The following is a 115,343-nucleotide window of genomic DNA, read 5'->3' on the forward strand; positions in this document are numbered from 1 at the left end:
GGGTCTGCTGCATCTGACCCGACGCTCCGTGGCCAATGCCTTTATGGTAGGCATTTTTTTCGCGTTTATCCCTGTTCCGTTTCAGATGGTACTGGCAGCAGCCGGTGCCATGCTGCTGCACTGTAACCTTCCGATCTCCGTCGGTCTGGTTTGGATAACCAACCCGGTGACCATGCCTGTAATGTTTTACGGAACCTATCTGGTTGGCGCCTGGATTTTAGGTGTGGAAGCGCAGCCTATGCCCGATGAGCTAACCCTTGAATGGCTGGGACAACTTCTCAACGATGCCTGGCTGCCTCTCTATCTGGGCTCTGCTGTTGTCGGTGTGATTATGGCGATACTGAGCAATATCGGTATCCGACTGTTGTGGCGCTGGCATGTGAGCAAAAGCTGGAAAAGCCGAAAAGGTCGCCTGCATATCCTGAGCAAGCCCAAAACCGACACTGACGACAAACACTAAATTATTTTAGCAGCACAGATGGTTCCGGATTCAAATCAAAAAGGCCTGATCAGAATACTCTGATCAGGCCTTTTTTTACGCTATTTATTCACAGCGATTAGCCGCTAAAGGATATCGTTGATGGATATCCCCAACCCTATCCGGTTGGTATAAGTATCATAATCCGCCAACGTATCGCCGTAACCGGTTCGCAGCAACAGATAACCTTTATAGCGCTCTCCCGCTAAGGGAAAACTCCAGCTGAATTGAGTGTTTCCCCGGGAAAAGTCACTTTCGATATGGTTTCGCATCCGAAAGGTCAGCACATGGTCTGACTTGGTATAAGCCATACCCAGCTCCGTCAACCCAACGTAATTTCTAATATCAGGATTGTCATCTTCTGAGGCAGGCTCAGGAATCCGATGCCAGCGCTTAAGAGCAATCCCCCAGTTACCGCTGGCAAAGAACACCTCGGCAAACAGTCGATTCCAGCTGCGGGAAAAATCGCCTCCCTGACCATTGGATTGATGATTAATACCCAGCGTAAAGCCTTCCAGTTTCAGGTCACTCAGCAGTGGCTGATTCAGACTCATGCCGTAGATCAGCTCAGGCTCGTACATGGTTTCCCGAAAGGGAGCCGACTCCTGATAGAGCTGCCAATAAGACTGCTGGGTATAAGCTGCGATCAGAGCGTCATTTTTACTGAAGATACCGGTATCAACAGGAAACTTGAGACTAATCTGAAACTGGGTTTCCACAGGGCCGTACTCCGCATCCCGAAACCGGGCCGACTGGTTATAGCCACTGTAATAACTGACGGGCAGAAAATAGTTGGCTTTATACGGCAAAAATACCAAGGGGTTCTCTGCCAGCTCCATCTCCCGTTCAGCCCGTTTGCGCATAGCGGAAGGAGGATTAAACAGCTCGATGGCTGTGTTCTCCATCTGCTCAGCCATACGCAGGCGCTCCTGCTCTTCGGCTGATAGCACTTCTGCATTTTTCTGATCAGTGGTTTTCTGGTCAGTGCTACTCAGCAAAACATCCTGGCTTTCATCGTCAGCAAGCGCACTTACCGATAAAGAAATGACCAAAGCCCCCAGCAGAGGCTTCAGGTATCTTTTCTCAGCCATATCAGGCACCAGCCATCTCTTTCGGCTGCTCAACTAACTGCCCCTGATCCAGCTTCAGCACACGATCCATACGCTGCGCCAGCGCCATATCATGGGTTACGGTGATAAAGCAGGTCTGATGCTCTTTACCGATCTCCAGCATCAGCTGATTGACTGATTCAGCAGTATTCGGGTCCAGGTTACCGGTAGGTTCATCGAGCAGTACACAAGCTGGCTCTCCGACCAAAGCCCGGGCAATCGCCACACGCTGACGCTCACCACCAGACAACTCCGCAGGTTTGTGATCCACACGGTGCCCCAAACCAACCCGCTCCAAAAGAGCCATTGCACGGGGCATAACCGCTTTACGCTTCTCACCCCGAATCAGCATCGGCATAAGCACATTTTCCAGTGCGGTAAACTCCGGCAGCAGATGATGCAGCTGATAGACAAAACCGAGGCTTCGGTTTCGGAACAAGCCCAATTCAGCGTCTGACAACTTGGCCAGCGCCTTGCCGTCAATGGTCACATCACCGGAAGTCGGTTTATCCAAACCACCCAACAGATGCAGCAGAGTGGTTTTGCCGGAACCGGAACTACCGACAATGGCGATACGCTCTCCGCGATAGGCGCTGAAATTCAGCTGATTCAGTACCTGTACCTTTTCCGGGCCGTTAACGTATTCCATCGACAGATCGGTACACTGCAGCACAGCCTGCCCGTTATCAGCCTGATTCATCGCTTCATTACTCATAACGCAGTGCCTCCGCAGGTTGAATGCGGGACGCACGCCACGCAGGGTATAAAGTCGACAGGAAGCTCATCACAAAAGCAGAACCGGTAATTACCGCTACATCATCCCAACGAAGTTCCGATGGCAGGTAGCTGATAAAGTAAACATTGCTGTCCAGGAACTGGATACCCAGCAGATGCTCAACCCATGCAACAAAATCACTGACGTTCAGGGCGGCCAGCACACCAAGTCCCGTACCGATCAGGGTGCCGGTTAAGCCGATCACAACCCCCTGCACCATAAAGATTCCCATAATGGTGGCAGGTGTTGCTCCAAGAGTTCGCAAAATCGCAATATCGCCTTGCTTATCCGTCACCACCATCACCAGCGTGGAAACAATATTGAACGCCGCCACCGCGATCACAATCATCAGCAGCAGGCCGATCATGCGCTTTTCCATCTGGATCGCCTGAAACAGGTTGCCGTGGGTGCGCGTCCAGTCACTACCACGCATATAGGACGGCAGTTCCTGGAGCTGATTCCAGACCACCTCACGGGCTTTAAACAGATCATCCAGCTGCAAACGCAGACCGTGAATATCTTTATCCAGACGCATCAGAGTCTGCATATCTTCGATATGGGCAACAGCCAGATTGCTGTCCAGCTCCGCACCAACACTAAAAAGTCCCACTACGGTAAAGCGCTTCATACGGGGGAAAACACCGGCTGGCGTAATTGAGGCCTCGGGAATCATCAGGGTGACTTTGTCGCCAACACCGACACCAATAAAGCGCGCCAGCAGATCCCCCATGATGATGCCAAACTCACCGGGCTTCAGATCATCCATCGAGCCTGCCACCATGTGATCCTTCATGATGGACACCTTGCCTTCCAGCTCCGGCATCACACCATTAACCAGCGCACCACGGACATACCCACGATGGGTAAACATGCCTTGCGCTTTGACATAAGGAACAGCAGCCTGAATGTGCTCATTCTGTTCCAGCTTTTCCGCTATCTCCGGCCAGTTCTGAAACCCACTTTGAGAGCTGATGGTCGCATGGGGCACCATACCCAAAATGCGCTGGCGTAGTTCACGGTCAAAGCCGTTCATGACAGACAACACCAGAATCAGCACCGCCACGCCAAGGGTCAAACCCAGCATCGAGGTTAAAGAGATAAAGGAGATAAAGTGGTTGCGCCGTTTGGCGCGGGTGTAGCGTAAACCGATAAAAAAGGGAATCTTGTCTAACATCTTGTCCGACTCGGGCTGCGGCTATCACTCAAAGTTGAGTTCGAGCCTGGCTTCTACTTAGCCAGCATTCATGTATGAGCATCACCACACCAGTGAATCAACTCGCTAACAGTCTGTTTTTCGGGGGCTAATCATACGCTAAATGCCCCATCATCCGCTAATTGTGCCATTTTTTTCGCAGGCTATTGCTGCTGTTTTGTTACCCGTGCCGGTTGCATCACCGGCAGCAACTAACAAACACAGCCACAAGGCATAAATAGCGCTGGACAAAGTGACATTCTCTGCTAAATTCCAGCCCCAAAATGGACCGGAACCTCAAAGATATACATCATGAGCGTCTATGACATAAAGGCTCGGCACAAGTTTCGGATCGCAAAGACAAAATCAGGTAGCCAGCCTCCTGATCTATCCTTAATTTCATCTTTAAACGTGAAGGTATCGCCACTGATGAGCATCGCTTCAGACTCTCAAGCATCAGACTGCACAACAACTTCCGGACGCTATCAGCTGCTGCCGGAATGGGCACCGCAAAGCGGTGTTATGCTGACCTGGCCCCATGCCAACAGCGACTGGGCTCCTTTTCTGACGCAGGTTGAACCGGTGTTTTATCAGATCGCTGAAGCGGTTGCCCGTCGTGAAAAAGTGCTGATCACTGTATCCAGCGAAGCCAAAAAGCAGGAAGTGATGGCGCACTTTGCCAAGCTGAATCTTGAAGCACAGCTCAATGTTTTCGTTCAGGACACCAACGACACCTGGGCACGGGATCATGGTCCGATTACCGTTATCAAAGATGACAAGCCACTACTGCTGGACTTCACCTTTAACGGCTGGGGCGACAAGTTTGATGCTCAGCTGGATACCGAGCTGAATGCCAAGCTGGCAGCAGAAAAAGCCTTTGCCTGTGAACTGGAAACCATCGATCTGGTACTGGAAGGCGGCAGCATCGAAGCTGACGGTTACGGCACTCTGCTGACCACCAGCGAATGCCTGCTGGCTCCAACCCGCAACCCATCTATGGATAAAGCCGCTATCGAAGCCCTGCTGAGCGAGAAATTCGGCCTGAACCGTATTCTGTGGCTGGATCACGGCTATCTGGCCGGTGATGACACCGACAGCCATGTGGATACGCTTGCACGCCTGTGTGATCCTCACACTATCGCTTATGTTCAGTGCGATGATGAAGCCGATGAACACTACGCGGCACTGAAAGCGATGGAAGATCAGCTGAAAAGCTTTACTGACTATCAGGGCAACCCGTACAAACTGGTGCCACTGCCGATGGCCGAGCCTTGTTTCAGTGAAGAGGGTGATCGTCTGCCTTCCACCTATGCAAACTTCCTGATTATTAACGGTGCGGTACTACTGCCGATCTATGGTGATGAAGCACTGGATCAGAAAGCGATCAGCCAGATGCAGATCGCCTTCCCGAACCATGACATTATCGCAATCAACTGCCGCCCGATTGTTGAACAGTATGGCAGCCTGCACTGCCTGACCATGCAACTGCCTGAAGGAGTTCTGGCCTGATGACATCTTCTGCACCAAGCACAAACAGCAAAACCTTGAAGGTCGGTCTGTTACAACAGCACGCCTTTAACGACAAAGAGAAAAGTCTGTCCATCAGCGAGCAGGGTCTGCGTGATCTGGCGGCTCAGGGTTGTGAACTGGCCATGCTGCAGGAGCTGCACGCCACGCAGTATTTCTGTCAGACCGAAGACACCAGCCTGTTTGATCTGGCAGAGCCTTTGGACGGCCCGACCAGTCAGCGCCTGTCTGCACTGGCAAAAGAGCTGAATATGGTGATTGTTGGCTCTATCTTCGAGAAACGCGCACCGGGTCTGTACCACAACACCTCTGTGGTGTTTGAGAAAGACGGCTCTCTGGCGGGTACTTACCGCAAGATGCATATTCCGGATGATCCGGGCTTCTATGAGAAGTTCTACTTCACCCCGGGCGATGCCACCTTTAACGACGGTCGTCCGGGTTTCAGCCCGATTGAAACCAGTGTGGGTAAACTGGGCGTTCTGGTGTGTTGGGATCAGTGGTATCCGGAAGCCGCCCGCCTGATGGCGATGGCCGGTGCCGAGATTCTGCTCTACCCCACCGCCATCGGCTGGGATCCGCGTGATGACGCAGACGAGCAAAATCGCCAGAAAGACGCCTGGACACTGATTCAGCGCGCCCACGCTGTTGCCAACGGCCTGCCGGTAATGGCGGCTAACCGTGTCGGCCATGAAACCGACCCAAGCGGTCAGAGTGATGGTATTCAGTTCTGGGGTGGCAGCTTTATCGCAGGCCCACAAGGTGAACTGCTGCAACACGCCGGTGAAGACGCCTGTGTACTGGTCGCCACCATCGACAAACAGCGCACCGAAGACACCCGCCGCATCTGGCCGTATTTCCGCGACCGCCGGATTGATGCCTACGGGGATCTGACCAAACGGCATCTGACGCCTTAAACCCGACGGTTTAGGCCGCGCCAACAAAACGCCCCTTGGAGTGATCCAAGGGGCGTTTTTAGTTTTAGGCCGATTTGCGGGAGAATCTAACTAACAGCAGAAGCTCTTTCCGCACAAGCCTGTACTCGAAGTTTTCTAGCCTGAATCCGATCACTTGATCCCATCATGGCAGGTAATCTTCTATCAAAATTCACTAGCGCATACTCCCCAAAAACACTTCCTTCCGCAGCTTTCACGAAATCGTAAAGCCGCAGATCATAAGTTGTTCCTGTTGAGTTTAGAGGCTGTCGGAATTTCACATAATAACTAAATTCATAAGCTTGCCTGATCGACCAAAACATATAGCTTCTATTTTTCTCTAGGGAGTATTTAGCTCTGACTTTACTTCGTTCAAACTTAAATGCATGAACAGCTTTTAGCTGATCTGTAATTCCTAATAACCCTTTTAGCTTTATAAGATAATCTGCGTATTCATCATATTTCTTCGTACCAGAATGCATCTCAACATTCCGAAATAATTGACTATAAAATCCCCAATAATCGATAAATGTATTATTGAAGAATTGCGAGTAATCAAAAGCATTCTTGAGATGCTCCGCTTCTAACTTGAGTTCATCAAATGCTGCAATCAATTCATTAATATGAGCTAGCTCCAGCTCCTCATTTCTCTGATCCTCGAGAGTAGAAAGTTGTTTCTTCAAACTAACAAAGGCAACGAAAACACCTATTGGAGTTAAAACCCCACCAAAATAACTACCAAAGTTTGCTAGGGTGGTAACTCCTGAAGATGATTGCATTGCAAAGAGGAAAATGACCAAGAAGAACCCACTTATAGCCAGCAAGCTGCCGACAAAATTGTCTCGCAGGTAGATCATCAAAAAACCGATAAGAGATGCAAATGCAAAAACTGCTGTAAGAAAATTCGCAGATACAGAAGCAGGGAGTATTTCTAGGGTAATAAGAGCTAGAACAGCTCCTCCCCACGCTAAAACGTCATAGCGATTACAAAGCTTTTTTGATGGTTCGGGCATAGTTGTCCTTAACTTTATGTTCTCAACTGTCCGCAGTGGAACAAAATTGACAAAACGTAGCGTCCGTCTAGAATGGCACTCAGTGAACGTGCTTCAGCTCAATGTCTCATAGCTGAAGCGCAACTTTGGAAGGTTGCCGAACTGAGTAGGCCGTTTTCCAGCAAAGTGCGCCCGTGCGGCGCATTTTTTGTTTCTGCCCCTCACGGCAGAGAACGTATCAATGCAATGTCTTAATCTGACTTTCCGGTTGTGATTTTCTTACGCCTTTACGGGCTTTCTTTTCGGCATACATGCGGCGATCCGCCTTATCCAACAGCATTTCAGGGTCGGTGCCATCCAATGGAATCAGGGCGTGGCCGATGCTGGCTTTGAGCCTGAAGCGCTGGGCTTCAAACTCGAAATGAGGCTTGTTGATCTCTTCAATCCGGCGGATCAGGCTGTCGATGCCATTGGGATCATCAAGGGGTGTCAGGATCACCGCGAACTCATCGCCTCCCATGCGGGCGGCAGTATCTGTTTCGCGGGTGACCTCTTTCAGGCGACGGGAAAACTCAACCAATACAGCATCACCGGTTCTGTGACCAAAGTGATCATTCACTTTCTTCAGGTCATCCATATCGATCATCAGAAGCCCTGAGGTGGTTTTGTGGCGCACATCCAGAGAGACGGCGTTACGGAGCCGATCCATAAAGAGCGCCCGATTCGCAAGGCCTGTCATCTCATCATGGGTGGCTTTGATAAAGAGGTCATCGTTGTCGTATTTAACGGAGAAGAACATAGAGGCGGCGACCATCTCGGTCAGCATGCCGAGCAGGGTGATATCCCGGGGAAGAAACTTGGCGGGTTCCGCCGACATCGCCTTGATCACACCGACGCTCTCGCCCCGATGCTTCAGTGGCAAAACGATCATGGAACGAAGTCCCACTTTACGACAGGCATCACGATCAACCCGTTTATCGGTTTCGGAATCCTCACAGCTCTGGGGTTCACCACTTTGGACACACAGACCAGAGAGACTGCTGCCGACCATCAGGCGCAAGCCCAGCTGGCTACGGGCGATACCGGAAGCAGCCCGGTAAACCATCTCACCCTCTTCGGCCAGCTCGATAACCGCACCATCCGCTTCTATCAGATCCAGAGTCTGTTCAACAATAAACTGCATCACGCCACCCAGATCCAAGCCCAGCTTAGCCAGCTCGGTCTGTATCTGAATCACCTGCATTAACTGCTCGCGTGATGGCATGCAATAACCTGTTATCTGATGAGTGAGTGAGTGGGTGTGCTTAACGTGCCAAGCCTGAGCCAATGGCTCAGGCTTGCACTCAGTACAGTATAATTCCAATCCCTGACGACAGATGAAATTCGATCAGATCATCTTGCCGTTGTTAAAGCCAAAATCTGTTTTCTGAATATCAAAGCCCGGTAGATCCGGATTCAGTTCCCAGCTGCCTTCCAGCTGAATATCCGGCAAGCCACCACTTTCCACTATCGACAGCAGAGAACGGCTGGCTTTGTCCCATGAGAAGGTCACCGGAATCTCAACACGGGTTTCACCCTTTCCCGGCAGCTGAGTAATCTTATCGGTGCCGATCTCAAAAGGTTTCAGACCATTGATTACCAGTGCACCATGCAGATGGTTGATATTCACACCAAAAACATTCGGGTTAGTGATAGGCAGTTCAACTTTGATGCGGAAGCCTTTCAGATCGATCTTGTCGAGACGAATACTCGGCATTTTGATCTCCGGCAGCTTAGGCGTCGCCACGGTTTTAGTCATGGTCACCGGCTTCGTCCACTTCATACCCAAGGGGCCATGCAGCGTCAGTTCCGTGCTGAACTTATATTCCAGTTCATCCTTGCTGAACATATCCGGCAGCAGCTTCACCAGATTATCGATACGAACTTTAAAGGGCAGGTGAACCTTTGCATTCCCTTCAGGGGTGATATTGAGGCCATTGTTGTCGCCACGAATCAGCTTCTTACCTTCCACATCAATGGTGTAGTTAAAACCATCAAGTTTAAGATCCACCGGGTTAGGGTTATAAAGCTCAATATCCGCATCAAAATAGATATAGTTAAAGTCCATTTTGCGAACCTTGATCTTCTCTGACACCACCTCCGGTGCTTCAAGAGAGCCGTTCATCAGAGGGCCAACCCAGGAACAACCTACCAGCAGCAGACTGCTGACCAGCATCAGGGTCAAAGACCGAAAATGACGAACAGAACAGCCAGCGAGCAGATGACCGATTTGAGAAAAGGGCTTTGATAGCGGCTTAGCCAACGACATGCAACATCCTCCGTTAATGATCCGACTATGATGCCACAGCCATAAAAAAACGGGCTACTTTCATAGCCCGTTTTAAGGTTTGAGCGTTCTGTCAGGTAGTTGAAACAGATAGAGCCGAGTCAGAAATTACTCACATCCAGCAGTGGCTCTTTCATACCATCGGGGTCATCGATCGCATTCCAGTTCATATTGCCGGTATCCAGCCACGTTTTAACGTCCGCCGGTGTCATCGACGGATAACGGGCTTTCAAGAGCGCCGCTGCTCCTGCCACATGAGGCGATGCCATGGAGGTACCGCTGATAGTATTGGTGGCACCATCATTCCAGGTGGATTCGATACAGACTCCGGGAGCGATAATATCAACATCCGCCCCAAAGTTACTGAAGTTGGCCAGCGTATCATCTTCATCGCTGCGGCAAGTCACGCTACCTAAGCCACCGCCAAGGCCATCAAAGTCAGCCAACGCTGAAACGGTAATCACCTCAGGATAAGCCGCCGGTACATGATTCGCTGCGTTGTCACTTTCATTGCCTGCGGCCACGACCAGGGTGACGCCAGCAGCAACCGTTGCACAAACCGCTTCATGCAGCCCACCATCGCTACAGCCTGTGGCAGATCCACTTCCGCCAAGGCTCATATTCGCAACCTCGATCACGTCAGCATTGGCGGTTACCCAATCCAGCCCACAGATAATACTGCCCCAGCTACCACTACCCGCATTATTGAGTACACGAACGGCCCAAAGACGAGCACCGGGAGCCATTCCCACCACACCACTGGCGTTATCTTTTGCTGCTACCGTCCCCGCTACATGAGTACCGTGACCATTGCCATCATTGTATTTACTGGCAGGCCCTGTGGAGCAGTTAATGCCACCGGCGATCGTCAGATCACTGTGATTGCTGATTCCGGTATCGATAATAGCAACATCCACATCTTCGCTTCCCTGACCATTACCGGCGAGAGCTGAGGAAAGATGAGCACCACTTCGGGTAATGCCCGTCGGAACAATCTGGCTAGAAGGCTCACCGCCCCCACCGCCGCCGTCACCTTTACAGGGTGGCGTTGCACAAGGTTTGTTGATAACAAGACGGGTCAGGGTAACAACCTGATCCTGTACCACAGAGACGACACTGGGGTGCTGTCGAATGCCTTTTAATGCAGCAGTAGGAAGATGCGCCGCAAAGCCGTTAAAGACATGCCGGTAATGATGGTTTACCTGACCGCCATTGGCTTTAGCGGATCTCATAACCGCAGACGCTGTCGCGCTATTGGTATCCGGTTTCAACTTAACGATATAGTGATCTTCCAGCATTGAAGCTCCGGCTGCATTTGCCGCAAGAACAGAGCCGGAATAACCTGAAACGGTTATCGCCATACCGAGCAGAAACAAAAAAAGCAGGCTGCCTGAGCGTCCTGCTTTTCTGAGTAAACTTTGAAGATCGCTTAACACCTGTATAGGGCCTGAAGCGAAAAAAGAGCTGTGGGGTTGCATGACAAATCCTCCGCAGGGAGTACCGCGCCAAAAGCTGCGAACACTCAGAAGGTGTCATTTAAGTTTAGAACAGCCAGAAAACCCACCGGGGCTTTCTGGCTGAGAAGATTTCAAGCAGCAGAACATGAGTCAGCTAAGTGATTCACGCTCTGTCTCCCCCAGGAGCAGACCTTGCCCTCTGATCCCTGCGCTTGGTTATTCGCTGACGCGTTTTTCCAGACGGTTGAGGAATTCCTGCATAATGATCTGATACAGCTCCTGCTTCAGCCAGAGATCTTCCACATCGGAGTCGATACTCGGGTTGTCGTTTACCTCGATCACATAAGCTTTATCGCCGGACTGCTTAAGGTCGATACCGTACAGGCCATCACCGATCAGACGACTGGCTTTGACGGCTGCATCGATCACCGCTTTCGGCGCTTCATAGGTCGGCAGGGTATCAAAACCGCCCGACTCCACTTCCGAACCACCGTGGTTATAGATCTGCCAGTGATCTTTCACCATGTAGTAGCGGCAGGCATAGATCGGCTTGTTATTCAGCACGCCAATACGCCAGTCAAATTCGGTGTACATGAACTCCTGGGCCAACAGCAGAGCTGATTTCTGACTCAGTTCTTTGGCACCAGCGGTCAGCTCATCCCGGTTCGTTACCTTAACGATACCTTTGGAGAAGGCACCATCCGGAATCTTCAGCACCATAGGGAAGCCCATCTCATCCGCCAGCTGATCCAGCGCGGCCTTGCTCTGATCGCTGATAATGCGGGTTTTAGGCGCAGGCACCTTATTCACCGCCAACAGATCCGACAGGAAAACCTTGTTGGTACAACGCAGAATCGACGTTGGGTCATCCATCACCACCAGCCCCTCACTCTCCGCTTTTTTGGCAAAGCGATAGGTGTGGTGGTCGATATTGGTGGTCTCACGGATAAAGAGCGCATCAAACTCCGCCAGACGCATATAGTCTTTCTTGGTGATCAGCTCGGCATCAATACCCAGACTCTCAGCAGCCTTGATAAAGTTCTTCAGAGCGACGGAGTCACTCGGCGGCAATGCCTCATCCGGGTTGTACAGAATCGCCAGATCAAAGCGTGCCCCTTTCTTAGGCTTGGCTTTCCGCCACATCTTACGGCTGAAACGGTCAAAGGCTTCGGCAAACTGCTGCTGATCACTTTCGGTTTTCAGGTCCTTCAGAGACAGAAAACGCAGGCTTTCCAACTGCCAGACTTTACGGCGCTCCAGAGTCAGTTCCAGTGCCGGAGCGGGAAAACGCTCAAACAGGTTCTTCGCCAGCGGCTTCAGCGCCTTGTGTTCGGTCTCACCGAAAAAAATACGCAGGGTCAGGGTATCGCCTTCCAGCAGCTTGCTGTTTTTATCCGCCAGTTCTGACAGACCATCCAGCTGCATCAGGTACAGGGCTTTGCGTCCCAGATCATTGATCGACTGAACCGCAGGCAGCACAGTATGGCCACGGGCTTCCGCCAGTAGAGAGCAGTAATAGCCACGACTAAGGTATTTATAGTTTCGGCACAGATTGATAACCCGGGTACGCTGGCGTTTTTTCACCGGCATTTTCAGGTATTCATCAAAGGTGATGACATCCTGGCTTGGGTAATAAGGTTTCCAGTCGTCTTTATTTTCGACCACAACGCAAAGAACAGACATAGCACCGCTTCCTAAAATAATGGCTATGCATAAGGGCTTTCCGGTTAGCGGAACCGCTGAGAGATACCTGAAAAGACCGCCGCAGAAGTCGCGGATTTTGCGCTGATAGCGTAACCGCTGACAACTCTTTTTTCCGGAACCGATAGAATATTTTTGCTCAGTTTTTATCAATTTCTGATTAAAAAATTCTTAAAGATTCTGAATTTTCCTCTTCGGGAAAGACTAGACCAAAGCCGGGGAAAAACTTACTTATCCCATGCAAATAATGCTTGTCACGGAAAAAAAATCGGGCGTATTATCCACCCGCTGAACCACCAGACTTCAAAGCGCAAAACTCCTTTTTGCCGCCCGGTCATCTCTGGCCAACAGCGCCCCTGCCTGCGATGTGACAATAAAACTCACAGCAGCCCAGGTCACAAGATTACTGTGCCGTTACCCCGCTTTCAGCACTCCGGAATCATCTCCGGCACGGCCAGTTCCTTAAGTTATTTTGTGTGAGGCGTCTAACATGCCCCTGTTAAAAACTCCCCATGTAGCGGAAGACTTTGTGCTGCCTTTTTCTGAGGCTCGTCGTCAGTTTCGTAGTTTGGCCAGTACCGCTCTGGATACTCTGCCAGGTCAACTGCTGCACTTTGCTCATCCGGAAACCGGCCCTCAGGGCGAAGCGCTGAGCAGCGACTGGCTTTGGTTGGGTGAAGACTCGGCGCCGGCGGTTCTGGTGATTATCTCCGGCACCCACGGTATCGAAGGTTATGCAGGTTCTGGTCTGCAGCGTCATCTCTTACCTGATCTGGTGACGGTGCTGCAGCAGAAGGCTGGCTTGGCAGCACTGGTGATTCATACTCTGAACCCTTGGGGCTATGCCTGGCAGCGCCGTGGCGACCATAAAAACATCGATCTGAACCGAAACTTTATCGATTTTGATGCACCACTTCCGGTCAACTCAGGCTTTAACGACCTGCTGCCGGCGCTGGCGATGCCTCAGGAAGAAAGAAGCCTGTTACTGAATCAGTGGCAACGAAGTCTTGGGGCTACCCGATACGAGGAGGCCGTTAGTGGCGGCCAGTATCAGCACAGCAATAGCCTCTTCTATGGTGGCAAAAAGCCTTCATGGAGCCATCAGACGCTCCTGAGCGGACTGAACACCCTGAACCTGAACCGCGCTAAGAAAATTCTGGTGCTGGATCTGCATACCGGTCTTGGTCCTTACGGCTATGGTGAGCTGATCAGCGATCATCTTCCGGGCAGTGCTGGTGATATTAAAGCCGCCCAGTGGTTTGGAGATCAGGTAGCCCGTCCGGCGCTGGGTACTTCCAGTTCGGTTCCCAAAATTGGCCTGATGGACTATTACTTTCATCAGCTGCTGGGGGATCGAGGCTGCTACATGACCTACGAGATGGGTAGCTTTGGCACCGAAGCTCTGTTCGATGTGCTCTGTGAAGAACAGCGTTTCTACAACGCTAACTCAGGTTCCACGACATACCCGATATCGGAAGAGGACAATCCGGCCAGTCTCGCCATGATGCGTCATTTCTGTCCGGACGATCCGCACTGGCAGGCTGCTGTCAGCATGCGTTTCCGTCAGGTTGTGGGTATTGGTATTGATCAGTTGCTTAAAGAGATTCGCAAACAGTGAATCAGGCAATAAGAGAATCAGCTCAATTCGATGATATCGCTAGGCTGAGAAGTGAGGAAACCATGAACAGCAAAGCAAAAGCGGCAACAGCCATGATCAGAAAAGCTCGGACTCAGGATCTGAATGCTTTGCTGGCGCTGGAAAACCTCTGCTTCAGCAGCGACCGCCTGTCCCGCCGAAGCTTTCGGCACTTTCTTAATGCTCAGGGGAATAAAAGCTCACCAAACAAGCTAAGCTCCTCAAACAAACCCGGTATTCAGAACAGCAAGACCGATGAGCTGCCAACGTCCTCCCTCTGGCTGGTGCTTGAAAACGATCAGCCGGATGCTGAGGTAATCGGCTATGGCTTGCTATTGTTTCGCCGGGGTACTCGTCTGGCTCGTCTCTACTCGATCGCCGTCAGCCCTAACCATCAGGGCAAAGGGATCGCAGGCTTGCTGCTGGATACATTAGAGCAGGAAGCCGCTGATCTGAATCTGGTCTTTCTGCGACTTGAAGTACGGCAGGACAATCAGCCTGCTATCGGGCTTTATGAAAAGCGCGGCTATCGTTGGTTCGGCACCATTAAAGACTATTACGAAGATGGCCAGACCGCGCTGCGGATGGAAAAGCGACTGCTGCGTGGCATAGCGGCTACGCCAAAAAATCTGCCCTATTACCGGCAGAATACCGATTTTACCTGCGGGCCTTCGGCACTGCTGATGGCGATGCGTGCTCTGGATAATCAGGTGGAGATGACGCTGGATGAAGAGCTTCAGATCTGGCGGGAAGCGACCACCATCTTTATGCTCTCAGGACACGGTGGCTGCTCACCCCACGGGTTGGCACTGAGCGCCTGGCGTAGGGGTTTTAGTGTCGACCTTTACGTCAATACCGAAGCAACCCCCTTTATTGATTCGGTTCGTGATGAGAGCAAAAAGCAGATTATGACTCAGGTGCACCAGCGTTTTATGAGTGATATCGAGCGCTCGGATATTCGTCTGCACCATGAGGAACTGAGCACCGATAAGCTGCAGCAACATCTGCAGGAAGGCGCCAGTGTTATCAGTCTGATCAGCACCTGGCGCTTTAACCGTAACAAGATCCCGCACTGGGTGACACTGGTCAGAGCAGATGATGCCTATATGTATCTGAGTGACCCTGAACCGGATGATGATCTGATGCATACCGAGACCGATAATATTGCGGTTCCGGTTAGCCTTGAGGACTTCAGCGCCATGAATCGCTATGGTCGTAATAAGCTGCATTGTTCTCTGGTGCTTACGTTATAAAATCGCTGCTGATTGTGTGAAGCGATCGCTCAATTACAAACTGCTCCACCACAAACAGTTCCGTAGCAAACAGGTCCATAACAAACAGCCACATAACAGACAGACATAAAAAAACCCTGAGCGGATAAACCGGTCAGGGTTTTCTTGTTTCCAGATCAGGCAGTCTGGTCTGACTCTGATCAGAACAGTCGGTTCAGACCGTTCAGAGCCGCTACCCGGTAGGCTTCCGCCATGGTTGGGTAGTTGAAGGTGTTGTTGACGAAATACTTGATCGTATTACCTTCACCTTCCTGATTCATGATCGCCTGACCAATGTGCACAATCTCAGATGCCTGGTCACCGAAGCAGTGAATACCCAGCAGCTCCAGCGTCTCGCGGTGGAACAGGATCTTCAGCATACCAGCGGTTTCACCAGTGATCTGTGCACGAGCGGTGTCTTTAAAGAAGGCCTGACCCACTTCGTAAGGGATCTTAGCTTCAGTCAGCTCACGCTCACTCTGGCCCACAGAACTAATCTCTGGAATGGTGTAAATACCGGTCGGAACCTCGTTCACGAAGCGGAATTCATCATCGTCCAGAATGTCTGCTGCTGCAGAACGCCCCTGGTCATAAGCTGCACTTGCCAGACTTGGCCAGCCGATTACATCACCCACCGCATAGATATGTTCTACGCTGGTACGGTAGTGCTGATCCACCTCCAGTTGGCCACGACCATTAGGCTCCAGACCTACCAGTTCCAGACCGATATCTTCAGTGTTACCGGAACGGCCATTACACCAGAGGAAGGCGTCAGCACGAAGCTTCTTACCGGATTTCAGCTCAAGGGTTACCCCCTGTTCATCCGCAGTCACTTTCTCATATTCTTCGTTGTGACGGATCAGAACACCGGTGTTACGCAGGTGGTAACTCAGGGCGTCGGAGATCTCGTCATCCAGGAAAGAAAGCAGACGATCACGGTTATCGATCAGGTCAACTTTTACCCCCAGGCCACTGAAGATAGACGCATATTCGCAACCGATCACACCTGCTCCGTAGATGATCAGACGACGCGGCGTGTGACCCAGAGTCAGAACAGTATCGCTGCAGTAGATACGTGGATGACGGAAGTTGATATCAGCCGGACGGTAAGGACGGGAACCTGTTGCAATAACGATCTTCTGAGCACGCAGCTCTTCAGTACCATTGTGCGGGTCACGCACCATTACGGTGTGGGAATCCAGAAAACGGGCTTTGCCAAAGTAAACGTCGATACGGTTACGGGCATAAAAGTTGGTTCGCAGCTGAACCTGACGCTCGATAACGCGCTGTGAACGCTCTAAAACTTTCGGGAAAGAAAACCAGCGAGGCTCACCAATATCACGGAACATGCGGTTGGTGTTGAACTGGATAATCTGCTTCACTGCGTGACGCAGTGCTTTGGAAGGGATAGTACCTTTGTGAGTGCAATTACCACCTACAGAGCTCTGCATCTCAACAACCGCAACACGTTTACCGTGCTTGGCTGCGTTCATTGCTGCGCCTTCACCTGCAGGGCCTGTACCTATCACTACTACGTCGTAATTATATACCGCCATTGTCGCCGAATAACTCCCTAACCGTCGTGTTAGATCTGACTGTGCCTGAGCCTTCTAATCCTGATCGTTCGTGGACTGAACGTCTCTAATGTGGACTCATTAGTCACTGTCAGCAATTATGCTTTGGCCGCGTATCTACCAAAGCACTCTATTATTATTGATATTTCTTATTAAACTTTTAAATCTTACAGCACATAAAAAAACCAAAAATGCAGCCGAAATAATCCGGCTGCTTATTCTGATCTTATTTGTTCTTTTCTTCATTCTGCATTGCATCATAAGCCAGATCAGTACGGGCTGACGCGTTACCGGCTTTCTTTTCCTGCTCGGTTTCACAGATATCTTTGTTACCACCACAGATATCGCAGTCCGAAATCATGCCGATAGCACTCATACCGCCACAGGAACCCGTGATCGGCTTGCGGCCAAACAATACGCCAACCGCCATACCAGTAATGATCAGTGCAATTACGGCAAAAGCCAGAAGCATAGTAGTCATACGAACTTACCTCAGATTATTCAAAATTCTTCAGCGACGAACCGGGCTATATCGCCCTTTATTACAGATTCGCCAGAGCAGTAAATTGTTCCGTCTGAATAACGTCAAAGCCTTCTCCGTCGGCTTTGACCAACATATAAACAGCCAGTCCCTGCTCACGGGCAAACTCGAGCCCTTTCTCGGGTCCCATCACCATAAGAGCGGTTGCCATCGCATCTGCAGTAGCACAGGAAGGATGCAGCACAGTTACCGAAGCCAGCTTATGGGTAATGGGGCGACCAGTCAGCGGGTTGATGGTATGAGAAAAACGCTGACCATCAGCTTCAAAATAGTTTCGGTAACCACCGGATGTAGCCACAGATACATTGGTTACCGCTAACACTTCCTGAACCACCTGACCGCTCGTGCTTGGCTTCTCAATAGCAATTCGCCAAGTCGAGCCATCCGGTTTATGGCCTTTAAGACGAAGCTCACCACCGACTTCTACCAGATAATTATGGAAGCCCTGACGGTCAAGATAACGGGCAACCTGATCTACGCCATAACCTTTGGCGATGGCAGAAAGGTCCAGATAGATATCTTTATCTTTTTTTAGCGTTGGTGAATCGCTCTCAACACCTCTGACCGCAACTGACTGATAACCAACACGTTCAAAGGCAAGTGCCAGCTCAGCTTCACTCGGCACCTGATCTGGTCTCAGATCCGGGCCAAAGCCCCACAAATTAACCAGAGGGCCTATAGTGGGATCAAATACACCACCACTCAAGACTGCAATCTGCAGCGCTTCTTCAACCACTACAGCAGTGTCCGCAGAAACCGGAAACCACTGGCCAGCACTCATCTGATTAAAACGGGATAACTCAGAGTGCTGCTTGTAGGTCGACATCTTCAGATCAACATCGACCAGAGAATTCTTAATGCCTTCAGCAAGTGCCTGCTGACCGGCTTTATCAAGGCGAATGCCTTCACTTTCGACCACAGAAACGTGGTACTGAGTGCCCATAATAGGGCCGGAAAACTTGATAATGACCGGATCACTATCGCAACCAGCAAGAAGGGCCAGCCCTGTTAAGGCCAGCCCCACTTTGATGGCCTGTCCCAGATGGGACAGGCCGGCAGCGATCAGCATTCCGATCTGTTGCCAGGCAGATCCTAAAAGACCTGTCAGCAACAGCTTGAGATCACTGCGCATTACTTAACCACCGAAGTCGTCAAGCAGGATGTTCTCAGGCTCAACACCCAGATTCAACAGCATCTGGATCACAGCAGAGTTCATCATTGGAGGTCCACACATGTAGTACTCACAATCTTCCGGCGCATCATGATCACGCAGGTAGTTTTCGTACAGTACGTTGTGGATGAAACCGGTCATACCGGTCCAGTTATCCTCCGGCAGCGGATCGGACAGAGCCAGATGCCAGGTGAAGTTCTCGTTTTCTTCTGCCAGCTGGTCAAACTCTTCTACGTAGAAGGCTTCACGTACAGAACGTGCACCGTACCAGAAAGAGATCTTACGCTTGGAGTTCAGACGCTTCAGCTGATCGAAGATATGGGAACGCATAGGCGCCATACCCGCACCACCGCCGATGAAGACCATCTCGTTATCAGTCTCTTTAGCGAAGAACTCACCAAATGGACCGGAAACAGTGATCTTGTCGCCCGGCTTCAGGCTGAATACGTAAGAAGACATCTGACCCGGTGGTACATCATCACGGCCCGGAGGTGGTGAAGCGATACGGATATTGAACTTAACAATACCTTTCTCTTCCGGATAGTTCGCCATGGAGTATGCACGGGTGATGGTTTCATCAACCTTAGATACGTACTTCCAGATGTTAAACTTATCCCAATCCGGGTGATACTCTTCACCGATATCGAAGTCTTTGTAGTGAACTTCGTGCGGAGGAACTTCCAGCTGTACATAACCACCAGCGCGGAAGTCTACGTTTTCACCTTCAGGCAGACGCAGAGTCAGCTCTTTAATGAAGGTTGCTACGTTGTCGTTAGACTCAACCGTACATTCCCACTTCTTAACACCGAAGACATCAGCTTCTACTTCAATTTCCATGTCCTGTTTAACAGGAACTTGGCAAGACAGACGCCAGCCTTCTTTCTTCTCACCCATAGTGAAGTGAGATTCTTCCGTTGGCAGAATAGAACCGCCACCAGCAGAAACGATACATTTACACTGGGCACAAGAGCCGCCGCCACCACATGCAGATGACAGGAAGATACCGTTTGAAGCCAGTGTCTGAAGCAGTTTACCGCCCGCAGGGGTAGTAATTTTCTGCTCGCCATTAATGGTTACAGTGACATCGCCACTGCTAACCAGCTTGTTGCGTGCTGCCAGAATCACCAGTACCAGAGATACTACGATGATCGTGAACATGACCACGCCCAGCACAATAAGTTGTGAATCAACCATGTTCTGAACCTTTTTGTTCTAAGTTTCCGTCAACTGTGTACTTACAGCTGCACGCCCGAGAAGGACATAAAGCCCAGAGACATCAGACCTACAGTCACAAATGTGATACCCAGACCCTGCAGGCCCGCTGGTACATCACTGTACTTCAGTTTTTCACGGATACCCGCCAGCGCAACGATCGCCAGCGCCCAACCGATACCAGCACCGGCACCATATACCACAGACTCACCGAAGTTGTAGTCACGCTCAACCATGAACAGAGACGCACCCAAAATGGCACAGTTCACAGTAATCAGCGGCAGGAATACACCCAGTGCGTTGTACAGTGCAGGTACAAATTTATCGAGGAACATCTCCAGGATCTGAACCATAGCGGCGATTACGCCGATGTAACTCAGATAACCCAGGAAGCTCAGATCCATAGATTCGGCACCTTCCATGCCGGTCCAGGTCAGCGCGCCTTCACGCAGCAGGTTGTTATAGATCAGGTTGTTTACCGGAACGGTAATCACCAGTACTACAACAACGGCAATACCCAGACCCAGAGCTGCTTCGATCTTTTTCGAAACCGCCAGGAAGGTACACATACCCAGGAAGAAAGCCAGAGCCATGTTTTCTACAAACACAGCCTTAACCAGAAGGCTTAAGTAGTATTCAAACATTATACGGCCTCCTTAGCCTGAGTATTTGGAGCGATCTTAAACTCAGCTTCTTCATTCTGAGCAGGCTGCCAGGTACGGATCAGCCAGATAAAGCCAGCAATGATGAAGAACGCAGAAGGTGGCAGCAGCATCATACCGTTAGGCAGATACCAACCACCGTCATTGATTTTTTCCAGGATCTGGATACCGAACAGGCTACCGGAACCAAACAGTTCACGGATGAAACCAACAAACAGCAGAACTACGGTGTAGCCCAGACCGTTACCGATACCGTCGATGAAGCTCATCACAGGACCGTTTTTCATCGCGTAAGCTTCAGCACGACCCATTACGATACAGTTGGTAATAATCAGGCCAACGAATACCGACAGCTGCTTACTGGTTTCGTAAGCGTATGCTTTCAGCATCTGGTCAACAACGATTACCAGAGACGCAATAATGGTCATCTGTACAATAATACGGATGCTGTTTGGGATCTGATTACGGATCATCGAGATAAACATGCTCGAGAAAGCCGTTACCAGAGATACCGCAACACCCATCACGATAGCAACAGACAGACTGCTGGTTACCGCCAGTGCCGAACAAATACCCAGAATCTGCAGAGCAATCGGGTTGTTGGCAAAGATTGGAGAGACAATAACGCTCTTTGGAGTATCAGCCATTTTTATACTCCTTCCTTACGAAGTTTGCTTAGGTAAGGGCCGAAACCCTCTTCGCCAACCCAGTACTGAACCAGATTAGTTACACCACGGCTGGTCAGAGTTGCACCGGACAGGCCGTCAACTTTGTGCTCAGCATTTGGTGTAGAAGCATCAACAGAACCTTTAACCAGTTCGATCGCTGGGTTCATGTTGTCACCTTCAAAGACTTTCTTACCCGGCCACAGAGCTTTCCACTTAGGGTTATCAACTTCACCACCCAGACCCGGAGTTTCCGCGTGCTGGTAGAAGCCAAGACCGATTACAGTGTTAGCATCTGCTTCCAGAGCCAGGAAGCCGTGCAGAGTCGACCACAGACCATAACCACGCACCGGCAGAATGATACGATCCAGCTGACCGTCCTTCTCTACCAGATAAACAGTGGCAAACTGCTCACGACGCTTGATACCAGCAACGTCTTCACTGTTAGACAGTGCTTTCGACATAGAAGGATCTTTAGCCGCTTTCAGCTGATCGTAAGTTTCAGCGTTGAACTCGTCGGTGTACTCACCAGTGTTCAGGTTCACAACACGAGGTGTAATCTGAGCATAAAGTTCGTCAATGGACTTACCTGGTTCCATCAGACCGGCAGCAGCCAGAATGTTGGATTTACGGTCCAGGTCTTTGTTTTCCTGCTGTTGTGCTTTGAACATTACCGCTGCGCCGGAAACAATCACGGAGCAGACGATACACAGCAGTAACGCTACGGTAAGCGTTTTCTTGATGGAATCGTTGCTACTAGACATTGCGCATCATTCTCCGTTTGATATTGGCCTGAACCACAAAGTGGTCGATAAACGGTGCAAACAGGTTCGCAAACAGAATCGCCAGCATAATACCTTCTGGGAATGCTGGGTTGACCACACGGATCATCACTGTCATTGCACCGATCAGAATACCGAACCAGATCTTGCCAGTATTAGTCATAGAGGCAGATACAGGGTCAGTCGCCATGAAGAACATACCAAAGGCCAGACCACCCAGAGTCAGGTGCCAGTACCAAGGCAGCGCGAACATAGGGTTAGTATCAGAACCGATAACGTTCAGCAGAGAACTCAGTGCGAACATACCGATGAACACACCCAGAACGATACGCCAGGAAGCGATCTTGGTTGCCAGAAGAACAGCACCACCGACCATAATCGCCAGCGTCGAGGTTTCACCCATGGAACCCGGCATTACACCCAGGAAGGAATCCCACCAGGTCAGAGTTTCAGTCAGACCGTTCATGCCTTCAGCAGCAGCAACACCCAGTGCAGTTGCACCAGTGTAACCGTCTACTGCAGTCCAAACCGCATCACCGGAGATCTGGGCAGGGTACGCGAAGTACAGGAATGCACGACCTGCCAGAGCTGGGTTAAGGAAGTTCTTACCGGTACCACCGAAGATCTCTTTAGCAACAACCACACCGAAGGTAATACCCAGTGCAACCTGCCACAGAGGAATGGTAGGAGGAAGCGTCAGAGCGAACAGGATAGAAGTTACGAAGAAACCTTCGTTCACTTCGTGGCCGCGCTTCATTGCAAACAGTACTTCCCAGAAGCCACCCACAACGAAGGTAACCGCATAAACAGGCAGGAAGTACATCGCACCGTGGATCATGTTGTCCCACAGGCTTGCAGGGTCATAGCCAGCAAACAGGCTGATCAGCGCACCGCGCCAACCTTCAACAGCAGCGATACCTTCCGCAGCCATCGCCATGTTCGCGTGGTAACCCACGTTCCACATACCGAAGAACATTGCTGGGAAAGTACACATCCAAACAGTAATCATCATACGTTTCAGGTCAACACCATCACGTACGTGAGCTGTGGTTTTAGTAGTAGAACCCGGCGCATAGAAAATGGTATCTACGGCTTCGTAAAGCGCGTACCAGTTTTCATACTTACCACCTTTGTGGAAGTGAGGTTCCATATTATCAAGGATTTTACGCAGACCCATTATGCCCCCTCCTTCTCAATCGTGGTCAGATTGTTGCGCAGGATAGGACCGTATTCGTACTTACCAGGGCACACGTAGGTGCACAGCGCAAGATCTTCTTCGTCCAGTTCCAGACAGCCCAGCTGCATCGCAGACTCGATATCACCAACGATCAGTGCACGCAGCAACTGAGTCGGCAGAATATCCAGAGGCATAACACGCTCGTATGAACCTACTGGAACCATCGCACGCTCACTACCGTTAGTATTGGTAGATGGCGCGTAGTTCTTCAGGCCAAACAGCTTGGAGATATAGATGTTCAGCATAGAGTGCTTGTTCGCACCCGGAGACAGCCAACCCATAAAGTCACGGTTCGTGCCTTCTTTCAGAACGCTAACCTGTGTGTGGTAGCGACCCAGGAAGGAGAAAGGACCTTTAGCAGTAGTACCGCCAAATACTGAACCAGAGATAAGACGTACGGCTTCACGGTCAGCAACTTCGCCACCGCAAACATCTTCCAGAGATGCACCCAGACGGGTTTTAACCAAACGTGGATTCTTAACTTCAGGACCGCCCAGAGCGATAACGCGGGAAATATTCAGTTCACCGGTCAGGAACAGCTGGCCGAAAGCCACTACGTCCTGGTAACCGATAGACCAAACAGTTTTCTCTGAGCTAACAGGATCCAGATGATGGATGTGAGTACCAACCAGACCCGCAGGGTGCGGACCGGCAAACTCTTCAACCACAACCTGACCACCAGCCTGTGCAGGAACAGAAGCGCCTGCTGCCTTACAAACGAAAACTTTTCCGTCTGTCAGACGTGCCAGAACCTCAAGACCCGCCTGAAAATCAGCTTCCTGACCTTTCAGAACTGCTGCAGGATCTGCAGCCAGAGGGCTGGTATCGATCGCCGTTACAAAGATGGAGTTCGGAGTGGATTCCAGAGCCGGAACACGGCTGAACGGACGGGTGCGCAGTGCAGTCCACAGGCCGGATTCAATCAGCTGTTCCTGGACTTTTGCACGCTCCAGAGAAGCCAGATCAGCCTGACCAAACTTGGCAAACTGAACTTTTTCTTCCTGATCCGCAACTTTGATAACCACAGACTGGAGTACACGGCGCTCACCTCGGTTGACGGCAATAACCTCACCGGCAGCAGGAGCAGTGTATTTTACACCTGGGGTCTTTTTATCACTGAAGAGCTCTTGACCTAGCTTAACCTGGTCGCCGACTTTCACTGCCATTGTAGGCTTCATACCCACATAGTCAGTGCCAATCACAGCGACCGTACGCGCCTGAGCAGCATCTTCGATGCTTTGCTTTGGCGCGCCGGCTATAGGCAGATCAAGGCCACGTTTGATTTTTATCATACGTCTCGCCCAATCACTTAGTTATTTTTTAAAGGTAAAGCTTAGATAACCCCATGCAGATTGCTTCGATATGCTTAGAAACAGCCTGCATCAGGTCGATAATTCTTATGTACAGCCTTGCTGTTTTCACGATCGCAGGTCTGCCCACCCGGATCGCTCCCAAAATCGGACACATTATAAAGACCTGCCACCGCCTTTACCACTCGACCTGCGACATTTTGCCACAACATCAGGCCATACTTAGGTACCGTATCCGGAGAATTTCGGGCATTTGGGGGGCAACGTCTGAAAATATCTGCCAATTACCAAATACAACGGGAGAAAAATGTTTAATTTTCTTTTACTTAGGCGCAAAAAAGCCCGCTCAATGAGCGGGCTTTTGCACAATCCCGACAAAAAAGCCGGAAAAGTTAGCGTCAGATATTAACGTGCAGGGAAATGCTGGAAGTGCACGTTAGAGATCTGCTGCAGAATACGTACAACCTGGCAGCTGTAACCGAATTCGTTATCGTACCAAACGTACAGAACAGCCTGCTTACCGTTAACGATAGTAGCTTCACCATCAACGATACCCGCATGGCGGTTACCAACGAAGTCAGAAGAAACAACTTCCGGAGACTGAACAAAGTCGATCTGCTTCTGCAGACCAGAGTGCAGAGAAGCGTCACGCAGGTAGTCGTTAACTTCTTCAACAGTAGTGCCGTTCTTCAGCGTCAGGTTCAGAATCGCCATAGAAACGTTTGGCGTAGGAACACGGATCGCGTTACCAGTCAGCTTACCTTTCAGAGAAGGCAGAGCTTTAGCCGCTGCAGAAGCCGCACCAGTCTCAGTGATAACCATGTTCAGCGGAGCTGCACGGCCACGACGGGATGCTTTGTGGAAGTTATCGATCAGGTTCTGGTCGTTAGTGAACGCGTGAACAGTCTCAACGTGACCGTGCTCGATACCATACTGATCTTCAATCGCCTTCAGTACAGGAACGATAGCGTTAGTAGTACAGGAAGCCGCAGACAGAATCTTGTCGCCTTCTTCGATCACGTTGCTGTTGATACCGTGAACGATGTTTTTGATGTCGCCTTTACCAGGAGCAGTCAGCAGAACGCGGGACGCGCCTTTGCAATCCAGGTGCTGACCCAAGCCTGCTTCATCACGCCACATACCCGTGTTATCAACGATGATAGCGTCATTGATACCGTAAGTGGTGTAGTCAACTTCTGCAGGAGAGTTCGCGTAGATCACCTGAACGTAGTTACCATTGATGATCAGCGCTTTAGCTTCTTCATCAACAGTGATGGTGCCCTGGAAAGAACCGTGAACAGAGTCACGACGCAGCAGGCTAGCACGCTTCTGCAGATCGCCTTCTTTACCGCCACGAACAACGATAGCGCGCAGACGCAGCTTGTTACCGCCACCTGCTTTTTCAACCAGAATACGCGCCAGCAGACGACCGATACGACCGAAACCGTACAGAACAACGTCTTTGTAACCGTCTTCACCGTTTGCTTCGTACTTATCTACAGCAGTGTCCAGTTCTTTACGCAGGAAAGCTTCCAGATCAGAACCGCCTTCGTTTTTGAACTTAACAGCCAGCTTACCGATATCAACGTGAGCAGGGCCCATGTTCATGCCAGCCATAGCTTCCAGGATAGGGTGAGTGTCACGAACAGACAGCTCAGTGCCTTCAACCTGGCGAACGAAACGGTGGTCTTTCAGGATGCGGATAACTGACTGGTTGACCATTGCGCGGCCATACAGTGAAGTCACTACATTGTTTTTACGATACAGCTGACCAATCAGCGGGATCATAGCTTCTGCCAGAGCTTCACGCTCCTGCCAATCCTGGAAACAGTTATCTAACATCTCTTGACTCACGGGCGGCCTCACTTAAATCAAAAAAAATCTCAACCGAAAATGCGGGCGTATTATGAAAGCAGAAGGACCAAAGGGCAAATTTAAACGCCAGTTTTGCGGCCAAAGTCTATTTAACCCCTAAAACTGCCTATTTAGCCCCTCAATTAGCCTATCCAACGCAATTCAGAACACTTATATATGAATAATCATCAACTTGTTTCTTATTATTCCGGCGCATTACTCATATCAGCCGATCAGTTAAATCCCTGCCAGCTACCCTTTACATTCACAGGTACAGCCTTAGACTTAGCTTCTTCTTTCCTATATGACATCTATCGACAGCCACGGAAAAGACACCATGCAACTGCAGTTAAAGTCCCAGATGGTTCCTGTAAAACCCGGTGATACCCGCCACTGGGGCAATCTGCCGGGACACGCCCGCGCACTGGTTATCAGCGAGTTGGCCCGTCAACAGGAACGCCTGCTGTTTGTGGTCACAAAAAGCCAGAGCGATGCGGAACAGTTGGCGGAACTACTGCAGTTCTTTCTGCCGGATGACCTTCCGGTGTTGCGCATGCCGGACTGGGAAACCCTGCCTTACGATGCCTTTTCTCCCCATCAGGACATTATCTCCGAGCGACTTAAGGTGCTGTTCCAGCTGCCGCAGCTGAAAAAAGGTGTACTGGTAGCACCTGCATCAACGCTAATGCAGCGTCTGGCTCCGGAAAGTTACATCAGTGGCTCCACCTTCCTGCTGGAAACCGGCCAGCGTTTTGATGCACAGGCAATGAGCCGCCAGCTGGAACAGGCCGGTTACCACTGTGTGGATAATGTTTACAGCCACGGAGAATACGCGATCCGTGGTGCCCTGATGGACATTTTCCCCATGGGCAGCGATGAGCCAATCCGCATTGATCTGTTTGATGATGAGATCGACACCCTGCGCACCTTCGATCCGGAAACCCAGCGTTCACAGGAAAAAACCGATCAGATCCGTATTCTGCCTGCTCAGGAATATCCTCTCGACAGTAGTGGCAAAACCCAGTTTAAGATCGCCTTTCAGGAAGCCTTTGATATCGACTTCCGCCAGTGCCCCCTATATCAGGATGTCAGCAAAGGCATCCCATCACCGGGGCTTGAGTACTATCTGCCGCTGTTTTTTGAGCAGACTGCTGACCTGTTCAGCTACCTGCCAGACAACACCCTGCTGGTCAGCCACAGCGATACCGAAGAAGCCGCTGAACATTTCTGGGCGGAAGTAGAGCGCCGCTACGAAGATCGTCGTTACGATATTCAGCGCCCGATTCTGCCACCAGCTCAGTTATTCCTGCCGGTTAACCAGCTGTTCAGCCGTCTGAAAAGCTACGCCCGCGTTCAGCTGCACACCGCAGCGGTTGAAGATAAAGCCGGTCGTATTAACCTGCCGTTCTCAGAACCGGCTCAGCTACCGATCGATGCCAAAAGCAACACACCGCTGAAACAGCTGCAGGATCACCTGAAAAGCACCGATAAGCAGGTACTGTTCTGCGCTGAATCCGCCGGTCGCCGGGAAGCCCTGCTGGAACTGCTGGCCCGCATCGAACTGCGCCCGACCGGTTTTGACAGCTGGCAGAGTTTCAGCACAGCACCCAAGGCCGAGAGCAAGCTGGGTATAACCGTTGCGCCGCTGTTAGAAGGGATCACCTGTGAAGCCCCATCTTTTGAACTGATCAGCGAAAGCCAGCTTTTTGGTCAGCGCGTCTTTCAAAGTCGCCGACGTCAGAAAGCCACTGATATCGGTGAGTACACAGTACGCAGCCTGACCGAACTGCAGGAAGGTGCGCCTGTGGTACACATCGATCATGGTGTCGGCCGTTATCTGGGTCTGCAGGTGCTGGAGATCGATCAGCAGAAGGCAGAGTTCCTGACGCTGGAATACGCGGACGGTGCCAAACTCTATGTACCGGTCAGCTCCCTGCATCTGATCTCCCGCTACTCCGGTGCCGGAGATGACCATGCGCCACTGCATAAGCTCGGCACCGAGCAGTGGGAAAAAGCCAAACGCAAAACTGCAGAGAAAATTCGCGATACCGCCGCTGAACTGCTGGATATTTACGCTCGCCGCGCTGCCCGTAAAGGCTTCAGCCATAACAATCCGGATCAGTCTTACGAAGCCTTTGCCGCAGGTTTCCCGTTTGAGGAAACCCCGGATCAGATGATGGCAATCAACGCCGTAATTCAGGATATGATCTCGCCACAACCGATGGACCGCGTGGTCTGCGGTGATGTCGGTTTTGGTAAAACCGAAGTTGCCATGCGCGCCACCTTTATGGCGGTGATGAGCGGCAAACAGGTAGCGATTCTGGTGCCAACCACCCTGCTCGCCCAGCAGCACTTTGAAAACTTCCGTGACCGCTTTGCCGACTGGCCGGTACAGGTTGAAGTTCTGTCACGCTTCAAATCCACCAAAGAGCAGAAAGCCGTGCTGGAAAATATGGGTAACGGTAAAGCCGATATCGTGATCGGGACCCACAAGCTGCTGCAGAAAGACACCAACTTCAACGATTTGGGCCTGCTGATTATCGATGAGGAACACCGCTTTGGTGTCGGTCAGAAAGAGAAGCTGAAATCCCTGCGTTCTGAGATTGATATCCTCACCATGACCGCCACGCCGATTCCGCGTACCCTGAATATGGCGATGTCCGGTATCCGGGATCTGTCGATTATCGCCACACCGCCAGCCAAACGTCTGTCGGTAAAAACCTTTGTCCGCAAATACGACAAACCGACCATTAAAGAAGCGATTTTGCGTGAAATTCTCCGTGGTGGTCAGCTCTACTTCCTGCACAACGACCTGAAAACTATCGAAAATGCCGCCGAGACCATTCGCGAACTGGTGCCGGAAGCCCGCGTTGGTGTGGCCCATGGTCAGATGCCAGAGCGCCAGCTGGAACAGCTGATGTCGGATTTCTACCACAAGCGCTTTAACGTGTTGGTCTGCTCTACCATTATTGAAACCGGTATCGATATCCCAAGTGCCAACACCATTATTATCGAGCGTGCCGATAAGTTCGGCCTGGCTCAGCTGCATCAGCTGCGCGGTCGTGTCGGTCGATCTCACCATCAGGCCTACGCCTACCTTCTGACACCGGAAGGCAAAAAGCTGAGCAAAGATGCCGAGAAACGCCTCGAAGCGATCGCTCAGGCGGAAGATCTGGGCGCAGGCTTTACCCTGGCAACTCACGATATGGAGATTCGGGGTGCCGGTGAACTACTTGGCGAAGGCCAGAGCGGCCAGATGGAACAGGTGGGTTACAGCCTCTATATGGAGATGCTGGATAAAGCCGTTAAAGCGATCAAACAGGGTAAAACACCAGATCTGGACAAACCGTTGAATCAGGGCGCTGAGGTTAACCTGCGTATTCCGGCGCTGATTCCGGATGATTACCTGCCGGATGTGCACAGCCGTCTGGTGATGTACAAACGCATCGCCAATGCCAGAGATAACAACGAGCTGAAAGAGCTGCAGGTGGAGATGATCGACCGCTTTGGTCTGCTGCCGGATCAGGTGAAGAACCTGTTTAATCAGACCCGCCTGAAACTGCGCGCCGAAGCGATCGGCATCAGCCGTATCGACTGCGGTGCGGAAAATGGCAGTCTCGAATTCACGGCAGAGACACAGGTTGAGCCACTTGCCATTGTTAAGATGGTACAATCTGCGCCGAACCGGTATCGTCTCGAAGGCGCGAATAAATTACGCTTTACCGATCTGATGAATCAGCCTGAGCGCCGCTTCTCGGTGATCGAAACCTTGCTGTCCAAACTGTCGCCGGATAAGGCAGCCTGAAACAGATGAGAAATATGAATTTAATGACTCGCAGTCAGAATGCTCACACTAACTTTCTGAAATCTGCCCTGTGCCAGCTTAAGGGTAAAAGCCATAGCCTGATAACAGCCTCACTGCTGCTTATGGCGACAGCTGGCACTCCTTCTTTTGCTGAAGACAATGCGGCTCCTGAAAAAGCCGTGGCTCGTCACTATACCGTTGAGATGATTATCTTCAGCTACGAAGAACAGGATAAAACCCTGTCTGAAAGCTGGCCGGAGAATGTTCAGGTTGAGCTGCCTAACGCCTATCTGAAACTCTATCGCCCTACTGATGTGACTCCGGAGCTTCTGGCAAAAACAGAACAGGAAGTGCAGACCCGCGTTCAGACCAAGGAAAACGGCGAGACAGAACTGATCGAAACTCCGGTGGGCATCGTACCTTTGAGCAATCAGCAACGCGCTGATCTGGCTAATAACCGCCTGCCGGATCTCTTCTATATGCCGGAAGATAAGATGCAGCTGATTCCTCAGCGTAATCGTCTGGAGCGCCGTAAGAACTTCCGCATCATGTTCCACGAAGCCTGGAATATGCCGGTGTACGACCGGGCAAACAGTACGCCCATTCATATTCGTGGTGGCGAACAATACGACAACCTGTTTGAGCTTGAAGGTAGTATCAACCTGTCCGTTGCCCGCTACCTGCACCTGGACACAAACCTCTACCTGAGAGAGTTTGAAGCCAGCCAAAGCAGTGATCAGACCAACGTGCCGGGTTTTAGCGAGCTGTTAAGCAATAAGAACAGCTCAACGGCTATTCTACCGAGCAGCAACCTGACACCAAACCCATCACTGGCATTACTGGGGTTCCGCCAGTATCGGGTCGACACCATTATTCCTATGCAGCAATCCCGCAGAATGCGAAGCGGTGATCTGCACTACATCGACCACCCGCGCTATGGCATCCTGATTCAACTGACGCCATACAACGCTGAAGAAGAGCCCATCGCACTGCGTTAGACCTCTCACTTCTGCACACATCCTCTTTCAGCCCGCACTTACTCCGATAACGCGGGCTGAAAGTTTTTCAATGCCTGATAAAGTTCCTCTCCCTGTGGATCCCTGCGATTAACCCAGACGCCTATGTTGGTGGTAAAAACAGGCTTATCAGTAAACTCCAACTCCAGTCGTTCATCGTTCAAATAATCTGCTATTAAAAAACCGGCTAATTTCTCTGCAAAAACAAAGTCGACGCGCCCTTTTGCCAGCAACTGAAAGCCCTGAGTCAGACTATCAACCTGAACCTGCTCCATATCCGTATGTTTAAGTGCTGACTTTAAGCCTTGAGTGGCCAGATCCGCCTGTCGCCCAACCGCTACTTTACCTGTCATATCATGCAAGCTTGGCCAGATGGTAACCTCGCCTGGGCTTGCCATGGGGACACGCAGACGGAAAAGCCCCATCTCAACGGTTTTATGATCCAGCTTAATCCAGTGGTAATCAGGGTCAGGCTTTAAGGGTGGGTAGAAACTGGCACTCCAACTTCCCTGAGTAACGGTGAAATTGGCTCTGGCTGGCGGAAGAAAATGAGACTGCAGAACAATATTGCTACCGCCATTGGATAGGTCCTCCATCGCCTTGTTCAGTGCTTCAAAAGAGAGGCCTGCTCCGGACAGATGTTCGCTGGTATAGGGAGGGTATTCGATGGCAATCACTTCGACGACGAGTTTTCCGCTCACATCCGCCTTTGCTTTCTCTGCGAACCAAAGCAGACTAAGAAAAAACAGAGGAGCATAAAGACTTAAAAGCGGGTAGCTGAGCTTCAGACGCATAAACCAACCTCAATAGACGCGATCTGCCGTTAATATCAGGCGACCTCCTGCCCCAAAAGACCATTCCGTTTAAAAAACACAAACAAAAAGAGCTTCGCTATCTCAATAGCAAAGCTCTTTGTTAAAGGTAGCGGAATCGATTGCTATGCGACAGAAACAGCACAGCGCTCAATTTCAGGCTAAAAACTATACCCGGAAAGCCGCTACCACCTGTTGCAGCTGGCTGGCTTGCTGAGAGATCTCTTCGCTGGCTTCCGAATTGCGTTTCACCGCTTCAGAAGTGTCTTCAGTAATATCCCGAATCACGACGATGTTCTGCCCCACTTCATTGGCGACGCTACTTTGCTCTTCAATGGCAGCAGCAACCTGAGTTGCCCGATCAGAAATATCCGTCACATCCTGAGTGATGGACATCAGCACCTGCTCAACCTGAGAAGCCTGATCCCGACTCTCTTGTCCCTGATTCCGGCTATCGTGAATCAGCTGAACAATATCTGCAGTTTTAGTTTGCAGCGAGGTAATAATCTCAGCAATCTCCTGTGTCGCATCCTGAGTACGGCCAGCAAGAGCACGAACCTCATCAGCAACCACCGCAAAGCCACGCCCCTGTTCACCGGCACGCGCTGCTTCAATCGCCGCATTCAGCGCCAGCAGATTGGTCTGCTCTGCAATGTCCTGAATCACACCCAATACCTGACCTATGGTTTGGCTCTGTTCTGATAATTCGGTAACGGAACCCACTGAGCCTTCCAGCTGATCGGAAAGGTTACGAATCAGACTGATCGCCTGCTGAACCTGTTTCTGCCCATCCAGTGCATCCTGATGAGTATTACGGGCATTACCAGCCATCAGTTCGGTATTGCGGGCTATCTCTTCTACGGTACTGACCATCTCGGTAATCGCCGTGGCTACAGAGTCAGTTTCAGCACGCTGACGATCAATATCAGAAGCGGTTTGCGCAGAGCTTGAGGACAAAAGATCCGTGGTGTGATTCATAGAACCAACAGCTTCATTCACCTGACAGATCACCTGCTGGAAGCCTTTCAGCATCTGGTTCAGAGAGGTCGCCATCTGAGCTATCTCATCTTTACCGGACTGATCCACCCTGAGGTTCAGATCATGGGTTTCATGGATTTTGTGAATATCCCGTTGAATACGGTTAATCGGCTGGAAGATCGACCGGCCAATCAGGTAGGTAGAAAGTGCAGTGATAACCAGAACCGCAATAAACACAGTAATGGCCAGCACATGGGCATGACTGATACTGGATGCCAGCTGATCGCTCACTTTTCCGATGGTGGACTCAAGCAGAGACTCGGTGCTTTGAATACGCTCACGCATCTGCAGGCGAAGGCCGGAATCACTGTTCAGACCCAGTTCCTGACGACCGGCAACATAAGCAGAGAATTTCGCCTGATAGGTATCGGCATAACCCATCACTTTAGGGTCAACACCCAGCTGTTCCAACTGCTGCTTGAGCGTCTTGATCAGCTTGGCGAACTTTTCCGGATACTTCATCGCCCCACGAAGAATAAAGTCCTTCTCTGCCCGGCGAAGCTGAAGCATGGTCACCATGACAGAGTCCGCAGAAAGGGCTTTCAACTCTGTTTCGATATTGTGCACAGCCTGGCGAAGCTCACCCTGAAGACCTGACTCGTGATCCAGACCGACCTTTTCCGTCGCCTTCACCACGGAGTGGAAGCTCTTCTGGTACTCGGAGAAGGTCACCTTAAGCTGATCCAGCTCAGGCAGATTCAGGTCATGACTTTGCGCAATAGCTTTAAGCTCTTTCAGGACAACATCGGTATGGGCAATGCGCTCATCAAAACGGGGGACATATTTGAGATCACTGCGGGCCATAAAGTCTTTCTCATGACGGCGCATGCTGAGCATATCCGTCTCAAGACTCAGGGCTAGTTCATGACCCCGCCCCAATTTCTCAACAGTGGCCAATGCCCAGGAGAAAAGGCCGAACATCACCAGCATCACCCCGATGACAATAGCGGCATTAATGGAAAGCTTGTGCTTAATCTGCATAGAAGGAACCTTAATCTGTTCAACAAAGCCTGAGGCAGAACATTGGTTTGGCAATAGCTACCTGCCAAGAGATCCCTTCTTATTATCCGGAAGCGCCCTGCTTCCGTTATTTATATTTAATAGTTACATCTTATTACATTAGCAAGAGTTTTTGTCCAGCTCAGAGTATCCGGGCAGATACTACAGAGTAAAAACTCTGTCATAAATCAGTAATAAAGATACTTAGTTACACTTTAAACCGCCCCATATGACCGGATACCGCCTGAACAGATCGTTCAAGCTCATGGCTTGCCCCTCTTGTTTCCTGCGCCAACTCCGACAAGCGGTCCGACTGCTCATTGATATCATGAACCGTATCATTAATATGATTGGCTACAACCGACTGCTCTTCCGTCGCGGTCGCAATCTGGGCCGACATACTGTTGATGGTGTTGATTCCCGCAACGATTCCCGCAAGGGCATCACTGGCAATTCGAGCACTCTCAACCGTAGCCGTTACCTGCTCGCTGGCTCCCTGCATCGCTTTCACCGAACCTGCTACTCCCTGCTGCAGACGCTCAATCATCTCCTGAATATCCTGAGTCGATTGCTGAGTCCGGGAGGCCAGAGTCCGCACTTCATCGGCAACCACCGCAAAACCACGACCTGCCTCACCGGCACGGGCAGCCTCAATAGCAGCATTCAGCGCCAAGAGATTGGTTTGCTCCGCGATACCGCCAATAACATCCAGCACGGAAACGATGTTATTGCTCTCCGTCTCCAACTGAGAGATCAGACTCACGGCCTGCTCAATCTCTTTCGACAGACTATCGACCTGAGAAGATGATTCCCGAATCGCTCGTCCAGAGGTTTGCACATCCTGATTCGCCTGATCTGACTCTGACGACGTGTTCTGAGCATTAGCGGCAATCTCCTGAATCGCCTGCTGCATCTCATGAACAGCAGTCAGTACCTGCTCAACAGAACTGCTCTGCTGGCTCGCACGTTGACCGGTTTGCTCAGCGCTGGTGAGCAGACCTTTTACCCCCTGATCCATCTCCCGGACATGATCCTGAGCCTCTGCAATCATGGTCTGCAGAAACTCCAGTAAGCGATTCACCTGTTTCGCCAATCGTGCCGTCTCATTACTGCCTTCAGCTGGCAGCCGCTGAGTCAGATCACCACCACCATCAGCCAGTGCCGCGACTAACTTTTCCAGATGGGTCAAAGGTCGTGTGATCATGCGGGGAACAAGAACCGTCGCAGCGGAAACAATAACCAGTGTCGCCAGGAGTACCAGCATCGCCTTGTTAAATTCACTGCTGGATACCTGACGGATCTCATCACTTAATGCTGCCGCGGTAGCATCCACCTGCTCACCAAGAGCATCGTATTGATCCCGAAGTTCAGAAAAGGTGGTGCCTTCAATGCCGGACATCAGATCGTAGGCAGCCTGAATATTTCCAGCATCTGCCACCGACATCACTTTTGCTGCTTCCTGTTGCCAGCGCTGCAACGCCCGACGGAAAGCCTCTTCACTTTTCAGTGTAACCCCGGCTTCTCCAGCCAGTGTCCTCGCCTTCATCATACGGTCAATCGCCTGCTGCACATTCTCGTCAAAATCACCTTTAGCAGCATCAATCGACTTGTTCTGGCTTCGCAGGGATACATAATCCCGCATGGCCACTGCCGCCTGATACAGGTCACGATCGGCATTAAGAATCGCACTGGTGGCCGGAGTCAGGCGAGCAGCCATATCTTCTGAACGCTCACTGACCTTTTTCAGGCCGCTCACTCCCATATAACCTTCCAGTAACACCAGAAACAGAAGAACAAGAATCGGCAGAGCAACCTGCCACCTCAGACTTAGCTTGCTATAGGACTGCATCATGGCAGAGCCTCCGGACGGGATATGTAGACTGTGCTGTTCGGCCTGACACAGCCGCCAGCTTTTGTTATATCCAAAGCATAGGAGGAAAATCGGCTGAATAACAAAATCTGTTAACAGGAAGAAGGAAGTTACCGGGACAGAAACGAAAAAACCCTCTTCACAGAAGAGGGTTTTCTTTAAAGCGGGGGAACACTCAGAATCAGTCTACCGTAGCGGCATCTTCTTCAACGTGAATCGCTTCTTCATCCTTAGCAGCGTTCTTAGTGCGGTGCTCGATCAGGAAGTACAGAACCAGACCAACACCCAAGCCCCATGCTGCACCGTGTACAGACAAAACCACACCCATGATACCGGCAACGCCCATAGAGGTAGCACTTTCGATCTGCTCAACCGCTACAGCGATACACAGGTAACCCGTGATGATCAGGGTGATCGACAGTGCAATCGGCAGAACCGGCTTGAACAGAGTGATTAGCGGCAGAACAAACAGAGCGATAAAGCCTACGATCCAGAATACGCCAGCACCGGAATAGATAGTATCCATCGCACTGCGGCCATAACGGTAACGCTCAGCAATCGTTGCCATCGCACCAGTAAACAGAGGACCTGCCAGACCTGGGTAAGGTGCAAAGAAAGAGTGCATCAGGTTACGGATACCGGTCACCAGGTGAACACGGTCAACGTCAACTTCGATCTTCTCATCCGGACGCAGGTGGTCAACACGGCTCAGCAGACTCTGACCCACAATGATGTCACCAAAAGCGATGATGTACGCAATGATCGCAGTTGGGATCGCGGCAATAAACAGATCAATACCCGGCATACCGATGGTGAACGGCAGGTAATCCCAGATCGCAGCAAAGTTAGGCGTAGAGATACCCATCTCAACTTCAGGCAGTTTGTATTCGCCAACGCCCCAACCGATTGCCATCGCAATCAGCATACCCGGAACCATACCGTAACCAGCAATGGTTTTAGCCCAGCGGTGCTTCTCAACCCAACCACGGAAAGACAGAGAGAACAGAACATAAGCGGTGATCAGACCACCAATACCCAGAGAGATAGGCGTATTGTGCAGGCGGCCACCTTCAACAATCTCACCACTGATAGCAGCGATACCCGCACCCAGCAGGATGCCTGCTTTAATGGAATCAGGAATCGAGTTAACCAGCTTAGAACCCAGACGGGTCACACCCATAAAGAGGAATACCGCAGTTACCACTAACTGCAGAGCCACCAGAGCCTTGATCGCGTCAGGGCCCGGTTCAAAACCTCCGATAAACAGAAGCACAACAGGAATGGCTGGCGTAATCCAACCGGGAACGAACGGCACCCCCAAAAGGTTAGGCAGCATAAAGCCGATACCACAGATCACAACATAAGCCAGCGCCACATCGTATGGCAGGCCCAGATACTTCTGTAGCAGAGGAATCATAGCCATGCCCACAACGAACATCACCATGCCCTGAACGGTTTCAGCCAACTCCCAGCGGTAGTGGATAAATGGCAGACGAATTTTGAACGGTCCAGCCGCCCAATACGGATGTTCTTCTCCGTGATTACGTTTTAATAGCACAGTTACACCTGTTAAATTTTCAATTTATTTTTTTGGTTTGCAGCCCCATGCCAACGCTGATTTGTCGTTATGGTTATTCAGAGTCGTCAGGCACGTTGAGTGCTTTTTACTTGCTTTTCGCACCCGCAACATATTAGACCTTGGTCAGAGAAAAATGTGACTTTAAAGTCACATTTCAACAATAGAAATCAATGACTTAAGAGTCACAAACCAACCTACCAACCGGAAGTCCAGAGTGGGCATAGCCCCCAGGTTTTTCAGTCAGTCGTTTGAGCTATCATCAAACAGCACTCATTTAGAAAAGAGGCATACGACTAAAAGATAAGACGATTCTTAAGCGCGCTATGAAGCTGTCCTTTCATTTCACGCCGGTGTTATGCTTGTGTCACAGATTACGATTAACGTCTTATGAAACAGCACGTTAGCGAGTCTGATGCCATAATGAAGTAGACAATGAATTGAAGAGGCCACTATGCAAACCTTTAGCCAGCGTGCAGATCAACTTGCGGAAGTACTGAAACAGATGGAGATGCAGGCTGAAGAATCACAACTGTTTGCACTGGGCTATATCATCCCTCAGCTGACATTAGTGGCTGAATACGTTGAACCTGAGGGAGACTTTGACACCTGCTTTACCCGCTGGCTCCATCAGGTATTTGCCGATGACGGTATGAACAGCGAAGACCAGCAGGAAATTTTGCAGCTCTGGCAACAGGCTCTGAATAACGCCAATCAGCAATAATCCAACGGACTGATACAGAAGAAACCGACATTAAGGCGGTTTACTGACTTCCAGAAAAACCGCCACCGTTGGATCACATAGCTTCAGGGCAGAACAGAGACTGCAGGGACAGGAGATAATGCTATGACGATGAAAACCAACACTCAGGGTATTGATACCCGAATCTCTCCGGAAGGTAGTCTGGAGGTTCTTTCTCAGACCGAAGTTAACCGTCTGAAATGTACCTCAGAGAATGGCCAGTATGATCTGTTGCGTGGTTGCGCTCTAGCAGTACTGAACTGCGGCAGTCATACCGACGACAGCAAAGCGATACTGGAACAGAACAAAGCCTTTGATATTGAAGTGCTGCAACAGGATCGCGGTATTAAAATCCATCTGACTCAAGCTCCCGCATCCGCCTTTGTCGATGGTGAGATGATCCGCGGCATCCGCGAACACCTTTCCTCAGTCCTGCGGGACATTGTTTATGTCAGCAGCGAAGTTCAGCACAATAGCCGCTTTGATCTGAACGATTCAGAAGGCATCACCAATGCCATCTTTCACATTCTGCGTAACGCGGGAACCCTGAAAGCCAATCACAGGCCGGATATGGTGGTTTGCTGGGGCGGTCACTCCATCAGTCGTGAAGAGTACCGCTACACCAAGGATGTGGGCCATGAATTGGGGCTGAGAGGTCTGAATGTCTGTACCGGTTGTGGCCCTGGTGCCATGAAAGGCCCGATGAAAGGTGCCAACCTTGCCCACGCCAAACAGCGTATTCAGGATGGCCGCTATCTGGGTATCTCAGAACCGGGCATTATCGCCGCAGAATCACCCAACCCGATCGTGAACGAATTGGTGATCATGCCGGACATTGAGAAACGTCTGGAGGCCTTCGTTCGTGTGGGCCACGGCATTATTGTTTTCCCGGGCGGTGCCGGTACGGCTGAAGAGATTCTTTATCTGTTAGGGGTTCTGCTGAATCCGCAAAATGATGATATCCCTTTCCCGGTTATCTTCACCGGCCCGGAAAGCAGCCGGGATTACTGGCAGCAGATCAATCAGTTTATTGGCCTGACTCTGGGCTATCAGGCACAGCAACGCTACAAGATCATTATTGATGATCCTGCCCGTGTTGCCCGGGAAATATCACATGGTATTGATGAAGTTGAAAAATCCCGCCGTATCAACAGTGACGCCTTCTACTTTAACTGGCGTCTGAAGATCAGTCCGGAGTTTCAGCAACCCTTTGAACCGACCCATGAAAACATGGCCGCGTTGAATATTCGTCTGGATCAGCCGACTCACCTGTTGGCAGCTAACCTGCGCAGAGCCTTCTCCGGTATCGTAGCCGGCAATGTTAAAGCTCAGGGAATTACCGCCATTGAGCAGTTTGGCCCGTTCCAGATCAATGGAGACGAGGAAATCATGGCTCCCCTTGACGCACTGTTACAATCTTTTGTGCAACAACAACGCATGAAACTGCCGGGAACAGAGTATAATCCTTGCTATGAGATTGCTAAGGACAGCGAATAGCGCGCATGTAGTTTCTGCTTGTTGCGCTAACAGGATGACGGATAAGGAACGAGATACAGCGGTTAACCATTAAACTCCGCTGTATTGATGTCTGAGGTTTTCAATGCAAAACATGAGAAAGCTGAAGGAAGATGCCCTTCGGCGAAAGCACGAGTTCGAAGAAAAACAGCGCAACGACGAACTCCAGAAACAGAGAAAAATGAGCGGTGGTCGTCCTCGCCCCCGCTCGGACAGAGGCCGTGCCGGTGCACAGCAAGCCCGGGGCAAGGGTAGCGCCAGCCAGCGTCGAAACGTACCGGCAGCCCGACCTCAGATGCGGAAAAAAGCCAAGAGAACTCCGGCACGTTGGGTTATAGATACCCTGCTGGTACTCGGCACTCTGATTGCACTGGTTATGATGTTTAATCCCTACTGATTACTCATCCAAAACAGCATGCAGATGAAACCGGAACCCCACTGTGTTCCGGTTTTTTTATATCCCTATTGATTACAATGTTATAAAGCAGAAATAAAACCTCCTGCTATCATTTCTTACAGATACATCTTCGCTTGCTTTCCCCCACCAGTTGGCTAGTATCAAAGAGAACCTTGGATTCCTGCCGATGGAGATATCCTGTTGCTGGCCTACCTGATTCTCGCCACACTCGTGGGTCTGACCGCTGGTGCCTGGATACAGTCTAAGCGCCCCTCGTCTGTTAAGAACTCACCGGACAATGCTTCTGAACCGTCAACTCCACCTGTACTGACGGCTCAGACAGATTTTCACGCCATTATCGATACCACTGTTGATGGCATTATCACCACTGACCACCGGGGAAACATCACCCTCTTTAACCCTGCTGCGGAAAAAATATTCGGCTACAACCAGTCTGAAGTTCTCGGCAAGCCCATCTCAATGCTGATGCCAGAGCCCTATCGCAGCCACCACCAGAACTACATGGATAACTACCTGCAGCGTCAGAAGCAGAATGACAGGCATGTCGGCTCCAAAACCCAGAGCGTAACGGACTCAGGCTCCATGGGAATGGGGCGAGAGCTGGCTGGCCTGCGCAAAAATGGTGAGCAGTTCCCTATTTATCTGGCGGTCAATCAGGTTAAGAACGAACAGGAGATATTCTTCACCGCTATCGCCAGAGATATCACAGTGCAGAAAGAGTCAGAGCAAGCTCTGCAAAAGATGACTGATTACTTTACCGCCGTGCTGCAGAACTCGTCGGAACTGATGGCAATTCTTGATCCGCAGGGGCACATCCTGGTCGCCAACAAAGCTGCGATGGATGTTATTGGCGGTGACAGTGATGCGGTCAAAGGCAAACTCTTCTGGGATACCCCCTGGTGGCATCACGACGAAACCCAACAGAAAATTGTCCGTGAAGCTGTCGAGAAAGGGGCTCAGGGCATTCAGTCCCACTTTGAGGTTATCAACGTCAACCGTGATGACCAGATGGTATGTATCGATTTCACACTAACACCGATCACCAATGATCAGGGTGAAGTGATTCTTCTGCTGCCGGAAGGCGTTGATATCACCCCGATCAAACTGGCAGATCAGAAGCTGGCTGACACCCTGTCTGAACAGCAGGTGATTCTGAACAGTCAGCCCAGTGGCCTGTTAAAACTCAGCGCAGACAACACTCTGGAGTTTGCCAACAACCCCTTCATGGAAGCCTACGACCTGCCTGAATCCCTTTGTGAGCCCGGCACCCCCATGCGGGAGGTTTACACCTATATGGCCGAACGCGGCGATCTGGGTGAAGGCGATAAGCACGAGCTGGTTCAGAATGCACTGGATAACCTGAGAGTGCACAGTTCCGGTAAGTTTCAGCGCTTTCTCGCCTCCGGCAAGGTTATCGATATCTACTGCACAGACACCAGCAATGATGGCCGGATTCTGACGCTGGTCGATATTACCGAGCAAACCGAATCCCAGAACCGTCTGAAGCGCATGATGGAGTTTAGTCCCGTAGGCGCTGCCATTATGAGTTATGATGGCAGTATTATTTACTGCAACGACCCCATGGTGAAGATGCTGCGCATCGATAAAGAACGGTTGCTGCAGATGAAAGCCTACGAGATTTTCCGTGACAAGGAAGATCACCGAAATCTGGTTACCCAGCTAAAAATTGAAGAACGTATTCAGGACTTCGAAGGTCGCCTGATGACAGCTGATGGCGAGATCCGCTGGGGACTGATCTCTGTTTACCGCACACTCTTTGATGGTCAGCCCGCTTACTTCACCTGGTTATACGACATCACCCAGCGAAAAGAAGCAGAACAGGCTCTGAAAGAAGCCAAAGAAGCCGCAGATAATGCCAATCGCATGAAGAGTGATTTTCTGGCCAATATGAGCCACGAGATCCGCACCCCCATGAATGCCATTATCGGCCTTAGCCAGTTAGCAAAAGAGCATGACCCGGAATCTGCTCAGGCGACTTACCTGACCACGATTCACCAGTCTGCGAACAGCTTGCTGGGCATCATCAACGATATTCTGGACTTTTCCAAAATCGAAGCCGGTAAATTCTCCATTGAACAAACCAGCTTTGATCTGGATGAGGTTATCGAGCATCTGGCCCGGATTGTCAGTCTCAAAGCAGAAGAGAAAGGCATCGAGCTTCTGTTCTCTTTCCCAACCAGTATTCCCCGTTTTCTGGTTGGTGACCCCTTAAGGCTGGGGCAGATCCTGATCAATCTATGCAACAACGCCATTAAATTCACCGACTACGGTGAAGTAATGGTCAGTGCCGAAGCTGATTTGCTGAACCACAATAAGGTCGCGCTGAATGTCGAGGTTAGCGATACCGGCATCGGCATGGATAAAGATCAGATTGCAGGGTTGTTCCGTCCCTTTACTCAGGCAGATGCCTCAACAACCCGCCGCTTTGGTGGTACAGGTTTGGGTCTTGCCATCAGTAAACACCTGACAGAAGCCATGGGCGGTCAGATGACGGTAACCAGCGTACCCGGTCAGGGCAGTTGCTTCCGCTTTACTGTGATCTGTGAACTTCAGACCGATACCCAGCAGAAACCTACCCGACTGGAAGAGCTGCCAACTCTCAAAGTGCTGATCGCCGATGACAATCTGCATGCCAGAGAGATTCTGCAAAAGATGATCGAAAGCTTTGGCTATGATGCCGATCTGGTCTGCAATGGTCAGCAGGCTCTGGATCAGCTCACTCGGGCTCTTAGCGATGGCTCGCCGTATGATCTGGCCTGTATCGACTGGCAGATGCCGGAGCTGGACGGCGTAGAAACCCTGGCCAAATACCATGAACTACCGGGAGCAGCTCATACCAAGAGTATTATTATCAGCGCCCACGGTCGTCAATCTTATGGCTGGCTGCAGGAGCAATCCGGTATTGATGAACTCATCACTAAACCGATGAATCCGTCCACCCTGTTGGACACCATCGCTGACCTGTTTGGTTATCAGCCTCCGGGCAAAAAAGAGCATCAGCATCAGGTGGCTGATCTGGAAGTAGAACTGGCTCGTATCTATGGAGCCGAGGTCTTAGTCGCTGAAGATAACCTGATCAACCAGCAGGTCGCCCGTGAATTACTCGAACAACGGGGCATGAAGGTCACGCTGGCGAATAACGGCTGGGAAGCGGTGGAATATCTGAGAAATGCCAGCTTTGATATCCTGCTGTGTGATATCCAGATGCCGGTAATGGATGGTTACGAGGCCACAAGGGTGATTCGTCAGGAGCTTGGTTTAGCTGAACTGCCCATCGTTGCCATGACCGCTAACGCCATGTCCGGCGATAAAGAACTGTGTCAGAAAGCCGGTATGAACGACCACATCAGTAAACCGGTTGATCCCGATATTTTAACGGCAGCTTTGGTACACTGGATTCCGGCAAAAGAGATTATTGAAGAAAACTACGAGATGAGTCAGCCCGCTGTTATCAAACCCGTTCCCGATCCAGTGGAAATCCTGAGCCCTGAACAGCTTTGGCTTCAGGATATTCCCGGCTGCCACCTTGAGCATGCACTGAAAAAAATGGGTGATATGCCGGATCTGATGATAGATCTGTTGAATGACTTTCAAAGAAACTATCAGGATATTCTGCCAACACTGGAATATCTGGTTAGCGATGCTCATAGCCAGAACGGCAGCTTTGATGAAGAGACTCTGAGAACCCTGCATACCCTGAAAGGCCTGATGGGCACCTTCGCTTTTGAGGAGGCTGAAAAAGCCGCAGAGGCTCTGGAAGCATCGGCCAAAGCCGGAGATACAGAACAGGCATTGCACAACCTGATGGAACTGACCCTGCTTCTGGGGCCTATTCAGCAATACCTGAGCGAGCACCTGTCCGAACAGGAAACGGATAGCTAAACCACTGTTCATCTCTGAATCAGTGGCTAATCACATCATCGTGGAGGCAGCAAAGGCTGCTTCCAGTCTTTCAATTTCCCACTCATCTTTTGGCAAACCAAGGCGAATACGTCCGGTATTACTAAAGACACGAATCCAAACCCCTTGTGCCGCCAGTCGCTGCTGTAATTTACGGGCAGCATCTTCGCCACCAGCAAGTACAAGACTGGCAAAGAGAGGTGTATAACAAAGCCTTAGACGTGTGCTGGTGCCTGCATTTGCAGCTCCGAAAAACACATCTTCCAGAAGACTTCTCAATGCAGTGCTTTGTCGGGCCAGCTTCTCCCGCGCCAGTAACTGCCATTCCTTATCCTGTAGCATCTGTTCCGTCAGCCAAGCAGTTACACCGCTAACCGGCCAAGGACCTGTCATTATCTTCAATTGCACAATGGTGCTTTCACCCGCCAGCACAAAACCGCTGCGAATACCGGCCAGCCCAAAGAACTTACCGATGGATCTCAACACAATCAGCGAGTCAGAAGCAGAATCCGCCAGACTTTGTGAGTCCAGTTCATAAGCATCCATAAAGGCTTCATCAAGGATTAAACAACCCGCTTTCTCTGCCAGAACCTGATGGCAGGCCAGAAGCTCCTCCCGAGAAAAAATCTGTCCCGTGGGATTATTCGGGTTGATCACCACCAGAACATCGCAGGCCTCTGCGCAACTTATAAGCTCAGCAGGTGCTTCTGCCCGATAACGGTAGACATCAAAACCCGCCTTCTGCCAACACCAGGCATGCTCCTGATAGCCCTCTTCGGGTACAGCCACTTTTTTACGGCTAGGCTCAAACCCTTGGCCGGTAGCCTCAAACCGGCGGGAAATAAGCTGAGGCAGAAGCTCGATGCCCTGCTGTGAGCCATTGACCGGCCAAAGATGAGAATGACCATAATAATCAGATGCCGCGTCCAGCAGAGACTCATAACCATCAGGCAGCTGGCTAAAGCAAGATTGCGGAATCTCTGGGATCGGCCAGGGATCAGGGTTCAGCCCAGCAGAGAGATCCAACCAATCCTCAACATGGGGATAAGCGGCTTTAGCCCTCTGCAGATCGCCACCATGAACCGGGGTTGTTAACAGAGGCAGCTTGTCAGAGAGAATAGACCTCGTCCCAGTTCTCTCCTCAGACCTCACAGCAGACCTCCATCAGATCCCCATACCACTAGCCATAAAGAACCCAGTGCGACCAGAGAACCAAACAGTAACCAGCTGAACATCACACGATCCACCAGTTTACGCACCGCCTGCAAATCCTGAATCTGAGGGTCATCCCCCTTCCCTAAATCAGGTCGGTCTTTCCACTGTCCATGATAGGTATCACCACCACCCAGCCTGACACCTAAAGCACCGGCACCCGCTGCCATTACAGGCCCCGCATTAGGGCTCTCCCAGCAGCCGCCCTGCTTGCGCCAGCAATAAAGTGCCAACCTAAAACCCTTTAAGCCATGGGGGCTGTTCAGAGCATAGAAGAACGCCGATATTCGTGCAGGTATCAGGTTCAGCAGATCATCAAACCGAGCCGCTGCCCAGCCAAAACTTAACAGACGCTCGGTTTTATAACCCCACATGGCATCCAAAGTGTTTGCCAGCCGATACAGTAAAACACCGGGAGCACCAGCGACTAAGAACCAGAACAGCGGGGCAAAAGCCCCATCACTGCCATTTTCCAGACCGGATTCAATCGCTGCCCGGGTGACCCGCACTTCATCCATATCAGTAGTATCCCGGCTAACAATCCAACCAACATAGAAACGCGCCTGTTCCAGATTGCCTTCCAGCAAGGGCTTTTCGATCTGCTCAAGATGCTGATCGAGACTCTTTGCTCCCAACGCAAAATAGAGCACACCTGCCTGAATCAGTAGATTCAGCACCAGTAAGTAACCACTACCCGCTTCAGGAAATGCAGAATTCAGAACCACAGCAAAAGGGATTACGATCAAACCCAGCGCCATCAAAAGGGCGATCACACCCAGGAAGCGCTTAACCGCAATCGACAGATATTGGGTCGAGCTCTGGCTATCAGCATTAAGGGCTTTTTCCAGCCAGCTGACCAAGCGACCGTAACCCACTAACGGATGCCAGAAAGGCACTTCACCAAAACGCCGGTCCAGCCACCAACCCAGCCAGAGGGCGAAAAAAATAATTTCCGGTGCGTACAGCGCCATGATGACTCCTGAATAAAACCTGCAAGGTGGCACATCTTCTCAACAAAGCTATACAGCCAAGCCTTGGCAGACGATTAAAAATTGCGCCGAGAAAAAATGCGCTATCATAGCGACTTTTTTCACTGTCGTCCTTTTCGTTCCTCTTTCAGGAGTCTGCACGCCATGACCAGCCAATCTGATGCCCAAAAACCAGCCAGCCGCTGCAAAACTCTGATGATTCAGGGCACCACATCAGATGCCGGTAAAAGTGCGTTGGTGACCGGTCTTTGTCGTTTGCTAGCCAGAAAAGGCATCAAAGTCGTGCCCTTTAAACCGCAGAATATGGCGCTGAACAGTGCCGTCACAGTGGATGGTGGTGAGATCGGACGGGCACAGGCGGCTCAGGCTCAGGCTTGTTTTCTCGAACCTCACACCGATATGAATCCGGTACTGCTGAAGCCTAATTCCGATACCGGCGCTCAGGTGATTATTCAGGGTAAAGCGATCACCAATATGGATGCCCGCATCTACCACGACTACAAGCAGGAAGCGATGAAAGCGGTGCTGGACAGCTATCAGCGCCTGCAGCAGCAATACGATGTGATTCTGGTGGAAGGTGCCGGCAGCCCAGCGGAGATCAACCTGCGGGACCGGGATATCGCCAACATGGGTTTTGCAGAAGCAGTGGATTGTCCGGTAGCGATTGTGGCAGATATTGATAAGGGCGGTGTATTTGCCCATCTGGTCGGCACACTGGATCTACTGTCAGAAACGGAACAGCAGCGCACCATCGGCTTTCTGATCAACCGTTTCCGTGGTGATATCGGCCTTTTAAAACCGGGCAACGACTGGCTGGAAGAGCGTACCCAAAAACCAGTACTGGGTGTGATTCCTTACCTGCACGGCTTATGTCTGGAAGCGGAAGACGGTATCAACGGTGCCGCGGATCAGAGTGACCATGAACAGCAGATTAAAGTAGTGGTGCCTGTGCTGCCACGCATCAGCAACCATACCGATTTTGACCCACTGAGAAATCATCCTCAGGTGGATTTCCATTTTGTCGCTCCGGAGGAAACCCCACCGCCAGCAGACCTTGTGATTTTGCCCGGCAGCAAAAGCGTTCAGGCAGATCTGAACTGGCTGAAACAGCAGGGCTGGGAAAGCTATCTGAATAAACACCTGCGCTATGGCGGCAAACTGCTGGGAATCTGCGGTGGCTGGCAGATGCTGGGACAATGGCTGCATGATCCGAAAGGTATTGAAGGAGAAGCAGGCAGTCAGCCGGGACTGGGCTTTCTGGCAACAGAGACCACTCTGGAACCGGAAAAGCAGCTGAAAAATGTTCAGGGTGTTTTAAGCCATGAACTGAACGGCGCGGATAAAGAGGGCAGGACAGAGAACAAAGCTATTGCTGTAACCGGCTACGAGATCCATGCCGGTGTTACCACAGGTAAAGCCCTGAGCCATCCTCTGGTACAGCTTGCTGATGGCACAACTGACGGTGCTCTATCAGAAGATGGCCAGATCGCGGGTAGCTATCTGCACGGCCTGTTTGATGAACCCGCAGCCTGTCAGGCAATTCTGAAATGGGCAGGACTTGCCAAACTGGAACACTTTGATATTCGCGCTCTGCATGAAAAATCGATCGATCGCATTGCCGATGCACTGGAAGCCAGCCTGGAGCTTGACCAGCTGCGCCAGCTGACCGGCATCGATTTCTAAAGCAGGTCAGCCGGAACGGGCAAGAGCAGGATCCAGTGGCAGCTGACTGTAACCAACGACACAGTTCCTGCCATTAGCTTTTGCCCGGTTTAATGCCTGCTCAGCAGCATCCATCATGGTACGGATCTCGGCTTCAGCTATCAGATAAGTACAAACACCAAAGCTCGCCGTGACCTGAAACTCCTGACCATTATCCGCCATCTCATCGACCATAACAGAACGCTGAGAGATACGAAGCCGCAGCCATTCCGCCTCATGCAGGGCTTCCAGCTCTTCCATTCCCGGAATCAAAAGGGCAAACGATTCCCCTTCCAGACGGGCGCTGAGCCCTCCTTCTTCCGACCAGCGGGAAAGTATAGACGCGATCTCCTTCATGCCCTGATCTGCTGCTGCCGGACCGTACTGAGCACCGATCTGCTTGTAACGATCCAGATCCAGAAGAATCAGGCTGACAGATTCCAGAGAAGCCTGAGGTTCTGTCAGACGGCGGCGGCTCTCCGCAAGAAAGCTGCTCTGACGCAACAGGCCGGTCAGGCCATCGTGGCGCTCAAGGTATTTCAGCTCCGAGGTCGCTTCTTCCAGCTGCTCTATCTTCTCTTTAAGCGCTTTGGTTCGAAGATCGACCTCAGCCTTCAACTGGTGCTGATTCGCCGAGATCTCCTGATTGAGGCCATCCAGATAAGCATGCTGTCTCGCCCGTTGCACCGCCAGCAGGAAGATCTGGGCAACAATAAAACAGACAAAGCCCATCGGCAGCCAGTACATACCCATCATCACCTGCTGGTAAATCAGCACGTCGTGAATCGCAGGTAGCAGAACAAACAACAGTGTCACCAGCAGAGCATTCATCTGTTTACCGAGCGCCTGCTGATCCCGATAACCGGAAACCACAGAAACGGAAGTTTCTTCTTTGCAACGCCACTTCAGCCAGCGACGATAGCTGACCATAAAGCCAAATCCCATAATCCCGAGAGCCAGATTGAGCAGCATCTGGGGGGACTCCAGTACAATCAGAACCGGCTCGGGTAACAAAAGCACGACAGGAACAAACAGCAGCAGCTGCAGGCGAATCATGATCAGATACCAGTTGGGAAAAGCGCCCTTATAACTCCCCGCCAACCAGAAAATCAGTCCCGGTAAAAACAGATGCTGGCTGACAATATTCAGGCGTAAAACATCGGACCAGAGAGGCTGATGTACAAACCAGCTGATCACGGTATAACCTTCGGTGATGGTGTAAATCAGAGTGGCAAAACTGAACAGTGCCAGCCCCCAGAGCCCTTTCTCATAACGGCGGCGCGCCTTCTGTTGTAACAACAGCAGCATACAACCGATACCTGCGATGGCAGCACTTAATGCCTGCAAAAGCTCACCCTGGGCAAATCGGGCTTTCATCTCTGACGCTTCGCCTAACAGCAGATGCCGCACGGGCCCTTCCGCACCACTGAGGTTGGAGACCTGCAGAATAAGCACCCCACGCCCCGTATCAGTCTGCAGGTCGGTAATTCTGTGCCCAACATAGGGCTGAAAGGTACGTAACTGATCACTAACCCGGCCACCTGAAACCAGAGAAGTGTTATTCCAGCTCAGATGGAACGCGGTCGACAGTTCGGGAACCATAATCGCCAAGGGCTGGGTCGGTAAACTGCGCAGTTCCAGCACATAAGTGGCTACACATCGGCTTAGTGCCTTTGTTTGTACAGAATCAGATGTATCCGTGAGCGCCTTATCACTACTTGTCTGATCCCTGCCTTCAAACATCCGCTGCTCATAACTGGTGTTAGGATTCAGCTCTGTGACGACACCTTTATGGGAAGAAACTGCACGATCCAAAGTCGAGACCTGACAATCGATAGGCGCCAACGGGAAGGGACGACTGGAAGGAATCGGCTGCAGAGACAAGTCCTCGAGCGTCAGAAGCTGACCGGGATATACCAGCCAGTCACCTTTGAGCTCAATGACAGGATTCAGATCCACCCGCCAATGCTTCAGATCCATTACCCCCTGACGCGCCTGTAGCGATGTTTCAGCTGAGGATTGTACAGAAGCGATGAAGCTGAAAAAGCTCAACACAAAGCACACCAGATAGCGAAGACTCATGATTAAACCTCCCTATCCATAGCTGAAGAAGGATTACGGCTTAAATGACGGTTTCGGTGAACGGCATCTGCTGCCCGTGCCAACAGGGCATGAAGGGCTGGCGGCGTCTCCTCTTTACGGGAAGGAGCGGCGGATGCCACACCTGTTGATACAGTACAACGATAGAAATTCTCGGTCTTAAGCTCAGCTGTCGTTTGCACCTGAGTGTTTTTTTGAGACTGTATTTTTACCGGAAAGCGCATCGCAGTAACTTCTTTACGAATCACTTTGGCCAACTCTTCAGCCTGCTCAACACTGCAACGCCCCAGCCAGATGATAAATTCATCTCCGCCATAACGGGCAGGAATACGGTCAAAATAACTTCCGCACAACTGCCTGAGATAGTCCGCCATCTCCCGCAGCAAGCCTTCAGCGAACTCCCGGCCATGCTGATCGACAATCAGTTTGTATCGGTCAATATCGATAATGATCAGGCTGTAACTCAAACGCGGCATCCGCTCGATACGTCGCTCAATCAGCTCCAGAAAGTGATGCCGGTTTAGTAGCCCTGTCAGTTCATCATGCCGAAGCAGGCTATTGGCCTCTTCACGGCGACGTTCCAGCTCCTCAGCGCGTATCTCAAGCTCCTCGGTACGCCAACGGATACGACCTTCCAGCTCTTCAGTAACCTCATTCAGGTTCTTGTTCAGGTCCAGAATCCGCAGCTGCTCCTGCGTGCGGTAAAACGTCAGAAAACCCAACTGACAGACCAGAAACACCAGTACCCCAAGACCGAGCAGATTTCTGCCATGTACCAGTTCAATAAAGAGCAGAAGATCGTGCAGAATGCCGCAGATCAGGGCCAATGCTCCAACAACCAGAATACGGATGCCAGAACGGTTGCGGATGACCAAACGAACCATCGCCCAGGCCGACACCCCGATGCTGACACACATAAAAATCAGCATGGGGTAAAGCAAACCGGTAAACAGAGAGCTTGGTGTCAGCAGGACAAACGCCGTCATTCCCAGAGATATCCAGGAAAGCCAACGAATCGCCTTACAATGAAGATCCTCCTTGTAGAGCGAAGCCAGCCAGTTGAGAAAGAGCGGGATCGCCGCAGCAAAACCGATATATTCCATGCGCACGGCAATCTGCCAGGGAAAGCCCGGCATCAGGGTCGCAAAACCACCTAAACCGGATGTGCCGATATAACCGGCCAGTACCAGAGAGAACAGAGAAAACCAAAGCAGCTCTCTGTGCTCCGGCACCAGATAAAATTCCAGCAAAATGAGAAAGCCTGCAATCACAGCCAAGCTGATCACCACACACTCCACCAGAATGTTAAAGCGGTAGTAATCGGTCCAGAACTCATCAGTAGCCAGTACCGGATTATCGTGAACACCGCCACGATTATGGCCGAAATTACTGACCTGCAGAGTCAGACGGGCGTTCTCAGGTAAAACACCCAGACGAACAATACGGTCACCGAAATAGGCCTCATGCTGATCAAGATCATCACTGGCGAAACCACCTGAGGCGATCTCCCTGTCATTCAGGAAAAGGCGAAAGCTGTTTTTGATCTCAGGTATTTTCAGGCCTAAGGCCGCCCCCTGAGGAATGCGCTTCAGCATCAGAGTGTAGGTCATGACATGGCGGCGAGGCTTTGGCGGCTGCCAGACATCAGGAAACCGGATCGGTACCGAGCTGGCCAGATTACGCTCCACCTCTTCAGGAGATAACAGCTGATCAGGAAACCCCAACCACTCAGCATCCAGAGACAAAGGGGCACTGGTGTTGGGATACCAGAACGCCAGACGCATCTCGCCATGCTGACCACTGATCTGAAGCTCTTTCTCCGGGAGAAAATCGATACGCAACAGCACAAAGGCCGCTGCCAGAAGCAGAAGAAGAAAAAGAATAAAACTATTTAAGAGGCCGCGATCCATACGAAACTGCTGCATACCTGCTCCTGATATTCCAGGTTCTGAGTTTCTGCCATCTGCATGAACACTAACAGGCACAGAAAGCACCTGCAGGACAGAAAACCGGCGCTAGGATAGCGCTTTTGGCTTGATTTAGTAAGCCTGCATATCTGAAAAAAACTGACGAAAAAGAACTATTTTTCCGAACCTTTCTTTTAGAGCAAAGATACAGAAAGCATACCGGACGTCTCACCACATTCTGATACAATCCAAGACCATTTAACCTGATGACTAACAATTATTAGTTCCATTTTTCGGAAACAGGGAATTATGCAAACACGAACGCTACGCTCCGATTTAATGCTTCTGATCACTGCTGCTATCTGGGGAACCGCCTTTGTTGCCCAGCGAGTCGGTATGGATTATGTCGGCCCTTTTACCTTTACCGCCTCGCGCTTTTTTCTCGGGGCACTGTCACTGCTGCCGCTACTGCTGATTCTGAAACCAGCTCCGGTCAAACCGGTTGAAGGCAAAATCCGACTGAATCTCTGGCAGGGTGGTCTGATTGCCGGTTCCTTCCTGTTCGCCGGAGCAACCCTGCAACAGGTTGGCCTGCAATACACCACCGCTGGTAATGCCGGTTTCATTACCGGCCTTTACATTATTCTGGTGCCGATTATCGCCCTTTTCTGGGGACAGAAAACCGGACGCAACACTTGGATTGGCGGCGTACTGGCTGTGGTTGGTCTCTACCTGTTGAGCATCACCGATGACTTCACCCTTGCTTATGGTGATCTTCTGCAGCTGATTGGCGCTCTGTTCTGGGCAGGTCATGTGCTGGTAATCGGTTGGTTATCACCACAGATGGATGCCCTGCGCCTTTCTATTGTGCAGTTCTTTACCTGTGGTCTGGTAAGCCTTGGCGTGGCGCTCTTTATTGAAGAACCAACCTTCGCCAATATCGGTATGGCCTGGCAGCCAATCGCTTATGCGGGCCTGCTCTCTGTGGGTGTCGCGTACACACTGCAAGTTTTCGCTCAGAAGACGGCTCCCGCGTCACACGCGGCGATTATTCTGAGTCTTGAAGCTGTATTTGCTGTGCTGGGCGGGTACTTCCTGCTGGGAGAACGCCTGGATATGCAGGGTATTATTGGCTGCGGTCTAATGCTGGCAGGTATGCTGATCTCTCAGATCTCAACGGGTAACGATTCTGAGAAAGGCTCAAAGAAAGAGCCTCAGGTTGAGATGCTGCACTAAGCCCTGATACAGAATCTTTGCACCATATAAAACGCCCCTTAGTCTACAAAGACTCAGGGGCAATTTTATTTGATCCGATCGGTGTTTCAGCCGAAGTATTCAGTAACGTCTTTCTTTTAAAACCTGAGGAATCCCTGCAGTAACAAAGATGACCTCATCGGCGATTTCAGCAATTCGCTGATGCAGTCGGCCGGACTCATCTACAAACCGTCGGGCCAGTTTGTTAGTAGGCACAACACCCTGCCCCACTTCATTACTCACCAGAATCAGGTGGCCATCGATCCCCTTATTAAGAAACGCCAGAAACTCCTGCTGTCGTTTTGCCAGAGCTTCTTCATCATCCAGTAATAACAGATTAGTCATCCAGAGAGTCAGACAATCGAGCAATACGCAGCCTTTCCCGTCACAAGCCTGAGACTGAATAACCGGAATAATATCGAGAGGCGCTTCGGTGGTTGGCCATTCAGCGGGGCGACTACTCTGATGGTGCTGTACACGATCCGCCATCTCATCATCCCACACCTGAGCGGTGGCCAGATAATGCACTGGCAAACCGCTATTGGCCGCCATTTTTTCCGCCAAACCACTTTTGCCGGAGCGGGCACCGCCAAGAATAAAACTAATCACATTTGTCTCTCTTATCCGTTTCTTTTACAGACAATAAACATTAACTAATCACAGCTCAGCCTATGATCAGTTATGCTCAAGCCTAAAGCTGAACTTAGTCAGCAACCCTTTGTCCAGAAGGTATCGGCTGTCACCATTTCAACCTGGAATTCGAATACAGCCCTCAGACAACGAAAGGATACACCCGTGAAAAATAAATTGATCGCACTTACTGGTTTTCTGTGGATGACTCTGGCTTTTCAGGCTCATGCTCAGTCACCGGAGCAACCCCATATTATCGTTCAGGCCGAAGGTGTGGAGTACACCCTGCCCAATCAGGTGACTCTGAGTCTGGAACTGGAAAATGTCAGTCCGCACCTGTCCAAAGCACGTGACAATGTTGAACGCCGTAGTGAACAGCTACTGCGCAGCATCCGTAAATTCAATCTGGATGACAAAGACATCGAAGCGGGTCAGATTCGTGTGCAACCTGAGTATCGCTGGGAAAATAACAAGCGTGTTCAGATCGGCACAAAAGTCAGCCGTATGATGCAGTTTAATATTCGTGATCTGAGCATCTATCCGGACGTACTGGATGCGATCTTCTCCGCCAAAGTCGACTCCATGGCACAGGTAGTCTTTTCCCACTCTCAGGCGGACGCTCTTCAGCAGCGTTCATTGGCAAAAGCGGTGCAGAACGCCAAAGCGAAAGCTGATCTTATGGCCAGCCAGCTCGGTCAGAAAATCGGTAAGGCTTATATGATCGAGGAAGTTGGTGCCGGTCGTCCAATGCCGGTGGCCCGCAAAGAAGTTATGATGATGGCGGATGCAGCCCCTCAGCCGCAAGCGGATTACCAGCCCGGTGAAGTCGCATTCCGCAGTCAGGTACGCATCGTTTTCTATCTGCGTTAACGTCAGTCTGCTCCAAAAACTAAATGCTGAAACGAAAAAGGCGCTTCCATCGAAGCGCCTTTTTTAGATCAGCGGTTTCGCTAAAACAGCCTTATCAGATTTTGGCCAGACCTCGGGCCAGATCTGTTTTCAGATCTTCCAGCGTCTCAAGACCTACCGCAATACGCAGCATACCGTCGGTGATACCCGCATCATCACGTTCCTGCTGACTGATACGACCATGAGTGGTTGATGCCGGATGAGTAATGGTGGTTTTCACATCACCCAGGTTAGCGGTGATCGACATCATCTGCGTGTTATCAACAACTGTCCAGGCCCCCTCTTTACCACCACGAACTTCGATGGACAGCACAGCACCAAAAGCGGATTGCTGCTTCTTCGCCAGCTCATGATCCGGGTGAGAAGCCAGACCAGAGTAGTTCACTTTAACCACCTGCGGCTGCTGTTCCAGCCATTCTGCTAGCGCCAGAGCGTTTTCACTATGGGCTTTCATACGCAAGTTCAGGGTTTCCAGGCCTTTCAGGAAAACCCAGGCGTTAAACGGACTTAGACTAGGGCCGCAGGTACGGACAAAACCGACAACCTGTTCCATATCCTGCTCGTTACCGACCACAACACCACCAACACAACGTCCCTGACCATCCAGATATTTGGTCGCCGAGTGAATCACGATATCTGCGCCCAGAGATAGAGGACGTTGCAGTGCAGGAGTACAGAAGCAGTTATCAACAATCAGCTTCGCGCCCTTTTCGTGAGCGATCTCAGCAATTTTAGCGATATCCGCCAGTTCACAGGATGGATTAGACGGCGTTTCCAGGAAGTACAGCTTGGTACGTTCCTGAGCAGCCTCAGCCCAGCCAGTATAATCCTGAAGATCCACGTAGCTGATGCTGACGCCAAACTTCTTCATATACTTTTCGAACAGGTTAATGGTAGAACCAAAAATATTGCGGGAAGCCACAATATGATCGCCCGCTTCCAGCAGCGCCATACAGGTGCTCAGAATAGCCGCCATACCGGATGCGGTACCGACCGCTTTTTCACCACCTTCCAGTGCGGCAATACGCTGTTCAAACATACGCACAGTCGGGTTAGTGAAACGGGAATAAACATTGCCCGGTACTTCACCGGAAAAGCGCGCTGCCGCTTCTGCAGCAGAACCGAAAACAAAGCTGGAAGTCGGATAGATGGCTTCGCTGTGTTCGCCTTCAGCGGAACGGGTCTGGCCGGCACGAACGCCTAATGTTTCCAGTCCCCACTCATGGGCATTGATATCAAAATCGTTCATAGGATGCTCTTTATTAGCTCTGGCGGCCCGACAGATGGTTATGCTGTGTTATGCCTGCGGACAGCGGGTAAAAGGTTCTCTGTAAAAGAGATAAAGCATGAGGAGAGGTAACGGGTAAAACGTAACAGCGGTAACCGATTGCTTTGATGCATCGGTTACCGCCAAAGGCTGACCTTAGTCGCCAGTGCTGTCGTTGTGCATATCGATCACAACGTCAACTTTAGGATTCGCATCCTGTTTAGCATCATCGTTACGCTCTGCGTCGATACGATCCAGATAGGCCTGATCGATATCACCAGTTACGTACTCACCATTAAATACTGAGCAGTCAAAACCTTCGATCTCAGGGTTCCCCTCTTTGCCGCACTCGATCAGATCTTCCAGATCCTGATAGATCAGCCAGTCAGCACCGATCTTCTCAGCCACTTCATCATCGGTACGACCATGGGCGATCAGCTCTTCCGCAGATGGCATATCGATACCATATACGTTCGGGTAGCGAACCGCAGGAGCAGCAGATGCGAAGTAAACATTCTTAGCACCCGCGTCACGAGCCATCTGAATGATCTGCTTACAGGTCGTACCACGCACGATGGAGTCATCCACCAGCAGTACGTTACGGCCTTCAAATTCCAGATCAATCGCGTTCAGTTTCTGACGTACCGACTTCTTACGCTCAGTCTGACCCGGCATGATGAAGGTACGGCCGATATAACGGTTTTTAATAAAGCCTTCGCGGAAGGTCACACCCAGATGGTGCGCCAGTTCCAGCGCTGAAGTACGGCTGGTGTCCGGAATCGGGATAACCACATCGATACCGTGCTCAGGACGCTCACGCTTAATCTTCTCAGCCAGCTTCTGCCCCATACGCATACGGGATTTATGGATGTGGATACCATCCATAATAGAATCAGGACGTGCCAGATAAACGTGTTCAAAGATACAAGGGCGTGGGTTTGGCTTGTCAGCACACTGCTGAGTGAAGATCTGACCCTGCTTGCTGATGTAGATAGCTTCACCCGGAGCGATATCACGTACCAGCTCAAAGCCCAGTACATCCAGCGCCACGCTTTCGGAAGCAACCATGTACTCAGTGCCCTGCTCGGTTTCACGCTTACCAAATACCGCAGGACGAATACCCAGAGGATCACGGAAAGCCACCAGGCCAAGACCGCTGATCATAGCGATAGCTGCATAACCACCACTGCAACGACGATGTACACGACGAACCGCATCAAAAATATCTTCCGGAGTCAGCTGCAGACCCTGCTTGCCCAGCTCGTGAGCAAATACGTTCAGCAGCACTTCAGAATCAGAAGTGGTGTTGATGTGACGCAGGTCGGTGTTGAACAGCTCTTCAGCCAGATCTTTAGAGTTGGTCAGGTTACCGTTGTGAGCCAGTGCGATACCGTAAGGTGAGTTCACATAGAAAGGCTGAGATTCCGCCTCGCTGGAAGAACCAGCTGTCGGATAACGAACATGGCCAATACCGATATTGCCATGCAGACGTTGCATATGACGGGTACGAAATACATCGCGCACCAGGCCATTACTTTTACGCAGAAAAAACCGACCATCCTGGCAAGTCATCATACCGGCAGCGTCCTGTCCACGGTGCTGTAGGACAGTTAGGGCATCATAAATGGCCTGATTTACACTGCTATTGGCAACAATGCCGACGATTCCGCACATCTAGTATCACCTCTTAGGGGGTTAGACTACTTCAAACAAAAAATTAACTGATCTGACTATCAACCAGGCCTGCGGCCTGATCTCTTAAATCTTCTAACATAGGAATAAACTGGGACTGACTCCACCAGCTCTCATCTTTCAGAGAGGTCAGGCTAACGACAGCTGTCAGTACAACCAGAATGGCAACGCCACGTATGCCACCAAATACAAATCCCAGAATCCGATCAAAACCGCCAAGGCCGGTTGCCGTCACCAAAGTTCGGGCAATTTTAGAAACCATAGAACCCAGCATCACAATCACGATAGCCGTAATCGCGAAGCCCAAACCTGTGCGAACCGTTTCACTATCCACATAAGGTACTAAAATTTCACTGACCTGAGGGCCGAACATTCGCGCAATCATAATTGCGGCCACCCAGGTTCCCAGTGCGATCAACTCCCGCACCATGCCGCGCATCAGCCCCAGCACAGCGGAAAGGATCAGAATTGCAATAATAGCCCAATCTACCCAGACCATAACGACTCCTTATCTGTTTTTCGGCAGTTCATTTGCCATTTATTCAGAGTGCCAACAGCCAACGAAATTGACAAAGAAGGTTGGCGGTTGATCAAGATTATCTACTGACGAACATCCGCCATAGGGTCATAACTGACCATCAGAGCTTTAATACCAAAACCACTTTTGAGTTTTGATTTAACCTCATCAGCCTTTTTCGGATCTGCAAAAGGTCCTGCGTAAACAACAAAATAGGGTGCGCGCTCTCGAACATAGGAGCGAATCGATTTGGCACGAATGCGATCACGTAGTTTCATCGCATTGGCTTCATCTTTGAAACTTGCGGCCTGCAGTGTCCAGGTGGCCAGAGTATGTCGCTCAGTAAGACCGGACTGCCACTGTTCACGCTCTGGTGCAGCCTTAACGATAGACGGGCGCTCTTCAGGCACAGGTTCACGAACCTTAATTTCAGGCTTAGGAGGAGGAGCCGGTATTGGCGTGGTGGTTTGCGGCAGCTGCGGGCGCTCACCACCATCCAGCATAATCGGCAGGAAGATGACCGCGAGGGAAAGCAAAATAATGGCACCGATGATCCGGTGTTTTAAGCCATATTTCACAGGTCTGATCCTTTCACACTTAGCTCAGGGCGATCCTGTCCACCTGCTTTCGTTCGGCTTAAACCTGATATCAGCATATCAGGCGCTAAGCCGCTCTTTCTCAGCCAGAACACCGGCTACGGTAAAGAAAGAACCGAAGACAAAGACAAGATCCTGGTCACAGGTTTCCTCTAAAATACCATCAAGGGCGGAGGAAACATTCTCGAAGCTGCGCATGTTATCACATCCCAAAGCGGAGAGGTGCGATTCAATGCGTTTCACATCTGTCGCTCTTGGACCATCCAGTTGGGCCAGATACCAGGCATCAAAATGCGGAGCCATAATGTCCAGTACAGACTCGATATCTTTATCGTCTAGCATACCCAAAAGCGCTACTCGCTTACCTTCAACCTGAGGCAGACGTTTAGCGACATATTCTGCAGCGTGAGGGTTATGAGCGACATCCAGCATAAAACGCCCCAGACGCTGCATACGTCCCGTTAGCTGTGCAGTAGCCAGCCCCTGATAAAGCGCATCACCGGCGATATCCAGTCCAAGATGCTGGATCACCTGAAGAACAGTCGCTGCATTATCAGTTGGCAGATTCACATTCGGTAGCTGCAGATACTGCAGCGTTACCTCGCCTTCAGCATTCAGCTGCTGCCAGTTCCAGCCCTGATCAGCTTCTGACCAGCGATACTGATAACCCAACTGATCGATAGAGCAACAACCCAGCGCTTCTGCTGTTTCCCGAACGGAACTCACAATCTGCTGAGAGCCAATAATCGCAGGCTTACCACTACGGAAAATACCCGCTTTCTCACGTCCGATCTGTTCAATATCCGAACCTAACCAGCTTTCATGGTCCAGCGCGATTGTGGTGACGACTGATACATCCGGATCGATCAGGTTCACCGCATCAAGACGGCCGCCCAAACCCACCTCCAGAATCGCAACATCCGGCTTCTGCTCAGCAAACACAAGAAACGCTGCCAACGTACCGAACTCAAAATAGGTCAGAGAGATATCACCACGGGCCTGCTCGATCTGAGCAAAGGCCTTGCAGATCAGCTCATCAGCAACCGGCTCACCATCAAGGGCGATACGCTCGTTGTAATGCAGAAAATGTGGAGAGGTGTAGCAACCTGTCCTGTAGCCACCAGCACGCAACACACTTTCAAGCAGCGCTACGGTTGAGCCTTTGCCGTTGGTACCGGCAACGGTGACAACTTTACAGGGAAGCGAAGTGATATCGAGTCGCTCAGCGACCTGACGCAGACGGTCAAGGCCAAGATCGATTTCAGTCGGATGCAGAGCTTCAAGATAGCCCAGCCATTCAGAAAGTGAGGCCTTATCAGCAGCAAACCCCTGAGAACCAGGGGTTTGCTTACCGGAGACCGAAGTACCGGATTGGGTGTTCATTGATCAGCGAATGCTCAGTTTGCCGGCATAGCCGTCAGTTTACGCAGAATAGATGACAGACGCTCACGCAGCTCGTGACGGTGGATAATCATATCAACCGTACCGTGATCCAGCAGGAACTCACTGCGCTGGAAGCCTTCCGGCAGTTTCTCACGTACAGTCTGCTCGATAACACGAGGACCCGCGAAACCACACAGAGCAAAAGGCTCAGCAACGTTCAGATCACCCAGCATCGCCAGACTCGCAGAAACACCACCGTAAACAGGATCGGTCAGAACAGAAATATACGGAATACCCGCCTGCTTCAGTTTCTCAAGAGCTGCACTGGTACGGGCCATCTGCATCAGGGAGAACAGTGCTTCCTGCATACGGGCACCGCCACTGGCGGAGAAACAGATGAAAGGAATGCCTTCAGCCAGAGCCAGTTCAGCCGCTTTAACAAAGCGCTGACCAACCACAGAACCCATGGAACCACCCATGAAGTTAAACTCGAAGGAACAGGCAACAACTTCAACACCCTGAACAGTACCGCGCATAACGATCAGCGCATCTTTCTCTTCAGTATCACGCTGAGCGGCCGCCAGACGATCCTTATACTTCTTGGAGTCTTTAAACTTCAGACGATCTACTGGCTCGATCTCAGAGAACAGCTCGGTACGGCCATCTTCATCCAGGAACATACCCAGACGCTTACGGGCAGTAAGACGCATGTGGTGGTCACATTTCGGACACACATTGTGACTTTTCTCCAGCTCCGGGCGGTAGAGAACAGTTTCACACTTAGGGCACTTGCGCCACAGGCCTTCAGGAATATTGTTACGACGGTTACGATCGGAACGAACGATCGAAGGTACAATTTTTTCGAGCCAACTCATAAGTTATTTACTTCTGCTATTCCGTATAACAGCTTGGCCGCCCTCGGGCGACCAGCAGCGAATCTTTTTGTGATAAAGAACGCCCCTGAAAAGGGGCGTTCTCTGAGCGTAGGTGCAATATACCAAAACTACACGGATCACATAAAGTAAAGAAGCGTGTTTTTAGGCATCCATTGCCAAACGCATCTCTTTAATACGCTCCTGAAGTGCCGGTGCAATTTTTTCCGGGGTCTCTGCCAGTTCTGCAATACAGTTCACCAGCACGCTACCCACGATCACACCATCAGCAACCTGACTAACCGCAGCAGCTGACGCACCGTCACGGATACCAAAACCAACCGCCAGAGGCACATCAGTCAGTTCACGCAGATCCGCAAGCTTGCCACCCACTTCTGCAACATCCAGTGTGGCGGAACCGGTCACACCTTTTACTGACACGTAATACAGGTAACCGGAGGCGTGTGCTGCAATTTTAGCGGCACGTTCACGGGTGGTCGTTGGAGCAACCAGGAAGATGGTATCGATACCGGATTCTTTGAATACAGGAACGACTTCTTCCGCTTCTTCCGGGGGCAGATCCACCAGAAGAACACCATCAACACCGGATGCTTTGGCTTTCGCTGCGAAGGTTTCGTAGCCCATGTGCTCGATCGGGTTCAGATAGCCCATCAGTACAACCGGGGTAGTACTGTCTTTTTCGCGGAATGACGCCACGATATCCAGAACACCCTGAACACTGGCACCTGCTGCCAGAGCACGCTCACAGGCTTTCTGAATCACAGGGCCATCAGCCATAGGATCCGAGAACGGCATACCCAGCTCGATCATGTCGGCACCGGCTTCAACCAGTGCATGCATCAGACCTTCCGTGTATTCCGGCTTAGGGTCACCGCCTGTGATGTAAGGAATCAGTGCCTTTTTGCCTTCAGCATTCAGAGCTGCAAATTTTTCTTCTAAACGATTCATCATCAACCTCACACCGTAATTCCATCGATACCCGCAACCGTGTGGATATCTTTATCACCACGGCCGGACAGGTTGATAATAATGTGCTGATCAGGAGACATAGTCTGAGCCAGCTTACGTCCATAGGCCAGGGCGTGGCTGCTCTCCAAAGCAGGCATAATGCCTTCAACACGGGTCAGTTCACGGAAAGCTGCCAGCACTTCGTCATCGTTAGCGGCCACGTAGTTCACACGACCTATATCTTTCAGGTAAGCGTGTTCAGGACCCACACCCGGATAATCCAGACCTGCGGATACGGAGTGAGTCTCGATGATCTGACCATCGTTATCCTGCATCAGGTAGGTACGGTTGCCGTGCAGTACACCCGGCTCACCGGCACACAGTGGAGCTGCGTGACGACCGGTTTCGATACCATCACCACCGGCTTCCACACCATACATAGCAACAGATTCATCCTGCAGGAACGGATAGAAAAGTCCCATTGCATTAGAACCGCCACCTACACAGGCAACCAGAGCATCCGGCAGACGACCATTCTGAGTAAGACTCTGTTCACGGGCTTCACGACCGATTACCGAGTTAAAGTCACGCACCAGCATCGGATACGGGTGAGGACCGGCAACGGTACCAATAATGTAGAAAGTGTTGTCGACGTTAGTTACCCAATCGCGCAGCGCTTCGTTCATCGCATCTTTCAGAGTACGGGAACCTGAAGTAACGGCATGTACTTTGGCACCCAGCAGTTTCATACGGTACACGTTCAGAGACTGACGCTTAACGTCGTCCGCACCCATGAAAATTTCGCACTCAAGGCCAAGACGGGCCGCAACAGTAGCCGTTGCCACACCATGCTGACCGGCACCGGTTTCAGCGATAACACGGGGTTTACCGGTGTATTTCGCCAGCAGCGCCTGACCAATGGTGTTATTAACTTTGTGAGCACCCGTGTGATTCAGATCCTCACGCTTCAGAAAAATCTGCGCACCACCCAGCATCCGTGACCATCGTTCTGCGTGGTAAAGCGGTGAAGGACGACCCACATAATGGGCCAGATCTTTATCAAACTCAGCCTGAAATTCAGGATCTTTTGACAGCTTGTTATAGGTATTTTCCAGTTCTTCTAACGCGTAGCTCAGCGTTTCTGAAACAAAGCGACCGCCATAAGGACCAAAATGGCCTTTAGTATCCGGCAGTTGCAGAAGTTCAGCATAGGTGTTCGCCTTGGTCACGGATTTGCACCTCTAATAAATGCATGGATTTTAGCGGGATCTTTAATCCCTTTCTGGGCTTCAACACCGCCTGACACATCAACCCCATAGGGTTGGAGTTGCTGCACGGCAGAGCTGATGTTTTCCGGAGTTAAGCCTCCGGCAAGAATAATAGGTCGCGGCGAATTTTCAGGGATCAGTTCCCAGTTAAAGGTCTCGCCGGTTCCGCCCGGAACGCCGGGACGATAACTGTCCAGCAGAAGCGCACGAGCATCTTTGAATTCAATTAGTTGCTCTGACAGAGAGTCGGCATCTTTAACACGTAATGCCTTGATCCAGGGACGATTGAAGGAAGCGCAAAGGTCAGCGCTCTCGTCTCCATGGAACTGAATCAGATCACAACCAGTGACCTCTAGGATACGACAAATGTCGTCCTGCGGTTCATTAACAAAAAGTGCAACAGTCGTCACAAAAGGAGGCAGCTGAGCGATGATTTCGCCGGCTTTCTCCGGCGTCACATAGCGCGGGCTTGGTTTATAAAACACAAAGCCTAAGGCATCGGCACCCGCCGCTATCGCTTCCAGTGCATCTTCAATTCGGGTAATTCCACAGATTTTTACGCGGGTTCTCATGACTCAGATATTCTCAGAACCTAACAGGGTTAAAAAGTGCGGGCCCAGCTCCAGTTTCGGCAGGCCGAAGTGCTCCGGATATTGGGCTTCAACAAAATAGAGGCCATAGGGCGGCGCAGTAACACCCGCCTGCGTGCGATCACGCAGCGCCAGCAGATCAGCAATCCACTGAACAGGTTTGTCCCCCGCCCCCACTGGTAGCAGAGCACCAACAATATTGCGAATCATGTGGTGCAGAAATGCGTTTGCCTGAATCTCAAGAATCACCAGGCAGCCCATACGGAATACTTTGGCTTTCTCGATATTACGCCACGGCGTATTCGACTGACAACCAGCAGCTCGGAATGACGAAAAGTCGTTTTCGCCTAAGAGGTGCTGAACCGCCTGATGCATTTTTTCTTCATCGAGTGGGCGATCAAACCAGGTCATCTGATCCGACATCAGAGCCGGGCGCACCCGCTGGTTATAGATCACATAACGATAGCGACGGGAGGTTGCTGAATAGCGGGCATGAAACTCGCCATCCACAGGAATCGCCCAACGCACTGCGATACTGTCCGGCAGATTGGTATTACAACCAAAGGTCCAGGCTTTACTGGAACGCACCGCTGTTGAGTCAAAATGCACAATCTGCGACGAGGCATGCACACCGGTATCGGTGCGACCTGAGCACATCACAGTGATAGGCTCATTGGCAACCTTGCTCAGCGCCTTCTCCAGGGTTTCCTGAACGCTCTTTACACCAGGCTGCTGGGTCTGCCAGCCATGGTAACCGGAGCCGTTATATTCAACACACATGGCGTAGCGGCCAGCACGGCCATTATCATCGGGAATTACAGGAAGCTGGATCATATCGGGTAAAGCGGACTCATTTAGATACAGATAAAAGGATGGCCATTATGCCATCAGATGCGCCTGAGGTTTATCGATTAATCTGCAGGCTAAAAACAGCAACGGGCCTGACCGAAGTCAGACCCGATTTTTTGCTGATCACTAAAACCTAGAGCAAGCTTATTCGCCCTGAAGCTTAGCAATCAAAGCACTGGCTTCTTCTTTCTGATCCGCATTGCCGCGTTTCAGAACATCTTCCAGCGCTTCTATGGCTGAGGAAGTATTCCCCATATCCACGTAGGCTCTCGCCAGATCCAGTTTGATTTCCGGATCTTCATTCTCATCCAGCAGGCCATCGATGTTCAGCTGGTCATCGTCAGAGCTTTCATCAAAAGCGATATCAGACAATTCACCCAGATCCGCCAGATCATCCTCTTCGTCGATGTTCGGAGACAGATCAACAATCTCGTCATCATCACTCAGATCCTGACCTACCAGATCTTCCATGCCGCTCAGCTGCAGAGCATCGCTGTCCTTACTGGCCGACATCGAAAGATCACCCAGATCAGCGATATAGTCCTGTGTATCCGAACGCAGCGCTTCACGGGTATCATCAAAGTCATACTCTGAATCTTCTTCCGCCGCAGAGATCTGAACCAGATCATCAGATTCCAGATCCGCCAGATCTGTCAGCTCAAAGTCTGCAGTATCCAGAGGCTCAGGCTCACCCAAATCCAGAGGATCAAGGTTGATCATAGGCTCGTTATCTTTGATGTCGTCGCTCAGATCCAGATCCGTCAACTCAAAGTCAACGTCATCCAGACTGGAGTCATCTGATGATTCCTCACCAGCGTAGCGGGTGAAGTCACGCTCAAGCGCATCAAGCTCACTGCTCAGATCAAGATCGTACTTACTATCTTCATCTGATGTCTCAGCAGAAGTATTCACTTCACTATCAAGGGCCTGAATATCATCCAGATCGCCAAGATCATCTACAGAAGGTGAAGCCACATAGTTGCTGGCACCGACTTTATTGTAGAGCTCCTGCTGCAAAGCCAGAGCATCACTCAGCGCTTTAGCATCACCGACTTCCTGAAGCTGTCGCAACTCATGATCGAAGGTTGCTTCATCCCCCAGGTCGACCAGCACTTCCATAAACTTCAGGCGAACATCGTTATCTTCCGGATTCTCACCCAGAGTACGCTGAAGAATAGCGGCGGCTTGCTCTGGCTGACCCAGTTCACGATAGGTCTGGGCTTCATCAAGAGCACTGAGATCTCCAGCAACGTCAGATGCACTGTCGCCTGCTTCATCTGAAAGCTCTTCTAAAGAGAGCTCATCATCTAAAGAAAGCTCTGCAGAATCATCTGCAACACTCAGATCTACTTCCGGGCTGAGATCATCAAGATCAAAATCAACACTCAGATCTTCTGCCGACAGATCATCGGAGTCGGAATCATCGAAAACCAACTCATCTGACTCATCAGCCGCCGCTGCCTCAAGCGCTGCAGCCTCATTTGCCAGTTCAGCCAGCAGATCATCATCGCTCAGATCATCTTCTGAGGCGATCAGGGAATCTTCAGTCAGGCCTTCAGTATCATCCAGCAGATCCAGATCACTCAGATCATCACCTTCAAGGTCGATCAGTTCTTCTGAATCATCGTATTCGTCAACCACTGCTTCAGGTTCAGCGATATCCTCGAGTTCCAGGTCACCAAGATCTTCGGCTTCCGCAAGCGTTTCAGCCTGAGGAATCTCAAGTTCATCAGTGTCCAGTTCAATGAGATTATCCTGAGCCGACTCACCGGAATCAGCTTCCTCTGCTGATACGGTGTTTTCTGTCAACTCAGCTTGCGCGAAAGGGACTTGAGAGTCCTCCTCACCGTCAGAACCTTTGTCATCTGAACCATCATCAAGATCGCCCAGATCAAAATCTTCGGAGAAATCCAGATCATCAAGATCAAGCTCGCCATCCAGATCCAGAGCTTCTCCATCACCGGCTGCTGGCTCGTCATCAGCATCCAGATCCCCCAGATCAAAGTCACCCAGATCTTCGATTTCAGCAGAGGAGCTTTCTGCCAGTGCATCAGACTCACCCAGATCATCCAGACTCAGCTCTTCAGCAGCTGGTTCAGCCGGAGTCTCATCAAGGCTCAGATCCATATCCAGGCTTGTGTCATCCAGACCACCACTCAGATCATCATCCAGATCACCACTCAGGTCATCATCCAGAGCCAGATCGTCCGGCAGATCATCGTCAGAGATCGCATCCAGCGCCGCAACGCCAGCTGCACCTGCTACCGCACCGGTCGCCAGATCAGACATACCGGAATCATCTGAACTATTTTTCTTAGCATCTGCATCGCCAGACTTACGGCGACGACGCATCACCATCAACAGAAGTACCAGAGCAAGAACCGCTGCCGCTGCGCCACCAATGATGGTTGCGTTTTTACGCAGACTGTCCACCAGGAAAGAACCCGGATCAAGCTCCTGAGTTTCCTGCTTATCCAGAGAGAAGGACTTTACAGGTTCAGGCTTAGCTTCTTCTTTGACGGCCTCAGAAGCCATCTCCTGCTTTGCCGGCATTTCTGCCTCAGCATTTTGTTTCTCAGCCTCTGCAGCCAAATCAAGGCCGATTGCACCAGCAGTTACCTGACCGGTAGTTGCTGCTGAAGAGGTCGAGGCAACAGGTGGCTGAACCTCCTGATTCATCCCCCCCTCAGAAGCATCAGCGACGGACTTACCCGCCAGCAACTGGTTTTGCTTATCCAGCATCGCTTCCATGGCTGCCAGCTGCTCATCTTTCAGACGAATCAGCTTCTGCAGAGTGTTAACCTGTTTCTGCAGATCATCCAGACGGCTGGAAAGCTCAGCTTTCTCACGGGCCGACTGATCCAGAGTTTCTTTGCTCAGCGCCAGCTCTTCGCTCACATCTGCAGATGCCGCTTCCGGTGCAGCCGTTTCTTCAGCTTCAGCAACAAGCTTCAGCGGTTGACTCTCAACCGGAGCATCTGCCATCACAGGCTCAGCTTTCGGCTCTGCCGGAACGGATTGCGCTTTAAAGGCAACCCAAGCTTTGTTTTGACTGGCAACTTCGCGAATTGCTTCCAGCTCTGAACGGCTAATCATCGCACTGCGATTAGGAATCAGGATGGTGCTACCTGCTTCCATATTGTTGATATTGCCGGTCGGAAAAGCGTCAGGGTTAGCATCCTGAATCGCCAGCATCGCCTGCTTAATCGTGACATTGGTGTCCGGACGGTTTTTACGGGCCAGACTCCACAAGGTATCAGTAGGGCCAACCTTAATGCGGCGCGCACCCTCCTCAACCAGATTACCGGCTGCAGGAGCGGCCAGAGGCTGAGAAGTTTGGCTGGTCTGAGCATACTGTTGCGTCAGAGTATTGTTATAGGTCGGCGGATCCAGCAGGAAGGTATATTCCCGCATCAACTGCCCCTGAGGCCATTCAACCTCAAGCAGGAAATTCAGGAAGGGCTCTTTAACCGGTTGAGCACTTGTCAACTCAATGTAGGGACCATTTTCACCGGGAAGAACGCTGAAGCTCAGGTTCTGCAGGAAAAACTGGCGATCAAGACCGGCTTTGGCAAATGCACGCTCATCCGCAAGTTGTACGCGGATATCTTCTGCATCGACACCTTTAGTCTGTGCCAGTTGAATCGTTGCCTTGAAGGGCTGATTCAGTGATGAAAGTAACTCGGCTTCTCCGAGCCCCAAAGCAAACGCCAGTGGACTGCTTAACATGCCCACCGTCGCAAGAGTACCCGCCAGCTTGCGCACCATATTTCTGATTCCTTAACACTTTGCACTGACCTGAAAGGCAGTACGACAGACTGAGATCGGAAAACCTTAGCCTTAACTGTCCCAGTTGATATTGGATATGTGTAACTTTTATCAATTATTCAACAAATTGTACACATCACCAAAGAACCATTCAGGTTTTTTATTAGTTTAGGTCGTTATTTTTTCTCAGCTTTTTTGAATCGAAACGCTGAAGCAAAACTTAAAAGCAAATAACCTGCTTACAAGCAAAGCAAGAAGCAAGCCAAAGTAAAAACAGATATACGACTAATAATTTAAAGCGATGACACGAATTGTTTATCGGCAAGAGCTCAGTATATCTGAACCTGAAGGGAAGAAATTAAAAATCAGGTGTTAGCGGATCAGACATTAGAAGTAATTAACGCTTAAGGTTCTGGTTATAAACCGTTTTAAGGTAACGGCTTGCCGCAGAAACGGAAGAAGCCTGCCGAGGGCAGGCTTCTTGCCAAAAAAGGATACAGCAGGCCAGACCTGCTTAAACCCTTTAGTCGTTCAGCAGAATCATCAGCATACGACGCAGAGGCTCTGCAGCCCCCCACAGCAGCTGGTCGCCCACGCTGAACGCATTCAGGAACTCATTACCCAGATTCATCTTACGCAGACGACCTACCGGTACACTCAGAGTGCCGGTTACTTTCGCAGGCGTCAGTTCCTGAGCCGTGATATCACGCTCGTTAGGAATCACTTTCACCCAATCGTTAGCTTCAGCGATCATGGACTCGATCTCGTCCATAGGCACATCGCGCTTCAGCTTGATGGTGAATGCCTGGCTGTGGCAACGCATCGCACCGATACGCACACAAGTACCGTCGATCGGAATCGGGCTGTCGCTCAGACCCAGAATCTTGTTGGTTTCCGCAACTGCTTTCCACTCTTCACGGCTCTGGCCGTTATCCAGCTTGGTATCGATCCAAGGGATCAGAGAACCCGCCAGTGGTGCGCCAAAGTTGTCCAGCGGCATCTGCTCGCTACGGATCGTCTCGGCAACTTTACGATCGATATCCAGAATTGCCGCGGAGGACGCAATGTCGTCCGCCACTGAATTGTGGATGATACCCATCTGAGAGATCAGCTCCTTCATGTGACGGGCACCGCCACCGGAAGCCGCCTGGTAAGTCATGGAGGTCATCCACTCTACCAGATCATTTTTGAACAGACCGCCAAGGCCCATCAGCATCAGGGAAACGGTGCAGTTACCGCCAACAAAGGTTTTAACACCCTTGGCCAGACCGTCTTTGATCACATGCATGTTCACCGGATCCAGAACGATGATGGCGTCGTCTTCCATACGCAGGGAAGATGCCGCATCGATCCAGTAGCCATTCCAGCCGCTTTCACGCAGCTTTGGATAAACCGCTTTCGTGTAATCACCACCCTGACAGGTGATGATAATATCCATGGCCTTCAGCTCTTCGATATCGGTAGCGTCTTTCAGAGCAGGCGCTTCTTTACCGAAATTCGGTGCAGCCTGACCCGCCTGAGAGGTTGTGAAGAAAATAGGTTCGATGTGGTTAAAGTCACCTTCATCCTGCATGCGCTGCATCAGCACAGAACCTACCATTCCGCGCCAGCCAACAAGACCTACACGTTTTTGAGCCATATTGTCACCTATTGGTCTATGGAGTATTTCCGACTGCAGCCCGATATGAGGCTGCGTCCGGTTAAGGGATTTAATGCAGTTTTTAGCCGGGGCAAACTTGTGGTTCGCCCCGTGGCAGCCTGCCACTGCCCTGTTTTTTTTACTCTGCAGCTCAGTGCTGCAGCGGGTTATTTCAGAAGAGCTGCGGCCGCTTATTTCAGCAGCGCTGCTACAACCGCTTCACCCATCTCTTCAGTGCTGACCAGAGTGCAGCCTTCAGACATGATATCGCCGGTACGCAGGCCCTGATCCAGAACCGCTTCCACCGCTTTTTCGATACGATCTGCTGCCGCAGTTTCATTCAGCGAGTAACGCAGCATCATGGCAACAGACAGAATGGTTGCCAGCGGGTTCGCTTTACCCTGACCTGCGATATCCGGTGCAGAACCATGGCAAGGCTCGTACATACCTTTACCGTTCTGATCCAGAGACGCAGACGGCAGCATGCCGATAGAACCGGTCAGCATAGCAGCAGCATCAGACAGGATATCGCCGAACATGTTACCGGTTACCATTACATCAAACTGCTTAGGTGCACGAACCAGCTGCATAGCAGCGTTGTCTACCAGCATGTGAGACAGCTCAACATCCGGGTATTCTTTCGCCAGCTCGTCCATCACCTCTTTCCACAGTACCGTTACTTCCAGTACGTTGGACTTGTCGATGGAGCACAGACGCTTACCACGTTTCTGAGCCGCTTCAAAAGCCTGACGGCCGATACGACGGATCTCAGACTCGGAGTAAACGTAGGTGTTGTAACCTTCACGCTCACCGTTTTCCAGCGTACGGATGCCACGTGGCTGACCAAAGTAGATACCGCCGGTCAGTTCGCGCACGATCAGGATATCCAGACCGGAAACCACTTCAGGCTTCAGCGTGGAGGCTTCAGCCAGCTGCGGATAAAGAATCGCAGGACGCAGGTTAGCAAACAGCTCCAGCTGAGAACGAATACCCAGCAGGCCTTTCTCAGGACGCTGCTCCATAGGGTTACCGTCCCACTTAGGACCACCTACCGCACCCAGCAGAATGGCATCTGCAGCGCGTGCTTTAGTCATGGTTTCTTCCGGCAGCGGGTTACCGGTTGCGTCTACCGCAGCACCACCGATCAGAGCGGTATCGATTTCGATATCCAGATTCAGTGCACCCAGCACTTTTACCGCTTCAGTTACGATCTCAGGACCAATACCGTCACCCGGCAATACCAATACATTCTTTGTCATGTTCTTTCTTCCCGAGGCAGGCGGGTAACCTGCCATTTAAATTCAAATAGGGTTTTACTTTCGCGCTTAACACGCTCTGTCAGCACTTAAAATTCTTGCTCTAAGCCGCACTTCTCTTAAAAAAGCGGGCTATCAGCCGCGAAACAGCCAAGGCTGTGCAGCCTGATGCTTGGCTTCAAACGCCTTGATCGCATCAGCTTTTTCCAGCGTCAGGCCGATATCGTCCAGACCGTTGATCAGGCAATGACGACGGAAGTCATCAACATCAAACGCGATGCTGCGGCCACCGGGTGTGCGGATCTCTTTCGCTTCCAGATCAACTGTCAGACGGTAACCTTCTTCACCCGCCACTTCTTTAAACAGACTATCAACGGTGGCTTCATCCAAAACGATCGGCAGAATGCCGTTCTTAAAGCAGTTGTTGTAGAAGATATCAGCAAAGCTTGGCGCGATCACACAGCGGAAACCGTAATCCAGCAACGCCCAAGGGGCGTGCTCACGGGAAGAACCACAACCGAAGTTCTGACGTGCCAGCAGTACAGAAGCACCTTCGTAACGCGGCTGGTTCAGAACAAAGTCCGGGTTCTTCGGACGCTGGCTGCAATCCTGATCCGGCTTGCCTTCATCCAGATAACGCAGCTCATCAAACAGGTTCGGGCCAAAACCAGAACGCTTGATCGACTTCAGAAACTGCTTAGGGATAATCATGTCGGTATCGACATTGGCGCGGTCCATTGGCGCAACCAGGCCATCTAATTGAGTAAACTTTTCCATGGGTGCCTCCGGTAATCAGTTAGCTTGCAGAACGTCACGAACATCAACAAAGTGACCGGCAACAGCTGCAGCAGCTGCCATACCCGGACTCACCAGATGCGTACGGCCACCAAAGCCCTGACGACCTTCAAAGTTACGGTTCGAGGTTGATGCACAGTGTTCACCGGCACCCAGCTTGTCGGCATTCATCGCCAGACACATGGAGCAACCCGGCTCACGCCATTCGAAACCGGCTTCGATAAAGATCTTATCCAGACCTTCTTTTTCCGCCTGCTGTTTCACCAGACCGGAACCCGGTACCACCAAAGCCTGCTTAACGTTCGCCGCTACTTTTTTGCCCTTGGCAATAGCAGCAGCTTCACGCAAGTCTTCAATACGGGAGTTGGTGCAGGAACCAATAAACACACGATCCAGTTTGATATCAGTAATCGCCTGGCCAGCATTCAGCCCCATATATTCTAAGGCACGGGTATAAGCTTTCTGCTGGTTTTCATCGGATTGATCGGCCGGGTTCGGCACAACGGCAGACACAGGAACCACCATCTCAGGCGAGTTACCCCAGGTAACCTGCGGCTCAATATCCGAGGCTTCCAGTTCAACCACAGCGTCAAACTGAGCATCAGCGTCAGAGTGCAGATCGCTCCATGCGGCTACAGCCTGTTCCCACTGAGCTTCCGTCGGTGCAAAAGGACGACCTTTTACGTAGTCGATAGTGGTCTGATCCACAGCCACCAGACCAACGCGGGCACCGGCTTCAATCGCCATGTTACAGATGGTCATACGACCTTCCATAGACAGCTGCTGAATCGCTTCACCACCAAACTCAATTGCGTAACCGGTACCACCTGCAGTGCCGATCTTACCGATCACAGCCAGTACGATATCTTTACCGGTCACACCAGCGGCCAAAGTGCCGTTCACTTTAACCAGCATGTTTTTCATTTTGCGCTGAATCAGACACTGGGTTGCCAGTACGTGTTCAACTTCAGAAGTACCGATACCGTGGGCCAGAGCACCAAAAGCGCCGTGGGTAGCCGTATGTGAGTCACCGCATACCAGCGTCATACCCGGCAGAGTCGCACCCTGCTCAGGGCCAACTACGTGCACAATACCCTGACGGATATCGTTGATTTTGAATTCGGTAATACCGAAGTCATCGCAGTTCTCATCCAGGGTAACAACCTGAATCTTGGAAACCGGATCTTCGATACCGGCATTACCCTCTTTACGCTCTTTCAGCGTGGTCGGTACGTTGTGATCCGGAGTTGCCAGGTTGGCATCCAGACGCCATGGCTTACGGTTAGCCAGACGCAGACCTTCAAACGCCTGTGGTGAAGTTACTTCGTGCAACAGCTGACGGTCGATGTAGATTAATGAAGTACCGTCATCACGCTGTTCAACCAAATGGTTGTCCCACAATTTGTCGTACAGGGTTTTGCCTGCCATCTGCCTAACTCCTCATGCATATATTTTGTTCAGCCCGAGTTTTTAAATCGTTTTAACCGGAAATGCAGTTTTAAAGCGGCAATCCGTTTTCTTCTTTCGGGAGACTGCAGCCAGTTTATAAGCGGCGCAGCGATAACACAAATTCATATTTTTTATCTATTGGATTCCAATTGGTTATACTAAACCCTGCCCCCCGAAAAACAAATACAACCGGAAACACGTTATGGATACCCAATCCCTGTACGCCTTTATTACCGTGGCTGAAACCGGCTCTTTCTCCCGGGCAGCAGAACTGCTGCACCTGACCCAACCCGCTATATCCAAACGCATCGCCAATCTGGAACAACAGCTGGAGTGCAAACTCTTTGACCGCATCGGTCGCCAGACACACCTGACCGAAGCGGGCCAGGCACTGATGCCAAGAGCGCGAAGCGTACTGATTGAACTGGAAGATACCCGCAGGCTGCTGAACAACCTGAACGGTGAGATTTCAGGCTCTCTGGTACTGGCCACCAGTCACCATATCGGGCTGCATCGGCTGCCGCCGGTATTGAAGGCTTTTACCCAACAGCACCCTCAGGTGAAACTGGATATGCGTTTTCTGGATTCGGAGCAGGCCTACGAAGGCATTATGCAGGGTAAGCTGGAGCTGGCGGTGGTGACGCTTTCACCGCAGACCAATTCAAGCCTTAAGGTGGTTCCGGTCTGGACTGATCATCTGAAACTGGTGGTTTCCAAGGATCATCCGCTGAATCAATTCGACAAGGTAAAACTGCAGGATCTGACTCACTTTGATGCGGTACTGCCTGGTTTTCAGACCTTTACCCGGGGCATTGTTGAAACCGCTTTTGCCCGGGAAAACCTGACCTTGAATGTAGCGCTTTCCACCAACTATATGGAAACCCTGAAGATGATGGTCTCTATCGGCCTTGGCTGGAGCCTGCTGCCGGACACCCTGATCGATGACACCATGCAGGTGATCCCGCTACCGGATGTGGATATCACCCGACCATTGGGGTATCTGTACCACAAAGAACGCACCCTCTCGAACGCAGGTCAGAAGATGATTCAGCTACTGGAGCAAAATAAAGATGCGGCATATTCCGACTGATCACGAAAGGAGGAAAAAATGAAAGAGGAAAAACAAAGCACAACACGGCCAAAGGGAGAACCAGCAGCCTGACGGGTCAAAGAGCTGCCAGCTTTGCCTGTCCCTTACCGGCACTTTTAACCTCGTACATGGCCTTATCTGCCAGATTAATCAGCGCCAGTTCATGATCGCCATGATCCGGATATACGGCAGCACCAACACTGGCACCGACAGAGATCTCTACGCCATCAAGCTCCAAAGATTCAGCGACCAGAGCACTCAGCTCTCCGGCGGTCTGCTCCACCATCGACAGATACAGCTCACCGGTCAGCATAACCAGAAACTCATCTCCACCGACACGAGCAACCAAGCCCCGATCAGCAACATAGACCGATAGACGCTCAGCGATAGCTACCAGCAACTGATCACCCACCAGATGGCCATAGGTATCATTCACCGGCTTAAAGCCATCAAGATCGATAAAGAGAACGGCGAGTTTCTGATCATAAGCCTTTGCCTCTGCCAGAGCCTTATGCACCTCGGCAATAAAGTAAGCGCGGTTCGGCAGTTTGGTGAGCGGATCATGCATCGCCTGAAAACGTATCTTTTCCAGCTCCTGCTTCTGCTCAGTGATATCCCCCATCACACAGATATACTGACTGATCTCATCATTGGCATCCCGGATCGCTGAGATATGTGTCCGCTGGACATATAGCTCGCCACTTTTCTTACGGTTCGTGATCTCACCTTCCCACTCACCTTCCGCCATTAGTGCCAGCCACATGCGACGATAAAAACTCTGATCATGATAACCAGAGGACAAAACCGATGCTTTTTGTCCCTGTACCTCGTCAGCGTCAAAGCCGGTTTCTTCGGTAAACGCCGGGTTTACCAACCGGATAATACCGTTGGCATCTGTCACCATCATGGGTTCGCTGGAATAACGGAAGACCGCTTTCGAGATCTGGGCTTCATAGCGCATCTCCTGTTCTGAGGAGATATCCCGGAACATCACCTGAATAGCAGGCTCGCCTTCAAACTGAATCAGAGCACCAGAGACTTCGGCCAGAAAGGTCGAGCCATCATGCCGTTTCAGCGTTTCTTCTACAAAGGGCAAGGTGTTGGCGTGAACCACCTGTTTCATACGATCCGCTACGAGCTCTCTGGAAGCGTCATCAACAAAATCCATGATATCTCGATCCACCAGCAGCGTTGCGGCATCAACGCCCATCAGCCGCTGAGCGGCTTTATTCGCCAGTAAAACACGGCCACGACGATGGATAATGATCGCTTCAGGAGATAACTCAAATAGCGCCCGATAGCGGTTTTCACTCTCGGCAAAACGATCCAGCAAACGATTCGCCAAACGCACCGCTGCAAACCGGCTGTTAAGCAACAGGAATACCACCAGAGCGATCAGTACACTCAGCGCCATGGTAACCAGCAGGGTTTCCCGATCGAAGCGTCGCTGAAGAGCAGCATAAGGACTGCCCTTAGCCGGTGTAATCACAAGATTCAGCTGCTGATCTCCCAACTCCAGTTGCGTCAGCATCTTCAGAGGAGAAATAGCAAGACCGGAGAGATCCTCTCTGGCGGCCCCCGCCTGATAGATAGGGTCATCGCTGTGGCGGGCATCCAGAATTTCCAGATATAAACCACTGCCACTGGCCTTCATCGCCTGATCAACCAGGCGACTGATGGAAAAGCCCAGAGTCGTCCAGCCGATAAAGTCGGCTTTATCCGATACCGGCAGCAGCAGGAGATAGTCCAATGAACGCTTTTCAGTGGGTAACAGGGAGATAGGGCGACTTAATGCCAGTGAGCCGGAAATTCTGGCCTTTTCTGCGGCATTACGTCGAAAGGTTTCAACACCAATATCAAAGCCGCGCACTCTGGCAGAAACCGATTCCGGTGCCAGATAGACCACAACCATGTAATCATTGCGCTTACCTTCGGGAAAGATGCGAAAGTCCGGGAAGGTGAGCCGTTTTTCCTGCAGATAAGCCTGCCGTTCTGCTGAGGACACGCTCTCCGTAAAGGTCAGACCAATAATACCGAAGGCGTGATAATCCAGATCCAGTGAATCAACAAAATGACTCCAACGATCAGGTGTCAGACCATCCTCACCCAGCACAACACCTCGGGCAGAACGCAGTAATAACGGAAAAGGTTTTACCTTTTCCTGAAGCAGATCGGAAAGCTGAAGCGCTGATGACTGAAACAGGTCACTGACTTCATCGTTTTTCCGCTCAGCAACCTGAGCACTGTAGGAAAAACTCAGATAGATCAGCACAAAAAACAGCAACAGAGTGAAAACGATGTTCAACCCTTTTTTTGCGCCGATAATAAACCTGTCTTCCATCAACAGCCTCTAAATTCACATCATCTGAAAAGCGATACAAGATCCAAAAACAACAGGATTATTCGCGTATCTAATATTTATCTTACCACTTTCCGGATAAAAAAAACCCACTGTAAACAGTGGGTTTTGATCAGAGCCTGCTGTCAGCAATATTTAGCTAACGGTCGCTTCCGCCTTAAGAACATCAACGATCTTGGTGGAGGCGTAAGTGCCCGGAGCAGCTTCAATAACTTTCAGCTTACCGGCACCCGGCTCACGGGCATCAACCTGAACTTTAGGATCGGCGTACTTGTTAGATGTCGCCCATTCCTGCCAGTTTGGCCACCAGGAACCCGGATGTTTCTCAGCACCAGCAAACCAGGCATCAGGAGTATCAGCCAGCTTATCGTTGGTCCAGTAACCGTACTTCTCTTTGGTTGGCGGATTCACGATACCCGCGATATGACCGGAACCTGCCAGTACGAACTTAACCGGCCCGGAGTGTACCTGAGCACCTTTATAGGTCGCGGTCCACTTGGCAATATGATCCTGAATGGTGGACACGAAGTACACCGGCGTCTTGATCTTACTCAGATCAATTGGCGTTTCATTCAGAGTAATACCACCCGGCTTGATCAGGTTATTTTCCAGATACATATTGCGCAGGTAGAACTTGTGCATCGCCGCTGGCATATTCGTGCTGTCGGTGTTCCAGTACAGCAGGTCGAATGCCGCCGGACGCTCGCCTTTCAGGTAGTTGTTGATAAAGAAAGACCAGAACAGGTCATTCTCGCGCAACAGGTTAAAGCTGAAAGACATGGCGCGGCCATCAAGGTAACCATCACGATCCAGCTGACGCTCAATACCTGCCAGAGTCGCTTCATTGATGAAAACACCAATTTCACCCGGATCGGTGAAGTCCTGCAGAGTCGCCATATAGGTTGCAGACTTAACACGCTTATCGTTTTTCGCCGCCATATAAGCCAGCGTCGAAGCGGTCAGGGTGCCACCAATACAGTAGGAGATGACGTTAACTTCTTTCTCACCGGTTGCCTGCTCAATAGCATCAATAGCCGCCAGCGGGCCTTCCAGCATGTAATCCTCAAAGCCCTTATCACGCAGTGATGGACCCGGATTCACCCAGGAAACGATAAACACGGTATGTCCCTGATCGACCAGCCACTTCACCATGGAGTTGCTGGAGCGCAGATCAAGAATGTAATACTTGTTGATCCAGGGCGGCACGATCAGCAGAGGCGTCTTAAAGACTTTATCTGTGGTCGGCTTGTACTGAATCAGCTGCATCAGATCATTCTGGAAAACAACACTGCCAGGCGTGCTGGCAACGTTTTCGCCCGGTTTAAAAGCGTTGCGATCTGTCATCGCGACGTTCAGACCATCACGGCTCGCCTTCAGATCCTCAACCAACTGCTCCATACCCTGAATCAGGTTGCGACCTTTGGTTTCAAAGGTGCGACGAATCACTTCCGGGTTCGTTGCCACAAAGTTACTCGGGCTCATCGCATTCACAAACTGACGGGTATGGAAGTCGATGGTCTGGTGAGCATGAGGGCTCAGACCTTCAATATTGTGCACAATATTGAAAATACTGCGGGCAAACAGCAGATAAGACTGTTTAATAAAATCAAACAGGGCGTTCTCTACCCATTCGGTATCGGTAAAACGACGATCATCTTTGGCGGGTTCTACAACCGGCTCAACCGCTTCACCCAGCATCTGACGGGCAGCGTTCTGCCACAACTGAATCTGGCTCTTCCACAGATTCATCTGCTCTTCGTAAATCACCATAGGATTTACGGCCAGCTGCTCTGACATCTTCTGGAAAGATTCTGAAACGTCAAAAAAGATCGATAAAGAGGGATCACTGATTCCCTGACGGGACATCAGCTGTTCAATTAACTTCTGATACTGACTGTTGGCATTGGTAATAAAGTCTGCCAGCTCAGCAGGATCGTAGATGTAATCCGTTGAATCTGTGCTCTGGTCACTCATGAGCATACCTCACTTGGCCTGACAGGCCGGATCATCCCTGGTGTCGTCCGACAAGCATAACAAAGGGGAAAAGAGGGAGAAAAAAGAAGGCCGCAGATGCGGCCCTCTTGATAGGTTCAGCGGATTAAGCTGAAGCCGTGCTGCGGCTCTTAGCTGCTGGCTTTGCTTCAGCAGCAGGAGCAGCGGCGGCAGTAGCAGAAGCGCGGGACTCTTCAACGATCTTCTCGATCTCCTGCTTAAATTCCATGGTCATGTCAGCCATGCTTTTCGCATCTTCCAGAACCTTCTTGCTCAGGGTGCTCATCAGCTCAGCCTGAGAAGCAGTGAAATCACGTACAGACTCAGCGTCTTTGATTTCAGTCGCGTTTTTCAGCTGGTTTACGCCCATTTTGCTGTAAGACTTCAGAGCTTCAATCTGGAAGTCAGTCATTTTTTCCATGTTCTCAACCATCAGCGCGTTCATTTTGCGCATAGGTGCATACATGTTTTTCGTTTGTTCAGCAAAAGCATTCATGATTTTATCTTGCATGGTGTATTCCTTTTTGGATTATCGACTTGATCAATTCTATGGTTTGCCAAGTGTCAATATGATTACATCTAGGAGGCATTCATATTGCACAGCACAAAACGAAAAATTTCGCTGTGCATGGCGTTAATAAACTCAGCGTTTCTCAATCTGCCAGTGCATCCGGCACTATAAAAAGCAGATTTTCTCCCTGTCGCTTCCCTATCTCTATTAGAACATTCCATTTTTACTTTGAAGCGTTTTTTATTTTTGCTGGGTGTAACTGTTGAGCATTTGCATCATCATTTTTTGATATGTCTCAACAGAATCGAATCCCTGGCTGATAAAAGGCTTCATTAAAGCTAAAGGCTCGTAGCCTTCAACGCCTTCCTCCATCTGCTGACGAATCTTCGCCATCAGATCTTCCTGAAATTTTTGCACATCCGGCAGGCCCATCGCCTTACGGAACTCTTCAGGTGTCATATCGACTTCGATGTTCACCTTCATGGCAATCTCCTTTCCCCGAGTAGGGCGTTGTTGAATCTAATGTAACGTGCAGTATCACCATGTTGCAACTGCACAATGAAAGCATTTGCGACTCAAAATGAATTTTTAGTCACAAAAAGTAACAAAATCACGAGAGTGCTGCAGCCCAATAAACACGCTGCCTCCAAAGAGACCAGAGCATTAAAACAGCACCAAAACCTGCTGCAAATCCTGCCAACAGATAACTTCCCTGCGCCCCGACCTCAACCCAGAGCAAACCACTACCCCATGCCCCCAGAGCCCCGCCAATTCCGAAGCCTAGAGAGCTGTAAACAGCCTGTCCCTGAGCGGCTGTTTTGCCGGTGAAAAAACGTTGCACCAAAGCGATCGAAGCCGCATGAAAACTTCCGAAAGACGCTGCGTGTAACAGCTGTGATACCAAAAGTAGCACCAGATGTTCAGCAAAGAAGCCGATCATGCACCAACGGATCGCAGCTAATATCAGGCTGATAACCAAGAGTGTTTGAGCACTGAAACGTCTTAGCAACAGGTGCATTATGGCAAAGAGCACAACTTCAGCCATTACACCTAATGACCATAGCAATCCAATCAGGCTACGGCTATAGCCAATCGCCTCCATATAGATGGAGAAAAAGGTGTAATAGGGACCGTGGGAGATCTGCATCAGAATAACCGTCAGCAGAAAAACCAGAACCGGCGGCTGTCGTAATCGCTGCCAGAATCCCATTTCATCCGATGGGCGCTCACTTTCTCCAGTGGATTCTTTGTCGCTATCGCCCTTTTGACTCCAGAAACGACTAGCGGGTATCCACCAGGAGCTTAGCGCCATCATCACCATGATGAAGAGAATGCTTACCGGCAGCCAGCTAACTTCAACCCAGTCCAGTAACCAACCCAAACCTGCCACGGCGACAATAAAACCCACTGAGCCCCAGAGACGGATCTGACTGTAGCGCTCTTCACGCCCCTTAATCGCCTTCAGAGTAATCACTTCGTATTGCGGTAAGATGGCATTCCAGAAAAAACTGTACAGCACCATGGCGACCGCCATGCTCCAGAAGCCCTGCTGAAGATAAACCGTCAGAAAGCATAACGGCGTGAGTACTGCCCCCAAACGCATCACTGGGATATGGGCGTCCTTACGATCCGCCCAATAACTCCAGAGGTTAGGCGCAATCAGCTTGGTGGCAATAAAGACCGCCATAAGTGCGCCTATCTGCTCGGCATCAAAACCCAGAGATTGCAGATAAAGTCCCCAATAAGGATTCGTCGCACCCAGTACCGCAAAATAGAAAAAGTAGACCGAGGATAACGACCAATAAACCGAACCTGTCATGCCGGACAGGCCTTTGTATTCTTGATATCAAAAACTGTTTTCAACGCTGTTCCTTAAGCTGATTTCAGAATCAAACGCGAGCAAACCGCTCTAAAGAATAATCTGGGGACAATACAAAAATGCCCCGGCTATAAGCCAGGGCATTTTTCGCTGATCTGTTATCAACACGTCATTGAACTAACAGATCGTTTTAGGCCTGAGCCGGTACAACCGGTGTTGGCATCTCAACATCACCGCACTGAGCACGATGACGCAGATAGTGATCCATCAGGGTAATCGCCATCATGGCTTCAGCAATCGGTGTCGCACGGATACCGACACAAGGATCGTGACGCCCTTTGGTAACCACCTCAACCGGCTCACCTTTGATATTGATACTCTTACCCGGCAGATGCAGGCTCGATGTTGGTTTCAGAGCAATATGAGCCACAATATCCTGGCCGGAGGAGATACCACCCAAAATGCCACCGGCATTGTTAGACAGGAAACCTTCCGGTGTAATTTCATCACGGTGCTCTGTGCCTTTCTGAGCTACGGAATCGAAACCAGCACCGATCTCAATACCTTTAACCGCATTGATGCTCATCAGCGCATGCGCCAGCTCTGCATCCAGGCGGTCAAAGATTGGCTCCCCCAGACCCGGTGGCACGTGAGATGCCACAACCGTCACTTTAGCGCCCACGGACTCACCCTCTTTACGCAGGGCATCCATGTAGTTTTCCATCTCAGTGATCTTGTCCGCATCAGGGCAGAAGAAAGGATTTGTATTCACCAGATCCCAATCGACTTTTTCCACTTTGATCGGGCCCAGCTGAGACAGGTAACCACGGATCTCGATACCCAGACGCTCCCTCAGGAACTTCTTAGCGATAGCTCCCGCCGCAACACGCATCGCTGTTTCACGGGCAGAAGAACGACCGCCGCCACGGTAATCACGGAAGCCATACTTCTGGTTGTAAGTGTAATCCGCATGAGCAGGGCGATACTGCTGAGCAATATTGGAATAATCTTTGGAGCGCTGATCCGTGTTTTCGATCATCAGGCCAATAGCAGTACCTGTGGTCTTGCCTTCGAAGACACCAGACAGAATCTTCACCTGATCCGGTTCACGGCGCTGAGTGGTATGACGGGATGTACCCGGCTTGCGGCGATCCAGATCGATCTGCAGATCTTCCTCTGTAATCTCAAGACCCGGAGGGCAACCATCAATAATGGCACCCAAAGCCGGACCATGGCTTTCGCCGAAGGTTGTCAGGATGAACAGTTTTCCAAAGCTATTACCAGACATGAAACTCTCTCTTGCATGGCCCTTGCAGGCATCATTTATTCTTTAAAATTCAGTCCTGAAAATCTCAGGATTACAAAACCCTGTGGCAAGGGTGTCAGCCACAGAGTCCTTAGTATCTCTAAGCGGGAAAAGACGGATCAGGCGAAATGACCAGCAAACTCTTTCAGTTGATCAGCGGTCAGCATAAAGACGCCCTGACCACCCATCTCTAACTCCAGCCAGAGGAAAGGCACTTCCGGGAAGGCATCCTGCAGGGCAAACTCGCTGTTGCCAACTTCGCAGATCAGCACACCGTTATCTGACAGGTAACGCGGCGCATCGCGCAGAATTCGGCGGGTAATATCCAGACCATCAGCACCGGAACCTAAGCCCAAAGCCGGTTCGTGCTGATATTCATCCGCCATGGCGCTCAGGTCTTCATCATCCACATACGGCGGATTGGATACGATCAGATCATAGGAAGCATCTTCCGGCAGATCGTCAAACAGATCAGACTGATAAACCGTAACCTGATCCGCCAAATCGTGACGCTCAACATTACTGCGGGCAACGCATAGCGCCTCTTCAGAGATATCCGCCAGATCCACCCGGGCGTATGGGAAGGCGTAAGCGGTTGCGATACCGATACAGCCACTGCCGGTACACAGATCCAGCACACGGGTCGGCTCTTCGGTCAGCCAGGGCTCAAAGTGGTTCTGAACCAGTTCACCAATCGGAGAACGCGGCACCAGCACACGGTGGTCAACATTGAATGGCAGGCCAGCAAACCAAGCCTCACCTAAAAGGTATGCCAGTGGTACACGATCCAGACAGCGTTTCTCAACATGGCTGAGGATCACAATCGCCTCATCGTGAGTGACGCGGGCATCCAGCATAGCCGGATCAAAATCCCACGGCAGGTGCAAACTGCCAAGCACCAGATGAACGGCTTCATCCCACGCATTGTCCGTGCCGTGGCCGAAATACACTTTGTGATGATTAAACTGAGAAAAGGTCCAGCGGATATAATCTTTGATGGTAAAGAGTTGCTGAGCAACTTCTGTTAGCGCTTTTGTCTGTGGCACGAATTTTCTCCAATCATCAGCCTTAACCACACGTTCTGTTAGCAAGTTTAACCCAGCATCTGGCTGCTATAAACCAAACTCCTCTCTCCCGATACAAAAAGATCGCCTCTTGCCAGAATAAGTCCATCTGGTATCGTTGCCCAACCACGAATACCGGGCAAGACAATGAGTAAAACCTTTCAGCCGAATAACCGTCCCAGTGACGACAGCTCCTTTGATGACGCTTTTGATGACAACCTCGATGAAATGGATCTGTTCCGCTCAGCGATGAGTGGCGTGAAAAAGATCAAAAGCGACAAAGTCATTCTGAAAACGCCAAAGAAAAAAGATATCAACGCCGCCGTTAAACGAGCTGCGGCAACAGCCGCTGAAGACAAGTTTGTGGTGGATAATCTGTCTGAAGGAAATATTCCGGATAAAAAGCCAAGCGATATCCTGAGCTTTAAAGTACCGGATCTGCCACTTCGCACCTTTCAGGAACTGAAAAAAGGTGAAATCAGCTGGCAGGAAGGACTCGACCTGCACGGGCAGGTGGTTGAAGAGGCCCGCGCTGAACTCTACACCTTTATTCAGGATTGTCGCGCCCGACGCTTCCGCAGTGTAATTGTGGTTCACGGTAAATCCTGGACAGAGGGCAGCGGCCGCGCGGAGCTGAAATCCTACGTTAATGTCTGGCTGCGACAGATGCCGGAAGTAATCGCCTTCCATTCCTGCCTGCCTGCTGATGGCGGAACAGGTGCAGTCTATGTTCTGTTGAAGACCAAAGAATGGGGCGCCTGATTAACCAGCCTCTCCATTCTCTGTAGATCAAATAAAAAGGCAGATCCTAAGATCTGCCTTTTGTTTTTAACGCAGTCAATTTTTGCAGCGCCTATGAGAATTACTTCTTAACCACCAGCTCAATCCTACCACCATAAGACACTGAATCTTTGGTCGGAGCCATCGCTCCAAGACCTTTCAGCTCCAGTTTACCTGCGGACAAACCAAACTCCTGAAGTGACCTTTGCAGTTTTGCCGCCGCCTGTTCAGAACGCTGCTGTAAGACTTCATGACTCTGTTTGCCGTAATGGTGCGCCACCAGCCAGAATGTTTTATCACTCTTCTCAAGCTGATCAGCCAGTTGCTGCAACTGTCCGAAAGCGCCCTCTTCAAACTCACCATCAGCAGTAACCGGTAAACGCACCCAACCGGTTTCCAGTAGCTGTTCGAACAGAGATCGCTTAACGCCCTTGGTGGCGACCGGAGCTGCTGTTACCTGATAGTGGGAAACATAAACATAGATACGGCCAGTACCCCGCTCGGTGATATAAACCGAAACATAATCGGTCTGACCATTCAGATCCCGACGACCGGCAATATAGTGTTGCTCACGATCTACCCCATACAGCGTTGAGATCTTAAAGACACTGTTTGCCCAGTCATTACTACTACCACACTCACGGCTACTGCACCGGAACAGTATTTCGCTACCCGGCTGCTGCAACTGCCCCTGATAATGCTCCAGAATCTCATCGGTATCACGGGTTGAACGCACCCGATACAAAGTCTGGCTCAGAGTGCCGGATGGTAAACTCAACCAGCTTTCCGGAAAGGCTTCTCCCCCTTTATTCTGAATTCGCCCGGTGGCAAACAGATGCTGATCCATCTGCTGGCTTTTCTCCGATTCTTTCTCCGCCAGAGGGAAAGATTCCAGAGCACCTGCTGCCATGACCGGCGCTGAAACGATCAGGGTAACGACAGATGCCCAAAGCCAAAGCAGTGGGAGCGGAATTCTTTTCTGTTGAGCCAAGAAAGCTGTTTGATGACGGGGCTGGGATAGCTTCACGATGATCCTCTCTGATATGCAAAAATCCTTGGCGGTCAGATGTTCTTTACCAACACGAAGTAGAGGCAAAACAACTTAAACCGCTTAAAGACTAGACTACAGATTCGGTAAAAAATTCTGACAAGGGATATCTTTATCTGATACCGCTCAAATAAGGGTTCAGATCAGGTCTGCTGCCAAAATGCGATCAGGCTTTCTGCTACAGCTGTTGCTGTATCCGGCTCCAGATGTAGGTGATGATTACCAGGCATGATCACCTGCTCAATATCAGCAACTCGCTCTTTGCGTAGTCGGGTATTCTCTCTGTTGGTCAGAAAACCCTGATCACCGATGATAAGTTGAGCCGGAGCCTTGATCGCTTCACAGAAGCTGTAGATCTGATCTTCCGTCAGGCGAACCGGAGAAGGAATCCGCAAACGGGCATCAGAACGCCAGCGCCAGCCGTCTTCATCCTGACGGGTTCCCCGCTCAGCCAGAGGCAAGGCAGCGTCATAGCTGATTTCGCCGATGCCACGCATACGGGCTTCAGCAGCTTCCTCTACAGAGGCATAACAGGGCGGTGTTTTATAATTCTGCAGCTTGTAGCGGCCTACCGCCTGCGTCAGCTGCTGTGGGGATTCTTCAGCCGGTGTTGATAAAGGACCCAGACCTTCGATCAGAGCAACCCGACCGACCCTATCCGGCATAGCACCAGCCATCAAAGTAGCGACACCAGCGCCCATTGAATGCCCTAGCAGATCAACCTCTTCCCAGCCCTGGGCGTCCATCAGCAACGCCATATCGATCACGTTATCCCAGATATGGTAGTAAGAACCTTTTGGGCGATGGCCCGATAAGCCATGCCCGACAAGGTCAATCGCCCAGATATCCAGATCACAGGCTTCCGCCAATAAAGGCGCGATTCGACTGAAGCTCTGACAGTTGTCCAGCCAGCCATGCATCGCAAGCACAGGCTTATGGTGACCTTTACCCCAGCGCAAACCGGAAAGGGAAACGTATTCAAGATCGATCTGAAAGGGGATAGGTTCCTGCATGGCCAGTGCCTCGGTCCGATGAAGTGAGCAGTTTTGCCGGGGCAGATCCCGGCCGAAGTCTCTGCGCAGGTTATTGATCCTGCATCAGTTTAATCATGGCCTGAATCTCATCGGCTGTCGACTCCGGGTATTCCAGTGGAAACAGGTGGCCACCATCAACAGGCTTCCAGTTAAAACCCGAGCGACGTATTCCCCTAATACCATCTTTAGGAATAACCGAGGCATTTTCACTGGTAAGAACAGAAACCGGCACCTTCATTTTTCGGCCGGAGCCCCATAGGTTATCTGCAATACCGCAGAAAATGTTGTACTCCACCTCTGGCTCAAAACTCAGAACCCGCTGTCCGGATTCCGGACGGGTTCCTGAACTGACGTAATCCGACAAACAGCGCTCATCAAAATTCCGGAACAAGGCACGGGATTGCAGATACTCCGCAACCGCTTCTTCATCAGGCCAGCTCTTTTTGCGGTATCGGCTCTGACGGGCAGGCGTCACCCGATCAATGCGACCGGTTCGTTTGGCAAACTTCAGCAACCAGGGACGAAGACCTGAGATATAAAGCGGCGGGTCAAGCAACACCAGTCCCTTAAAATAAGCCGGAGCCTTCAACGCAGCCCGATACAGAAGTACGCCACCAAGGGAGTGACCTACTCCCCAAACCGGCTCCTCGGCAGCGCTGATCATGGCCAACTGTTCATCAACCAGTGCATCCCAGTTGTCCGATACCGGCCAGCGCGGGTCGTGCCCGATATGAGAAACTCCCTGCACATCAAACTGATCAGCCAGCTGATCAAACAGCACCCGATAGCTCCCCATAGGGAAACCATTGGCGTGAGCGAAATGTAGCATCGACATGGCTATTACCAACTCCAGAGCAAACGTACGTTTGATTTTTATTGTTAGCCACATGATGCACAAGGATAAGTCGATTTTGAACCGCTAAATAATTAATCGACTTGCAGGAAGGCTAGGTGCGCAGTAAAGTCGTGCTCCCCTATTCGCAGAGCCTTTTAAGCACTTTTTTGCCTTTGATTTTGTTTCGACGACTCGTTATCAATTCAAAGAAAAGCTCAGCCTCTAAGAAAAACAGGAGCCCCCATGAGCCTAGATCCGGATAAATCCAAACGCCCCAGCCGTTCTCCTGAAGTGAAAAAAAAGCGTAATCTGAGCTTCTTTATTACCGTACTTGCTGCCGTTGCATTTGCCGCTTGGCAGATCAGTCAGTCAAGCTGATGGATGCCTTTCTAAACTCCCTCAGCGCAACGCTGCAGATCACAGCACCGGTATTTATCATCGTATTTCTGGGCGTGCTGTTTAAGCACTGGCGCTGGCTGGATGATAACTTTGTCAAAATCGCATCGACTCTGGTATTTCGGGTTACTCTGCCAACACTGGTTTTCCTGAATATCAGCAAGACCAACCTGAGAGAAAGCCTCGATCCCGGTGTTCTGCTGTATGCCACAGTGGTGACTCTGATCGGCTTCTTCTTTCTGATCTGGGCTGCACGGGTAATGGTCTCTGTGCCTGCCGATCGGGGTGTTTTTATTCAGGGCAGCTTCCGGGGTAATCAGGGCATTATCGGTATGGCCCTGGTGGCTAACCAGTTTGGTGAAGCAGGCTTGCCTATGGCTTCTCTGCTACTGGGCTGTCTGATCATTATCTATAACATTCTGTCGGTGATCGCCCTCAGTACCTCTCAGCCAGAACGCGCCGGTACCGGCTGGAAACCGGTCTTTATGGATATCGTAAAGAACCCTCTGATCCTGTCGGTTGTACTGGCTTTACCCTTCTCCTATTTCCAGTGGAGCTTACCGCCGCTGCTGCTGAAAACGGGCACTTATTTCTCGGGTATGACCTTGCCTTTGGCTCTGTTGTGTATTGGTGCCTCTCTGAGCCTGAAAGCCTTAAGAGCCTCCTCTCTGGCATCCTGGGGAGCAACGGCTATGAAGCTGGCGATTCTTCCGGTGATTATGACCTGGGGAGCCTGGTATCTGGGCTGGACCGGTCAGACACTGGGGATTCTCTTCCTCTACTTTGCCAGCCCCACCGCTGCCGGAAGCTTTGTTATGGCGAAGGCGATGGGTGCAAATGGTGCGCTGGCTGCCAATATTGTGGCACTGACAACGGTAGGATCGACCCTGACAGTTACCTTAGGGGTTTTCCTGCTGCACTGGCTACAACTGGTTTAGCGATGCCATCTCGCATTGGACATACAAAGAACCGGAAATAAAACGCACCGGAAAAAGTGTTAGAAATAAAAAAGGCGCTGTTGGAAAACCATCAGCGCCTTTTTTTGACTTTCAAAACCGTTTAAACCGGCTCACCCCGAACATGCTCCTGTAGGAAATCACCCAGCTCACGCAAGGCTTCATCCGCCTGAGGCAGATAACGATGCAGTAACTGCCAGACATGGGGCATCTGACTCCACTTACTGATCTTAGCTTCAGAACCCGCCTGCTGCAGACGCTCAGCAAGGCGAACACCATCATCCAGTAAAAGCTCCTGGCGGCTAACCTGCACCAGAGAAGGCGGCAACTCGGAAAGATCACCAAACAGCGGTGAAATACCTGCATCACTCAGAGGGTGACCGCCGGCATAAACATGGGCGAAGCTCTGCATCTGCGCTTTATTCAGAATCAGATCAGTAGCGGTATTGGTATCAAGGCTTGGCGTGGAACAGGTCAGATCCACCCAGGGCGAAAGAAAAACACCTGCGGCGGGCAGTGGCAGGTTAGCTGCTTTGAGACGCTGCATTAGCGCTAAGGCCAGACCTCCGCCAGCGGAGTCTCCGGCAAAGGCGATCTGGGCCGGTGTCACACCGATATCCAGCAACCATTGGTAAGCTGCCTGAGCATCGTTAAGGCCAGCAGGATAAGGCCCTTCCGGTGCAAGGCGATACTCAACAATCAACACCCGGGCATTTGCCCGATGCGCAATCTGAGCCGCTAACTCTCTGTGGGTATCGATAGATCCCAACACATAACCGCCACCATGGAGATAGACCACATAACGGCGCGGCGTATCATGATCCCAGTAAACCAGCTCCGACTTCACGCCATTGGTGTCTTGCTCACTGATAATGAGACCATGAGGGCGACAAGGACGCAGCATGGCAGCTTCCAACTGCTCGCGCATCAGTCGACAATACTGGTTCAACCCCTGACGATGCCAGAAATCAAAACTCTGCCGGAAGGGTTCAAAACTGATCACAGGTCACTCCAGTTCGGCAGCGTGAATCACTGCTTCCAGTTTAGCTAATCCAACCGCCCAGACATCCGCCTCAAGAATGGTAACCGATGCTGTCGCCATGGGATAGAAGCCCACCTCATGACCATCCAGCAACAGACTGATCAGACGGCTGACCAGAGGCTGGTGAGTTACCAGCAGAAGTGTTGACTCACTCTCCTGCTGACCCAGCCAGTCAATTACCTGTAAAGGGTCATCATCCGGTGTAATCAGAGGTAATTCATGGCAGGCTTTCAGGTCAGTATTACGCTGAATTTCAGCACAGGTCTGACGGGCACGGACATAAGGACTGACAAAGGCAGTAGCGCCGTTGAGCTTATCGGCAACCGAACAGGCAACCTTGCGCACATCGGTGACGCCCTGATCGGTCAGGCAACGATCAAAGTCACGGGCAGCGACACCTGCTTCACCATGACGGAATAACACCAATCGCATCAGAATTAATCCTGATCTGGAGACTGGTAAGGGTCTTTATCAGCCGCCTCACCCTCAGGCCAGGCGGTAAAAGGAAAAGGCTTTTCTTCGCGGTTATAGGTCAGGAAGCGATAAACCTGATAGGCATAACGGGATAAAGACGCGCCAGCCTGCTGCAAAAAGAGATTTTTCTCGCCGGTAATCGCTACAAAAATCACCTGAATCAAAATGGACAGTCCCAAAAGGATTTCTGCAATCTGGTAAGCCACAACGAAAAACAGCATGAAAATAATGCGCAACCAAAAGGCTTCTGTAGCAATACCTTGTTTTTTCTCACTCATTGTTTCTATTCCTTCAGGTAATCCCAAACTTTTGATCAGTTTCTTGGCAATACAAACTCAACGTCGGTGCTTTGCTCACCGGTCATTAAACCACGGATCACTTTCTCGACCGGCATCTGATTAAACAGTACTTCATACAAGCCGCAGGCCAGAGGCATATATACCTGCATCTCGACAGCCTTGTTACGTACCAGACGGATGGTATTCACGCCTTCAGCAACCTGCCCGAGTTCAGCAACAGCATCATCAAGACTTTTGCCTTGCCCCAGCGCATATCCCACTCTGAAGTTACGACTAAGCGGTGACATACAGGTGACAATCAGATCACCAACACCGGCAAGACCAAGGAAGGTCATAGGGTTTGCACCCATGCTCACCGCAAAACGGCTCATCTCCGCAAGACTGCGGGTAATCAGCATACTCTTGGTATTCTCGCCAACACCCAAAGCAGAAGCCATACCGGCCGCAATGGCGTAGATATTTTTCAGTGCACCACCAAGCTCGACACCAAACAGATCATTGCTGGCGTAAACGCGGAAATATTCACAGCCAAGAACCTGCTGAATGCTTTCCCGGGTTAGCTGATCTTCACTGGCAACGACGGTTGCAGTCATCTGCTTCTGAGCGATCTCTTTGGCAAGATTCGGCCCGCTGAGAACTCCCACGTGCTGACTTGGTGTGTGGGTTTTAAGAATCTCAGACATCAGCAGGAAACCATCTTCCTGAATACCTTTGGCGGTACTGATCATAATCTGATCAGGGCGCAGCTTGTCAGCAACCTGATCGACTACCGAAGCAAACGCCTTGCTGGGGATAGCAACAAAAATAATATCTGCGCCGGATACCGCCTCAACAACATCAGTTGTCGCCTGAACATTGGCGTTAATCTCATAATCTGGCAGATAGCGGGTATTACGGCGCTTGGTGTTGATATCCTGCGCCAGCGCTTCATCCCGCATCCACTGAGTCACGGGAAACTGGTTATCAGCAGCGATACTGGCAATGGCGGTTCCAAAGCTTCCGCCGCCTAAAACGGTTACGGCCTGTTTGTTTGTCATAAACTCTCTTAATTATTCTTCCACAGGTCTCAGGCTGAAACTGAGTTAAGCGATCATTTTACCGGAGATATTCAGAGGATGTCTGTTCAATTAAGTGACTGTTGACCTGAACCATCTCTTTCAGCTCCCTGACATAAGCCTCTCCCCGCTGTGAATATCGGGTCAGATGTTCTGCCAGATAGACAGCTTGCTCTGCTCCCTCTAACTCAGGCTTAGCCGCACGAGCTTCGCGAAAATCATCATAGGCCCAAAACGAGTTCAGGTTTTTAAGGTAGGCACGAATACTCAGCTGAGGTGATTTAAAGACCGCCACTTCGTGATACTGACCTTTAGGCCGCTGAGAAGGTACCAGACCACAGCCACGACTGAAGCACCATTGACCAAAAAGGTTGTTACCTTCCCGGGCGAATCGTGAACGCCCCCAGGCAGACTCATTCGCCGCCTGAACCAAAACCAGCTCTGCCGGAATCGGGCTGACACGAAGCAGTAATTCATCAATCAAAGTACGGAGTTCAGCAGTATCAGAAAACAGCTTTTCGTTATCTTCATCGGCTAACTTATATTCCTGTAACAAAGTCAGAAGCCGCTGCTTTTGCTCATCTGACAACTGGTTCAGATCAAGGCTCTGCACCCAGGATCGCTGCTGAAGAATAAAACTATTTTCCAGAGCAATCATAGGCTTCAGCAGACCGAAAAAATCCCGCTTTTTCTGTTCAATATCAGGGGTATCGATCAGCTCACTTAAAGCTAAATCCAGAGTTTGAGGCTGAGAGGGATAACCTGTAACAGATGATTTACCCCGACCTTCTGTCGGAATCGCCTCCAATAAAAAAAGTACAGGAAGCGCCAAAACCATCATCAGAGATATACCCAGAAAGGGAAGTAGTTCTTTACGATCAGCAGTAACAGACATAAACAGGAATCCAGAAAATCTAAAAGACAGAATCGACACAACAAAAAATGCACAGCATTTAGCTGTGCATTTTTGCATAAATCTTTATGGAGAGATGGCTAAAATCAGACAACCTGAATGTGCCATGGCTCATAACGCACACCAAACTTATTATCATCAGTGTAGCGCAGAGTCAGAAAGCCCAGATCCTGCAGTTTCTTATAAACATCAGTCTCAGCAAAATCTTCAGTGAAGTTGCGGTAACCAAAGCCCACTTTACCTACATCAAAATCGCCAACAGCATGATAAGAATAGCCAGGAGGCGCCAGAGAGCGGGAGGCTTTCGACATGTTGCCATCTGCCTGAGCCACTTTGGACAGGAAGAGGTACATCTGCTTCACCGTACCACGGATACCTGAGGTCAGGACAATATCGTCACCAACGCCTTTTCTCAGCTTCTCGTAAAATGCCAGAGACTTACCTTTGAACAGGAAGTGACCTGTCTTCGGCACTTTCAACAGCTCTTTTGAAGGGATCCGTTGAGTCAGACCAGACATCACTTTCTCGCCATAGAAACCGTAGGTATGGGCATCGGCAAAGAAGAGTTGTTCAAGATAATCCAGCTCGACCTTGGTAAATTCACCAACCTGAGAGAAGTTACGGCCATACTTGACCATCTGATCAAAACTGATCAGGTTAAAGTTACCGTGACCAACAGTTCGCTGAACCCGGGACATACGTGCCAGAGTCTGTTTAACCAGCTTGAACTCTTCAGGAGAGATAAAGTAATCGTCTTCGAAGACTCCTTCGAAGTAACGAATCTTTTGCATGTACTCTTTGACATGCGGATCAGCTTTGGCAGCCTCAAGATCAGCCTGCAGATCCGCAACTTTGTTTTCCAGCTTACTCGGCGCTGAAACTTCATGGAAGTCAGCGGCAGCGGCATGCTCTTCAACAATATCCGCCAGTTTCTGGGGAACATCCGGCAGTGCAGAAACAGCGTTATCCTCTGCAACAGGCGCTACAGCAGCAAGATCTGATGACCCTTTACTTTGCAACAGCTGACGCATAACGGATCCGCTGCCCAAGGCAACAAAACCGCTGACTGACAATGCTTTTAAAATGCTTCTACGATCCACAACTACCGTCCAGTGTTTGGTCTGCAATCAAGAGCTTAAAGCTTAAACTCTATCTATTTTTCTGACAAGCCAGCCTATCGTACTAAAGCGGCTTTAAATCAGGCAAGTGCAAGATATTAATTACTTGTGACTCAATGTATCGGCACGAGTTCTTACCTCTACAGAATGAATCACTTAGAATATGTTCAGACGAACTAATAACAACGAGACAACCATGCTTACAAAAGGTGTTTTACTGGACGCTGACAGCCTCGGCGAGAACATCCGGTTTGATGGACTGGAAGAGTCCCTCGGGGAACTGACACTTTATGCCAAGACATCACCGAATGAGGTAATTGAGCGTATTCAGGACGCTGAAGTCATTCTGACTAATAAAGTAGTCATCAACGCAGAAGCCATCTCAAAGGCGAAAAAACTGAAACTGATCTGCGTGCTTGCAACAGGCATGAATAATGTCGATCTGAAAGCTGCCGAAAGTGCCGGTATTCCGGTACGTAATGCTGTCGCCTACGGCACCAACAGTGTCGCTCAACACACCCTGATGCTGATGCTGATGCTGGCGACCCGTCAGCCGCTGTATCAGAAAGCTGTCGCAGGCGGTGAATGGAACCAAAGTCCGTTCTTCTGCCTGATGCAGCATCCTGTTTCCGAACTGGCTGGCAAGCATCTTGTCATCGTGGGTTCAGGTGTTCTCGGCAGTAAAGTTGCGCAACTGGCCGAAGCCTTTGACATGAAAGTCAGCTTCAGTGCCCGCCCGGGCAATGAAGCCAATGATCAGAGATTGCCTCTCGATCAGTTACTGCCTCAGGCCGATATTTTATCCCTACATTGTCCGCTGACAGAAGCCACTGAAAACCTGATTAATGAAGCTCGTCTGAACAAGACCAAACCAGAACTTCTGATCGTTAATTGCGCCCGTGGCGGCATTGTGAATGAAGATGCCGTTCTGAGTGCACTTAAAAACAGCCAGATCAGTGGTTATGCCACAGACGTTCTGACTCAGGAGCCTCCGGTTAACGGCAACCCTCTGCTGGATGCGTTGCAGGACAACCTCAACCTGATCGTCACCCCACACAACGCCTGGATTTCGCAAAATGCCAGACAGAACATCGTCGATCAGGCCGCAAAATCCATTCAAACCTTTAGCCAGTGAGTACCCGATTGAACCATGCGTCTCGATAAATTTATTTGCCACCACACCGGAATCTCCCGAGCTGATGCCAAGCGCGTCCTGAAGCAGGAGATGGTCACTGTTGATGAAGCAGTCATTAAAGATCCCGGTTTTAAAGTCACCGACGATATGGATGTGGAGCTGGAAGGCCGACCTCTGGGTGCCGTTAAGCCGCGTTACTTTATGCTTAATAAGGTAGCTAATACTCTGTGTTCGACCATTGATGAAGAATACCCATCGGTGCTCAGCTATATGGATCTTCCGAACACTAAGGGACTGCATATCGCTGGCCGTCTTGATGTGGACACCACAGGTCTGGTTCTCATTACCGATGATGGTCAATGGTCTCATCAGATTACATCACCGAAAAAAGCCTGCATGAAACGCTATCGTGCATGGCTGGCTGAACCTTTAGTGGCTGACGCTGAAAAGCAGTTTGCCGAAGGGGTACAGCTGCACAATGAGCTGGAACTGACCAAACCTGCCATACTGGAACGTATCTCCGATACGGAAGTCCTGCTCAGCATCAGTGAAGGCAAATACCATCAGGTAAAACGTATGTTCGCAGCCATGGACAACAAAGTAATGCAGCTGCATCGTGAACAGATCGGTGAGATTGCCCTGGATCCGGATCTGGAAGAAGGCGAATGGCGGGAGCTTACTGACGCTGAAATCAACAGCGTCTGGCAAAAATAGATAAGTATCGCTTCGTCAAACGATCATAAACAAAGGGCAGAATTTTCTGCCCTTTGTTTTATAATCACAATACCTAAGGCAGTCAGTAAACCTCATGCCCATGGGGGATTATCACATGCTGCCCCTGAGTTTTTGCATCCACCGACTTGAGCGCCTTCAGGCAAAGCGCTGCTCTTTGATAACCCAGATCGATCATCTCTGCCGCACGGTTAAACTCTAAAGTACCGCAAGCGTTTCGCGCGATCTCCACTACCATATCCGGCGGATAAACAGCCAGCTTCTGCCGTGCCAGCGTACTTTGCATCGCATCGAAGGCCTGGTTAGCAATTTCAGATGCAGACCAGTCCCGTTCTTCACGTTCCTGCTCCGGCTTTTGGAAATTCTTAAAGAAACGGGCAATCTTATTCTGCAGGTCCGGATTTTCGTCCTTCTCAACAGATATCCTTTTATGGGGCGTTGAAGACTCTTCCTGAACCCGTGCGCCCAGATTGACCGCAATGGTCAGATCCGTCTTATCGCCAAACGTCGGGGCGATCGGAACCGGATTTAGTACGCCACCATCAATCAGGGTTAAACCATCAATCTGAACCGGAGTGAAGAACATAGGCAAGGAGATAGAAGCGCGAATCGCCTGAAAAAGAGACCCGGAGTTAAGCCAAACCTCTCGCTCGCCACGAATGTCTGTTGCAACAGCAGTGAAACTGACCGGAAGATCCTCGATGGTTTTATCACCAACCAGATCCGTCAGGGTGTTAATAATTTTATCACCCTTGATCAGTCCGCCCCGCCCCCAGGAAATATCCATCAGGGTCACCATATCCGCTTTGGTGATCGCACGAACCCACCTTTCAAACTCCCCCAACTTGCCGGCAGCATAGATACCGCCAACCAGAGCTCCAATGGAGCTTCCGGAAACAGAGGCTATTTCAAAACCATTCTCTTCCAGCCAGCGGATCACACCAATATGAGCCAGACCTTTAGCCCCGCCACTGCCAAGAACCAGTGACACCCGCTTTTTATCCGATCCCATCCTAAATTCATCCTTCTGAAAAAAAATGCTTCAACATACTAAGCGAAATTAACGTGATCACTCTATCCTTTAGTCTGGTTTATGAAAAAATTATTCACCTGACAAATGACATACAATTAAAATTCATTTTTAACGTCGAAGATAAAAAAGGAATCAGGGATGAAACTCATCCGGAAGGGTATCTCGCTCCAGTGGCTTATTGGCGGCGCTATGTTTTCTGCCATGTTACTGCTGAGCGTACTGCTGGTTTTCCAGAACTATCAGAGCAACAAAAATGCACTGCTTATTGCCACAACTGAATCTGCCCGCCAGCTAAGCGACACTCTGAACGAGAAGGCGAAACGTCTGACCGGCCCCGCGCAAAGTGCACTCAAAATTCTCAGTTACGACCCCCTCCTTCAGGCATCCAGCCTCGAACAACGCCAACAAAGGCTCCCGGTTCTTTTTGAAACCTTGCGCTCAAATGATGTACTCAGTGCCATCTACGTCGGCTACACCAATGGTGAATTTTTTCTGCTTCGGGAACTGAGTAACTCAAATCTCCGACTCAGCCTTAATCCGCCAACTGAAAGTCACTATCTGCTGCAAAGTGTGCATTTAACGCCAGCAGGTATGCAGCAAGTCTGGTTCTACTATGACCAGGAACGCAGACTTCTGAAGCAGGAAGTTAAAACCGATACTAAGTTCGACCCAAGAACCCGCCCCTGGTTTAAGCGAGCCTCGGAAAATAAAGAACAGATTCTGACCAACCCTTATCTCTTTTACACCACCCGTGAAATCGGCATTACCCTTGCTCAACAGGGAAGGAACAGCGCCAATATCATAGGAATGGATGCCGCTGTAGATGACCTTGCCGCTCAGATATCAGCGCTTCAGCTGACTAAGGGCAGCCAACTGGCAATTGTTGATGATAAAGATCAGATTTTGGCTCACAGCGACACCGAGAAAATCATTATTCAGGAAGATAAATATTATCGCCTGAATACCCTGCACGAACTGAATAACTCCATCCTTCGACAGATCTCTGACGATCCGAACGCCAACAATCTGCTGAACCGTTTCACTGCCGAAGACGCAAGCTGGTATGGTCTCTCGCTGCCTCTGACTGGCTTAAACGGCCATAACATCCGTATTCTGCTGGCAGTTCCAGCAGATGAGCTTCTGGCCGGTGCTAAAGAAGTAATCCTGACCCAGTCGATGTGGACACTGATCGTCATCCTGCTGGTACTCACCTTAGGGCTTTATAGTGGTTCGCGTATTGGAACAGCCTTCCGACAACTGACCGATCAGGTTCGCGCTTTATCCGGTTTTGACTTCAGCTCAAGGGTACGCATCCGCTCTGACATTCGGGAGGCGAAAGAGCTGAGCCGCGTAGTGAGTAATATGTCCCGTACCATCGGCAGCTTTCAGGCCATAAGCCTCTGCCTCAACCGCGAAAGCGATCTGGAGAAAATGCTGGATGGTGTTTTGGAACACCTGGTCACTGCTGCCGGTATGAACTCAGGTGCTATCTATCTGTATGAGAGTGACAATAGCAACTTTGTGCTCGCCAGCAGAACAGGCAACAAACCAGACAGCACGTCTGATAACACTTCCGACAACAAAGATTACCCTCAACGCCTGACCGAACAGGGTCAGGATGATGGCAGCATCCTGCACCACACTCTGGAGCAACTGGAAGCACCGGAAAAAAGCCTGGTGATCTCCCTGCGTCGTCGGGACGATAGTCTGGAAGGCTTACTGGTAATGCGTTGGGATAAGGTTCCGCGCAACAAAAAAGCCCTGATTCGTTTTGTTTCTGAGCTGGCAGGCTCTGCCGCTGTGGCTATCGAAACCCGCCGACTGATCGACGGCCAGAAAGAACTGATCGATGGCATTCTGCACCTGCTGGCAGATGCTATTGATGCCAAATCCCCTTATACCAGCGGCCACTGTGAGCGTGTACCCCAACTTGCCTTCCAGTTGATTGATACTCTTACCGAACAAAAAGAAGGTGCTTATGCCAACTTCAGGCTGGGCACCCGTGACAAGGAAGCCTTCCGTATCGCCGCATGGTTGCATGACTGTGGCAAGATCCTGAGCCCTGAGCATGTGATCGACAAGGCCACCCGACTGGAGACAATCTTCAACCGTATCCATGAAATTCGCACGCGCTTTGAAGTGCTCTGGCGTGATGCCGAAATCGAGTACTGGCAGAAACGTGCAGCGGGCGAACCGGATGAAGCTTTGAGAAAAGAGCTGGAACAGCGCCAACAGGAATTGCAGGAGCAGTTCCACTTTATTGCGAAAGCCAACGAAGGTGCTGAATCCACACCGCCTGACTCCGTAGCCCGGATTCACCAGATTGGCGATCAGGAGTGGGTGCGTCATTTCGATAACACTCTGGGGCTTTCCCACGAAGAATTGCTACGTCTGAAGCCGGAAAGCCAGCCATCACTACCTGCTACAGAGAAACTGCTAGCCGATAAACCGGAACATATCATTCCCTGGGATGAAGGTCGCCGACCTCCGGTTGAAGCGGATAACCCGGATAACATCTGGGGCTTCGATATGCAGCTGCCGGAGCATTCCTTTAATCAGGGCGAGCGTCATAATCTGACGATTCCGTTTGGCACCCTGACCTCAGAAGAACGCTTTAAAATCAACGAGCATATTGTTCATACCATCATCATGCTGAGCACCCTGCCACTGCCGGATTACCTGAAGCAGGTACCGCATATTGCCGGGAATCACCATGAACGGATTGATGGGCAGGGATACCCCAGAAAGCTCAAAGGTGATGCGATGAACACGCAGGAAAAAGTGATGGCTGTCGCCGACATTTTTGAAGCGCTGACCGCCTCTGACCGCCCCTACAAGAAACCTAAAACAGTAAGTGAATCACTCAATATTATGGTGAAAATGTCCCTGAACGGACATATCGATCCGGTATTGATGACCACGCTTCTTAGAGAGCAAAGTTTCAGCCGATATGCAGAAGGTTTCCTGACAGAAGAGCAGAATGACGCTGTAGACTACGCAGCCTTAATCGATCAGCTCAACGCCCCTCAGCTGGAACCAGCCTGAGTCGAGGATCTTAACTCGCACTTTAGTCAATAGCCTCAGGCTGAAACAGAAGCGTGAATCGGAAATAAAAAAAGCCGCCATCCCAAACGGGTGGCGGCTAGTTGCACAAACAAGGAACCTTCATGAAAAACAGGCTTAGGCAGACCTGTGATCTTGCTTCACTTATTGCAGAAGATTAGAAGGCAGAATCATGAATCAGTTCCCGTCTTTCACCACATCAGAAACTGAAAAATCAATCAAAAGCCTCATTTCTCTTGTTTATAGCAGTATTTTCTTAATTAAAACCGGCAAGATTAGGGATTAATCTTAATCAACTCAACATCAAAAATAAGTACAGAACCCGCCGGAATACGACCGACTGAACGGTTGCCATAAGCCAGCTGACTTGGGATATAGAAACGGGTCTTTTCACCTTCAACCATCAGCTGCACACCTTCGGTCCAGCCAGGAATCACCTGATTCAACCCAAAGTCGATCGGCTGACCACGATCCACAGAGCTATCAAACACAGTGCCATTCAGCAAAGTACCGTGATAGTGCACTTTAACGCGGTCATTGGCTTTTGGGTGAGCCTCACCTGAACCTGCTTCCAGTACCTTGTACTGCAGGCCGGATTTGGTTGTTACGACACCTTCTTCCTGAGCATTGCTGTTCAGAAATGCCTGACCTTCCTGCACATTTTCAGCAACGGTTTTACGGTCATCCGTCAGACGTTTAAAAATAAAGAACGCGACAATCACAATTACCGCAATAATAATTACTCGAGTCACAGAGAGTTTCCTTGCTAGCAGAGTTAGGGTCTAAAAATCCGAAGTTCCAGAGTCAGACAATCGGTTTTCCAGACAACCAAAAGGGTAAGAAATTTGCGCTCATGCTAGAGCAGGCTGATAAAAAAGCAAGTACCGGCGTCCAGAAACAAAGAAACGCTATTAACCAGACTTGCGCCACTCCAACAAACGATTGTTGGCAGGCATGGAGTGATCCTTCTCCAGAACAAAGCCTGCTGACTTCGCCAACTGTTCGATAGCTTCAAAATCCCGGATACCGCTTAAGGGATCACGCTCCCGAAGGAAATGATCAAAAGCCTGATTACTCTCACTGGTATAAGCCCCCCGATAATTAAAAGGGCCGTAGATACAGAGTTTACCGGCCTCAGGCAGCAAAGCCCCCGCGCCTTTAAAGAAGGCCTCAACCATCGCCCAGGACGTAATGTGCAGAGTATTGGCGGTAAAAACAGCATCGGCCTGAACCACCGGCCATTGAGCCTGAGTCACATCAAGCTCAACTGGTTGCAGTAGATTACCCCCGGCGTATTCATTGCACCAAAGCTTTACCCCCGGCAGATAAATAGCCTGATCAGAAGGCTGCCATCGCAGATGAGGCAGATGCTCAGCCATATAAACCGCATGCTGGCCAGTTCCGCTCCCTACCTCCAGAACCTGCGAAACTTCACTAAAAGCATCTTTCAAAACCTCAAGAATCGGCGCTTTGTTGTTTTCACAAGCCTGAGAGAAGGGTTTGGTCATGGGCAATCCTGTACTGATTTAAGAAATGATCGAAAGCGACAATAACTTAGCAACACCGCTTTCCAGAGCTACTTAACTGAGCCACTTAACTTACCTACTGAACTAAACTACTTACCAGAAAAACGCGCCGGACGTTTAGCAATAAAAGCCTGCACACCTTCCTGCCCATCAGCCGTTTTACTTAATGCGGTGATAGTTTGAGCTTCAAGTTCCAGTTGAGTTTCCAGGGTAGCACTTTGAGCGCTATCCACCAGATTCTTCACCTGAGCGTAAGCCTGAGTAGGCCCTGCGGCCAGCATGCCAGCCAGTTCGCGTACCGTATCCTGCAAACGATCCGCAGGCACCACCCGATTAACCAGCCCCCAATCCAGCGCGGTTTCCGCATCGAGAACCCGGTTGGTGATAAAGAACTCTTTTGCCCGACGCGGGCCAATCTGACGGCTCAGGTAATAAGAGGTGCTGCCATCCGGTGAAAAACCGATCTGAGTATAAGCACTGGTAAAACGTGCAGTATCTGCAGCGATCACCAGATCACAACAGGCCATAAGGCCAAGACCAGCACCGGCTGTCATACCATTGATCGCACCGATAACAGGCAATGGCAGACGGGAAAAACGTGAGATAGCACTGTGCAGATAGGTGGTCATATCCATCAGCAGACGATCAACATTCTCAGGGTCGGCAGCAAAAGCCCCCACATCGCCACCCGCTGAGAAGGCTTTATCACCGGTTCCGGTAATGACTACGGCTCTCAGGGATTGATCACAAGCGCACTGATTGGCGACTTCCGATAAGCGCCGCATCACCTCCTCATCCATGGCATTAAAGGCGTGAGGTCGGTTCAGGGTAATCCAGGCAACATTGTCGATACATTCAAACAGTACAGCGCTCATAAAATTCTCCGTTTTGATCTTGTTATTATCTGGCTGGCAGCCAAAAGGGTCTCTGGCTCAGAATGCATGTCTCTGAAAGACGGGGTAAAACAAGTGTTTGATACCCTGAGAATTTCACAGCCCGCTCTGGCTGTCAAAACTGACTTTGCGGTCAAATGGAATGAGTTCAAATCATCAGCGGTATTCGACCAAAATCAGGCACGGGCAGCGCTATTTTTTATTGGCAGTTTTATGGAAGATTTGTATGATCGCGCATCTTCAATTTGTGCGTGTTGACCTGTATGAAACTGATCTCGTTTGATGCTTTGCGTACGTTAAATTTTCCCTCCACGAACTACATAAAGCCCGATGCCTATCTGCAGCATGATGCGGATATCGAAGCTGCTGACTGGCTACTTTTCCCCGAATACTGGCAACTGAATGTGCTGCACTACGCCTATAAAAAGCGCATTTTCCCCTCCCCTGCCAGCTATGCGCTGGGGCACGATAAGGTCGAGATGACCCGGGCTTTTATGGCTGTTGCCCCTCAACATGTGCCTTTCACTCTGATCCACGGTAATTCACCCGAGAAGGCCGATGAGATCTGGCAGAAAATGCCTCTGCCCTTTGTCGCTAAAATCCCGAAAAGCTCCATGGGCGAAGGGGTTTTTCTGATCGAATCTCTGGCGGACTGGCACCAGTACTGCCTGAAAACCGATGTACTTTACGCACAGGAATATCTACCCATTGACCGGGATCTGCGTATTGTCGTGATCGGTGAAAAAGTGGTTGGCGGTTACTGGCGGGTGCAGTCCGATAACGGCTTCCACAACAATATCGCACGGGGCGGAATGCTACTGGAAGGCCCGCTGCCGGAATCCGCAGTTGAGCTGGTTCTGAAGCTGGCTCACAGTCTGGGCATCGATCACGCTGGTTTCGACATTGCAATGATCGACCACTACCCCTTTGTGCTGGAGTTTAACCGTATGTTTGGTACACAGGGCATCAACAAGATTATTGGTGATACCACACCTATGATTCTGGAATACCTTAATGCCGCGATGAAGGATGAAGACCAACCCGAAGATCCGGATGATCCTAATGGCTCAACACCGAAAGGGCGTCGGATTCGAAAACCTGCTATTGCTGCCTGACCTGAGACTTTAAAAGGGTTCTGAAAGCTCACGTAGAAAGTCATCCGACCAAAATACAGAAACGAAAACGCCCGATCAGTATCGGGCGTTTTTAATGGCTTAACCGGATCAGCGGACTCTGATTGAATTCGCTATAAACCGGTAAAACCTGAGATTAAGCGCTTACGTTTTTCGCAGCGATAATCTCTTTCCACTTGGCAGGGCCAGTGTTGTGTACGGATTCACCGTTAGCGTCTACCGCTACGGTTACCGGCATATCTTTCACTTCAAACTCGTAGATCGCTTCCATACCCAGCTCAGGGAAAGCCAGAACTTCAGCGTGAGTGATCGCTTTAGATACCAGGTAAGCAGCACCACCAACAGCCATCAGGTAAACCGCTTTGTTGTCCTTGATCGCGTCGATAGCGATAGGGCCGCGCTCAGACTTACCGATCATGCCCAGAAGGCCTGTGCTCTCGATAACCTGACGGGTGAACTTGTCCATACGGGTCGCGGTAGTCGGACCAGCAGGACCAACCACTTCGTCACGCACCGGATCAACCGGGCCAACGTAGTAGATAAAGCGACCTTTCAGATCAACCGGCAGCTCTTCACCAGCGTTCAGCATCTCAACCATTTTCTTGTGAGCCGCATCACGACCGGTCAGCATTTTACCGTTCAGCAGAACAGTTTCGCCCGGCTTCCAGCTTTGTACGTCTTCCGGAGTCACTTCATCCAGATTCACGCGACGGGTGCTTTCACTGACTTCAAAGGTCACTTCCGGCCAGTCATTCAGATCCGGCGGAGTCTGCAGAGAAGGACCATTACCATCCAGCTCGAAGTGAGCGTGACGGGTTGCTGCACAGTTAGGAATCATGCAGATCGGCAGGGAGGCTGCGTGAGTCGGGTAGTCTTTGATCTTAACGTCCAGAACGGTAGTCAGACCGCCCAGACCCTGTGCACCAATACCCAGCTCGTTTACGGCATCCATGATTTCCAGGCGCAGCTCTTCAGCACGGTTTTGCGGGCCACGCTCACGCAGTTCGTGAATGTCGATCGGATCCATCAGGGATTCTTTCGCCATTACCGCAGCTTTCTCAGCAGTACCACCGATACCGATACCCAGCATGCCCGGCGGACACCAGCCAGCACCCATGGTAGGAACGGTTTTCTTAACCCACTCAACGATAGAATCAGATGGGTTCAGCATCACCATTTTGGATTTGTTTTCAGAGCCGCCGCCTTTTGCTGCAACCTGAACATCAACGGTGTTACCCGGTACGATTTCGTAGTGGATAACCGCTGGCGTGTTGTCTTTGGTGTTCTGACGCTTACCGGCAGGATCAGCCAGAATGGATGCGCGCAGTACGTTGTCAGGGTGGGTATAAGCACGACGAACGCCTTCGTTGATCATGTCTTCAAGGCTCATGTCGCCTTCCCACTGAACCTGCATACCTACTTTAACGAATACGGTAACGATACCGGTATCCTGACAGATAGGGCGCTTACCTTCAGCACACATACGTGAGTTGATCAGGATTTGAGCCATTGCGTCTTTAGCCGCAGGGTTTTCCTCTCTCAGGTACGCTTCGTGAACGGCCTGAATAAAATCTACCGGGTGGTAGTAGGAAATATACTGCAGCGCATCGGCAACGCTTGCGATCATATCGTCTTGACGGATTACAGTCGTCATCTTCGGAGCATCTCCTATCACGGTCTGTGCTTGGCTCCGGCTGGCCGGAGTCTCGTTATTATCGAAGGCCTGTCACTGAGTCGTCACGTCACCGTCACCCTGCTTTGCTAAAACCGGTGCCTGCACGACACCTGAGACAAAGTAAGGGATGGCACAACAGCCCTGCCAGTTCCTCTAAGTCGCGGGATTATACACGATTTTCTCGGCTCAAGGCCTGTCTGTCGGGTCAACTTTAGACAAAGGCATAAGATTGCAGTAACAAAAAATCACATGAGGTTACCTCAGAACCACGGAAGATTTAGAGCTTTTAAACCAGACTATCGTCTAAAGATATATTTTTAATTTGCGTTTAACCCATACCCCAATAAAACGCAGGCTCAAAAGGCCATCCCCCAACCTCTTAATTCGGTCTCACAGGATGAAAACAACAAAATGCCCGGTGACCAGAGAACGTCACGAGCAGCGCCTGCGCATGAAGCGCTTGGGCATATCCGTGTTATCCCACGGCATGCTGCTTCTTATTTTGGCTCTTGCTTTGAGCCTGGATCTGCTGACTGATTTTAGTCTGGTAAGTTTTACGCTTTTTACGCTATCCGCTGTAATAACTCAGGGAGCCTTCTGGCTTCTGTTTCAGTCCGGAATCAACCTCAGGTTTAAAGATCCCTCTCTCACACTTTGGCAGATCAGTATTGCGGTCAGCTGGTTTAGCCTGCTGATTAGTCAACTACCGGAGATCCGTGGCAGCCTGACGCTGCTTTACATCATGGTGATGCTATTCGGCATCTTCCAGCTCTCCATGCTGGAGTTTGCCTTTGTCGGTTTGCTCAGTCTGGTCTGCTTTGGCGGTGTTATCGCTTCCGATCTTTATCTGAGACCGGACGAAGTCAATCTGAAGCTCAGCCTGATGCAATGGCTGATACTGGCTTCAGCCCAAACCTGGATCGCTCTGTTTGGCAGCTATGTCCGGCGATTAAGTGAACGACTTAAGAAACAGCGCCATGTTCTGCAGCACAGTAATCACAAGATGCAGCGTGCCAATGAAGAGTTAGAGCAGGCGATGGAACAGTTGGATGAAATCGCTGGCACCGATGAACTGACCGGCATTCTGAATCGCCGCCGCTTCTTTGAAGAGTGTCGTTTACGTCTGGAAAATACCGATCAGTATCAGGCATCAGCACTTTGTATGATCGATCTGGATCACTTTAAGAAAGTGAATGATCGCTACGGACATCAGGCGGGTGATCTGGTGCTGGAGCGCTTTTGTCAGGTGACACGGGAATGTCTTCGTGGCAGTGACCTGTTTGGTCGTTACGGGGGCGAAGAGTTTATTCTGCTTCTGCCGCAAACCAATCAGGACAGTGGTGTACAGATCGCAGAACGCATCCGCCTTGCTTTTGAACAGTTCAGTTTTGATGAGATTGAACCCGGCTTACGAATGAGTGCATCAATTGGTGTGACACTGCACCGATGGGGCGAAACGCTTGAGGAAACACTGAAGCGGGCTGATCAAGCACTCTATCAGGCTAAAAGCTCAGGAAGAAACCAGACGGTTTATATCTCAGGGGCCAGAAGCATAAACCGGGCTTTAACCGGCTCACGAAAAGTCTCGCGGGAATAATCCTGATCGACGAAAGCATCACCAGAATGATAAAAAAGGCCTGATTCAGTCAGGCCTTTTTGCATTAACGGGTATAGAGCCTGATCAGTGCGTCGGCTCAACCAGCTCACTAAAGCGGCCACTCCACAAAAGATCAACCTTCTGGCAAACGACAAATTCAGGATTCAGAAGATTCTCTTCCTGATTGTAACGAAGGGGCTTCAACTCGCCATCCAACACCTGACCGCCCGCCTGCTCAACCACTGCCTGAGCGGCAGCAGTATCCCACTCTCCGGTTGGGCCAAAGCGCACATAGAGATCGCTTTCTCCGGCGGCCACCAGACAGAGTTTTAATGAACTGCCCATAGGCACATTACGGAACTTCGGCAGTACTTCGCTGAAGGCTTCCAATCGGGCTGCACCGTGAGAACGGCTCCCGACAATTCGCCAGCAGTCCGGCTGATAGTCAGCATCCAGTTTTAACAACACAGGCGCAGCATCGCCGTATTGGGCAAAAGCACCGACACCTTCAGCGCCGGTATAGAGCCAGTCTTTAACTGGTGCGTACACGACACCCAGGACAGGTTTACCCTGCTTGATCAAAGCGATGTTAACGGTAAACTCACCATTGCGTTTCACAAACTCTTTGGTGCCGTCTAACGGATCAACCAGCCAGTAGCATTGCCAGCTTTGACGCTCTTGCCAAGAGATATCACCACTCTCTTCCGACAGTACAGGTATCTCAGGTGTTAGTCGTTTCAGCCCTTGCTCGATGCAATTATGGGACGCCAGATCCGCCCGGGTCAGCGGGCTGTTATCAGACTTGTATTCAACTCCCAGATCCTCTTCCTGATAGACCGCCATAATGGCATCACCTGCTTTTCGGGACAGGGTCTCGATTTCAGGCAAGAGTTGCTTCAGATCCGGCGTAGTTGTCGTCATGGCAAATCCTTAACTTTGAAAAGCTAATAACACTTAATAAAAGCGATTAGATGGGGAATGGCAGCAGATAACTGAGTAGTAGCAGAATACCAAAAACCGCATGAAAACGTCCGGTTAAAGGTGTGATCATCAGGCGATCATTCGGTGCTGCTGTCAGAAGCTTTAATGGCGCTTTCAATGCCACAACACTGATAAGTACCAGTCCGGTGAAAGGCATTACCTCAAACAGCCACAAACCTAGTACCGCCAGGTAAGCCAGCAACACCATTGTCCGGTAAAGCCAGATTGCAGACTGGTAGCCAATGCGAACCGTCAGGGTATTTTGACCGACAGCCTTATCGCTCTCAAAGTCACGAATCTCATTACTAAGCAGCAACAAAGATGTGAGAATACTGAGTGGAATCGCCTGCAAAAGATCACTGATCCGGAAATCCCCTGTCATCACAAAGGAGGAACCCGCGATCATCAGAATCCCCATCATAAAGAAGACAACAGGCACACCAAGGCCACGATTCTTATAGTTGATCGGTTCCTGAGTATAAAAGTAAGCGCCTGCCAACCCGATTAAACAGAGCCAAAGCAGATCCAGCCCCCGTAAGGTGATCAGAAATAGCCCGATAACGGTTGCGATCAGAAAGCAGACGATTCCCAGCTGATAATTCCGGTCAATTGACTGAGCGATGGCACGCTTTTCAGACTCTGAGGCATTAGGAAAGCGCTGATCGAGCTCGCGAATATCCGAGTGATCATTGATCAGGTTGACTGCAAACTGCAGGAAAATACCGCCAGCCAGAATAGCCGTCGTAAAAAGAAAAGGGGCACTGCTCTCCTGCCAGCCAAGGATAATGCCCTGCAGGCAGGAAAGCACAGCAACCACTAAGGAAAATGGGCGGGCAGCCTTCAGCAACTGGTACTTTTCCGGGTTGCTGTGTCGGCTGCCAAGCGTTCGCGCTGTCATGCTTTTTCCTTAGTCTCTGCTGTCTTTTTATGGCTTTCCAGAAGCCTGTGCCGGATTGAGTTTACCGGCAAAAACAGCAGAGGTCGGTTGCTTTTTGTTTCTGATTCAATGCCTTAAAAGCAGATTACTTCAGGTCACGCATCAGAAGTGCGTATTCCAGATCCGCTTCGTTTAAGCCAGTACCATCCAACTCAAACTTAACAACATGACCGTTACCCGGAGCAACTTTCATATCTTCGCCTTTGCGGTTTTCCATCTGCTTCAGTTCGAAGCGACGGTTGCCACCCGGCAGCATCAGTTCAAGAGTGTCACCGGTTTCAAAGCGGTTCTTCACATCGATTTCCAGTACGTTACGCTGGGTATCGAAGCTCATCACTTCACCCACAAACTGCTGGTTAACACCGATGGAGTTACCTGTTTCGTAGTTTTGATATTCATCATGCACGTGACGACGGTAGAAACCTTCGGTATAGCCACGGTGCGCCATGTTTTCCAGCGTATCCATCAGACTCATATCGAACGGACGACCAGCAACAGCATCATCAATCGCTTTACGGTAAACCTGAGCAGTACGGGCAACGTAGTAGTGAGACTTGGTCCGGCCTTCAATTTTCAGGGAGTGAATGCCCATTTTGGTCAGACGCTCAACATGCTGTACCGCACGCAGATCCTTGGAGTTCATGATGTAAGTGCCGTGCTCATCCTCATAAACCGGCATCAGCTCACCCGGACGGGAAGCTTCTTCGATCAGCGCAGACAGACCCTGACTGTTTTCATCATGGTGCATTGCACCCGGAGAGGTTACCGCAGCATCCATAGATGGATCCCAGACGCCTGCGGATTGATCCACCTGAGAAACAGGGATCAGATCACCGGTTGCATCAACCTGAGTCTGAACCGTGTTGTAGTTCCAACGACAAGCGTTGGTGCAGGTGCCCTGGTTCGGATCCCGGTGGTTGAAGTAACCGGACAGCAGGCAACGACCAGAATAAGCGATGCAGAGCGCACCGTGTACGAAGGTTTCCAGCTCCAGCTCCGGGCATTCGTTGCGGATATCTTCGATCTCTTCCAAAGACAGCTCTCGGGACAGAATAATGCGCTCAACACCCTGCTTGTGCCAGAACTTAGCGGCTGCAAAGTTCACCACGTTGGACTGAACCGACAGGTGAATGGTTTGCTCCGGCCAACGCTCACGTACCATCATGATCAGACCCGGATCAGACATGATCAGTGCATCCGGTTTCATCTCGATGATAGGTGCCATATCGTCCAGATAAGTACGAACCTTGGCGTTGTGAGGCGCGATGTTACTGGCAACGTAGAATTGCTTGCCGCGATCGTGGGCGTACTGAATACCTTTTTCCAGGTTCTCCAGTTTGAAATCGTTGTTACGTACACGAAGGCTGTAACGGGGTTGTCCTGCGTAAACCGCATCTGCACCATAGGCAAATGCATAACGCATGTTTTTGAAGGTACCCGCTGGGGAAAGAAGTTCAGGCTTAAACATATCAACCTCTTCGGTGTCTGGTTGCAGGCCAGATCCACCCTGTGAAGAAAACGCGCACTGCAAGCGTAAAATCGAAAGCTGGCGATTCTACCACAGGCGTTATCAGACAACAGTCTAATCACCCTGTTTTTCATACCGGTTTAAAAGATAGGGAGAAACAACCGTCATATTCAGGCAACAAAAACGTAACCGAATCGAAACATTGATTTTATAGTCTGCTAATAACTTCGCATTAAACGATTAAGACTTGTCTGAACACTTAAGGAATTGACCATGAAAATCAAAGCATTGGCTAAGGCTCTACTGATCACAGGTGCTGTTGCAGGTATGACTGCTTGCGCTCAGATGGAAACTGCTCAGAACACTTCTCAGGAACAGATGCAACAGGCTAAAGCTCTGTATGAAGTACATCACGATGATGGTCGTATCTACCTGTTCAACGACAAAGCAACCTATTCACACTTCCTGACCCACGGTGAAACACCTTATACCTACAAGCGTATCGCTTCAGGTCCTCACGGTGAGACTCTGGTATTTGGCCTGAGCAACGCAGAAAAGAAAAAGGGTGAACAAGCTGGTAATGTTGAGCTGTATGACGGCAAAGTAGCTCCGGAAGCTTTCTACGGCGAAATGCGTGCAGAGGGCCGTATCTACGTATTCTCAACTCTGGAAGATATGAAGGACGTTCGCACTACCGGTGAAGCACCTTACCGCTTCACTCAAATTGGTGATGGTCCTAAAGGTGAAACCGTTGTGTACGTACTGAACGGCAGTAACAAGAAACACCGTCCTGATGCACTGATCGCTCAGTTCAAAGCACAGTATCAGTAAGCTCTTAATCCCTTGAAAGAGGGCCCAGCTTACGATCAAAAACCAGCTTCGGCTGGTTTTTTTTGTGCCCGAAATACTCTGTTACTTTTGTCTTCCTTTGGGCATCTTCTCACTCCATTTGCCCTGAAGTGGATATAAAAGAGCAACAAACAGGCAATAAAAAAGGCGACCCTAAGGTCGCCTTTTGGTGTGCTTTCGCACAGTAACTGTCGGATAAAATCCAACAGTTACCGCTTACTCAAGGTAAGCTTATTTCCAACCAGTAACTTCACGCAGACCGTCTGCGATACCAGCCAGAGAACGTACAGTCTTAACACCAGCGTCTTCCAGTGCAGCAAACTTGTCGTCTGCAGTACCTTTACCACCGGAGATGATCGCACCAGCGTGACCCATACGCTTGCCTTTAGGTGCAGTTACACCAGCAATGTAGGATACAACAGGCTTGGTTACGTTCGCTTTGATGTAAGCAGCAGCTTCTTCTTCAGCAGTACCACCGATCTCACCGATCATAACGATCGCTTCAGTCTGTGGGTCATTCTCGAATTTTTCCAGAATGTCGATGAAGTTAGAACCTGGGATCGGGTCACCACCGATACCAACACAAGTAGACTGACCGAAGCCAGCGTCAGTAGTCTGCTTAACAGCTTCGTAAGTCAGAGTACCAGAACGGGAAACGATACCTACTTTACCTGGCAGGTGGATGTGACCTGGCATGATACCGATCTTGCACTCGCCTGGAGTGATAACACCCGGGCAGTTAGGACCGATCAGCTGAACACCCAGCTCGTCACACTTAACTTTACAGTCCAGCATGTCCAGTACAGGGATGTGCTCAGTGATACATACGATCAGCTTGATACCTGCGTTAGCCGCTTCCAGGATAGAATCCTTACAGAAAGGAGCTGGTACGTAGATAACAGATGCATCAGCACCAGTTGCTTCAACAGCTTCAGCAACAGTGTTGAATACAGGCAGACCCAGGTGAGTAGTACCGCCTTTACCAGGAGTTACACCACCAACCATCTGAGTACCGTAAGCGATCGCTTGCTCAGAGTGGAAAGTACCCTGACCACCAGTGAAGCCCTGGCAGATTACTTTAGTGTCTTTGTTGATTAAGATAGACATTTGATTAGTTCCCCGCCGCTTTTACCGCTTGTTGAGCAGCGTCAGTTAAGCTTTCAGCTGCGATGATGTCCAGGCCAGATTCGTCAAGAACCTTTTTACCCAGGTCGGCGTTAGTACCTTCAAGACGAACAACAACAGGTACGTTAACACCTACTTCTTTCACCGCACCGATGATACCTTCAGCAATCATATCGCAACGTACGATACCACCGAAGATGTTCACCAGAACTGCTTTAACTTTACTGTCGGACAGGATCAGTTTGAATGCATGAGCTACACGCTCTTTAGTCGCACCGCCACCTACGTCCAGGAAGTTAGCTGGGAAGCCACCGTGCAGAGCAACGATGTCCATAGTACCCATAGCCAGACCAGCACCGTTCACCATGCAGCCGATGTTGCCATCCAGAGCTACGTAGTTCAGATCCCATTCTGCTGCTTCTGCTTCACGAGCGTCTTCCTGAGAAGGATCGTTCATTTCCTGCAGATCTTTGTGACGGTATACAGAGTTGCCGTCTACGCCGATTTTAGCGTCCAGACAGTGCAGATCACCGTCTTCTTTGATTACCAGCGGGTTGATCTCGATCAGAGCCAGATCTTTTTCCAGGAACAGTTTAGCCAGACCCATGAAGATCTTGGTGAACTGACCAACTTGTTCTTTGTTCAGACCCAGTTTAAAGCCCAGCTCACGGCCTTGGTAAGGCTGTGGACCAACCAGAGGATCGATAGTTGCTTTCAGAATCTTTTCTGGAGTTTCTTCTGCAACTTTCTCAATCTCAACACCACCTTCGGTGGATGCCATGAAAACAACGCGACGAGAAGCACGGTCAACTACCGCACCCAGATACAGTTCGTCAGCAATGTCAGTGCAGGTTTCAACCAGGATTTTAGAAACAGGCTGACCGTTTTCGTCAGTCTGGTAAGTCACCAGGTTTTTGCCCAACCAGTTCTGAGCGAACTCAGCTGCTTGTGCAGGAGTATCAACCAGTTTCACACCGCCCGCTTTACCGCGGCCACCTGCGTGAACCTGTGCTTTAACTACCCACTTGTCACCACCGATTTTTTCACACGCTTGCGCGGCTTCTTCCGGGGTATCTACAGCGAAACCCTTAGAGACAGGCAGTCCGTATGCGGCAAAAAGCTGTTTGCCCTGATATTCATGAAGATTCATACTGCTAAGCCATTTTTTTTGTGCACTAACACTATTGGCGACACCTTGGGGTATGGTGCCGCCCCCTGCTACGGTTACCCGTAATTTTTATATCTTACTTACGTTTCTTGCGGTTCGGCATGTGGATCGCGTGACCATCAACTGCCAGAGCTGCTTCGTGTACAGCTTCAGACAGAGTCGGGTGCGCGAAGCACATCAGTGCCAGATCTTCAGCACTGGAACCAAATTCCATCGCGATCACACCCTGGTGAATCATCTCACCAGCGTTCTGACCGATGATGTGCATACCCAGGATACGGTCAGTATCTTTCTGAGTAATAATCTTCACCATACCGTCGGTGCAGCCATTGGTCATAGCGCGGCCGATTGCAGTGAATGGGAATACACCAGTTTCGTACTCGGTGCCTTCCGCTTTAACTTCTTCTTCAGTCTTACCTACAGAAGCGATCTCAGGGAAGGTGTAGATAACACCCGGGATCACATCGTAGTTCATCTGAGCTTTGTGACCAGCGATGATGTCAGCAACCATTACACCTTCTTCAGATGCTTTGTGTGCCAGCATAGGACCACGAACAACGTCACCGATTGCAAATACGCCCGGTACAGAAGTACGGCACTGGTCATCAACAAAGATAAAGCCACGCTCATCCAGAGAAACACCGGAGTCGTTAGACAGCAGCGCTTCAGTGTAAGGGCGACGGCCTACACAAACGATCAGTTTGTCGAAAGTCTGTTGCTGCTCACCTTTAGCGTCAGCATAAGTCACAACAACTTCGCTGCCTTTGATTTCAGAACCGGTTACACGAGCACCGATCTTGATATCCAGACCTTGCTTGGTCAGGATTTTCTTAGCTTCTTTAGCGATCTGCTGGTCAGTAGATGCCAGGAAAGAATCCTGAGCTTCCAGTACAGTCACTTCAGAACCCAGACGCTGCCATACAGAGCCCAGCTCCAGACCGATAACACCGCCACCGATCACACCCAGACGGCCAGGAACTTCTTCGAAGTCCAGAGCGCCGGTAGAGTCAACGATCAGACCTTCAGTCAGAGGCGTTGGAGGAATTTCAACAGGCACAGAACCGGAAGCGATGATGATGTTTTCAGCTTCTACAACCTGAACAGAACCATCATGGCCAGTAACTTCTACTTTCTTGCCGCTCAGTACTTTACCAGTACCGTGCAGAGGAGTTACGCCATTAGCCTTGAACAGACCACCGATACCCTGAGTCAGGTTACCAACGATCTTGTTCTTACGGGCGATCATTTTCTTAACGTCCATTTTAACGTCAGAAATTTCGATACCCAGATCCGCAAAGTCATGCTGAGTTTCAGCATACTTGTGCGATGCTTCCAGCAGTGCTTTCGATGGGATACAACCCACGTTCAGACACGTACCACCATAAGAAGGCTTACCTTCTTTGTTCAGCCATTTTTCAACGCAAGCTGTTTTCAGGCCAAGTTGTGCTGCACGGATAGCCGCAACATAACCGCCAGGACCTGCACCGATGACAACTACATCAAATTTATCAGACATTATTTTTTCCTGTCTCTCGTGTCATGAGTGTTTTAACTGTACTTAGATTTCCAGCAGGATACGTGCTGGGTCTTCCAGAAGTTCCTTGATGGTAACGAGGAACTGTACAGCATCTTTACCATCGATCATACGGTGGTCATAAGACAGTGCCAGGTACATCATCGGACGGATTTCAACCTGACCGTTGATCGCAACCGGGCGTTCCTGAATTTTGTGCATACCCAGAATTGCAGTCTGAGGAGCGTTCAGGATAGGAGTCGACAGCAGAGAACCGAATACACCACCGTTAGTGATGGTGAAAGTACCACCAGTCATGTCTGCAATACCCAGCTTGCCTTCACGGCCACGCTTGGCGAACTCACCGATACCGGATTCTACATCAGCCAGGCTCATGGTGTCAGTATCACGCAGGATAGGCACAACCAGACCACGATCGGTAGAAACAGCAACACCGATGTCGTAGTAGCCGTGGTAAACGATATCAGTACCGTCGATAGAAGCGTTCACATCCGGGAAGCGTTTCAGAGCTTCGGAAGCCGCTTTTACGAAGAAAGACATGAAGCCCAGACGAGTACCGTTGTGCTTCTTCTCGAACATGTCTTTGTATTTCTTACGCAGCTCCATAACCGGCTTCATGTCCACTTCGTTGTAAGTGGTCAGCATAGCAGCAGTTTGCTGTGCATCTACCAGACG

The 115,343-nt window shown here is 50.6% G+C and carries 95 protein-coding genes (2 of these 95 running past the window's edge); 25 read left to right on the forward strand and 70 right to left on the reverse strand.

The window, feature by feature from the left end; all coding sequences use genetic code 11:
• Positions 1-460 carry the 3' portion of a DUF2062 domain-containing protein gene (locus BV405_RS08815; protein WP_086480494.1) on the forward strand. It extends 95 nt beyond the left edge of the window, so 460 of the gene's 555 nt are visible here — the last part of the coding sequence; its start codon lies off the left edge, out of view; its stop codon occupies positions 458-460.
• A gap of 104 nt (positions 461-564) precedes the next feature.
• Here BV405_RS08815 and BV405_RS08820 read toward each other — a convergent pair whose 3' ends face one another.
• From BV405_RS08820 to BV405_RS08830, 3 genes are read right to left on the reverse strand one after another with little or no spacing between them, the layout of a single operon-like run.
• Positions 565-1,569, reverse strand: a complete 1,005-nt coding sequence (locus BV405_RS08820) for a phospholipase A (protein ID WP_140054539.1) — start codon at positions 1,567-1,569, stop codon at positions 565-567.
• Between the two features lies 1 nt (position 1,570).
• Positions 1,571-2,302: a lipoprotein-releasing ABC transporter ATP-binding protein LolD gene (lolD, locus tag BV405_RS08825; protein WP_086480496.1), complete on the reverse strand. Its 732-nt coding sequence runs from the start codon at positions 2,300-2,302 to the stop codon at positions 1,571-1,573.
• Positions 2,295-3,536 carry a lipoprotein-releasing ABC transporter permease subunit gene (locus BV405_RS08830; RefSeq protein WP_086480497.1) on the reverse strand — a complete coding sequence of 414 codons (1,242 nt, stop codon included), beginning with the start codon at positions 3,534-3,536 and terminating at the stop codon, positions 2,295-2,297. Before BV405_RS08830 ends, lolD begins: the two co-directional genes overlap by 8 nt.
• A 447-nt stretch (positions 3,537-3,983) precedes the next feature.
• On the opposite strand from BV405_RS08830, the gene BV405_RS08835 reads away from it, so the two are divergent.
• Positions 3,984-5,063: an agmatine deiminase family protein gene (locus BV405_RS08835; RefSeq protein WP_086480498.1), complete on the forward strand. Its 1,080-nt coding sequence runs from the start codon at positions 3,984-3,986 to the stop codon at positions 5,061-5,063.
• Positions 5,063-5,995, forward strand: a complete 933-nt coding sequence (locus tag BV405_RS08840; protein ID WP_086480499.1) for a carbon-nitrogen hydrolase — start codon at positions 5,063-5,065, stop codon at positions 5,993-5,995. Before BV405_RS08835 ends, BV405_RS08840 begins: the two co-directional genes overlap by 1 nt.
• Positions 5,996-6,081: 86 nt before the next feature.
• Here BV405_RS08840 and BV405_RS08845 read toward each other — a convergent pair whose 3' ends face one another.
• The 5 genes from BV405_RS08845 to BV405_RS08865 all read right to left on the reverse strand — a co-directional run bounded on the left by BV405_RS08845 (position 6,082) and on the right by BV405_RS08865 (position 12,471).
• A complete protein-coding gene (locus tag BV405_RS08845) occupies positions 6,082-7,026 on the reverse strand; it encodes an MreC domain-containing protein (protein ID WP_086480500.1) in 945 nt (314 codons plus the stop codon).
• A 217-nt stretch (positions 7,027-7,243) separates the two neighbouring features.
• Positions 7,244-8,269 (reverse strand): sensor domain-containing diguanylate cyclase, encoded by a 1,026-nt coding sequence (locus BV405_RS08850; protein ID WP_086480501.1) that lies wholly within the window; start codon positions 8,267-8,269, stop codon positions 7,244-7,246.
• A 123-nt stretch (positions 8,270-8,392) separates the two neighbouring features.
• Positions 8,393-9,313 (reverse strand): LEA/WHy family protein, encoded by a 921-nt coding sequence (locus BV405_RS08855; RefSeq protein ID WP_086480502.1) that lies wholly within the window; start codon positions 9,311-9,313, stop codon positions 8,393-8,395.
• A gap of 119 nt (positions 9,314-9,432) precedes the next feature.
• Positions 9,433-10,692 carry a S8 family peptidase gene (locus BV405_RS08860; protein WP_217895613.1) on the reverse strand — a complete coding sequence of 420 codons (1,260 nt, stop codon included), beginning with the start codon at positions 10,690-10,692 and terminating at the stop codon, positions 9,433-9,435.
• Positions 10,693-11,004: 312 nt separating this feature from the next.
• Positions 11,005-12,471 (reverse strand): RimK family protein, encoded by a 1,467-nt coding sequence (locus BV405_RS08865; protein WP_086480503.1) that lies wholly within the window; start codon positions 12,469-12,471, stop codon positions 11,005-11,007.
• Between the two features lie 508 nt (positions 12,472-12,979).
• Between BV405_RS08865 and BV405_RS08870 the strand changes: the two genes are divergently transcribed.
• On the forward strand, positions 12,980-14,107 hold the full coding sequence (locus BV405_RS08870) for a DUF2817 domain-containing protein (protein ID WP_086480504.1): 1,128 nt from the start codon (positions 12,980-12,982) through the stop codon (positions 14,105-14,107).
• A 62-nt stretch (positions 14,108-14,169) separates the two neighbouring features.
• Positions 14,170-15,378, forward strand: coding sequence for a GNAT family N-acetyltransferase/peptidase C39 family protein (locus BV405_RS08875; protein ID WP_086480505.1), 1,209 nt, complete (start codon positions 14,170-14,172; stop codon positions 15,376-15,378).
• 179 nt (positions 15,379-15,557) lie between these two features.
• Here the strand turns inward: BV405_RS08875 and sthA are convergent, their stop codons facing one another.
• From sthA to BV405_RS08925, 10 genes are all read right to left on the reverse strand, one after another.
• On the reverse strand, positions 15,558-16,952 hold the full coding sequence (gene sthA, locus BV405_RS08880) for a Si-specific NAD(P)(+) transhydrogenase (RefSeq protein ID WP_086480506.1): 1,395 nt from the start codon (positions 16,950-16,952) through the stop codon (positions 15,558-15,560).
• Positions 16,953-17,196: 244 nt separating this feature from the next.
• Positions 17,197-17,451: a (Na+)-NQR maturation NqrM gene (gene nqrM / locus BV405_RS08885; protein ID WP_086480507.1), complete on the reverse strand. Its 255-nt coding sequence runs from the start codon at positions 17,449-17,451 to the stop codon at positions 17,197-17,199.
• Positions 17,452-17,512: 61 nt separating this feature from the next.
• On the reverse strand, positions 17,513-18,643 hold the full coding sequence (locus tag BV405_RS08890) for an FAD:protein FMN transferase (protein WP_245832284.1): 1,131 nt from the start codon (positions 18,641-18,643) through the stop codon (positions 17,513-17,515).
• A 3-nt stretch (positions 18,644-18,646) separates the two neighbouring features.
• The gene (nqrF, locus tag BV405_RS08895; protein ID WP_086480508.1) at positions 18,647-19,876 is read right to left on the reverse strand and encodes an NADH:ubiquinone reductase (Na(+)-transporting) subunit F; all 1,230 of its coding nucleotides are present in this window, start codon (positions 19,874-19,876) and stop codon (positions 18,647-18,649) included.
• 41 nt (positions 19,877-19,917) lie between these two features.
• Positions 19,918-20,538, reverse strand: coding sequence for an NADH:ubiquinone reductase (Na(+)-transporting) subunit E (nqrE, locus tag BV405_RS08900; protein ID WP_086480509.1), 621 nt, complete (start codon positions 20,536-20,538; stop codon positions 19,918-19,920).
• A complete protein-coding gene (locus tag BV405_RS08905) occupies positions 20,538-21,203 on the reverse strand; it encodes an NADH:ubiquinone reductase (Na(+)-transporting) subunit D (protein ID WP_086480510.1) in 666 nt (221 codons plus the stop codon). The genes nqrE and BV405_RS08905 overlap by 1 nt, the downstream gene beginning before the upstream one ends.
• 2 nt (positions 21,204-21,205) lie before the next feature.
• The gene (locus BV405_RS08910) at positions 21,206-21,985 is read right to left on the reverse strand and encodes a Na(+)-translocating NADH-quinone reductase subunit C (RefSeq protein WP_086480511.1); all 780 of its coding nucleotides are present in this window, start codon (positions 21,983-21,985) and stop codon (positions 21,206-21,208) included.
• Positions 21,978-23,180 (reverse strand): NADH:ubiquinone reductase (Na(+)-transporting) subunit B, encoded by a 1,203-nt coding sequence (locus BV405_RS08915; protein ID WP_217895614.1) that lies wholly within the window; start codon positions 23,178-23,180, stop codon positions 21,978-21,980. The genes BV405_RS08910 and BV405_RS08915 overlap by 8 nt, the downstream gene beginning before the upstream one ends.
• A complete protein-coding gene (locus BV405_RS08920) occupies positions 23,180-24,532 on the reverse strand; it encodes a Na(+)-translocating NADH-quinone reductase subunit A (RefSeq protein WP_086480513.1) in 1,353 nt (450 codons plus the stop codon). The genes BV405_RS08915 and BV405_RS08920 overlap by 1 nt, the downstream gene beginning before the upstream one ends.
• Positions 24,533-24,955: 423 nt before the next feature.
• On the reverse strand, positions 24,956-26,404 hold the full coding sequence (locus tag BV405_RS08925) for a glyceraldehyde-3-phosphate dehydrogenase (protein WP_217895615.1): 1,449 nt from the start codon (positions 26,402-26,404) through the stop codon (positions 24,956-24,958).
• A 337-nt stretch (positions 26,405-26,741) separates the two neighbouring features.
• Here BV405_RS08925 and mfd point away from each other — a divergent pair, with 337 nt between their 5' ends.
• Together mfd and BV405_RS08935 are read left to right on the forward strand one after the other, a co-directional pair.
• Positions 26,742-30,209, forward strand: coding sequence for a transcription-repair coupling factor (mfd, locus tag BV405_RS08930; protein ID WP_245832285.1), 3,468 nt, complete (start codon positions 26,742-26,744; stop codon positions 30,207-30,209).
• 14 nt (positions 30,210-30,223) lie between these two features.
• Complete coding sequence (locus tag BV405_RS08935; protein WP_176330097.1) at positions 30,224-31,207, forward strand: CsiV family protein; 984 nt, start codon at positions 30,224-30,226, stop codon at positions 31,205-31,207.
• Positions 31,208-31,245: 38 nt separating this feature from the next.
• On the opposite strand, the gene BV405_RS08940 is transcribed toward BV405_RS08935, so the two are convergent.
• The 4 genes from BV405_RS08940 to BV405_RS08955 all read right to left on the reverse strand — a co-directional run bounded on the left by BV405_RS08940 (position 31,246) and on the right by BV405_RS08955 (position 37,502).
• Positions 31,246-32,019: a type 2 periplasmic-binding domain-containing protein gene (locus BV405_RS08940; protein WP_086480516.1), complete on the reverse strand. Its 774-nt coding sequence runs from the start codon at positions 32,017-32,019 to the stop codon at positions 31,246-31,248.
• A gap of 186 nt (positions 32,020-32,205) precedes the next feature.
• Positions 32,206-34,056, reverse strand: a complete 1,851-nt coding sequence (locus tag BV405_RS08945) for a methyl-accepting chemotaxis protein (RefSeq protein WP_086480517.1) — start codon at positions 34,054-34,056, stop codon at positions 32,206-32,208.
• 226 nt (positions 34,057-34,282) lie between these two features.
• The gene (locus BV405_RS08950) at positions 34,283-35,926 is read right to left on the reverse strand and encodes a methyl-accepting chemotaxis protein (RefSeq protein ID WP_086480518.1); all 1,644 of its coding nucleotides are present in this window, start codon (positions 35,924-35,926) and stop codon (positions 34,283-34,285) included.
• 199 nt (positions 35,927-36,125) lie between these two features.
• Entirely contained in the window at positions 36,126-37,502 is a 1,377-nt protein-coding gene (locus tag BV405_RS08955) for a solute carrier family 23 protein (RefSeq protein WP_086480519.1), read from the reverse strand.
• 472 nt (positions 37,503-37,974) lie between these two features.
• Between BV405_RS08955 and BV405_RS08960 the strand changes: the two genes are divergently transcribed.
• From BV405_RS08960 to BV405_RS08975, 4 genes are all read left to right on the forward strand, one after another.
• Entirely contained in the window at positions 37,975-38,244 is a 270-nt protein-coding gene (locus BV405_RS08960; protein ID WP_086480520.1) for a hypothetical protein, read from the forward strand.
• Between the two features lie 123 nt (positions 38,245-38,367).
• The gene (gene ppnN, locus BV405_RS08965) at positions 38,368-39,759 is read left to right on the forward strand and encodes a nucleotide 5'-monophosphate nucleosidase PpnN (protein WP_281251661.1); all 1,392 of its coding nucleotides are present in this window, start codon (positions 38,368-38,370) and stop codon (positions 39,757-39,759) included.
• A 112-nt stretch (positions 39,760-39,871) separates the two neighbouring features.
• Positions 39,872-40,174, forward strand: coding sequence for a hypothetical protein (locus tag BV405_RS08970; protein ID WP_217895616.1), 303 nt, complete (start codon positions 39,872-39,874; stop codon positions 40,172-40,174).
• A gap of 201 nt (positions 40,175-40,375) precedes the next feature.
• Positions 40,376-44,098 carry a PAS domain S-box protein gene (locus BV405_RS08975; RefSeq protein ID WP_086480522.1) on the forward strand — a complete coding sequence of 1,241 codons (3,723 nt, stop codon included), beginning with the start codon at positions 40,376-40,378 and terminating at the stop codon, positions 44,096-44,098.
• 30 nt (positions 44,099-44,128) lie between these two features.
• Here BV405_RS08975 and BV405_RS08980 read toward each other — a convergent pair whose 3' ends face one another.
• Both BV405_RS08980 and cbiB read right to left on the reverse strand, forming a co-directional pair.
• Positions 44,129-45,268, reverse strand: a complete 1,140-nt coding sequence (locus BV405_RS08980; protein ID WP_086480523.1) for a threonine-phosphate decarboxylase — start codon at positions 45,266-45,268, stop codon at positions 44,129-44,131.
• Positions 45,265-46,299, reverse strand: coding sequence for an adenosylcobinamide-phosphate synthase CbiB (gene cbiB / locus BV405_RS08985; RefSeq protein WP_086480524.1), 1,035 nt, complete (start codon positions 46,297-46,299; stop codon positions 45,265-45,267). The genes BV405_RS08980 and cbiB overlap by 4 nt, the downstream gene beginning before the upstream one ends.
• 162 nt (positions 46,300-46,461) lie before the next feature.
• On the opposite strand from cbiB, the gene BV405_RS08990 reads away from it, so the two are divergent.
• Entirely contained in the window at positions 46,462-48,000 is a 1,539-nt protein-coding gene (locus tag BV405_RS08990) for a cobyric acid synthase (RefSeq protein ID WP_086480525.1), read from the forward strand.
• 6 nt (positions 48,001-48,006) lie between these two features.
• On the opposite strand, the gene BV405_RS08995 is transcribed toward BV405_RS08990, so the two are convergent.
• Positions 48,007-50,100 carry a GGDEF domain-containing protein gene (locus BV405_RS08995; RefSeq protein WP_086480526.1) on the reverse strand — a complete coding sequence of 698 codons (2,094 nt, stop codon included), beginning with the start codon at positions 50,098-50,100 and terminating at the stop codon, positions 48,007-48,009.
• A 2-nt stretch (positions 50,101-50,102) separates the two neighbouring features.
• Positions 50,103-52,043 (reverse strand): GGDEF domain-containing protein, encoded by a 1,941-nt coding sequence (locus BV405_RS09000; RefSeq protein WP_086480527.1) that lies wholly within the window; start codon positions 52,041-52,043, stop codon positions 50,103-50,105.
• Positions 52,044-52,334: 291 nt separating this feature from the next.
• Here BV405_RS09000 and BV405_RS09005 point away from each other — a divergent pair, with 291 nt between their 5' ends.
• Positions 52,335-53,261, forward strand: coding sequence for a DMT family transporter (locus BV405_RS09005; protein WP_086480528.1), 927 nt, complete (start codon positions 52,335-52,337; stop codon positions 53,259-53,261).
• A gap of 99 nt (positions 53,262-53,360) precedes the next feature.
• Here BV405_RS09005 and cobU read toward each other — a convergent pair whose 3' ends face one another.
• A complete protein-coding gene (cobU, locus tag BV405_RS09010; RefSeq protein ID WP_086480529.1) occupies positions 53,361-53,888 on the reverse strand; it encodes a bifunctional adenosylcobinamide kinase/adenosylcobinamide-phosphate guanylyltransferase in 528 nt (175 codons plus the stop codon).
• A 186-nt stretch (positions 53,889-54,074) separates the two neighbouring features.
• Here cobU and BV405_RS09015 point away from each other — a divergent pair, with 186 nt between their 5' ends.
• A complete protein-coding gene (locus tag BV405_RS09015) occupies positions 54,075-54,779 on the forward strand; it encodes an SIMPL domain-containing protein (protein WP_176330098.1) in 705 nt (234 codons plus the stop codon).
• 94 nt (positions 54,780-54,873) lie between these two features.
• On the opposite strand, the gene BV405_RS09020 is transcribed toward BV405_RS09015, so the two are convergent.
• From BV405_RS09020 to leuC, 15 genes are all read right to left on the reverse strand, one after another.
• A complete protein-coding gene (locus BV405_RS09020) occupies positions 54,874-56,067 on the reverse strand; it encodes an O-succinylhomoserine sulfhydrylase (RefSeq protein ID WP_086480531.1) in 1,194 nt (397 codons plus the stop codon).
• A 174-nt stretch (positions 56,068-56,241) separates the two neighbouring features.
• Positions 56,242-57,759, reverse strand: a complete 1,518-nt coding sequence (gene purF / locus BV405_RS09025; RefSeq protein WP_086480532.1) for an amidophosphoribosyltransferase — start codon at positions 57,757-57,759, stop codon at positions 56,242-56,244.
• Positions 57,760-57,802: 43 nt separating this feature from the next.
• Positions 57,803-58,276, reverse strand: coding sequence for a CvpA family protein (locus tag BV405_RS09030; protein ID WP_086480533.1), 474 nt, complete (start codon positions 58,274-58,276; stop codon positions 57,803-57,805).
• 101 nt (positions 58,277-58,377) lie between these two features.
• Positions 58,378-58,872 carry an SPOR domain-containing protein gene (locus BV405_RS09035; RefSeq protein WP_086480534.1) on the reverse strand — a complete coding sequence of 165 codons (495 nt, stop codon included), beginning with the start codon at positions 58,870-58,872 and terminating at the stop codon, positions 58,378-58,380.
• Between the two features lie 78 nt (positions 58,873-58,950).
• Positions 58,951-60,273 (reverse strand): bifunctional tetrahydrofolate synthase/dihydrofolate synthase, encoded by a 1,323-nt coding sequence (folC, locus tag BV405_RS09040; protein ID WP_086480535.1) that lies wholly within the window; start codon positions 60,271-60,273, stop codon positions 58,951-58,953.
• A gap of 14 nt (positions 60,274-60,287) precedes the next feature.
• The gene (gene accD / locus BV405_RS09045; RefSeq protein ID WP_086480536.1) at positions 60,288-61,148 is read right to left on the reverse strand and encodes an acetyl-CoA carboxylase, carboxyltransferase subunit beta; all 861 of its coding nucleotides are present in this window, start codon (positions 61,146-61,148) and stop codon (positions 60,288-60,290) included.
• Positions 61,149-61,310: 162 nt separating this feature from the next.
• Positions 61,311-62,114, reverse strand: coding sequence for a tryptophan synthase subunit alpha (gene trpA, locus BV405_RS09050; protein ID WP_086481147.1), 804 nt, complete (start codon positions 62,112-62,114; stop codon positions 61,311-61,313).
• An 8-nt stretch (positions 62,115-62,122) separates the two neighbouring features.
• Positions 62,123-63,343 (reverse strand): tryptophan synthase subunit beta, encoded by a 1,221-nt coding sequence (gene trpB, locus BV405_RS09055; RefSeq protein ID WP_086480537.1) that lies wholly within the window; start codon positions 63,341-63,343, stop codon positions 62,123-62,125.
• Complete coding sequence (locus BV405_RS09060; RefSeq protein ID WP_086480538.1) at positions 63,340-63,954, reverse strand: phosphoribosylanthranilate isomerase; 615 nt, start codon at positions 63,952-63,954, stop codon at positions 63,340-63,342. Before BV405_RS09060 ends, trpB begins: the two co-directional genes overlap by 4 nt.
• Positions 63,955-63,957: 3 nt before the next feature.
• On the reverse strand, positions 63,958-64,806 hold the full coding sequence (gene truA, locus BV405_RS09065) for a tRNA pseudouridine(38-40) synthase TruA (RefSeq protein WP_086480539.1): 849 nt from the start codon (positions 64,804-64,806) through the stop codon (positions 63,958-63,960).
• 159 nt (positions 64,807-64,965) lie between these two features.
• Positions 64,966-68,589 carry a FimV/HubP family polar landmark protein gene (locus BV405_RS09070; protein ID WP_086480540.1) on the reverse strand — a complete coding sequence of 1,208 codons (3,624 nt, stop codon included), beginning with the start codon at positions 68,587-68,589 and terminating at the stop codon, positions 64,966-64,968.
• A 523-nt stretch (positions 68,590-69,112) separates the two neighbouring features.
• Positions 69,113-70,228 (reverse strand): aspartate-semialdehyde dehydrogenase, encoded by a 1,116-nt coding sequence (gene asd, locus BV405_RS09075; RefSeq protein WP_086480541.1) that lies wholly within the window; start codon positions 70,226-70,228, stop codon positions 69,113-69,115.
• A gap of 191 nt (positions 70,229-70,419) precedes the next feature.
• The gene (leuB, locus tag BV405_RS09080; RefSeq protein ID WP_086480542.1) at positions 70,420-71,487 is read right to left on the reverse strand and encodes a 3-isopropylmalate dehydrogenase; all 1,068 of its coding nucleotides are present in this window, start codon (positions 71,485-71,487) and stop codon (positions 70,420-70,422) included.
• A gap of 132 nt (positions 71,488-71,619) precedes the next feature.
• Positions 71,620-72,261: a 3-isopropylmalate dehydratase small subunit gene (gene leuD / locus BV405_RS09085; RefSeq protein WP_086480543.1), complete on the reverse strand. Its 642-nt coding sequence runs from the start codon at positions 72,259-72,261 to the stop codon at positions 71,620-71,622.
• Positions 72,262-72,276: 15 nt separating this feature from the next.
• Positions 72,277-73,707, reverse strand: coding sequence for a 3-isopropylmalate dehydratase large subunit (leuC, locus tag BV405_RS09090; protein ID WP_086480544.1), 1,431 nt, complete (start codon positions 73,705-73,707; stop codon positions 72,277-72,279).
• Between the two features lie 223 nt (positions 73,708-73,930).
• Here leuC and BV405_RS09095 point away from each other — a divergent pair, with 223 nt between their 5' ends.
• Positions 73,931-74,818 carry a LysR family transcriptional regulator gene (locus tag BV405_RS09095; RefSeq protein WP_086480545.1) on the forward strand — a complete coding sequence of 296 codons (888 nt, stop codon included), beginning with the start codon at positions 73,931-73,933 and terminating at the stop codon, positions 74,816-74,818.
• A gap of 76 nt (positions 74,819-74,894) precedes the next feature.
• On the opposite strand, the gene BV405_RS09100 is transcribed toward BV405_RS09095, so the two are convergent.
• The 7 genes from BV405_RS09100 to prmB all read right to left on the reverse strand — a co-directional run bounded on the left by BV405_RS09100 (position 74,895) and on the right by prmB (position 83,851).
• Positions 74,895-77,159, reverse strand: a complete 2,265-nt coding sequence (locus BV405_RS09100) for a sensor domain-containing diguanylate cyclase (protein WP_086480546.1) — start codon at positions 77,157-77,159, stop codon at positions 74,895-74,897.
• Between the two features lie 153 nt (positions 77,160-77,312).
• Positions 77,313-79,151, reverse strand: a complete 1,839-nt coding sequence (gene phaC, locus BV405_RS09105) for a class I poly(R)-hydroxyalkanoic acid synthase (protein ID WP_086480547.1) — start codon at positions 79,149-79,151, stop codon at positions 77,313-77,315.
• 124 nt (positions 79,152-79,275) lie between these two features.
• Positions 79,276-79,680: a phasin family protein gene (locus BV405_RS09110; protein WP_086480548.1), complete on the reverse strand. Its 405-nt coding sequence runs from the start codon at positions 79,678-79,680 to the stop codon at positions 79,276-79,278.
• Positions 79,681-79,920: 240 nt separating this feature from the next.
• A complete protein-coding gene (locus tag BV405_RS09115) occupies positions 79,921-80,163 on the reverse strand; it encodes a DUF6489 family protein (RefSeq protein ID WP_086480549.1) in 243 nt (80 codons plus the stop codon).
• A 127-nt stretch (positions 80,164-80,290) separates the two neighbouring features.
• Positions 80,291-81,499, reverse strand: a complete 1,209-nt coding sequence (locus tag BV405_RS09120) for an MFS transporter (protein WP_086480550.1) — start codon at positions 81,497-81,499, stop codon at positions 80,291-80,293.
• 190 nt (positions 81,500-81,689) lie between these two features.
• Positions 81,690-82,787 carry a chorismate synthase gene (gene aroC, locus BV405_RS09125; RefSeq protein ID WP_086480551.1) on the reverse strand — a complete coding sequence of 366 codons (1,098 nt, stop codon included), beginning with the start codon at positions 82,785-82,787 and terminating at the stop codon, positions 81,690-81,692.
• A 137-nt stretch (positions 82,788-82,924) separates the two neighbouring features.
• A complete protein-coding gene (gene prmB / locus BV405_RS09130; RefSeq protein WP_086480552.1) occupies positions 82,925-83,851 on the reverse strand; it encodes a 50S ribosomal protein L3 N(5)-glutamine methyltransferase in 927 nt (308 codons plus the stop codon).
• 165 nt (positions 83,852-84,016) lie between these two features.
• On the opposite strand from prmB, the gene BV405_RS09135 reads away from it, so the two are divergent.
• A complete protein-coding gene (locus tag BV405_RS09135) occupies positions 84,017-84,631 on the forward strand; it encodes a Smr/MutS family protein (RefSeq protein WP_086480553.1) in 615 nt (204 codons plus the stop codon).
• Positions 84,632-84,731: 100 nt separating this feature from the next.
• Here BV405_RS09135 and BV405_RS09140 read toward each other — a convergent pair whose 3' ends face one another.
• From BV405_RS09140 to BV405_RS09150, 3 genes are all read right to left on the reverse strand, one after another.
• Positions 84,732-85,559, reverse strand: coding sequence for a DUF4892 domain-containing protein (locus BV405_RS09140; RefSeq protein ID WP_217895617.1), 828 nt, complete (start codon positions 85,557-85,559; stop codon positions 84,732-84,734).
• A 281-nt stretch (positions 85,560-85,840) separates the two neighbouring features.
• Positions 85,841-86,710, reverse strand: a complete 870-nt coding sequence (locus BV405_RS09145) for an alpha/beta fold hydrolase (RefSeq protein WP_086480555.1) — start codon at positions 86,708-86,710, stop codon at positions 85,841-85,843.
• Between the two features lie 70 nt (positions 86,711-86,780).
• Entirely contained in the window at positions 86,781-87,566 is a 786-nt protein-coding gene (locus tag BV405_RS09150) for an alpha/beta fold hydrolase (protein ID WP_176330099.1), read from the reverse strand.
• A 243-nt stretch (positions 87,567-87,809) separates the two neighbouring features.
• Between BV405_RS09150 and BV405_RS18000 the strand changes: the two genes are divergently transcribed.
• A complete protein-coding gene (locus BV405_RS18000) occupies positions 87,810-87,944 on the forward strand; it encodes a hypothetical protein (RefSeq protein WP_281251664.1) in 135 nt (44 codons plus the stop codon).
• Positions 87,944-88,900: an AEC family transporter gene (locus BV405_RS09155; RefSeq protein ID WP_086480557.1), complete on the forward strand. Its 957-nt coding sequence runs from the start codon at positions 87,944-87,946 to the stop codon at positions 88,898-88,900. Before BV405_RS18000 ends, BV405_RS09155 begins: the two co-directional genes overlap by 1 nt.
• Before the next feature lie 121 nt (positions 88,901-89,021).
• Here the strand turns inward: BV405_RS09155 and BV405_RS09160 are convergent, their stop codons facing one another.
• The 6 genes from BV405_RS09160 to BV405_RS09185 form a co-directional block, all read right to left on the reverse strand.
• A complete protein-coding gene (locus BV405_RS09160) occupies positions 89,022-89,921 on the reverse strand; it encodes an alpha/beta hydrolase (RefSeq protein ID WP_086480558.1) in 900 nt (299 codons plus the stop codon).
• A 3-nt stretch (positions 89,922-89,924) separates the two neighbouring features.
• Positions 89,925-90,392 carry a SixA phosphatase family protein gene (locus BV405_RS09165; protein WP_086480559.1) on the reverse strand — a complete coding sequence of 156 codons (468 nt, stop codon included), beginning with the start codon at positions 90,390-90,392 and terminating at the stop codon, positions 89,925-89,927.
• Positions 90,393-90,397: 5 nt separating this feature from the next.
• Positions 90,398-90,712 carry a DUF4389 domain-containing protein gene (locus BV405_RS09170; protein WP_086480560.1) on the reverse strand — a complete coding sequence of 105 codons (315 nt, stop codon included), beginning with the start codon at positions 90,710-90,712 and terminating at the stop codon, positions 90,398-90,400.
• Positions 90,713-90,747: 35 nt separating this feature from the next.
• Positions 90,748-91,770 (reverse strand): NAD(P)H-dependent glycerol-3-phosphate dehydrogenase, encoded by a 1,023-nt coding sequence (locus BV405_RS09175; RefSeq protein WP_086480561.1) that lies wholly within the window; start codon positions 91,768-91,770, stop codon positions 90,748-90,750.
• Between the two features lie 58 nt (positions 91,771-91,828).
• Positions 91,829-92,683 carry a glucosaminidase domain-containing protein gene (locus tag BV405_RS09180; RefSeq protein ID WP_176330100.1) on the reverse strand — a complete coding sequence of 285 codons (855 nt, stop codon included), beginning with the start codon at positions 92,681-92,683 and terminating at the stop codon, positions 91,829-91,831.
• A gap of 104 nt (positions 92,684-92,787) precedes the next feature.
• Complete coding sequence (locus BV405_RS09185) at positions 92,788-93,732, reverse strand: D-alanyl-D-alanine carboxypeptidase family protein (protein ID WP_086480563.1); 945 nt, start codon at positions 93,730-93,732, stop codon at positions 92,788-92,790.
• A gap of 283 nt (positions 93,733-94,015) precedes the next feature.
• On the opposite strand from BV405_RS09185, the gene BV405_RS09190 reads away from it, so the two are divergent.
• Both BV405_RS09190 and rsuA read left to right on the forward strand, forming a co-directional pair.
• Complete coding sequence (locus BV405_RS09190; protein ID WP_086480564.1) at positions 94,016-94,954, forward strand: D-2-hydroxyacid dehydrogenase; 939 nt, start codon at positions 94,016-94,018, stop codon at positions 94,952-94,954.
• A gap of 15 nt (positions 94,955-94,969) precedes the next feature.
• Positions 94,970-95,668, forward strand: a complete 699-nt coding sequence (gene rsuA / locus BV405_RS09195; protein WP_086480565.1) for a 16S rRNA pseudouridine(516) synthase RsuA — start codon at positions 94,970-94,972, stop codon at positions 95,666-95,668.
• 82 nt (positions 95,669-95,750) lie between these two features.
• Here rsuA and BV405_RS09200 read toward each other — a convergent pair whose 3' ends face one another.
• Positions 95,751-96,698, reverse strand: coding sequence for a patatin-like phospholipase family protein (locus BV405_RS09200; protein WP_086480566.1), 948 nt, complete (start codon positions 96,696-96,698; stop codon positions 95,751-95,753).
• A 159-nt stretch (positions 96,699-96,857) separates the two neighbouring features.
• Between BV405_RS09200 and BV405_RS09205 the strand changes: the two genes are divergently transcribed.
• Complete coding sequence (locus BV405_RS09205) at positions 96,858-99,764, forward strand: HD domain-containing phosphohydrolase (protein WP_086480567.1); 2,907 nt, start codon at positions 96,858-96,860, stop codon at positions 99,762-99,764.
• A 293-nt stretch (positions 99,765-100,057) separates the two neighbouring features.
• Here BV405_RS09205 and bamJ read toward each other — a convergent pair whose 3' ends face one another.
• The 3 genes from bamJ to BV405_RS09220 all read right to left on the reverse strand — a co-directional run bounded on the left by bamJ (position 100,058) and on the right by BV405_RS09220 (position 102,183).
• Positions 100,058-100,534, reverse strand: a complete 477-nt coding sequence (gene bamJ / locus BV405_RS09210) for a BamJ family beta-barrel-assembly machinery protein (RefSeq protein WP_086480568.1) — start codon at positions 100,532-100,534, stop codon at positions 100,058-100,060.
• Between the two features lie 159 nt (positions 100,535-100,693).
• Complete coding sequence (locus BV405_RS09215; protein WP_086480569.1) at positions 100,694-101,290, reverse strand: DUF938 domain-containing protein; 597 nt, start codon at positions 101,288-101,290, stop codon at positions 100,694-100,696.
• Positions 101,291-101,397: 107 nt separating this feature from the next.
• A complete protein-coding gene (locus BV405_RS09220) occupies positions 101,398-102,183 on the reverse strand; it encodes an enoyl-CoA hydratase/isomerase family protein (RefSeq protein ID WP_086480570.1) in 786 nt (261 codons plus the stop codon).
• 66 nt (positions 102,184-102,249) lie between these two features.
• Between BV405_RS09220 and BV405_RS09225 the strand changes: the two genes are divergently transcribed.
• Complete coding sequence (locus tag BV405_RS09225; protein WP_086480571.1) at positions 102,250-102,459, forward strand: hypothetical protein; 210 nt, start codon at positions 102,250-102,252, stop codon at positions 102,457-102,459.
• A 5-nt stretch (positions 102,460-102,464) separates the two neighbouring features.
• Positions 102,465-103,316 (forward strand): ATP-grasp domain-containing protein, encoded by an 852-nt coding sequence (locus tag BV405_RS09230; RefSeq protein WP_086481148.1) that lies wholly within the window; start codon positions 102,465-102,467, stop codon positions 103,314-103,316.
• Positions 103,317-103,470: 154 nt separating this feature from the next.
• On the opposite strand, the gene BV405_RS09235 is transcribed toward BV405_RS09230, so the two are convergent.
• Positions 103,471-104,988 (reverse strand): fumarate hydratase, encoded by a 1,518-nt coding sequence (locus tag BV405_RS09235; protein WP_086480572.1) that lies wholly within the window; start codon positions 104,986-104,988, stop codon positions 103,471-103,473.
• Positions 104,989-105,406: 418 nt separating this feature from the next.
• On the opposite strand from BV405_RS09235, the gene BV405_RS09240 reads away from it, so the two are divergent.
• Positions 105,407-106,606, forward strand: coding sequence for a GGDEF domain-containing protein (locus BV405_RS09240; protein WP_086480573.1), 1,200 nt, complete (start codon positions 105,407-105,409; stop codon positions 106,604-106,606).
• An 84-nt stretch (positions 106,607-106,690) separates the two neighbouring features.
• Here the strand turns inward: BV405_RS09240 and cysQ are convergent, their stop codons facing one another.
• The 3 genes from cysQ to trhP form a co-directional block, all read right to left on the reverse strand.
• Positions 106,691-107,527, reverse strand: a complete 837-nt coding sequence (gene cysQ / locus BV405_RS09245) for a 3'(2'),5'-bisphosphate nucleotidase CysQ (RefSeq protein ID WP_086480574.1) — start codon at positions 107,525-107,527, stop codon at positions 106,691-106,693.
• A gap of 46 nt (positions 107,528-107,573) precedes the next feature.
• Entirely contained in the window at positions 107,574-108,485 is a 912-nt protein-coding gene (locus BV405_RS09250) for a prenyltransferase (protein WP_086480575.1), read from the reverse strand.
• Positions 108,486-108,609: 124 nt separating this feature from the next.
• A complete protein-coding gene (gene trhP, locus BV405_RS09255) occupies positions 108,610-109,992 on the reverse strand; it encodes a prephenate-dependent tRNA uridine(34) hydroxylase TrhP (protein ID WP_086480576.1) in 1,383 nt (460 codons plus the stop codon).
• Positions 109,993-110,265: 273 nt separating this feature from the next.
• On the opposite strand from trhP, the gene BV405_RS09260 reads away from it, so the two are divergent.
• A complete protein-coding gene (locus BV405_RS09260; protein ID WP_086480577.1) occupies positions 110,266-110,823 on the forward strand; it encodes a hypothetical protein in 558 nt (185 codons plus the stop codon).
• 249 nt (positions 110,824-111,072) lie between these two features.
• Here BV405_RS09260 and sucD read toward each other — a convergent pair whose 3' ends face one another.
• The 4 genes from sucD to odhB form a co-directional block, all read right to left on the reverse strand.
• The gene (sucD, locus tag BV405_RS09265) at positions 111,073-111,948 is read right to left on the reverse strand and encodes a succinate--CoA ligase subunit alpha (RefSeq protein WP_086480578.1); all 876 of its coding nucleotides are present in this window, start codon (positions 111,946-111,948) and stop codon (positions 111,073-111,075) included.
• 4 nt (positions 111,949-111,952) lie between these two features.
• On the reverse strand, positions 111,953-113,116 hold the full coding sequence (gene sucC, locus BV405_RS09270) for an ADP-forming succinate--CoA ligase subunit beta (RefSeq protein WP_086480579.1): 1,164 nt from the start codon (positions 113,114-113,116) through the stop codon (positions 111,953-111,955).
• Between the two features lie 94 nt (positions 113,117-113,210).
• Complete coding sequence (gene lpdA / locus BV405_RS09275) at positions 113,211-114,650, reverse strand: dihydrolipoyl dehydrogenase (RefSeq protein WP_086480580.1); 1,440 nt, start codon at positions 114,648-114,650, stop codon at positions 113,211-113,213.
• A gap of 42 nt (positions 114,651-114,692) precedes the next feature.
• Positions 114,693-115,343, reverse strand: partial view of a 2-oxoglutarate dehydrogenase complex dihydrolipoyllysine-residue succinyltransferase gene (odhB, locus tag BV405_RS09280; RefSeq protein ID WP_086480581.1) — the 3' portion only. The gene runs 573 nt beyond the window's last position; only the last 651 of its 1,224 coding nucleotides appear in the window; the start codon falls outside the window, past its right edge — the gene reads right to left on this strand; the stop codon is at positions 114,693-114,695.

Source organism: Oceanospirillum sanctuarii (assembly GCF_002150805.1).
Lineage (GTDB): Bacteria > Pseudomonadota > Gammaproteobacteria > Pseudomonadales > Halomonadaceae > Oceanospirillum > Oceanospirillum sanctuarii.

Coding starts and splice junctions, on each gene's coding strand:
- leuB (WP_086480542.1), bottom strand. CDS start 71,487: ATGACAAAGAATGTATTGGTATTGCCGGGTGACGGTATTGGTCCTGAG.
- sthA (WP_086480506.1), bottom strand. CDS start 16,952: ATGGCGGTATATAATTACGACGTAGTAGTGATAGGTACAGGCCCTGCA.
- BV405_RS08845 (WP_086480500.1), bottom strand. CDS start 7,026: ATGCCCGAACCATCAAAAAAGCTTTGTAATCGCTATGACGTTTTAGCG.
- BV405_RS08995 (WP_086480526.1), bottom strand. CDS start 50,100: ATGAGTCTTCGCTATCTGGTGTGCTTTGTGTTGAGCTTTTTCAGCTTC.
- BV405_RS09150 (WP_176330099.1), bottom strand. CDS start 87,566: ATGTCGATGCTACATTTCGCTCACGCCAATGGTTTCCCTATGGGGAGC.
- BV405_RS09170 (WP_086480560.1), bottom strand. CDS start 90,712: ATGAGTGAGAAAAAACAAGGTATTGCTACAGAAGCCTTTTGGTTGCGC.
- BV405_RS09120 (WP_086480550.1), bottom strand. CDS start 81,499: ATGACAGGTTCGGTTTATTGGTCGTTATCCTCGGTCTACTTTTTCTAT.
- BV405_RS09225 (WP_086480571.1), top strand. CDS start 102,250: ATGTCTCTGAAAGACGGGGTAAAACAAGTGTTTGATACCCTGAGAATT.
- purF (WP_086480532.1), bottom strand. CDS start 57,759: ATGTGCGGAATCGTCGGCATTGTTGCCAATAGCAGTGTAAATCAGGCC.
- BV405_RS09030 (WP_086480533.1), bottom strand. CDS start 58,276: ATGGTCTGGGTAGATTGGGCTATTATTGCAATTCTGATCCTTTCCGCT.
- BV405_RS08865 (WP_086480503.1), bottom strand. CDS start 12,471: ATGTCTGTTCTTTGCGTTGTGGTCGAAAATAAAGACGACTGGAAACCT.
- cysQ (WP_086480574.1), bottom strand. CDS start 107,527: ATGACGACAACTACGCCGGATCTGAAGCAACTCTTGCCTGAAATCGAG.
- cbiB (WP_086480524.1), bottom strand. CDS start 46,299: ATGGCGCTGTACGCACCGGAAATTATTTTTTTCGCCCTCTGGCTGGGT.
- truA (WP_086480539.1), bottom strand. CDS start 64,806: ATGATCCAGCTTCCTGTAATTCCCGATGATAATGGCCGTGCTGGCCGC.
- folC (WP_086480535.1), bottom strand. CDS start 60,273: ATGAACACCCAATCCGGTACTTCGGTCTCCGGTAAGCAAACCCCTGGT.
- BV405_RS09180 (WP_176330100.1), bottom strand. CDS start 92,683: ATGTCTGTTACTGCTGATCGTAAAGAACTACTTCCCTTTCTGGGTATA.
- BV405_RS08870 (WP_086480504.1), top strand. CDS start 12,980: ATGCCCCTGTTAAAAACTCCCCATGTAGCGGAAGACTTTGTGCTGCCT.
- BV405_RS08905 (WP_086480510.1), bottom strand. CDS start 21,203: ATGGCTGATACTCCAAAGAGCGTTATTGTCTCTCCAATCTTTGCCAAC.
- BV405_RS09175 (WP_086480561.1), bottom strand. CDS start 91,770: ATGACAAACAAACAGGCCGTAACCGTTTTAGGCGGCGGAAGCTTTGGA.
- BV405_RS09250 (WP_086480575.1), bottom strand. CDS start 108,485: ATGACAGCGCGAACGCTTGGCAGCCGACACAGCAACCCGGAAAAGTAC.
- BV405_RS09095 (WP_086480545.1), top strand. CDS start 73,931: ATGGATACCCAATCCCTGTACGCCTTTATTACCGTGGCTGAAACCGGC.
- BV405_RS18000 (WP_281251664.1), top strand. CDS start 87,810: ATGAGCCTAGATCCGGATAAATCCAAACGCCCCAGCCGTTCTCCTGAA.
- BV405_RS08855 (WP_086480502.1), bottom strand. CDS start 9,313: ATGTCGTTGGCTAAGCCGCTATCAAAGCCCTTTTCTCAAATCGGTCAT.
- BV405_RS08935 (WP_176330097.1), top strand. CDS start 30,224: ATGAATTTAATGACTCGCAGTCAGAATGCTCACACTAACTTTCTGAAA.
- BV405_RS09190 (WP_086480564.1), top strand. CDS start 94,016: ATGCTTACAAAAGGTGTTTTACTGGACGCTGACAGCCTCGGCGAGAAC.
- trpA (WP_086481147.1), bottom strand. CDS start 62,114: ATGAATCGTTTAGAAGAAAAATTTGCAGCTCTGAATGCTGAAGGCAAA.
- BV405_RS08890 (WP_245832284.1), bottom strand. CDS start 18,643: ATGCGCAGTGATCTCAAGCTGTTGCTGACAGGTCTTTTAGGATCTGCC.
- BV405_RS09200 (WP_086480566.1), bottom strand. CDS start 96,698: ATGGGATCGGATAAAAAGCGGGTGTCACTGGTTCTTGGCAGTGGCGGG.
- nqrE (WP_086480509.1), bottom strand. CDS start 20,538: ATGTTTGAATACTACTTAAGCCTTCTGGTTAAGGCTGTGTTTGTAGAA.
- lolD (WP_086480496.1), bottom strand. CDS start 2,302: ATGAGTAATGAAGCGATGAATCAGGCTGATAACGGGCAGGCTGTGCTG.
- BV405_RS09110 (WP_086480548.1), bottom strand. CDS start 79,680: ATGCAAGATAAAATCATGAATGCTTTTGCTGAACAAACGAAAAACATG.
- BV405_RS09220 (WP_086480570.1), bottom strand. CDS start 102,183: ATGAGCGCTGTACTGTTTGAATGTATCGACAATGTTGCCTGGATTACC.
- BV405_RS09235 (WP_086480572.1), bottom strand. CDS start 104,988: ATGACGACTGTAATCCGTCAAGACGATATGATCGCAAGCGTTGCCGAT.
- BV405_RS08875 (WP_086480505.1), top strand. CDS start 14,170: ATGAACAGCAAAGCAAAAGCGGCAACAGCCATGATCAGAAAAGCTCGG.
- BV405_RS09165 (WP_086480559.1), bottom strand. CDS start 90,392: ATGCGATTGGTGTTATTCCGTCATGGTGAAGCAGGTGTCGCTGCCCGT.
- BV405_RS08970 (WP_217895616.1), top strand. CDS start 39,872: ATGAGAAAGCTGAAGGAAGATGCCCTTCGGCGAAAGCACGAGTTCGAA.
- ppnN (WP_281251661.1), top strand. CDS start 38,368: ATGACGATGAAAACCAACACTCAGGGTATTGATACCCGAATCTCTCCG.
- BV405_RS08830 (WP_086480497.1), bottom strand. CDS start 3,536: ATGTTAGACAAGATTCCCTTTTTTATCGGTTTACGCTACACCCGCGCC.
- aroC (WP_086480551.1), bottom strand. CDS start 82,787: ATGTCTGGTAATAGCTTTGGAAAACTGTTCATCCTGACAACCTTCGGC.
- trhP (WP_086480576.1), bottom strand. CDS start 109,992: ATGTTTAAGCCTGAACTTCTTTCCCCAGCGGGTACCTTCAAAAACATG.
- nqrF (WP_086480508.1), bottom strand. CDS start 19,876: ATGGTTGATTCACAACTTATTGTGCTGGGCGTGGTCATGTTCACGATC.
- BV405_RS09115 (WP_086480549.1), bottom strand. CDS start 80,163: ATGAAGGTGAACATCGAAGTCGATATGACACCTGAAGAGTTCCGTAAG.
- BV405_RS09205 (WP_086480567.1), top strand. CDS start 96,858: ATGAAACTCATCCGGAAGGGTATCTCGCTCCAGTGGCTTATTGGCGGC.
- BV405_RS08860 (WP_217895613.1), bottom strand. CDS start 10,692: ATGGCGATAACCGTTTCAGGTTATTCCGGCTCTGTTCTTGCGGCAAAT.
- phaC (WP_086480547.1), bottom strand. CDS start 79,151: ATGAGTGACCAGAGCACAGATTCAACGGATTACATCTACGATCCTGCT.
- BV405_RS09060 (WP_086480538.1), bottom strand. CDS start 63,954: ATGAGAACCCGCGTAAAAATCTGTGGAATTACCCGAATTGAAGATGCA.
- BV405_RS08835 (WP_086480498.1), top strand. CDS start 3,984: ATGAGCATCGCTTCAGACTCTCAAGCATCAGACTGCACAACAACTTCC.
- BV405_RS09070 (WP_086480540.1), bottom strand. CDS start 68,589: ATGGTGCGCAAGCTGGCGGGTACTCTTGCGACGGTGGGCATGTTAAGC.
- BV405_RS09000 (WP_086480527.1), bottom strand. CDS start 52,043: ATGCAGCAGTTTCGTATGGATCGCGGCCTCTTAAATAGTTTTATTCTT.
- sucD (WP_086480578.1), bottom strand. CDS start 111,948: ATGTCTATCTTAATCAACAAAGACACTAAAGTAATCTGCCAGGGCTTC.
- BV405_RS09140 (WP_217895617.1), bottom strand. CDS start 85,559: ATGGCAGCAGGTGCTCTGGAATCTTTCCCTCTGGCGGAGAAAGAATCG.
- BV405_RS08915 (WP_217895614.1), bottom strand. CDS start 23,180: ATGGGTCTGCGTAAAATCCTTGATAATATGGAACCTCACTTCCACAAA.
- BV405_RS09145 (WP_086480555.1), bottom strand. CDS start 86,710: ATGCAGGAACCTATCCCCTTTCAGATCGATCTTGAATACGTTTCCCTT.
- BV405_RS08820 (WP_140054539.1), bottom strand. CDS start 1,569: ATGGCTGAGAAAAGATACCTGAAGCCTCTGCTGGGGGCTTTGGTCATT.
- BV405_RS08920 (WP_086480513.1), bottom strand. CDS start 24,532: ATGATAAAAATCAAACGTGGCCTTGATCTGCCTATAGCCGGCGCGCCA.
- accD (WP_086480536.1), bottom strand. CDS start 61,148: ATGAGTTGGCTCGAAAAAATTGTACCTTCGATCGTTCGTTCCGATCGT.
- sucC (WP_086480579.1), bottom strand. CDS start 113,116: ATGAATCTTCATGAATATCAGGGCAAACAGCTTTTTGCCGCATACGGA.
- leuD (WP_086480543.1), bottom strand. CDS start 72,261: ATGGAAAAGTTTACTCAATTAGATGGCCTGGTTGCGCCAATGGACCGC.
- BV405_RS09215 (WP_086480569.1), bottom strand. CDS start 101,290: ATGACCAAACCCTTCTCTCAGGCTTGTGAAAACAACAAAGCGCCGATT.
- BV405_RS08990 (WP_086480525.1), top strand. CDS start 46,462: ATGACCAGCCAATCTGATGCCCAAAAACCAGCCAGCCGCTGCAAAACT.
- lpdA (WP_086480580.1), bottom strand. CDS start 114,650: ATGTCTGATAAATTTGATGTAGTTGTCATCGGTGCAGGTCCTGGCGGT.
- BV405_RS08910 (WP_086480511.1), bottom strand. CDS start 21,985: ATGTCTAGTAGCAACGATTCCATCAAGAAAACGCTTACCGTAGCGTTA.
- BV405_RS09100 (WP_086480546.1), bottom strand. CDS start 77,159: ATGGAAGACAGGTTTATTATCGGCGCAAAAAAAGGGTTGAACATCGTT.
- BV405_RS09230 (WP_086481148.1), top strand. CDS start 102,465: ATGAAACTGATCTCGTTTGATGCTTTGCGTACGTTAAATTTTCCCTCC.
- BV405_RS09135 (WP_086480553.1), top strand. CDS start 84,017: ATGAGTAAAACCTTTCAGCCGAATAACCGTCCCAGTGACGACAGCTCC.
- BV405_RS09155 (WP_086480557.1), top strand. CDS start 87,944: ATGGATGCCTTTCTAAACTCCCTCAGCGCAACGCTGCAGATCACAGCA.
- BV405_RS09185 (WP_086480563.1), bottom strand. CDS start 93,732: ATGCGTCAGCTGTTGCAAAGTAAAGGGTCATCAGATCTTGCTGCTGTA.
- BV405_RS09240 (WP_086480573.1), top strand. CDS start 105,407: ATGAAAACAACAAAATGCCCGGTGACCAGAGAACGTCACGAGCAGCGC.
- BV405_RS08950 (WP_086480518.1), bottom strand. CDS start 35,926: ATGATGCAGTCCTATAGCAAGCTAAGTCTGAGGTGGCAGGTTGCTCTG.
- BV405_RS08840 (WP_086480499.1), top strand. CDS start 5,063: ATGACATCTTCTGCACCAAGCACAAACAGCAAAACCTTGAAGGTCGGT.
- BV405_RS09020 (WP_086480531.1), bottom strand. CDS start 56,067: ATGAACGATTTTGATATCAATGCCCATGAGTGGGGACTGGAAACATTA.
- BV405_RS09260 (WP_086480577.1), top strand. CDS start 110,266: ATGAAAATCAAAGCATTGGCTAAGGCTCTACTGATCACAGGTGCTGTT.
- BV405_RS08850 (WP_086480501.1), bottom strand. CDS start 8,269: ATGCCATCACGCGAGCAGTTAATGCAGGTGATTCAGATACAGACCGAG.
- BV405_RS09005 (WP_086480528.1), top strand. CDS start 52,335: ATGCAAACACGAACGCTACGCTCCGATTTAATGCTTCTGATCACTGCT.
- rsuA (WP_086480565.1), top strand. CDS start 94,970: ATGCGTCTCGATAAATTTATTTGCCACCACACCGGAATCTCCCGAGCT.
- asd (WP_086480541.1), bottom strand. CDS start 70,228: ATGGCTCAAAAACGTGTAGGTCTTGTTGGCTGGCGCGGAATGGTAGGT.
- BV405_RS08945 (WP_086480517.1), bottom strand. CDS start 34,056: ATGCAGATTAAGCACAAGCTTTCCATTAATGCCGCTATTGTCATCGGG.
- BV405_RS08940 (WP_086480516.1), bottom strand. CDS start 32,019: ATGCGTCTGAAGCTCAGCTACCCGCTTTTAAGTCTTTATGCTCCTCTG.
- mfd (WP_245832285.1), top strand. CDS start 26,742: ATGCAACTGCAGTTAAAGTCCCAGATGGTTCCTGTAAAACCCGGTGAT.
- leuC (WP_086480544.1), bottom strand. CDS start 73,707: ATGGCAGGCAAAACCCTGTACGACAAATTGTGGGACAACCATTTGGTT.
- BV405_RS08960 (WP_086480520.1), top strand. CDS start 37,975: ATGCAAACCTTTAGCCAGCGTGCAGATCAACTTGCGGAAGTACTGAAA.
- nqrM (WP_086480507.1), bottom strand. CDS start 17,451: ATGACTACTATGCTTCTGGCTTTTGCCGTAATTGCACTGATCATTACT.